Origin of the sequence: Micromonospora sp. WMMC264 (assembly GCF_027497275.1) — a bacterium.
Taxonomy (GTDB): domain Bacteria; phylum Actinomycetota; class Actinomycetes; order Mycobacteriales; family Micromonosporaceae; genus Micromonospora; species Micromonospora chalcea.
Genome location: NZ_CP114907.1, coordinates 3357501 through 3471665, shown reverse-complemented (window position 1 = coordinate 3471665; position 114165 = coordinate 3357501). Strand labels below are relative to the sequence as shown.

At 73.6% G+C, this 114165-nt stretch carries 110 protein-coding genes, 1 rRNA gene and 1 riboswitch (2 of these 112 running past the window's edge); of the genes, 85 read left to right on the top strand and 26 right to left on the bottom strand.

Translation table 11 applies throughout. The features are described 5' to 3' along the window. Positions 1 to 275: the beginning of a helix-turn-helix domain-containing protein gene (locus O7542_RS14770; RefSeq protein WP_209964175.1), read on the bottom strand. Its footprint begins 1645 nt before the window's first position; 275 of the gene's 1920 nt are visible here — the first part of the coding sequence; its start codon is at positions 273 to 275; its stop codon lies beyond the left edge, outside the window. A 14-nt stretch (positions 276 to 289) separates the two neighbouring features. After that, the gene (locus tag O7542_RS14765; protein WP_030502539.1) at positions 290 to 1072 is read right to left on the bottom strand and encodes a 3-hydroxybutyrate dehydrogenase; all 783 of its coding nucleotides are present in this window, start codon (positions 1070 to 1072) and stop codon (positions 290 to 292) included. A 184-nt stretch (positions 1073 to 1256) separates the two neighbouring features. On the opposite strand from O7542_RS14765, the gene ruvC reads away from it, so the two are divergent. From ruvC to O7542_RS14725, 8 genes are all read left to right on the top strand, one after another. After that, entirely contained in the window at positions 1257 to 1784 is a 528-nt protein-coding gene (gene ruvC / locus O7542_RS14760; protein ID WP_030502538.1) for a crossover junction endodeoxyribonuclease RuvC, read from the top strand. Further along, a complete protein-coding gene (gene ruvA / locus O7542_RS14755; protein ID WP_043324978.1) occupies positions 1781 to 2383 on the top strand; it encodes a Holliday junction branch migration protein RuvA in 603 nt (200 codons plus the stop codon). The genes ruvC and ruvA overlap by 4 nt, the downstream gene beginning before the upstream one ends. After that, complete coding sequence (gene ruvB, locus O7542_RS14750; protein WP_043324977.1) at positions 2380 to 3444, top strand: Holliday junction branch migration DNA helicase RuvB; 1065 nt, start codon at positions 2380 to 2382, stop codon at positions 3442 to 3444. The genes ruvA and ruvB overlap by 4 nt, the downstream gene beginning before the upstream one ends. Before the next feature lie 140 nt (positions 3445 to 3584). After that, entirely contained in the window at positions 3585 to 3929 is a 345-nt protein-coding gene (yajC, locus tag O7542_RS14745) for a preprotein translocase subunit YajC (protein WP_036343450.1), read from the top strand. A 223-nt stretch (positions 3930 to 4152) separates the two neighbouring features. Next, the gene (gene secD, locus O7542_RS14740; protein WP_176722758.1) at positions 4153 to 6060 is read left to right on the top strand and encodes a protein translocase subunit SecD; all 1908 of its coding nucleotides are present in this window, start codon (positions 4153 to 4155) and stop codon (positions 6058 to 6060) included. Position 6061: 1 nt separating this feature from the next. Beyond that, a complete protein-coding gene (gene secF / locus O7542_RS14735) occupies positions 6062 to 7255 on the top strand; it encodes a protein translocase subunit SecF (RefSeq protein WP_043324975.1) in 1194 nt (397 codons plus the stop codon). A gap of 98 nt (positions 7256 to 7353) precedes the next feature. Beyond that, the gene (locus O7542_RS14730; protein ID WP_043324974.1) at positions 7354 to 7920 is read left to right on the top strand and encodes an adenine phosphoribosyltransferase; all 567 of its coding nucleotides are present in this window, start codon (positions 7354 to 7356) and stop codon (positions 7918 to 7920) included. 251 nt (positions 7921 to 8171) lie between these two features. Then, positions 8172 to 10619: a bifunctional (p)ppGpp synthetase/guanosine-3',5'-bis(diphosphate) 3'-pyrophosphohydrolase gene (locus O7542_RS14725; protein WP_176722760.1), complete on the top strand. Its 2448-nt coding sequence runs from the start codon at positions 8172 to 8174 to the stop codon at positions 10617 to 10619. A gap of 71 nt (positions 10620 to 10690) precedes the next feature. Here O7542_RS14725 and O7542_RS14720 read toward each other — a convergent pair whose 3' ends face one another. Together O7542_RS14720 and O7542_RS14715 are read right to left on the bottom strand one after the other, a co-directional pair. Continuing rightward, positions 10691 to 11533, bottom strand: coding sequence for a peptidylprolyl isomerase (locus O7542_RS14720; RefSeq protein WP_043330340.1), 843 nt, complete (start codon positions 11531 to 11533; stop codon positions 10691 to 10693). Between the two features lie 91 nt (positions 11534 to 11624). Continuing rightward, positions 11625 to 12494, bottom strand: a complete 870-nt coding sequence (locus tag O7542_RS14715; RefSeq protein ID WP_064448526.1) for a peptidylprolyl isomerase — start codon at positions 12492 to 12494, stop codon at positions 11625 to 11627. 237 nt (positions 12495 to 12731) lie between these two features. Here O7542_RS14715 and O7542_RS14710 point away from each other — a divergent pair, with 237 nt between their 5' ends. Genes O7542_RS14710 through O7542_RS14700 form a run of 3 tightly spaced genes read left to right on the top strand, consistent with a single transcriptional unit; the run spans position 12732 to position 15819 of the window. Continuing rightward, positions 12732 to 13451, top strand: coding sequence for an MBL fold metallo-hydrolase (locus O7542_RS14710; protein WP_030502528.1), 720 nt, complete (start codon positions 12732 to 12734; stop codon positions 13449 to 13451). 40 nt (positions 13452 to 13491) lie between these two features. Further along, the gene (hisS, locus tag O7542_RS14705) at positions 13492 to 14832 is read left to right on the top strand and encodes a histidine--tRNA ligase (protein WP_281604748.1); all 1341 of its coding nucleotides are present in this window, start codon (positions 13492 to 13494) and stop codon (positions 14830 to 14832) included. 51 nt (positions 14833 to 14883) lie between these two features. Then, positions 14884 to 15819 (top strand): acyl-ACP desaturase, encoded by a 936-nt coding sequence (locus O7542_RS14700; protein WP_281604747.1) that lies wholly within the window; start codon positions 14884 to 14886, stop codon positions 15817 to 15819. A gap of 122 nt (positions 15820 to 15941) precedes the next feature. Here O7542_RS14700 and O7542_RS14695 read toward each other — a convergent pair whose 3' ends face one another. Then, positions 15942 to 16442 (bottom strand): PaaI family thioesterase, encoded by a 501-nt coding sequence (locus O7542_RS14695; RefSeq protein WP_064448524.1) that lies wholly within the window; start codon positions 16440 to 16442, stop codon positions 15942 to 15944. Between the two features lie 55 nt (positions 16443 to 16497). On the opposite strand from O7542_RS14695, the gene O7542_RS14690 reads away from it, so the two are divergent. Together O7542_RS14690 and O7542_RS14685 are read left to right on the top strand one after the other, a co-directional pair. Beyond that, entirely contained in the window at positions 16498 to 16971 is a 474-nt protein-coding gene (locus tag O7542_RS14690; protein ID WP_043324969.1) for a helix-turn-helix domain-containing protein, read from the top strand. A 261-nt stretch (positions 16972 to 17232) separates the two neighbouring features. Continuing rightward, complete coding sequence (locus O7542_RS14685; RefSeq protein ID WP_281604746.1) at positions 17233 to 18279, top strand: S1 family peptidase; 1047 nt, start codon at positions 17233 to 17235, stop codon at positions 18277 to 18279. Positions 18280 to 18338: 59 nt separating this feature from the next. Here O7542_RS14685 and O7542_RS14680 read toward each other — a convergent pair whose 3' ends face one another. Beyond that, positions 18339 to 19037, bottom strand: coding sequence for a DUF998 domain-containing protein (locus tag O7542_RS14680; protein ID WP_281604745.1), 699 nt, complete (start codon positions 19035 to 19037; stop codon positions 18339 to 18341). A 149-nt stretch (positions 19038 to 19186) separates the two neighbouring features. Between O7542_RS14680 and aspS the strand changes: the two genes are divergently transcribed. The 4 genes from aspS to O7542_RS14660 all read left to right on the top strand — a co-directional run bounded on the left by aspS (position 19187) and on the right by O7542_RS14660 (position 23952). Then, a complete protein-coding gene (gene aspS / locus O7542_RS14675) occupies positions 19187 to 20992 on the top strand; it encodes an aspartate--tRNA ligase (protein ID WP_281606475.1) in 1806 nt (601 codons plus the stop codon). A 68-nt stretch (positions 20993 to 21060) separates the two neighbouring features. Then, complete coding sequence (locus O7542_RS14670) at positions 21061 to 21870, top strand: sugar nucleotide-binding protein (protein ID WP_281604744.1); 810 nt, start codon at positions 21061 to 21063, stop codon at positions 21868 to 21870. Between the two features lie 61 nt (positions 21871 to 21931). Beyond that, a complete protein-coding gene (locus tag O7542_RS14665) occupies positions 21932 to 22543 on the top strand; it encodes a helix-turn-helix domain-containing protein (protein WP_210872577.1) in 612 nt (203 codons plus the stop codon). Then, entirely contained in the window at positions 22540 to 23952 is a 1413-nt protein-coding gene (locus O7542_RS14660; protein ID WP_166456337.1) for an MFS transporter, read from the top strand. Before O7542_RS14665 ends, O7542_RS14660 begins: the two co-directional genes overlap by 4 nt. Before the next feature lie 249 nt (positions 23953 to 24201). On the opposite strand, the gene O7542_RS14655 is transcribed toward O7542_RS14660, so the two are convergent. Continuing rightward, positions 24202 to 24942, bottom strand: a complete 741-nt coding sequence (locus O7542_RS14655) for a GNAT family N-acetyltransferase (RefSeq protein ID WP_281604743.1) — start codon at positions 24940 to 24942, stop codon at positions 24202 to 24204. Between the two features lie 132 nt (positions 24943 to 25074). Between O7542_RS14655 and O7542_RS14650 the strand changes: the two genes are divergently transcribed. The 11 genes from O7542_RS14650 (at position 25075) to O7542_RS14600 (ending at position 38087) form a co-directional block, all read left to right on the top strand. Then, positions 25075 to 25287: a hypothetical protein gene (locus O7542_RS14650; RefSeq protein ID WP_018785054.1), complete on the top strand. Its 213-nt coding sequence runs from the start codon at positions 25075 to 25077 to the stop codon at positions 25285 to 25287. Positions 25288 to 25361: 74 nt separating this feature from the next. Beyond that, entirely contained in the window at positions 25362 to 26852 is a 1491-nt protein-coding gene (locus O7542_RS14645; RefSeq protein WP_043324963.1) for a replication-associated recombination protein A, read from the top strand. 2552 nt (positions 26853 to 29404) lie between these two features. Further along, entirely contained in the window at positions 29405 to 30022 is a 618-nt protein-coding gene (locus O7542_RS30535) for a hypothetical protein (protein WP_043330338.1), read from the top strand. 146 nt (positions 30023 to 30168) lie between these two features. After that, on the top strand, positions 30169 to 30630 hold the full coding sequence (locus O7542_RS14635; protein ID WP_104115776.1) for a DUF948 domain-containing protein: 462 nt from the start codon (positions 30169 to 30171) through the stop codon (positions 30628 to 30630). Between the two features lie 31 nt (positions 30631 to 30661). Then, positions 30662 to 30967 (top strand): hypothetical protein, encoded by a 306-nt coding sequence (locus tag O7542_RS14630; RefSeq protein ID WP_013285491.1) that lies wholly within the window; start codon positions 30662 to 30664, stop codon positions 30965 to 30967. Next, positions 30964 to 33645 carry an alanine--tRNA ligase gene (gene alaS / locus O7542_RS14625; RefSeq protein WP_064448515.1) on the top strand — a complete coding sequence of 894 codons (2682 nt, stop codon included), beginning with the start codon at positions 30964 to 30966 and terminating at the stop codon, positions 33643 to 33645. Before O7542_RS14630 ends, alaS begins: the two co-directional genes overlap by 4 nt. Before the next feature lie 127 nt (positions 33646 to 33772). Continuing rightward, positions 33773 to 34234, top strand: coding sequence for a Holliday junction resolvase RuvX (gene ruvX / locus O7542_RS14620; protein ID WP_043324961.1), 462 nt, complete (start codon positions 33773 to 33775; stop codon positions 34232 to 34234). After that, a complete protein-coding gene (gene mltG / locus O7542_RS14615; RefSeq protein ID WP_043324960.1) occupies positions 34231 to 35433 on the top strand; it encodes an endolytic transglycosylase MltG in 1203 nt (400 codons plus the stop codon). The genes ruvX and mltG overlap by 4 nt, the downstream gene beginning before the upstream one ends. After that, complete coding sequence (locus tag O7542_RS14610; protein WP_064448514.1) at positions 35433 to 36245, top strand: shikimate dehydrogenase; 813 nt, start codon at positions 35433 to 35435, stop codon at positions 36243 to 36245. The genes mltG and O7542_RS14610 overlap by 1 nt, the downstream gene beginning before the upstream one ends. Positions 36246 to 36402: 157 nt before the next feature. After that, the gene (aroC, locus tag O7542_RS14605) at positions 36403 to 37581 is read left to right on the top strand and encodes a chorismate synthase (RefSeq protein WP_043330334.1); all 1179 of its coding nucleotides are present in this window, start codon (positions 36403 to 36405) and stop codon (positions 37579 to 37581) included. Further along, positions 37578 to 38087 (top strand): shikimate kinase, encoded by a 510-nt coding sequence (locus O7542_RS14600; RefSeq protein ID WP_281604741.1) that lies wholly within the window; start codon positions 37578 to 37580, stop codon positions 38085 to 38087. The genes aroC and O7542_RS14600 overlap by 4 nt, the downstream gene beginning before the upstream one ends. A gap of 223 nt (positions 38088 to 38310) precedes the next feature. On the opposite strand, the gene O7542_RS14595 is transcribed toward O7542_RS14600, so the two are convergent. Together O7542_RS14595 and O7542_RS14590 are read right to left on the bottom strand one after the other, a co-directional pair. Further along, positions 38311 to 39099 carry a cytochrome c oxidase assembly protein gene (locus tag O7542_RS14595; protein ID WP_209961162.1) on the bottom strand — a complete coding sequence of 263 codons (789 nt, stop codon included), beginning with the start codon at positions 39097 to 39099 and terminating at the stop codon, positions 38311 to 38313. Next, positions 39096 to 39638 (bottom strand): DUF2243 domain-containing protein, encoded by a 543-nt coding sequence (locus O7542_RS14590; protein WP_043324956.1) that lies wholly within the window; start codon positions 39636 to 39638, stop codon positions 39096 to 39098. Before O7542_RS14590 ends, O7542_RS14595 begins: the two co-directional genes overlap by 4 nt. A gap of 92 nt (positions 39639 to 39730) precedes the next feature. Here O7542_RS14590 and aroB point away from each other — a divergent pair, with 92 nt between their 5' ends. Genes aroB through nusB form a run of 4 tightly spaced genes read left to right on the top strand, consistent with a single transcriptional unit; the run spans position 39731 to position 42286 of the window. Then, complete coding sequence (aroB, locus tag O7542_RS14585) at positions 39731 to 40807, top strand: 3-dehydroquinate synthase (RefSeq protein ID WP_043324955.1); 1077 nt, start codon at positions 39731 to 39733, stop codon at positions 40805 to 40807. Then, entirely contained in the window at positions 40804 to 41253 is a 450-nt protein-coding gene (aroQ, locus tag O7542_RS14580; RefSeq protein WP_043324954.1) for a type II 3-dehydroquinate dehydratase, read from the top strand. Before aroB ends, aroQ begins: the two co-directional genes overlap by 4 nt. Before the next feature lie 41 nt (positions 41254 to 41294). Then, positions 41295 to 41852 (top strand): elongation factor P, encoded by a 558-nt coding sequence (efp, locus tag O7542_RS14575; protein ID WP_013285503.1) that lies wholly within the window; start codon positions 41295 to 41297, stop codon positions 41850 to 41852. A gap of 23 nt (positions 41853 to 41875) precedes the next feature. After that, on the top strand, positions 41876 to 42286 hold the full coding sequence (gene nusB, locus O7542_RS14570; RefSeq protein WP_174534511.1) for a transcription antitermination factor NusB: 411 nt from the start codon (positions 41876 to 41878) through the stop codon (positions 42284 to 42286). Positions 42287 to 42350: 64 nt separating this feature from the next. Here nusB and O7542_RS14565 read toward each other — a convergent pair whose 3' ends face one another. Further along, positions 42351 to 42839 (bottom strand): helix-turn-helix domain-containing protein, encoded by a 489-nt coding sequence (locus tag O7542_RS14565; RefSeq protein WP_013285505.1) that lies wholly within the window; start codon positions 42837 to 42839, stop codon positions 42351 to 42353. Positions 42840 to 43126: 287 nt separating this feature from the next. On the opposite strand from O7542_RS14565, the gene pyrR reads away from it, so the two are divergent. The 20 genes from pyrR to O7542_RS14465 all read left to right on the top strand — a co-directional run bounded on the left by pyrR (position 43127) and on the right by O7542_RS14465 (position 67352). Continuing rightward, the gene (gene pyrR, locus O7542_RS14560; RefSeq protein WP_043324953.1) at positions 43127 to 43711 is read left to right on the top strand and encodes a bifunctional pyr operon transcriptional regulator/uracil phosphoribosyltransferase PyrR; all 585 of its coding nucleotides are present in this window, start codon (positions 43127 to 43129) and stop codon (positions 43709 to 43711) included. After that, positions 43708 to 44634 carry an aspartate carbamoyltransferase catalytic subunit gene (locus O7542_RS14555; RefSeq protein WP_030502502.1) on the top strand — a complete coding sequence of 309 codons (927 nt, stop codon included), beginning with the start codon at positions 43708 to 43710 and terminating at the stop codon, positions 44632 to 44634. Before pyrR ends, O7542_RS14555 begins: the two co-directional genes overlap by 4 nt. Then, complete coding sequence (locus O7542_RS14550) at positions 44631 to 45908, top strand: dihydroorotase (protein WP_281604740.1); 1278 nt, start codon at positions 44631 to 44633, stop codon at positions 45906 to 45908. Before O7542_RS14555 ends, O7542_RS14550 begins: the two co-directional genes overlap by 4 nt. Beyond that, on the top strand, positions 45905 to 47047 hold the full coding sequence (gene carA, locus O7542_RS14545; RefSeq protein ID WP_166456327.1) for a glutamine-hydrolyzing carbamoyl-phosphate synthase small subunit: 1143 nt from the start codon (positions 45905 to 45907) through the stop codon (positions 47045 to 47047). The genes O7542_RS14550 and carA overlap by 4 nt, the downstream gene beginning before the upstream one ends. After that, entirely contained in the window at positions 47040 to 50387 is a 3348-nt protein-coding gene (carB, locus tag O7542_RS14540) for a carbamoyl-phosphate synthase large subunit (RefSeq protein ID WP_281604739.1), read from the top strand. Before carA ends, carB begins: the two co-directional genes overlap by 8 nt. A 103-nt stretch (positions 50388 to 50490) precedes the next feature. Continuing rightward, positions 50491 to 51504 (top strand): quinone-dependent dihydroorotate dehydrogenase, encoded by a 1014-nt coding sequence (locus O7542_RS14535; RefSeq protein WP_043324949.1) that lies wholly within the window; start codon positions 50491 to 50493, stop codon positions 51502 to 51504. Positions 51505 to 51636: 132 nt separating this feature from the next. Beyond that, the gene (locus tag O7542_RS14530; protein WP_064448507.1) at positions 51637 to 52911 is read left to right on the top strand and encodes an adenosylmethionine--8-amino-7-oxononanoate transaminase; all 1275 of its coding nucleotides are present in this window, start codon (positions 51637 to 51639) and stop codon (positions 52909 to 52911) included. 87 nt (positions 52912 to 52998) lie between these two features. Beyond that, positions 52999 to 53838, top strand: coding sequence for an orotidine-5'-phosphate decarboxylase (gene pyrF, locus O7542_RS14525; protein ID WP_166456326.1), 840 nt, complete (start codon positions 52999 to 53001; stop codon positions 53836 to 53838). A gap of 175 nt (positions 53839 to 54013) precedes the next feature. Next, on the top strand, positions 54014 to 54331 hold the full coding sequence (gene mihF, locus O7542_RS14520; protein WP_013285515.1) for an integration host factor, actinobacterial type: 318 nt from the start codon (positions 54014 to 54016) through the stop codon (positions 54329 to 54331). 25 nt (positions 54332 to 54356) lie between these two features. Next, the gene (locus O7542_RS14515) at positions 54357 to 54908 is read left to right on the top strand and encodes a guanylate kinase (protein ID WP_187694059.1); all 552 of its coding nucleotides are present in this window, start codon (positions 54357 to 54359) and stop codon (positions 54906 to 54908) included. Between the two features lie 3 nt (positions 54909 to 54911). Then, positions 54912 to 55178: a DNA-directed RNA polymerase subunit omega gene (gene rpoZ / locus O7542_RS14510; RefSeq protein WP_013285517.1), complete on the top strand. Its 267-nt coding sequence runs from the start codon at positions 54912 to 54914 to the stop codon at positions 55176 to 55178. A gap of 14 nt (positions 55179 to 55192) precedes the next feature. Next, positions 55193 to 56401: a bifunctional phosphopantothenoylcysteine decarboxylase/phosphopantothenate--cysteine ligase CoaBC gene (gene coaBC, locus O7542_RS14505; RefSeq protein WP_209961165.1), complete on the top strand. Its 1209-nt coding sequence runs from the start codon at positions 55193 to 55195 to the stop codon at positions 56399 to 56401. Between the two features lie 97 nt (positions 56402 to 56498). Further along, positions 56499 to 57689, top strand: coding sequence for a methionine adenosyltransferase (gene metK / locus O7542_RS14500; RefSeq protein WP_223201130.1), 1191 nt, complete (start codon positions 56499 to 56501; stop codon positions 57687 to 57689). Between the two features lie 59 nt (positions 57690 to 57748). After that, positions 57749 to 59689: a primosomal protein N' gene (locus O7542_RS14495; RefSeq protein ID WP_166456324.1), complete on the top strand. Its 1941-nt coding sequence runs from the start codon at positions 57749 to 57751 to the stop codon at positions 59687 to 59689. Between the two features lie 225 nt (positions 59690 to 59914). Then, entirely contained in the window at positions 59915 to 60895 is a 981-nt protein-coding gene (locus O7542_RS14490) for an AAA family ATPase (RefSeq protein WP_069087679.1), read from the top strand. Positions 60896 to 60989: 94 nt separating this feature from the next. Beyond that, positions 60990 to 62252 (top strand): cytochrome P450, encoded by a 1263-nt coding sequence (locus O7542_RS14485; protein WP_281604738.1) that lies wholly within the window; start codon positions 60990 to 60992, stop codon positions 62250 to 62252. Positions 62253 to 62294: 42 nt separating this feature from the next. Then, entirely contained in the window at positions 62295 to 62855 is a 561-nt protein-coding gene (gene def, locus O7542_RS14480; protein WP_043324943.1) for a peptide deformylase, read from the top strand. Between the two features lie 5 nt (positions 62856 to 62860). Next, positions 62861 to 63787, top strand: coding sequence for a methionyl-tRNA formyltransferase (gene fmt, locus O7542_RS14475; protein ID WP_281606474.1), 927 nt, complete (start codon positions 62861 to 62863; stop codon positions 63785 to 63787). Continuing rightward, on the top strand, positions 63784 to 65379 hold the full coding sequence (locus tag O7542_RS14470; RefSeq protein WP_281604737.1) for a transcription antitermination factor NusB: 1596 nt from the start codon (positions 63784 to 63786) through the stop codon (positions 65377 to 65379). The genes fmt and O7542_RS14470 overlap by 4 nt, the downstream gene beginning before the upstream one ends. Positions 65380 to 65603: 224 nt before the next feature. Beyond that, positions 65604 to 67352 carry a M28 family peptidase gene (locus O7542_RS14465; RefSeq protein WP_069087683.1) on the top strand — a complete coding sequence of 583 codons (1749 nt, stop codon included), beginning with the start codon at positions 65604 to 65606 and terminating at the stop codon, positions 67350 to 67352. A gap of 42 nt (positions 67353 to 67394) precedes the next feature. Here the strand turns inward: O7542_RS14465 and O7542_RS14460 are convergent, their stop codons facing one another. Both O7542_RS14460 and O7542_RS14455 read right to left on the bottom strand, forming a co-directional pair. Then, positions 67395 to 68285: a septum formation family protein gene (locus O7542_RS14460; protein WP_043324941.1), complete on the bottom strand. Its 891-nt coding sequence runs from the start codon at positions 68283 to 68285 to the stop codon at positions 67395 to 67397. Between the two features lie 76 nt (positions 68286 to 68361). Then, the gene (locus O7542_RS14455) at positions 68362 to 69249 is read right to left on the bottom strand and encodes a septum formation family protein (protein ID WP_064448498.1); all 888 of its coding nucleotides are present in this window, start codon (positions 69247 to 69249) and stop codon (positions 68362 to 68364) included. Between the two features lie 261 nt (positions 69250 to 69510). On the opposite strand from O7542_RS14455, the gene rpe reads away from it, so the two are divergent. From rpe to argH, 25 genes are all read left to right on the top strand, one after another. Then, positions 69511 to 70191, top strand: coding sequence for a ribulose-phosphate 3-epimerase (gene rpe, locus O7542_RS14450; RefSeq protein WP_043324939.1), 681 nt, complete (start codon positions 69511 to 69513; stop codon positions 70189 to 70191). A 1-nt stretch (position 70192) separates the two neighbouring features. Next, on the top strand, positions 70193 to 71149 hold the full coding sequence (locus tag O7542_RS14445) for a response regulator (RefSeq protein ID WP_043324938.1): 957 nt from the start codon (positions 70193 to 70195) through the stop codon (positions 71147 to 71149). Between the two features lie 73 nt (positions 71150 to 71222). Next, positions 71223 to 71395: riboswitch (FMN riboswitch) on the top strand. Positions 71396 to 71563: 168 nt separating this feature from the next. Further along, positions 71564 to 72625 (top strand): bifunctional diaminohydroxyphosphoribosylaminopyrimidine deaminase/5-amino-6-(5-phosphoribosylamino)uracil reductase RibD, encoded by a 1062-nt coding sequence (ribD, locus tag O7542_RS14440; RefSeq protein WP_043324937.1) that lies wholly within the window; start codon positions 71564 to 71566, stop codon positions 72623 to 72625. A gap of 1 nt (position 72626) precedes the next feature. After that, the gene (locus O7542_RS14435) at positions 72627 to 73238 is read left to right on the top strand and encodes a riboflavin synthase (RefSeq protein WP_064448497.1); all 612 of its coding nucleotides are present in this window, start codon (positions 72627 to 72629) and stop codon (positions 73236 to 73238) included. Beyond that, positions 73238 to 73933: a nicotinamide riboside transporter PnuC gene (gene pnuC / locus O7542_RS14430; protein ID WP_030502479.1), complete on the top strand. Its 696-nt coding sequence runs from the start codon at positions 73238 to 73240 to the stop codon at positions 73931 to 73933. The genes O7542_RS14435 and pnuC overlap by 1 nt, the downstream gene beginning before the upstream one ends. Beyond that, a complete protein-coding gene (locus O7542_RS14425) occupies positions 73930 to 75195 on the top strand; it encodes a bifunctional 3,4-dihydroxy-2-butanone-4-phosphate synthase/GTP cyclohydrolase II (RefSeq protein ID WP_113973134.1) in 1266 nt (421 codons plus the stop codon). Before pnuC ends, O7542_RS14425 begins: the two co-directional genes overlap by 4 nt. Positions 75196 to 75199: 4 nt before the next feature. Then, on the top strand, positions 75200 to 75697 hold the full coding sequence (ribH, locus tag O7542_RS14420; protein ID WP_043324935.1) for a 6,7-dimethyl-8-ribityllumazine synthase: 498 nt from the start codon (positions 75200 to 75202) through the stop codon (positions 75695 to 75697). A 26-nt stretch (positions 75698 to 75723) separates the two neighbouring features. Next, the gene (locus O7542_RS14415) at positions 75724 to 76005 is read left to right on the top strand and encodes a phosphoribosyl-ATP diphosphatase (protein ID WP_197494977.1); all 282 of its coding nucleotides are present in this window, start codon (positions 75724 to 75726) and stop codon (positions 76003 to 76005) included. A gap of 43 nt (positions 76006 to 76048) precedes the next feature. Continuing rightward, the gene (gene hisG / locus O7542_RS14410; protein WP_043324931.1) at positions 76049 to 76894 is read left to right on the top strand and encodes an ATP phosphoribosyltransferase; all 846 of its coding nucleotides are present in this window, start codon (positions 76049 to 76051) and stop codon (positions 76892 to 76894) included. Next, positions 76891 to 77853, top strand: a complete 963-nt coding sequence (locus O7542_RS14405; RefSeq protein WP_069087685.1) for a DMT family transporter — start codon at positions 76891 to 76893, stop codon at positions 77851 to 77853. The genes hisG and O7542_RS14405 overlap by 4 nt, the downstream gene beginning before the upstream one ends. Further along, complete coding sequence (locus O7542_RS14400; RefSeq protein WP_030502474.1) at positions 77850 to 78323, top strand: PH domain-containing protein; 474 nt, start codon at positions 77850 to 77852, stop codon at positions 78321 to 78323. The genes O7542_RS14405 and O7542_RS14400 overlap by 4 nt, the downstream gene beginning before the upstream one ends. A 325-nt stretch (positions 78324 to 78648) precedes the next feature. Continuing rightward, positions 78649 to 79296 (top strand): translation initiation factor IF-3, encoded by a 648-nt coding sequence (infC, locus tag O7542_RS14395; RefSeq protein WP_043324929.1) that lies wholly within the window; start codon positions 78649 to 78651, stop codon positions 79294 to 79296. A gap of 19 nt (positions 79297 to 79315) precedes the next feature. Beyond that, the gene (gene rpmI / locus O7542_RS14390; RefSeq protein WP_026267805.1) at positions 79316 to 79510 is read left to right on the top strand and encodes a 50S ribosomal protein L35; all 195 of its coding nucleotides are present in this window, start codon (positions 79316 to 79318) and stop codon (positions 79508 to 79510) included. Between the two features lie 32 nt (positions 79511 to 79542). Continuing rightward, positions 79543 to 79935 carry a 50S ribosomal protein L20 gene (gene rplT, locus O7542_RS14385; protein WP_281606439.1) on the top strand — a complete coding sequence of 131 codons (393 nt, stop codon included), beginning with the start codon at positions 79543 to 79545 and terminating at the stop codon, positions 79933 to 79935. A 32-nt stretch (positions 79936 to 79967) separates the two neighbouring features. Then, positions 79968 to 80852, top strand: coding sequence for an RNA methyltransferase (locus O7542_RS14380; protein ID WP_281606438.1), 885 nt, complete (start codon positions 79968 to 79970; stop codon positions 80850 to 80852). A 168-nt stretch (positions 80853 to 81020) separates the two neighbouring features. After that, positions 81021 to 82082 (top strand): phenylalanine--tRNA ligase subunit alpha, encoded by a 1062-nt coding sequence (pheS, locus tag O7542_RS14375; protein ID WP_043324926.1) that lies wholly within the window; start codon positions 81021 to 81023, stop codon positions 82080 to 82082. A gap of 26 nt (positions 82083 to 82108) precedes the next feature. Continuing rightward, positions 82109 to 84655, top strand: a complete 2547-nt coding sequence (gene pheT / locus O7542_RS14370) for a phenylalanine--tRNA ligase subunit beta (RefSeq protein ID WP_281606437.1) — start codon at positions 82109 to 82111, stop codon at positions 84653 to 84655. A gap of 171 nt (positions 84656 to 84826) precedes the next feature. Further along, on the top strand, positions 84827 to 85828 hold the full coding sequence (argC, locus tag O7542_RS14365; RefSeq protein WP_281606436.1) for an N-acetyl-gamma-glutamyl-phosphate reductase: 1002 nt from the start codon (positions 84827 to 84829) through the stop codon (positions 85826 to 85828). Beyond that, the gene (argJ, locus tag O7542_RS14360) at positions 85825 to 86997 is read left to right on the top strand and encodes a bifunctional glutamate N-acetyltransferase/amino-acid acetyltransferase ArgJ (protein WP_113973129.1); all 1173 of its coding nucleotides are present in this window, start codon (positions 85825 to 85827) and stop codon (positions 86995 to 86997) included. Before argC ends, argJ begins: the two co-directional genes overlap by 4 nt. Further along, a complete protein-coding gene (gene argB, locus O7542_RS14355) occupies positions 86994 to 87881 on the top strand; it encodes an acetylglutamate kinase (RefSeq protein ID WP_281606435.1) in 888 nt (295 codons plus the stop codon). The genes argJ and argB overlap by 4 nt, the downstream gene beginning before the upstream one ends. Further along, entirely contained in the window at positions 87878 to 89122 is a 1245-nt protein-coding gene (locus O7542_RS14350; RefSeq protein ID WP_043324922.1) for an acetylornithine transaminase, read from the top strand. Before argB ends, O7542_RS14350 begins: the two co-directional genes overlap by 4 nt. Next, on the top strand, positions 89119 to 90045 hold the full coding sequence (gene argF / locus O7542_RS14345; protein WP_281606434.1) for an ornithine carbamoyltransferase: 927 nt from the start codon (positions 89119 to 89121) through the stop codon (positions 90043 to 90045). The genes O7542_RS14350 and argF overlap by 4 nt, the downstream gene beginning before the upstream one ends. Beyond that, positions 90042 to 90554 (top strand): arginine repressor, encoded by a 513-nt coding sequence (locus O7542_RS14340; protein ID WP_043324920.1) that lies wholly within the window; start codon positions 90042 to 90044, stop codon positions 90552 to 90554. Before argF ends, O7542_RS14340 begins: the two co-directional genes overlap by 4 nt. Then, positions 90551 to 91756: an argininosuccinate synthase gene (locus O7542_RS14335; RefSeq protein WP_281606433.1), complete on the top strand. Its 1206-nt coding sequence runs from the start codon at positions 90551 to 90553 to the stop codon at positions 91754 to 91756. Before O7542_RS14340 ends, O7542_RS14335 begins: the two co-directional genes overlap by 4 nt. A gap of 14 nt (positions 91757 to 91770) precedes the next feature. Next, positions 91771 to 93234: an argininosuccinate lyase gene (argH, locus tag O7542_RS14330; RefSeq protein ID WP_281606473.1), complete on the top strand. Its 1464-nt coding sequence runs from the start codon at positions 91771 to 91773 to the stop codon at positions 93232 to 93234. Positions 93235 to 93284: 50 nt separating this feature from the next. Here the strand turns inward: argH and O7542_RS14325 are convergent, their stop codons facing one another. The 3 genes from O7542_RS14325 to O7542_RS14315 form a co-directional block, all read right to left on the bottom strand. Continuing rightward, positions 93285 to 93638 carry an MmcQ/YjbR family DNA-binding protein gene (locus O7542_RS14325; protein WP_281606432.1) on the bottom strand — a complete coding sequence of 118 codons (354 nt, stop codon included), beginning with the start codon at positions 93636 to 93638 and terminating at the stop codon, positions 93285 to 93287. 65 nt (positions 93639 to 93703) lie between these two features. Then, positions 93704 to 94138 carry a hypothetical protein gene (locus tag O7542_RS14320; protein ID WP_030502457.1) on the bottom strand — a complete coding sequence of 145 codons (435 nt, stop codon included), beginning with the start codon at positions 94136 to 94138 and terminating at the stop codon, positions 93704 to 93706. A gap of 146 nt (positions 94139 to 94284) precedes the next feature. Further along, positions 94285 to 94923, bottom strand: a complete 639-nt coding sequence (locus tag O7542_RS14315) for a DNA-3-methyladenine glycosylase (protein ID WP_104114297.1) — start codon at positions 94921 to 94923, stop codon at positions 94285 to 94287. Positions 94924 to 95062: 139 nt separating this feature from the next. Here O7542_RS14315 and O7542_RS14310 point away from each other — a divergent pair, with 139 nt between their 5' ends. Together O7542_RS14310 and O7542_RS14305 are read left to right on the top strand one after the other, a co-directional pair. Then, complete coding sequence (locus tag O7542_RS14310) at positions 95063 to 96163, top strand: LLM class flavin-dependent oxidoreductase (RefSeq protein ID WP_043324916.1); 1101 nt, start codon at positions 95063 to 95065, stop codon at positions 96161 to 96163. Next, complete coding sequence (locus O7542_RS14305) at positions 96160 to 96786, top strand: CE1759 family FMN reductase (RefSeq protein WP_281606431.1); 627 nt, start codon at positions 96160 to 96162, stop codon at positions 96784 to 96786. Before O7542_RS14310 ends, O7542_RS14305 begins: the two co-directional genes overlap by 4 nt. A gap of 190 nt (positions 96787 to 96976) precedes the next feature. On the opposite strand, the gene O7542_RS14300 is transcribed toward O7542_RS14305, so the two are convergent. Both O7542_RS14300 and O7542_RS14295 read right to left on the bottom strand, forming a co-directional pair. Continuing rightward, complete coding sequence (locus tag O7542_RS14300) at positions 96977 to 97861, bottom strand: universal stress protein (protein WP_281606430.1); 885 nt, start codon at positions 97859 to 97861, stop codon at positions 96977 to 96979. A 71-nt stretch (positions 97862 to 97932) separates the two neighbouring features. Then, entirely contained in the window at positions 97933 to 98841 is a 909-nt protein-coding gene (locus tag O7542_RS14295) for a universal stress protein (protein ID WP_281606429.1), read from the bottom strand. A 158-nt stretch (positions 98842 to 98999) separates the two neighbouring features. On the opposite strand from O7542_RS14295, the gene O7542_RS14290 reads away from it, so the two are divergent. Next, positions 99000 to 99470, top strand: a complete 471-nt coding sequence (locus tag O7542_RS14290; RefSeq protein WP_043324912.1) for a cyclic nucleotide-binding domain-containing protein — start codon at positions 99000 to 99002, stop codon at positions 99468 to 99470. A 12-nt stretch (positions 99471 to 99482) separates the two neighbouring features. Here the strand turns inward: O7542_RS14290 and pflA are convergent, their stop codons facing one another. The 5 genes from pflA to ppdK form a co-directional block, all read right to left on the bottom strand. Further along, positions 99483 to 100268 (bottom strand): pyruvate formate-lyase-activating protein, encoded by a 786-nt coding sequence (gene pflA, locus O7542_RS14285; RefSeq protein ID WP_051611069.1) that lies wholly within the window; start codon positions 100266 to 100268, stop codon positions 99483 to 99485. Further along, on the bottom strand, positions 100265 to 102508 hold the full coding sequence (gene pflB, locus O7542_RS14280) for a formate C-acetyltransferase (RefSeq protein ID WP_281606428.1): 2244 nt from the start codon (positions 102506 to 102508) through the stop codon (positions 100265 to 100267). Before pflB ends, pflA begins: the two co-directional genes overlap by 4 nt. Before the next feature lie 62 nt (positions 102509 to 102570). Next, entirely contained in the window at positions 102571 to 103581 is a 1011-nt protein-coding gene (adhP, locus tag O7542_RS14275) for an alcohol dehydrogenase AdhP (protein ID WP_281606427.1), read from the bottom strand. 170 nt (positions 103582 to 103751) lie between these two features. After that, complete coding sequence (locus tag O7542_RS14270) at positions 103752 to 104207, bottom strand: hypothetical protein (RefSeq protein ID WP_281606426.1); 456 nt, start codon at positions 104205 to 104207, stop codon at positions 103752 to 103754. Between the two features lie 12 nt (positions 104208 to 104219). After that, the gene (ppdK, locus tag O7542_RS14265; RefSeq protein ID WP_281606425.1) at positions 104220 to 106880 is read right to left on the bottom strand and encodes a pyruvate, phosphate dikinase; all 2661 of its coding nucleotides are present in this window, start codon (positions 106878 to 106880) and stop codon (positions 104220 to 104222) included. Positions 106881 to 107013: 133 nt separating this feature from the next. Here ppdK and O7542_RS14260 point away from each other — a divergent pair, with 133 nt between their 5' ends. The 3 genes from O7542_RS14260 to O7542_RS14250 all read left to right on the top strand — a co-directional run bounded on the left by O7542_RS14260 (position 107014) and on the right by O7542_RS14250 (position 109654). Further along, positions 107014 to 107517 (top strand): GNAT family N-acetyltransferase, encoded by a 504-nt coding sequence (locus tag O7542_RS14260; RefSeq protein ID WP_113973125.1) that lies wholly within the window; start codon positions 107014 to 107016, stop codon positions 107515 to 107517. A gap of 9 nt (positions 107518 to 107526) precedes the next feature. Continuing rightward, positions 107527 to 108153, top strand: coding sequence for a hypothetical protein (locus O7542_RS14255; protein ID WP_043324908.1), 627 nt, complete (start codon positions 107527 to 107529; stop codon positions 108151 to 108153). Positions 108154 to 108298: 145 nt separating this feature from the next. Then, the gene (locus O7542_RS14250) at positions 108299 to 109654 is read left to right on the top strand and encodes a hemolysin family protein (RefSeq protein WP_043324907.1); all 1356 of its coding nucleotides are present in this window, start codon (positions 108299 to 108301) and stop codon (positions 109652 to 109654) included. A 25-nt stretch (positions 109655 to 109679) separates the two neighbouring features. On the opposite strand, the gene O7542_RS14245 is transcribed toward O7542_RS14250, so the two are convergent. The 4 genes from O7542_RS14245 to O7542_RS14230 form a co-directional block, all read right to left on the bottom strand. Next, on the bottom strand, positions 109680 to 109997 hold the full coding sequence (locus O7542_RS14245) for a PRC-barrel domain containing protein (protein ID WP_210887273.1): 318 nt from the start codon (positions 109995 to 109997) through the stop codon (positions 109680 to 109682). Continuing rightward, on the bottom strand, positions 109984 to 110364 hold the full coding sequence (locus O7542_RS14240; protein WP_043324905.1) for a hypothetical protein: 381 nt from the start codon (positions 110362 to 110364) through the stop codon (positions 109984 to 109986). The genes O7542_RS14245 and O7542_RS14240 overlap by 14 nt, the downstream gene beginning before the upstream one ends. Continuing rightward, positions 110361 to 111587: a divalent metal cation transporter gene (locus tag O7542_RS14235; protein WP_274478078.1), complete on the bottom strand. Its 1227-nt coding sequence runs from the start codon at positions 111585 to 111587 to the stop codon at positions 110361 to 110363. The genes O7542_RS14240 and O7542_RS14235 overlap by 4 nt, the downstream gene beginning before the upstream one ends. Positions 111588 to 111658: 71 nt before the next feature. Then, complete coding sequence (locus O7542_RS14230; RefSeq protein WP_176722761.1) at positions 111659 to 112042, bottom strand: PaaI family thioesterase; 384 nt, start codon at positions 112040 to 112042, stop codon at positions 111659 to 111661. Positions 112043 to 112149: 107 nt separating this feature from the next. On the opposite strand from O7542_RS14230, the gene tyrS reads away from it, so the two are divergent. Next, positions 112150 to 113433, top strand: coding sequence for a tyrosine--tRNA ligase (gene tyrS / locus O7542_RS14225; protein ID WP_104114322.1), 1284 nt, complete (start codon positions 112150 to 112152; stop codon positions 113431 to 113433). A 611-nt stretch (positions 113434 to 114044) separates the two neighbouring features. Beyond that, a 16S ribosomal RNA gene (locus O7542_RS14220) occupies positions 114045 to 114165 on the top strand (it continues 1394 nt past the right edge of the window).

Here is a 114165-nt window from a genome sequence, read left to right as displayed (position 1 = left end):
TGCACGATCGCGTGCAGCACGTCGTCCAGGTCGCGCAGCCCGGCCAGGTCGCTCGCGGTGTCGTAGAGGCCGGACAGCTCGGTCTCCCGGCGCCGCCGCCGGGCCAGCAGCGCCCGTACCCGCAGCGCCACCACCTTCGCCTGCTCCAGCTCGGCCAGCCGGTCGGCGGGCAGCCCGGCGGCGCGCGCGGCCACCAGCGGACCCTCGAACTCGACCGCGGCGGCCTCGCGCGCCAGCAACTCCAGGAACTCGACCGGCGACGACATGACCGACATTGTGCGTGGCGCCACTAGTTCGCCGTCCAGCCCCCGTCGAGGGCGATCGAGGCGCCGGTGAGGAACGCGGCCGGCGGGGAGCACAGGTACGCCAGCAGCTCGGCCACCTCCTCCGGCTCGATCAGCCGCTTGATCGCCGCCCGGGCCAGCATGATCTTCTCGACCACCTCGTCCTCGCCGATGCCGTGCGTGGCCGCCTGGTCGGCGATCTGGCTCTCCACCAGCGCGGTCCGCACGTACGCCGGGTTGATGCAGTTGGCGGTGACGCCGTGCGCGGCGCCCTCCAGCGCGACCACCTTGGACAGGCCCTCCAGCGCGTGCTTGGCCGAGACGTACGCGGCCTTGAACGGCGAGGCGCGCAGCCCGTGCACCGAGGAGATGTTGACGATCCGGCCCCAGCCGTTCGCGTACATCCGGGGCAGCGCCCGGCGCACGAGCAGGAACGGCGCCTCGACCATCACCCGCTGGATGTACTCGAAGCGCTCGACCGGGAAGTCCTGCACCGGCGAGACGTGCTGCAGGCCGGCGTTGTTGACCACGATGTCGGCGTCGACGTCGAGGCGGTCCACCGCCGCCGGGTCGGCGAGGTCGATCCCGACCGCCCGGCCACCGGCCTCGGCGGCCACCGCCCCGGCCGCCGCCTCGTCGCGGTCCAGCACCACCACTGTCGCGCCGGCCGCCGCGAGGCGCAGGGCGCAGGCGCGTCCGATGCCGCTGCCGCCGCCGGTGACCAGCGCGGTACGGCCGGTCAGGTCGACGTGTACGACGTGGGGGACCACCACGGGTTCTGCCGTCATGGCGCATGAACGTACGAGCCGGGTGCCCCCTGGCACATGGGGCGGCGACACATACTCCACCGCTCGGGTGTGTGGTGCGCCGCGTCACCGGCCGCGCCCGGCGTGTCCGGCCGACCCGCCGTCGGCGGGCACCAGTAGGGTGTGTCGAACACACGTACTGCTGGCGGCTCGGGGAGGAGGCGGCGTGCGCGTGCTGGGCGTCGACCCGGGGCTGACCCGGTGCGGGGTCGGCGTGGTCGAGGGCGTGCCGGGCCGCCCCTGCACGCTCGTGGCCTACTACGTGGTCTACACCGACCCGGCCGACGACCTGCCGCTGCGCCTGCTGCACCTGGACCGCTCGCTCACCGACCTGGTCGCCGAGCACCGCCCGGACGCGGTCGCCGTGGAGCGCGTGTTCAGCCAGCACAACGTCCGCACCGTGATGGGCACCGCGCAGGCCAGCGGCGTCGCGGTGCTCGCCGGGGCCCGGGCCGGGCTGCCGGTGACGACGTACACGCCGAGCGAGGTGAAGGCGGCGGTGACCGGCTCCGGCCAGGCCGACAAGGCGCAGATGACGGCGATGGTCACCCGGCTGCTGCGGCTGCCCGAGCCGCCGAAACCGGCCGACGCCGCCGACGCGCTGGCGCTGGCCATCTGTCACGTGTGGCGCGGCGGCACCCGGTCCAAGCTGGCCGAGGCCGCGCAGCGGGCCCGACGAGGAGGGACGCGATGATCGCGAGCGTACGCGGCACGGTGACCGCCACCGGCCCGGATCACGCGGTGGTGGAGGTGGGCGGCATCGGCCTGGCCGTGCAGTGCGCCCCCGGCACGATCGCCGAGCTGCGCGTGGGCCAGCCGGCCCGGCTGGCGACCAGCCTGGTCGTCCGGGAGGACTCGCTCACCCTCTACGGCTTCGCCGACGACGACGCCAAGCAGCTGTTCGAGCTGCTCCAGACCGCCAGCGGGGTCGGTCCCCGGCTGGCCCAGGCGGTGCTCGCCGTGCACACGCCGGATGCGGTCCGCAAGGCCATCGCCAACGCCGACACCGCGGCGCTGACCCGGGTGCCGGGCATCGGCAAGAAGGGCGCCGAGCGGCTGGTGCTGGAGCTGCGCGACCGGATCGGCCCGGTGCCGGTGGGCGCCGACGGCGCGGCCGGGGTGACCGCCGGCGCCTGGCCGGAGCAGGTCCGCCAGGCCCTCGTCGGGCTGGGCTGGACGGCCGCCCAGGCCGAGCAGGCGGTGGCCGCGGTGGCGGAGACCGTGGACGGTGAGACGCCGCCGGTGCCGGTCCTGCTCAAGCAGGCGATCCGCCTCCTGGGCCGGACCCGATGAGCGGGGAGAACCTGGTCTCGGCGTACGTCGACGACGCCGAGCGGGACGCGGAGGCGAGCGTCCGGCCGAAGCGGCTGGCCGAGTTCATCGCCCAGGACCGCGTCCGGGACCAGCTCGACCTGCTGCTGCAGGGCGCGATGCGGCGTGGCTCGCCGCCGGACCACATCCTGCTGTCCGGTCCGCCCGGCCTGGGCAAGACCAGCCTGGCCAACATCGTCGCCGCCGAGCTGGGCGCGGGGATCCGGGTGACCAGCGGCCCGGCCATCGAGCGCTCCGGCGACCTGGCCGCGATCCTGACCAGCCTCGCCGAGGGCGACGTGCTGTTCATCGACGAGATCCACCGGATCGCCAAGCCGGCCGAGGAACTGCTCTACAGCGCCATGGAGGACTTCCGCGTCGACGTGGTGGTCGGCAAGGGCCCGGGCGCGACGGCCATCCCACTCGACGTGGAGCCGTTCACGCTGGTCGGCGCCACCACCCGGTCCGGCCTGCTGACCGGGCCGATGCGCGACCGCTTCGGCTTCGTCGCGCACCTCGACTTCTACGCCCCGGCCGACCTGGAGACGCTGCTGCACCGGTCGGCCCGGATCCTCGGCGTGCCGATCACCGCTGACGGCGCGGCCGAGATCGCCGGCCGGTCCCGCGGCACCCCGCGTATCGCCAACCGGCTGCTGCGCCGGGTGCGCGACTACGCCGAGGTGCGGGCCGAGGGGGTGGTCACGCTGGAGACCGCCCGGGCCGCGCTGACCGTCTACGACGTGGACGCGCTCGGCCTGGACCGGCTCGACCGGGCGGTGCTGACCGCGCTCGTCGACTCGTTCCGGGGCGGCCCGGTGGGCCTGTCCACGCTGGCGGTCGCGGTGGGGGAGCAGCCGGACACGGTCGAGGAGGTCTGCGAGCCGTTCCTGGTGCGGGCCGGCCTGCTGGCGCGTACGCCGCGGGGGCGGGTGGCGACGGAGGCCGCTTGGCGGCATCTGGGCCGCAACCCGCCGAATGGTACATTTGGTGCGGATACCTCTTCGGGGCCCGATCTCTTCTCGGTGCAGACCGACCAGCCGTGATCCGTTCGTGATCTGTGCCGCATTCGGTCTTCTCAGGAGCAGGGACTAGACTTCGCCGCGGTTTGTACAGGACGTGAGAATCCGCTTCCGCTGCGGCGCCCTCCGGCGCCGGGACGGAGGCCAACCGGAAGGTCTACACCGTGCTTTACGCAGCAGCGAGTGGCGGGGGAGCCGGCGGTCTGACGCCGATCCTGATGATCGCTCTGCTCTTCGTCGTCATGTACTTCATGATGATCCGACCGCAGCAGAAGCGCCGCCGCGAGGCCGAGCAGATGCAGTCCGCCCTGGCCCCGGGCGACGAGGTGGTCACCATCGGCGGCCTGCACGGCACTGTCACCGCGGTCGAGGACGAGACCGTCCTGCTGGAGGTGGCCCCGGGGGTGCAGACCCGGTATGCCCGCCCCGCCGTGGCCCGCGTGATCAAGCGCGCCGAGGCGCCGGCCGCCGAGACGATCAGCGAGGAAGCCGAGCCGGTCAAGGAGTGACTGCCGCCCCGGACGGGGCAGCGGAATCATCGGTACAAGTGGATAGTTGGGGTCGGCGCCCGGCGCCGGCACCCGGCCAGGCCGTGCGGCGCCCCCGCGCCGTGCCCCGGTCGGCGTGCCGTCGGCCGGTGCCGATCCGCCGGAGCAGTCGGGCGGACACCCCCGGCCCGACAGTTGTCGCCGCCGCGGAAGCGGCGCGACCGTACAGGGAGACAGGACAGCCGTGGCACCACCTCAGGGACAGATGCGGCCCGGACGGCAGCTCGCCGTGCTCGGGCTCATCTTCGTCGTCCTCTATCTTTTGGTGTTCTTCTCGGGCGGCGCCAGCGGTGGCTGGAAGGACCGGCTGGAGCCCCGGCTCGGCCTGGACCTCGTCGGCGGCACCCGGCTGACGCTCGAGGCCACAAACACCGTGGACGGCAAGCCGCCGACCGCCGGCAACCTCGAGGAGGCGCGCCAGATCATCGAGAGCCGGGTCAACGCCTACGGCGTGGCCGAGGCCGAGGTGGTCACCGAGGGCAACCGCAACATCGTCATCTCCCTGCCCGGCCAGAACCGGGACCTGACCGACGTGGGCAGCGCCGCCGAGCTGCGCTTCCGCAAGGTCCTCAAGGCCACCGACGGCAGCGGCGCCGCCGCCGCGCCCGCGCCGACCCCGAGCGTCGCTCCGTCCGGTACCGCCAGCCCGGCGCCGTCGGGCAGCGCGTCGCCGCAGGCGACCACGAGCCCCAAGGTCAGCGGGTCGCCGAGCGCCGGCGGACAGGGCGGCATGGCCCCGAACCCGAGCGCCAGCGCCTCGGCCACCCCGTCGGCCTCGCCGAGCGCCGCGTCCCCCAGCGCCAGCGCCAGCGCCGAGCCGGTGCCGCAGAGCATCGAGCAGCAGCGCAAGGCCGTCGAGCAGAAGGTCGGCGCGGCCGCCTGGGCCGCCGCCTCGGGCCTGCAGGCCCCGGCCGACCTCACCACCGACCCGACGCTCGCCGACAAGCTCAAGCCGTTCGGCACGCTCACTCCGCAGGAGGTCGCGGTCCTGCCGGTCGAGATGCAGTTCAACGTCCCGACCATCACCTGCGCCCAGCTCGACAAGCGCCCGGCCGCCTCGATCAAGGACGAGAAGCAGAAGGCGGTCGCCTGCGAGTCCGGCGCGAAATACCTCCTCGACGTGGCGAAGGTGCTCGGCACCGACGTCAAGAACGCCTCCGCCCAGCTCGACCAGACCAGCTCCTGGGTGGTCAGCCTCAACTTCACCGGCAAGGGCCAGGAGAAGTGGACCGCGCTGACCCGCGAGGCGTTCAACAACGAGGGCCAGGCCTGCGACCAGACCGCGCTCGGTCAGGACGGCAAGTGCCGGGTCGCCGTGGTCCTGGACAACGAGATCGTCTCGTCCCCGGAGATCCAGGGCGTGCTGACCGGTGACTCGCAGATCACCGGCAGCTTCGACAACAAGACCGCGAACGCGCTCGCCAGCCAGCTCCGCTACGGCGCGCTGCCGGTCACGTTCGAGCCGCAGGAGCAGCAGAACGTCACCGCGACGCTCGGCGACAGCCACCTCAAGGCGGGTCTGCTGGCCGCCGGCATCGGCATGCTGCTGGTCATCATCTACTCGTTCTTCTACTACCGGCTGCTCGGCTCGGTCATCTTCCTGAGCCTGGTGCTCTCCGCGCTGCTGGTCTTCGGCGCGCTCGTGGTGCTCGGCCGTTCGATCGGCTTCACGCTCACGCTCGCCGGCATCGCCGGCATGATCGTCTCACTGGGCGTCGCGGCGGACTCGTTCGTCATCTACTTCGAACGATTGAAGGACGAGATCCGGGAGGGCCGCAGCCCACGCAGCGCGGTGCCGCGCGCCTGGATCCGGGCCCGCCGGACGATCATCTCGGCGAACGCGATCACGCTGATGTCGGCGGTGGTGCTCTACATCGTGTCGGTCGGCGCGGTGAAGGGCTTCGCCTTCGCGCTCGGCCTGGCGACAGTGCTCGACCTGGTCGTCGTGTTCCTCTTCCGCCACCCGATCATGACGATGTTCGCCCGCACCCGGGCGTTCCTGTCGCCGCGGGTCAGCGGTCTGGGCCGGGCTCTGCCGGCCCGGTCGGCCGAGTCGGGCACCGCCCGCAACCCGCGTGTCAAGGAGGCCTGAGATGGCTAAGAACGGTCTGGCCGCCCGGCTCTACCGGGGCGAGGCGGATCTCAACATCGTCGGCCGCCGCAACCTATGGTTCGGCGTGGCGGGCGTCCTCGTCCTGATCGCGGTGCTCAGCTTCGCGATCAGCGGCTTCAAGCTCGGCATCGAGTTCGCCGGCGGCAACACGTTCCAGGTGCCGGCCAGCGTCGGCACGCTGGACCGGGCCGAGCAGACCGTCGACGAAGTGCTGGCCGACGAGGCGCCCGGCGTCGAGGTGGTGAGCGCGCAGAAGGTCGGCAGCACCAGCGGCGAGTTCTACGAGATGCGCACCGGGCAGCTCAGCGCCGAGCAGGCCAACGCGGCCAAGGCCGCGATGGCGGAGGAGTTCGGCATCCAGGCCGACCAGATCAGCGGCAGCCAGGTCTCCGAGGCGTGGGGCAGCCAGGTCACCTCCCGCGCCTTCCTCGGTCTGCTGATCTTCATCGCGGTGGTGTCGATCTACCTGGTGCTGCGCTTCGAGTGGCGGATGGCGGTCGCGGCGATCACCTCGCTGCTGACCAACCTGGTCCTCACCGCCGGCATCTACTCGCTGGTCGGCTTCGAGGTCACCCCGTCGACGATCATCGGCTTCCTCACGATCCTGGGCTTCGCGCTCTACGACGTGGTGGTGGTCTTCGACAAGGTGCAGGAGAACACACGCGGCATCACCGCGAACAACAACGTCACCTACGGCGAGGCGTCCAACCTGGCGCTCAACCAGAGCCTCATGCGGTCGCTGAACACCTCGGTGGTGGCGCTGCTGCCGGTCGGCGGCCTGCTCTTCATCGGCGCCGGCCTGCTCGGCGCGGGCACGCTGAAGGACCTCGGCCTGGTGCTGTTCGTCGGTATGGCGGTGGCGTTCCTGACCTCGATCGTGCTGGCCACCCCGCTGTTGGTGCTGCTGAAGAACATGGACCCGCGGATCAGCGCGCACAACAAGCGGGTGCTGTCCCGCCGGGCCGCGCTGGCCCGGGGCGAGATCACCCCGAAGGGCGCCTCGCGCGCCGCCCCGGCTGCCGACGCCGACGCGCCGATCGACCCGGAGGCCGCCGCGCTCGCGGGCGCCGCCCCCAAGGTCGGCGCCCGCCCGGCCGGCAAGCGTCCCAGCGGCGCCCGCGGCGGCCGACCCGCCGGGGGTGGCGGCAACCGGCCCGGCGGCAAGCGCCGCTGAACCACGGGCCCGGACGTAGTCGCGACGACGGCGTCCGTCATGCTGATGTCACGGCATGACGGACGCCGTCGTCGTTTCGAGAGGACATGGGACGCACTGTGACGGAGACCCACACCACGGGCGTACGCGGAGACAGCGGCCCGGAGGTCGCCCAGCTCGTCGCCAGCCGGTTGCTGGACGTGCCGGACTTCCCCAAGCCGGGTGTCGTGTTCAAGGATCTGATGCCGCTGTTCGCCGACGGTACGGCGTTCCGTGAGGTGATCGACGGCATCATCGCGTACCACGGGCGCGACTCGTTCGACGCCGTCGCCGGCATCGAGGCGCGTGGGTTCGTGCTCGCCGCGGCCGTCGCGTACGCCACCGGGGTCGGCGTGGTGCCGGTGCGCAAGGCCGGCAAGCTGCCCCGGGCGACGCACTCCGCCTCCTACGCGCTGGAGTACGGCGAGGCGACGCTGGAGGTGCACCAGGACGCCTTCACCGCCGGCCACCGCGTGCTGGTGCTCGACGACGTGCTCGCCACCGGCGGCACCGCCGAGGCGACGCTGGACCTGGTGGAGCGGGCCGGTGGCACGGTGACCGGGTTCACCGTGCTGCTGGAGCTGGGCTTCCTGGAAGGCCGCAAGCGGCTCGCGCCGCGTCCGGTCCACGCCCTGTTGACCGTTTGACCCGGCCCCGGCCGTCGGGCCGGTCGGCGCCGACCGTCCGGGGGAGCGGTGGCGTACCCTGCGTACGGGTAGCATTGCGCTTTGCCCGACCCGGCCGAGGTGTCCGGGGCGGCGAAGGCGCCGGGGCCCGGCCCCGGTGACCGCGCGGAACAACACCGGCCCCCGGGCCGGTTGAACCAGACGTCGGCCGAACGGCCGGCGCATCCCGGCGAGCGGTGAGGAGGCCGGTGTCCCACGATGTCGTCCCTCCGGTGGAGGGCACGGTGCACCCGACAGGCGACGCGGACGGCTCGGTGACCGAGCGCAGCGGCAACCCGCAGGCCCGGGCGACCGGCGCCACCGGCGGCGCGCCCGACGCGACGGCCGACGGCGGGGCGGTCGTGGTGCCGTTCCCGACCGAGGCTGCCGCCGACGCGGCGACCAGCGGCGGGTTCGCGCTCTCCAACGCGCCCACCGGCCGGCGGGTACGCGCCCGGCTGGCCCGGTTCAACGCGCCCTGGCAGACCTCGCAGGTCAGCGAGGTGCTGGAGCCGCTGATCGCGACGCACCGGGAGAACCACCCCAAGGCCGACGCGCGGCTGCTGCAGCGCGCCTTCGACACGGCCGCGCGGTGGCACTCGGGGCAGTACCGCAAGTCCGGCGACCCCTACATCACGCACCCGCTCGCGGTGGCGACCATCCTGGCGAACCTGGGCATGGACACCACCACGCTGGTCGCGGCGCTGCTGCACGACACCATCGAGGACACCGAGTACACGCTCGACGCGATGCGCGCCGACTTCGGCGGCGAGGTCGCGCTGCTCGTCGACGGCGTCACCAAGCTCGACAAGGTCAAGCTCGGCGACGCGGCCAAGGCCGAGACCATCCGCAAGATGGTCGTCGCGATGGCGAAGGACCCCCGGGTCCTGGTGATCAAGCTGGCCGACCGGCTGCACAACATGCGGACCCTGACCTTCCTGCCGCGCCCCAAGCAGGAGCAGAAGGCCAAGGAGACGCTGGAGATCCTGGCGCCGCTGGCGCACCGCCTCGGTATGAACACGATCAAGTGGGAGCTGGAGGATCTCGCCTTCGGCACGCTGTTCCCGAAGCGGTTCGAGGAGATCAACCGGCTGATCGGGGAGCACCAGCCGCAGCGCGAGGCGCTGCTGCGCCAGGTGACCCAGAAGGTGTCCACCGACCTGAAGGCCGCCAAGATCAAGGCGGAGACGACCGGGCGGCCGAAGCACCTCTACTCGATCTACCAGAAGATGATCGTGCGGGGGCGCGACTTCAACGACATCTACGACCTGGTGGGTGTGCGGATCCTGGTCGACACGGTGCGCGACTGCTATGCGGCGTTGGGGGTCATCCACGCCAACTGGCAGCCGGTGCCGGGCCGGTTCAAGGACTACATCGCCATGCCCAAGTTCAACATGTACCAGTCGCTGCACACGACTGTCATCGGGCCCACCGGCAAGCCGGTGGAGATGCAGATCCGCACGTACGCGATGCACCGCACCGCCGAGTTCGGCATCGCCGCGCACTGGAAGTACAAGGAGCACAAGGGCACGCCGGTGGTGGGCCCGCCGGCGCACATCGACGAGATGACCTGGCTGCGGCAGCTGCTGGACTGGCAGCGCGAGGCGGCGGACCCGAGCGAGTTCCTGGACGCGCTGCGGTTCGACCTGTCCAGCCAGGAGGTGTACGTCTTCACCCCCAAGGGCGACGTCATCCCGCTGCCGACCGGGTCGACGCCGGTGGACTTCGCGTACGCGGTGCACACCGAGGTCGGGCACAAGTGCATCGGCGCGCGGGTGAACGGCAAGCTGGTGCCGCTGGAGTCGACGCTCTCCAACGGCGACGTGATCGAGATCTTCACGTCGAAGTCCGACACGGCCGGCCCGACGCAGGACTGGCTCGGCTTCGTGAAGAGCCCGCGCGCGCGTACGAAGATCCGCCAGTACTTCAACAAGGAGCGGCGCGAGGAGGCGATCGAGGCCGGCAAGGACGCGATCGTCAAGGCGATGCGCAAGCAGGGCATGCCGTTGCAGCGGATGCTCACCTCGGACGCGCTGATGGCGATCGCGCGGGACCTGCACCTCGCCGACGTGGCCTCGCTGTACGCGGCGGTCGGCGACAGCCAGGTCTCCGCGCAGTCGGTCGTGCAGAAGCTGATGGCCTCCTACGGCGGCGAGGAGGGCGCGGCGGAGGACATCGCCGAGACCGCCGTCGCCACCCGGCCGCCGCGCAGCCGGCAGAGCAGCGCCGACCCGGGCGTGGTGGTCCGCGGCGTCAGCGACGTCTGGATCAAGCTGGCCCGCTGCTGTACGCCGGTGCCGCCGGACTCGGTGTTCGGTTTCGTCACCCGCTCCGGCGGGGTCAGCGTGCACCGGGACGACTGCGCCAACGCCGAGGACCTGCGCGCCCAGCCCGAGCGGGTGGTCGAGGTCAGCTGGAAGCTCACCTCGGCGTCCACGTTCCTGGTCGCCATCCAGGTCGAGGCGCTGGACCGGCACAAGCTGCTCGCCGACGTGACCCGGGTGCTGTCCGAGGAGCGGGTCAACATCCTCTCCGCGACCGTCACCACCACCCGGGACCGGGTGGCGGTGAGCCGGTTCAGCTTCGAGATGGCCGACCCGAAGCACCTGGGCCACCTGCTGGCCGCGGTACGCAAGGTCGACGGCGTGTTCGACGCGTACCGGGTCACCTCCGGGGCCTGAGCCACCACGTACGCGAAAGCGCCCGCCGGCTGCGATCAGCCGGCGGGCGCTTCGTCGTCGTACCGGTGCGGTCAGCCGCCCTCGACCGGGCTCATCGTCACCTTGGTCATGGTGATCTCCTTCTTCGGGTGACCACCGCCGGCCTGCTTGGCGAACGCGCCGTCGTCACCGGCCGCGGCGACCTGCTTCACCACGTCCATGCCACCGGTGATGGTGCCCAGCACCGTGTAGTTCGGGTCGAGCGGCGAGTCGCCGTACACGATGAAGAACTGGCTGCCGGTGCTGCCCGGCTGCCCGGAGTTGGCCATCGCGATGACACCCTCCGGGTACGGCGGGCGCTTGTTGGTGGGGAGGTTCTCCTCGGCCAGGTTGTAGCTGGGCCCGCCGGTGCCGTCGGTGTCCCGCCAGCCCTTGCCGGTGGCGCTCGGGTCGCCGCACTGGAGCACCTTGATGCCCTCGGTCACCAGGCGGTGGCACTTGGTGTTGTCGAAGAAGCCCTTGCTGGCGAGGTGCGTGAAGCTGCCCGCGGTGCAGGGCACGGCGGCACGGTCGATCTTGGCGGTGATCGGGCCCAGGTTGGTGTCGATGGTCATCGTCTGGGAACCCTTGCCGGCCTGCTGGGTCGGCGGCAGCCCGACGTCCTTGATCTGCGGCGGCCGGCCCTCCTTGGGCACCTCCGTGTACGCGCACTGCACGGCGTCGGCAGTGGTCGTGCCGCCGGTCTGCTCGTCGTCGTCGCCGCCGAGCGAGGTGGCCAGCCACACCGTGCCGGCAACGACGAGCACCAGCACGGCCGCGGCGCCGACGATCGCCTGGGTCTGCCGGCGCTTGCGGGCCTTGCCGGCCCGCTCCGCCATCTCCCGCTCGAGCTTGGCCCGCGCCGCCGCGCGCTGGCGGTCTCTGGTGGACGTCACGGTCACTCCTCACCTGCTGCGTTTGGGGTCGGCGCGCGCGCCGCCGGTCACGTGTGGGTGAGCCGGCGGGCTGCCGCCGACTCTGGGTCGGTCAGCCCGCGCTGGCGCTCGGCGAGGGCGCGGGACTGTCGGCCGGAGCCGCGCCCGGCTCGCCGACGGTGACGCTCTGCACCAGGATCTGCGTCTTGGGCTTGACCTTGGCGCCGTTGCCATTGTCCTCCGTCGGCATGGCGCCGATCTTCTCCACCACGTCGAGCCCGCCGGTGACCTTGCCGACCACGGAGTAGGCCGGCTTCTCCGGGCTGGCGTCCTTGAAGAAGATCAGGAACTGGCTGCCGTTGCTACCCGGCGGGTTGCCGATCATGGCGACCGTGCCCTTCGGGTACGTCGCCGGCTGCCCCGGGGCCGGGGAGGCCGACGGGCTGGGCTCCGGCGCGGCCGGCACGTTCTCGTCGAAGAACGAGTAGGTCGGTCCGCCGAGCCCGGTGCCGGTCGGGTCGCCGCAGCGCAGCGCGCCCTCGGCGGTGATCTCGTGGCACGTGGTGTTGTCGAAGAACGAGCGGCCGGCCAGGTAGCTCAGGCTCGCCGCGCCGCACGGCGCGTCGGTCTGGTCCAGCTCGACGGTGATCGGACCACCCTGGTTGGTGGTGATCGTCATCGGCCGGGTGCCCGAGGTGGGCAGGCCCGTGGTGGGCGGCTCGCCGACGTCCTTGAGGTTGGTGTTGACGGCGCCGTCCTGCGCGGTCCAGAGGCAGACGTCCTCGGCGGCCTGCTTCTCCGGCTCCGAGTCGAACGCGCCGAGCGCCCAGGCGGAACCGGCCACGATCAGCACGAGCACCACCGCGGCGCCCACACCGGCCCGGATCTGCCGGCGGCGCTTCGCGGCCGCCGCCCGCCGGGCGAGCTGCCGGTCGAGCTTGGCCCGCGCCAGTTTGCGCTGCCGGTCCCTGCTGGAAGCCACGTGCGCTCCCCTTCCTCTGCCTGAATCGCCGCCGGCGCCGGGCGCCGGCCGCCGTTCCGGTCGGGGTGCGCCACGCCACACGCCCGCCAGAGTGTACGGGTAGCGACTGTGAATGTCGTGTACGAGGTCCCGTCATCTCAGCCCGGCCGGGGCGGACGGGCCCGGTGGCGGGCGGAACTCGCTCGCCGCTACGACTAGGCTGCAAGCAGACGACGACCGGACGGAAAGGGGAGCGACGTGCTCGTGGCCGGCTTTCCCGCGGACGCCTTCGGCACCAACTGCTACGTGGTGGCGACCGCTCCGGGGGAGCAGTGCGTGGTGGTCGACCCCGGCATCGGGGTGCTCGACCGGCTCGACGCCGTGCTCGCCGAGCATCGCCTGCACCCGGCCGCCGTGCTGCTCACCCACGGCCACCTGGACCACACGTTCTCCGTCGCCCCGGTCTGCGGCGCGCGGGGCATCCCCGCCTACGTCCACCCGGACGACCGGGAGCTGCTGGCCGACCCGAGCAAGGCGCTGTCGATGGACCTGACCCAGCTGTTCGGCGGCCGGCTGCCGTACGCCGAGCCGGACGACGTGGCCGAGCTGACCGACGGCGCGACGCTGTCGCTGGCCGGGTTGGAGATCACCGTCGACCACGCCCCCGGCCATACCGGCGGGTCGGTGCTGTTCCGGTTGCCCGGCGCCGGCTCGCCCTGGGAGGCGGAGCAGATCTGCCTCTCCGGTGACGTGCTGTTCGCCGGCTCGATCGGCCGTACCGACCTGCCGGGCGGCAGCATGCCCCGGATGCTGTCCAGCCTGCGGGACAAGGTGCTCCCGCTGGCCGACGACACAGTCGTCCTGCCCGGCCACGGCCCCGCGACCACTATCGGCCGCGAGCGCGCGACCAACCCGTACCTCGTCGAGGTGGCGGGCACCGGCGGCGCGCGCCCGGCCGCGCCCACCCGAGGCCTCTAGACCCTCACCCGCGCCCGCGCGGGTTCTCAAGGAGTTCGTGATGAGCAAGCCCACGCCCATTTCCGGCTTCCCCGAGTGGACGCCGGCGCAGCGGATGATCGAGCAGTTCGTGCTCGACCGGATCCGCGCCACGTTCGAGCTGTACGGCTTCGCGCCGCTGGAGACCCGCTCGGTGGAGCCGCTGGACCAGCTCCTGCGCAAGGGGGAGACCTCGAAGGAGGTGTACCTGCTGCGCCGGTTGCAGGCCGACGCCGACGGGCCGGCCGGTGACGACGCGCTCGGCCTGCACTTCGACCTGACCGTGCCGTTCGCCCGCTACGTGCTGGAGAACGCCGGCAAGCTGCAGTTCCCGTTCCGCCGCTACCAGATCCAGAAGGTGTGGCGGGGTGAGCGCCCGCAGGAGGGCCGCTACCGGGAGTTCCTCCAGGCCGACATCGACATCGTCGACCGGGACACGCTGCCGGCGCACTACGAGGCGGAGATGCCGCTGGTCATCGGTGACGCGCTGCGGTCGCTGCCGATCCCGCCGGTGCGTATCCAGGTCAACAACCGCAAGATCTGCGAGGGCTTCTACCGGGGCATCGGGCTGACCGACACGGAGGCGGGGCTGCGCGCCGTCGACAAGCTCGACAAGATCGGCCCGGCCGGGGTGACGGAGCTGCTGGCGAGCACCGCCGGGGCGAGTGAGGCGCAGGCCAAGGCCGTGCTGTCGCTGGCCGAGATCTCCGCGCCGGACGCCTCCTTCGCCGACGCGGTGCGCGGCCTCGGGGTGAGCGATCCGCTGCTGGACGAGGGCATCGCGGAGCTGGCCGCCGTGGTGGAGACCGCCGCCGCGCACGCGCCCGGCCTCTGCGTGGCCGACCTGCGCATCGCGCGGGGCCTGGACTACTACACGGGTACGGTCTACGAGACGCAGATGATCGGCTACGAGCGGTTCGGGTCGATCTGCTCCGGCGGCCGGTACGACAACCTGGCCAGCTCCGGCAACGTCCGGTTCCCCGGGGTGGGCATCTCGATCGGGGTGACCCGGCTGCTCGGCCTGCTCTTCGGCGCCGAGGCGCTGTCGGTGTCCCGTTCGGTGCCGACCTGTGTGCTGGTGGCGGTCACCGCCGAGGAGGACCGGGCGGCCAGTGACGCGGTCGCGGCGGCGCTGCGGTCGCGCGGTGTGCCGACCGAGGTGTCCCCGTCGGCGGCCAAGTTCGGCAAGCAGATCCGGTACGCCGAGCGGCGCGGCATCCCGTACGTCTGGTTCCCCGGCGCGGACGGCGACGAGGTCAAGGACATCCGTTCCGGTGAGCAGGTGGCCGCTTCGGCGGGCGAGTGGACGCCGCCCCGGGCGGACCTGAAGCCGCTGGTCGGCCCGGCCGGCACTGGCGTCTGAAGGCGTTTGGACCTACGGTGGCGTAAGTTACGCCACCGTAGGGAGAACGTCGTGACCGTGCTCAGCCAGACCGCTCTGCTCACCGAACTCGAGCCGGTGGTCGAGAAGAACCTCGACCGCCACCTGTCGCTGGCCAAGGAGTGGTTCCCGCACGAGTACGTGCCGTGGAGCGAGGGCCGCACCTTCGACGGCCCGCTGGGCGGCGAGGCCTGGTCACCGGAGGACTCGACGCTGCCCGACGTGGCCCGGACGGCGCTGATCGTCAACCTGCTCACCGAGGACAACCTGCCCTCGTACCACCACGAGATCGCCACCCTGTTCGGGCGCGACGGCGCGTGGGGCACCTGGGTGCACCGGTGGACCGCCGAGGAGGGGCGGCACGGCACGGCGATCCGCGACTACCTGACGGTGACCCGGGCGGTGGACCCGGTGGCGCTGGAGCGGGCCCGCATGGTGCACATGTCGGCGGGCTACCAGAACGTCCACGACCAGGAGATGCTGCACTCGCTGGCGTACGTGTCGTTCCAGGAGCTGGCGACCCGCATCTCGCACCGCAACACGGGCCGGGCCACCGGCGACCCGACGTGCGAGGCGCTGCTGGCCCGGGTGGCGGCGGACGAGAACCTGCACATGGTCTTCTACCGCAACCTGCTCGGCGCGGCGTTCGAGCTGGCCCCGTCGCAGGCCATGCGGGCGGTCGCCGACGTGCTGGCCAACTTCCAGATGCCGGGCGTGGGCATCGACGGCTTCGCCCGCAAGTCGGTGGCGATCGCGCTGGCCGGCATCTACGACCTGCGCCAGCACCGTGACGAGGTGGTGATGCCGGTGCTGCGTCAGTGGAACCTGTTCGACGTGACCGGCCTGAACGCCGACGGCGAGGCCGCCCGCGACCAGATCGCCGCCCACCTGGACACGCTGGAGACCCAGGCGTCCCGCTTCGAGGAGAAGCGCGCAGCCCGAGCAGCCCGCCTGGCCGCAACCCGCTGACCCCACCCCCCTCTCTCCCGCGCGATCTTGCACTCACGGCCCCCGCGAATGCCGCGAAACCGGCGCTGCGGGGGCCGCAACCGCAAGATCGCCGGGCGCGGCGGGGGCGCGGGGTGCGGTGGTCAGGGGAGGGGGAAGATCAGGCAGGTTGAGGTGGCGTGGGCCACCAGGCGGTCGGCGGGGTCGGTGAGGCGGGCCTCGGCCAGGGCGGTGCGGCGGCCCCGCTGGAGCACAGTGCCCTCGCAGCGCAGCGTGCCGGTGTCGACTGTTACCGGGCGCAGGAACTTCACGTTGAGGTCGAGCGACGTGTAGCCGACCCCGGGCGGCAGCGTGGTGTGCACGGCGCAGGCCGCGGCGGTGTCCAGCAGCGTGGAGAGGACGCCGCCGTGCACCGTGCCGAGCGGGTTGTAGTGGAACTCCTGCGGCAGCAGCTCGACCGCGACGCGCCCCTCTTCGGCCTCCATCCGGGACATGTCGATCAGGTGCATGATCGGCGGGGCGGCCAGCTCGCCGGCGATCATCGCCCGCATCAGTTCCAGGCCGCTGCGCCGGCCCAGGTGGGCGGCCCCGGCGGCCGGGTCGGACCAGGTGAACGTGCGCGAGCGTTCCTGCGTCTGCGTCATGGACTCAGCCTGGCAGCGCGTTGCTGAGTCTGTCAATCAGACCTAGCCTGGTCGGATGAGACCCGCGGCACTGGACTGGTCGGTGGAGAACTGCACCATCGCGCGCGCCATGGAGGTCCTCGGCGAGCGGTGGACCCTGGTCGTGCTGCGCGAGGTCTTCAACGGCGTACGCCGCTTCGACGACATGCGGGTGCGTACCGGCATCCCGCGCCAGGTGCTGACCAACCGGCTCGCCATGCTCGTCGAGCGCGGGGTGCTGCGTCGCGAGCCGTACCGGGAGCCGGGCAGCCGGCCGCGTCACGAGTACCGGCTCACCGAGATGGGGCTGGACCTGTGGCCGGTGCTCGTCGCCGTGCTCGGCTGGGGTGACCGCTACCTGGCCGACCCGGAGGGCTCCCCGCTGAGCGTGGCGCATCGTGACTGTGGCGCCGAGGTCCGGGTCGAGCTGCGCTGCGCCGAGGGGCACGAGATCACCGAGGCGCGCGACGTGCTGCCCCGTCCCGGCCCCGGCGCCCACCGCCGCGCCTGACCGCCCCGCGCGCCTGACCGTTCGCCGCGCCTGCCCCAGCACGTCGACGCGGGTCGATCCCCGGCTCTGACACCTTGAGTCGATGTTGTTGCTGGGGCGTTACATCGGGCGCTGGTGCGAATCCGGGCAAAGCCATGTCTTGTTTACGATCTTAAATGTGTGAATACTTTGGGCACCCGGGCGGTTTCCCCAGGTCGCCCGGGTTGTCCTCGGGCGCGCCCCCATGACAGCGCCCGTTCACCCCCATTCGGAGGTTGTTACATGCGACCCACGAGGTCCACGCTCCGCCGCGCCGCCGCAGTCGCCGTTGCCGGCACCCTGGTCACCGGCTCGCTGCTCAGCGCCCCCGCGCAGGCCGCCCCCGCGGCCCTCTCGCCGGACGCCGCCGCCACCCTCGTCGAGAAGCTCGGCGCCCGCGCGGCCGGCACGTACGCCGACGCCAGCGGGAAGATGATCGTCACGGTGACCGACACCGCCACCGCCCGCCAGGTCCGCGCCGCCGGCGCCATCCCGAAGATCGTGACGCGCGGCGCGGACAAGCTGAACGCCGCCACCAGCGAGCTGGAGCGCTCCGCGAGCATCCCCGGCACCGCCTGGTGGACCGACCCGGTCACGAACCAGGTCGTCGTCTCCATCGACAGCACCGTCACCGGCGCCAAGCTGGAGCGGGTCAGGGCCGCCGCCGCCCGGCACAACGGCGCGATCCGCATCGAGGCCGAGGCCGGCGTGCTGAGCACCCGGATCTCCGGCGGCCAGGCGATCTACGCCAGCGGCGGACGCTGCTCGCTCGGCTTCAACGTGCGCAGCGGCTCGACGTACTACTTCCTCACCGCCGGGCACTGCACCAACATCGGCTCGACCTGGTACTCCAACTCCAGCCGCACCACCGTGCTCGGCACCCGGACCGGCACCAGCTTCCCGGGCAACGACTACGGCATCGTCCGGCACAGCAACTCGGCCAACGCGGCCGGTAACGTCTCGCTCTACAACGGCAGCACCCAGGACATCACCTCGGCCGGCAACGCCTACGTCGGCCAGTCCGTCCGCCGTTCCGGCAGCACCACCGGCGTGAAGAGCGGCAGCGTGACCGCGCTCAACGCGACCGTCAACTACGCCGAGGGCCGCGTCTCCGGCCTGATCCGCACCACCGTCTGCGCCGAGCCGGGCGACAGCGGCGGCTCGCTGTTCGCCGGCACCACCGCCCTGGGCCTCACCTCCGGCGGCAGCGGCAACTGCTCCTCCGGCGGCACCACCTACTTCCAGCCGGTCACCGAGCCGCTCAGCGTCTACGGCGTGAGCGTCTTCTGATCCACGCACCGTAGTGAACGGGCCGCCGGGCGACCGGCGGCCCGTTCCGCGTACCCCGCTCAGGCGCCCGCTTCCCGCCGGCCCGGACTGACCGGCGGCCCGTCCGGGCGCGGCGGCCGGGTCGGCCGGGCCGTCCAGTGCCGGTGGGCCCGCCGCGCCGACAGCACCGCCGCCAGGGGCCAGAGCGTCACCGCGAGCGCTGCCACCCGCTCGGCGAGCCCGGTCCGGGAGCCGCCGGTCACCTCCGCCACCGACCAGCCGAACAACGCCAGCAGCACCGCCGTCACGGCCAGCGCCACCGGCCGGCGGAACGCCCACGGCGGCCGGCCCGCCGGGGATGCGGCCACCTCGCGCGGCACCCTGCGGGGCAGGCGCAGCGCCGACCCGGCGGGCCAGAGCGACAGCGCGAGCACCGCCACCGTGGCGACCACGCCGTGCGCCGGGGAGCCACCAACCTGCGGGCGGGGGAACGCGATGAGCGCGACGGTGGCCACCCCGCCGAGCGCCAGCAGGAAGCGGCTGGGCAGCCCGGCGGCGTGCAGCGCGGCGGCGGTGGCGGCGTAGCAGCAGCCGAGCAGCACCAGCGCGCCGCCCATCAGCCACGGATCGGTGGCGCCCTCGCCGGCCAGCTCGCTGATCGTGTCCCGCACCGGGTCGTACCCCGCCCCCTGGCGGGCGCCCGCGACCGTCCAGCCCGCCACCAGCAGCGCGGGCGCGGCGGCCGCGGTCACCACGGCCCAGCTCGGTACGGCACGCACCCGGCCACGGTAGAACGCCGGACCCGGCCCGCACGGCGCTTTCGCCACCGCCGGGGCGGACCGGCTCGACGGGTGCCCGGGAGCGGACTCGCCCGCCCTGACAGAATGCGGGGGAGCAGTGAGTGGACCAGATTGAGGAGACGCCAGCCGTGATCCGTACCCACAATGCCGGAAGCCTGCGCGCCGCGGACGCCGGCTCGACGGTGACGCTCGCCGGGTGGGTGGCCCGCCGGCGCGACCACGGCGGTGTCATCTTCGTCGACCTGCGCGACGCCTCCGGCGTCGTGCAGGTGGTCTTCCGCGAGGAGGACGCGCACGCGCTGCGTAACGAGTTCTGCGTCAAGGTCACCGGCGAGGTGACCCGCCGCCCGGAGGGCAACGAGAACCCGGAGCTGCCCACCGGTGAGGTCGAGGTGACCGCGTCCGAGCTGGAGGTGCTCTCCGAGGCCGCGCCGCTGCCGCTGCCGGTGGACGACCAGATCGAGGCCGGTGACGACATCCGGCTCAAGTACCGCTACCTGGACCTGCGCCGGGGCGGCCCGGCGAAGGCGATGCGGCTGCGCTCGCGGGCCAACCAGATCGCCCGTGGTGTGCTGCACGAGCGGGACTTCCTGGAGATCGAGACGCCGACGCTGACCCGGTCCACCCCGGAGGGCGCCCGCGACTTCCTGGTGCCGGTGCGCCTGCAGCCGGGCAGCTGGTACGCGCTGCCGCAGTCGCCGCAGCTGTTCAAGCAGCTGCTCATGGTCGGCGGCATGGAGCGGTACTACCAGATCGCCCGCTGCTACCGCGACGAGGACTTCCGTGCCGACCGGCAGCCGGAGTTCACCCAGCTCGACATCGAGATGTCGTTCGTCACCGAGGACGACGTGATCGACCTCGGCGAGGCGATCGTCTCGGCGCTGTGGAAGGACCTCGCCGGCTACGAGATCGCCCGGCCGATCCCACGCATCACCTGGCACGACGCCATGTCCCGGTACGGCTCGGACAAGCCGGACCTGCGTTACGGCGTGGAGCTGACCGAGCTGACCGAGTACCTGCGCGGCACCGAGTTCCGGGTGTTCGCCGGCGCGATCGACGCGGGCGGCTACGTGGGCGCGGTGGTCATGCCCGGCGGCGCGGCGCAGACCCGCAAGGAGCTGGACGGCTGGCAGGACTGGGCCAAGGCGCGCGGCGCGCGCGGCCTGGCGTACGTGGTGCTGGACGCCGAGACCGGCGAGCCGCGCGGCCCGGTGGCGAAGAACCTGTCCGAGGCGCACCTGTCCGGCCTGGCCGACGCGGTCGGCGCGAAGCCCGGCGATGCGATCTTCTTCGCCGCGAGCACGAACACCCGCGAGGCGCAGGAGCTGCTCGGCGCGGCCCGGATCGAGATCGCCAAGCGGTCGAACCTGATCGACGAGAGCGCCTGGGCGTTCTGCTGGGTCGTGGACGCGCCGATGTTCGAACGCACCGACGAGGGCGGCTGGACCGCCGTGCACCACCCGTTCACCTCGCCGAACGCCGAGTGGGTGGACCGGTTCGAGGACGCGCCGGACCGGGCGCTGGCGTACGCGTACGACATCGTCTGCAACGGCAACGAGATCGGCGGCGGCTCGATCCGTATCCATCGCGGCGACGTGCAGCAGCGGGTGTTCGACCTGCTCGGCATCACCGCCGACGAGGCGCAGGACAAGTTCGGCTTCCTGCTGGAGGCGTTCAAGTACGGCGCCCCGCCGCACGGCGGCATCGCGTTCGGCTGGGACCGGGTCTGCATGCTGCTGGCCGGCGCCGACTCGATCCGCGAGGTCATCGCGTTCCCGAAGACCCGGGGCGGCTTCGACCCGCTGACCGGCGCGCCCACCCCGATCACCGGGCAGCAGCGCGCCGAGGCCGGCATCGACGCCAAGCCGAAGGCCCCGGCCGGTCCGCACGCCGGCACCGCCGGCCCGGCCGCCCCGGTGGCCGACCCCGTCTGATCCTCGCTTTCCGGAACTGGCCCGCGTCATGATGACGCGGGCCTTTTTCGATCTTCGGGGGAGACGACATGAACCTGCTCGTGGTGGGAGCCAGCGGTTTCCTCGGCGCCGAGGTGTGCCAGCAGGCGGTCGCCGCCGGGCACCGGGTCGCCGGCACGTACCACCGCGCCGCCGTCGCGGTGCCCGGCGTCGCGCCGCACCGGCTCGACGTGACCGACCGCGCCGCCGTGCGGGAGCTGCTGACCCGGGTACGCCCCGACGCGGTCGTCGCCACCCCCTACCGGTACGACGACTGGGCGGTCACGGCGGACGGGGCGGCCCACATCGCGGTAGCCGCCGCCGAGGTGGACGCCCGGCTGGTGCACCTGTCCAGCGACGCGCTGCACGCCGGGCGGCCTGCGCCGTACGCGGACGAGGCCGTGCCCACGCCGCTGCACGCGTACGGGGCGGCGAAGGCGGCGGCGGAGACGGCGGTGCGGGCGGTCGATCCGGGCGCGGCGCTGGTGCGTACCTCGCTGATCGTGGGGGAGGGCAGCAAGCAGATCCAGCTCTGCCGGGAGGCCCTCGCGGGGCGGGCCACGCTGTTCACCGACGAGCTGCGCTGCCCGGTGCACGTCGCCGACCTCGCCGCCGCGGTGCTGGAGCTGGTGCCGGGCGACTATGCCGGGCTGCTGAACGTGGCCGGGCCGGACGCGGTGAGCCGCGCCGAGCTGGGGCTGCTGGTGGCCCGGCACGACGGGGTGGATACGGGCGGGCTGCGGACGACCACGATCGCCGCCGCCGGGCTGCGCCGGCCGGGCGAGGTGGTGCTGGACTCCACCCGCGCCGCGGGCCTGCTGCGGACCCGGCTGCGCGGAATCACCGAGCTGTACGGCTAGTTGCACAGATTCTTTGCAAGTATCTTGTGCATGGAAAGTGTGCACAGATATTGTGCATCTCATGGAGGAGAAGAAGCGCACCGTACGCATCGACCACCGTCAGGTCCGCGCGCTGGCCCAGCCGCTGCGCATGCGGCTGATCGGGGCGCTGCGCGTGGTGGGCCCGTCCACCGCCACCGCCCTCGCCGAGACGCTCGGCACCAACAGCGGCGCGACCAGTTACCACCTGCGCCAACTCGCCGAGGTCGGCCTCGTGGTCGAGGACCCGAGCCTCGGCACCGGCCGGCAGCGCTACTGGCGGGCCGCGCACGACGTCACCAGCTGGGAGTCCAGCGACTTCGACGACGACCCCGACTCGCGGGCGGCCATCGAGTGGGTCGAGGCGGACTACGTCCGCTTCTTCGCCGGGCACGCCGAACGCTGGTTCGCCCAGCGGCACCGGTGGTCGCCGGCCTGGCGTGACGCGTTCGGCATGGGCGACTTCTTCATGCGCATCCCGGTGGACCGCCTCAAGGCGATCCAGGAGGAGGTCTTCGCGGTCTTCGAGCGGCACCGCGACGAGACCGACCCGGACGACCCCGACGCCGAGACGGTGCAGCTCTACCTCGCCGCCCTCCCGATGGACGCGGCGTTCCCCCGGTCCACCCCGCCACCCGCCGAGGAGAAGCCGTGACCGCGCTGTCCGTACGCCAGATCCGGATCCGCTACCTCACGCTGTACGGCCTGCGCTGGCTGCCCAGCGGCCTGCTCATGCCGGTGATGATCCTGCTGATGCAGGAGCGCGGCCTCACGCTGTCCCAGATCGGCCTGGTCGCCACCGCCCAGGGCCTCGTCGTGCTGGCGCTGGAACTGCCCACCGGCGGCTTCGCCGACGCGCTCGGCCGCAAACCCGTGCTGGTCGCCGCCTGGGCCATCGGCCTCGGCTCGCTGGCGCTGATGGCGGTGGCCGACTCGTTCTGGATGTTCTTCCTGGTCTGGGCGCTGCAGGGCGTCTACCGGGCGCTCGACAGCGGCCCGATGGAATCCTGGTACGTCGACGCGACGCTCGCCGCCGACCCGAAAGCCGAGTACGAACGCGGCCTCGGCTGGGCCGGCACCGTGATCGGTGTCGCCATCGGCGCCGGCGCCCTGCTCAGCGGCGGCCTCGTCGCGCTCGGCCCGGTCGGCCCGGTCAGCGCCCTCGCGCTGCCGGTGATCGTCGCCGCCGTGCTCCAGGCCGTGTCCATCGTGGCGCTGCTCGCGCTGATGGCCGAGCGGCGGCCCGCGTCCGGCCCGGCCGCGCTGCGCGCCTCCGTGGTCGACGCGCCCCGGATGGTCGGGCAGGCCGTCGGGCTGCTGCGCCGAAACCGGGTGCTGGCGGCCCTGGTCGCCGTCGAGCTGTTCTGGGGCTTCGGCATGGTCACCTTCGAGTCGCTGCTGCCAGTACGCCTCGCCGAGGTGCTCGACGACCCGGCCCGCGCCGCGGCGCTGCTCGGCCCCGCCGGCACCGCGGCCTGGCTCGCGAACGCCGCCGGCGCCGCGCTCACCCCGTTCCTGCTGCGCCGCCTCGGCGCCGCCCCGGCCGCCGCGCTGATGCGGATCCTCCAGGGCGTCACAGTGGTCGGCATGGGCCTGCTGGCCGGGCCGGTCGGCATCCTCATCGCGTACCTGGCCTGCTACACCGTGCACGGCGCGTCGAACCCGCTGCACATGGGACTGCTGCACCGGCAGGTCGACGGGCCGTACCGCACCAGCGTGCTGTCGCTCAACTCGATGGCCGGCCAGCCGGCCGGCGCGCTCGGCGCGGTCACGCTCACCGCGCTGGCCGACGCCACGAGCGTCAGCACCGCCATGATCGTCGGCGGGGTGGTGCTCGCCGTGGCCGCGCCGCTCTACCTGCCGGCCTGGCGCGCCGCCCGCCGTACCCCCTCGGCGGTCGACGTGACGCCGGAGGTGACGGGCGGCGGCCCCGGCCACGCCGGCCTGGCGTCCGAGCCGCCCCTCGACGCGGCGGACCGTGGCGCCGCCGTCGGCGCGGACGCGGCTGCCGTCACTGGCGGGCCCGGGCCGGTGGTCGTGCCGGCGTCACCCGGCCGCGACTGAGTCCTGCGGGCGTCGTCCGGCAGTGGTTGGGCCGTCCCGGCGTCCCGGCGTCCCGACGGCGGGCGTCGCCCGGCGGCGGCCGAGTGGTGCCGGCGTTGTCGGCAGCAACGTTCCCGGCATCGCCGTGCGGGTCACCGCCCCGCGGGTGGAACGTCATGGGTGTCTCGGCTCCCGTTTGACACCCATGACGTTCCACTCACCGGTTCGACGCGCCCGCTTCCGATCGCAGCCCTGGCCGGGTGCCGGCAGTCAGGCCAGCTTGATCGAGGTGCGGCGTTCGGTGGCGGTGAAGCCGAGCCGCCGGTAGAGCCGGATCGCGCCCAGGTTGTCCGGGTAGACGCCCAGCGCCACCGTGTCGTACCGGGCGAACAGCGCGCCCGTCATGCCGGCGGTCAGCGCCGCGCCCAGCCCCCGGCCGCGAAGCCCGGGTGCGACGGTCAACCCGGCCAGGAAGCCGATGTCGGCGCGGCTGCGATCCGCGCCGCAGGCGAGCAGGCGGTCCCCGTCGCGGATCCCGTACCAGTCGACGATGCCCGGCTCGCCCGGCCGGGAGGTGGTGCTCGGAAACGCCTCCTCGATCAGCGCGGTCAGGGCGGGGCGGTCGGCAGCGGTGAGCCGCTCCACCCGCTCCTGCTCCGGCTGGTGCGGCGGCGGCGCGGTGGTCCAGAGGAAGTCCCACTCGATCAGCCGGGCCACCGGCAGCCGCGCGGCCACCTCGTCCGGGTCGGCGTGGGGCAGGTTGATCGACTGACCGGCTCGCAGCGTCCCGTCCGCCCGGTGGGCGGCGAAGACGTCGAGCGCCGGGCCGGGGGCGCCGACCGCCCCGCCGGCCGACCACTCGCCCGGCGGGAGCAGCCACCCGACCGCGCCGCCGTGCCGCCATCCGCGTACGGCCTGGTCGCGCCGCAGCGCGTGCCGGGCGTACGGGTGGTCGCCGGCCGCGGCGAGCAGCGCCTCGCGCCCGGTCAGCGCCTCGTCGACAGTGATCATTGCGCCAGCCTACGAGCACCCGCGGCCCGTATCGGAGGCCGCCCATCTCCTGTTCCAGGGTGGAGATTGACGAACAGACCGATTGGGTACATCCGTCGCCGACCTGCTGGGAACCCCCACCGGAGGAACGACATGCTCGCCATTCTCGCGGCCATCGTGTTCGGTTTCGCGCTGCTGCTCGACTTCATGAACACCGACCTCGGCGCGCCCGATCTGTTCAGCACCTCGACGCTCATGCTCATCGGCTTCCTGCTGCTCTCGCTCTACCTGGCCGGCGTCGGCTCCGGCCCGCGCGGCGGCGGTGGCGGCCGCTGGTACCGGGGCCGGCGGCCGGGTCGCGGCTGACCGGAAACGACCACCTGGGTCGGGTCGGCGGCGCGATTCCGGCGCCGTCGGCCCGGCCCGGTACTGTTCTCGTGATGGAATCGGACGCCCTCTTCACCCTCGGCGAGCCCGCCGGAGCACCCGCGGGCGCGAGCGGCGCCGACGGCTTCACCGACGCCCGGGCGGACTCGCCCCTGCCGGTGCGGATGCGGCCGGCCGGCATCGACGAGCTGGTCGGGCAGGAGCACCTGCTCGCACCGGGCGCGCCGCTGCGTCAGCTGGTCGAGGGCGCGGCGCCGATGTCGGTCATCCTCTGGGGGCCGCCGGGCAGCGGCAAGACCACGATCGCGCATCTCGTGGCCCGGGCCACCGACCGGCGGTTCGTGGCGATGTCCGCGCTGACCGCCGGCGTGAAGGACGTCCGCGCGGTGATCGAGACCGCGCGGCGGCAGCGCCGCTCCGGCGGCCCGCCGACGGTGCTGTTCATCGACGAGGTGCACCGGTTCAGCAAGACCCAGCAGGACTCGCTTCTCGCCGCCGTCGAGGACCGTACCGTCACGCTGCTGGCGGCGACCACGGAGAACCCGTACTTCTCGGTCATCTCGCCCTTGTTGTCGCGGTGCGTGCTGCTCACCCTCCAGGCCCTCGACGACGACGACGTACGCGGGCTGCTGCGCCGCGCGGTCGCCGACGAGCGCGGCCTCGGCGGCGCGCTGGTGCTGGCCGAGGAGGCGGAGGACCACCTGGTCCGGCTCGCCGGGGGCGACGTACGCAAGGCGCTCACCGCGCTGGAGGCGGCCGCGGCCACCGCGACCGCGCTCGGCGCCGGCCGGATCGACCTGGCCGTGGCGGAGCAGGCGGTCGACGTGGCGGCGGTGCGCTACGACCGCGACGGCGACGCGCACTACGACGTGACCAGCGCGTTCATCAAGAGCATGCGCGGCTCCGACGTGGACGCGGCGCTGCACTGGCTGGCCCGGATGCTGGTGGCCGGCGAGGACGCCCGGTTCATCGCCCGCCGGCTGGTGATCTTCGCCAGCGAGGACGTCGGCATGGCCGATCCCACCGCGCTGACGGTGGCCACCGCCGCCGCCCACGCGGTCGAGTACGTGGGCCTGCCGGAGGCGCAGCTCAACCTGGCCCAGGCGGTCATCCACCTGGCCACCGCGCCGAAGTCGAACTCGGCCACCGCCGCGATCGGCGCCGCTGTCGCCGACGTACGCGCCGGTCGTGGCGGCCCGGTGCCGCGCGGGCTGCGCGACGCCCACTACTCCGGCGCGCGCGGACTCGGGCACGGGGCCGGCTACCGCTACCCGCACGACGACCACCGGGGGGTGGTCACCCAGCAGTACGCTCCGGACGACCTCGTCGGGACCGACTACTACCAGCCCAGTGGGCACGGCGCGGAGCGGGCGGTGGCCACCCGGCTGCCGCTGCTGCGCCGGATCGTCCGTGGGCTGCCGGCACCGGCGACCCGGGCGGAGGCCGGCGCCCCGGCCGCCGTGAACGGGGCCCGGGTGGGTGGCGGCGAGCAGGCCAGCGGGGCGAGTGAGGGCGGCAGCGACGCCGCCGAGGGGGGTCAGTAGTGATGGCGCGTGGTCCGGAGCGGCCGGCGGACGGCCCCGACGAGCGGCGCGATCCGCGGGCCAAGGGCCGCCGGTGGGGACGCGGCCGGGCCGAGCCCGAGCTGGACCCGACCGTCGTCGGCGAGGAACTCGGCTGGATCGACGATCTGCGTACCGCCAAGCAGCAGGGCGGCGAACTCGGACCGGAGGGGGATTCCTCCGCGCCCGCGCCGGGCCGGCCGGGAGCAGCACCGGGCCCGGCCGCCGGGCCCGGCATGCCTCCGCCCGCCGCCGGGCCGGGGATGCCCGCCCGGTCCGCTCCGCGGCCCCCGGCGCCGGGCCCGCAACCACCCGGCCGGCCGGGTCCGCAGCCGCCCGCGTCCGGTCACCCGGGCCCGCAGCCGCCCCTGGCCGGTCACCCGGGTCCGCAGCCACCCGTCTCCGGTCGGCCCGGCCCGGCGGCGCCTCCGTCGTCCGCCCGGCCCGGTCCGTCGTCTCCCGCCGCCCCGCCCCCCGGCCGTCCCCAACCGGCCGGGGGGGTGCCGGACGGCCGCACCGACCCGACGCAACCGCCCGTTTCCGGTCGTGGCGGCCCGGCGTCCCCGCCGGGCGTGGGCCGCGGAGGACCGGCCGGGCCCGGTCACGTCCGGCCCGGCGCGGACGTACCACCTGTCGCCGGGCGTTCCGCAGCGGACGCGGGCGCCGCCCGGCCCGGTCCGGAGATGCCACCCGGCCGTCCGGCTGACGCGCCGCCCCCGATGCCCGGCGGCCGGCCCGGTCCGCGTCCTCCGGTGACCCGGCGCGGTCCCGACCAGCTCGGCCCGGCCGCGCCGCCGGTGCGCCCCGGCGGTCCCGAGGCCGGCGCGCCGCGCCCGCCCGTCGACGGTCCCTGGCCCGGCGTGCCCGAGGCCCGTCGTCCGGCGGGAGCACCCGCCCGCCGGGGCGCGGACAGCCCCACCGGCCAGCAGCCGCCGGTCACCGGCGTCTCGCCGCCGCCCGGCGCGCCCGCCGGGCCGCCACCCGGCCGGGTACCCGCCGAGCCGGGCCGCCCGCCCGTCGACGGCGAGCACCGGCCCCCGACACCGCGCGGCCGGCACGGCGCCGGCGTGCCGGAGGGCGCGCACCAGGCCGCAGCCAACCCGCCCGTCACCTCGCCGCCCGGCGGCCGCCGGGCCCGGCCCGACGACACCGCCGGCGTCCAGCCGGTCTCCGGCGGGCCCCGTCGCGCGCGACCGGACGACGTTGCGCCCGGTGTCCGGCCCGTGTCGGGCGCGGGCCGTCGTGCCCGGCCGGACGACGTTCCGCCCGGCACCCGCCCCGTCTCCGGCGCCGGCCGCCGCGCCGCGCCGGAGGGCGTCGTGCCCCCGGCGGGTGGCCGCCGGGCCGCCCCGGAACCGGACCGCCCGCCGGTGGTGCCGCGCAGCGGAAACGCGCCGGACCTGCCCGGCGCGCCCGTGTCCGGCGGCCCGGCGAACGCGCCGCGCCGCGCCGCGCCGGGTGGCCGGAGGGCCGCTCCCGACGGGCCGGCCGAACCCGGCGCCGCGGCCGAGGCGGCGCGGCCCGGACGTCGCGCGGCGCCTGACGACACCGGCGACCCGCGCCCGCAGCGGCCGGGCGAATGGTTGCGGCAGGCCGGTCGCGCGCCACACACCGACCCCGCCATGCCGGTGACCCGCCGCCCGGCCGATGAGCCGACCGGCCGTACCGGCGCCGCCGTCCCACCGGTCCGCCCCGAACCGGCCGATCCGGGTACGCCGTCGCGGCGGCCCGCGCCGGCTGGACCGGGTGGGCCGGCGCGTGGCGCGGCGGCAGGCCCTCCGGCTGCACCGGTCCGGCCCGATCAGTCCGTCGCGCCACCGGCGGGTCCTCCGATGCCCGCCCCGGCCGCGAACCCCGGCCGCCCCGGCCCGGCCCGGGGCGCCGCCCGCCCCGGCGTACCACCCGGTGGCGGCCCGCAGAGCGACGTCGAGCGCACGGGTGGTGTGCCGATCGGTGGTGGCCGTCCCGGTGGTGGCCCGCCGCGTCCGGCCGGTCCGCCCGGCGGCGACGGTGGCCGTATCGGTCCCGGCCCGCACCCACCCCGGCAGGGACCCGGCGGTCCCGGCCCGCACCCACCCCGGCAGGGACCCGGCGGTCCCGGCCCGCATCCGCCCCGGCAGGGGCCCGGCGGGTCCGGCCCGGTCCGGCCCGGTGAGGCACCTCCGCCCGGTGGCGGACCCCGTCCACCGGTGGCGCCCGGCGCCCGGGGCGCGGCCGCCGGACCGGCGCCTGCCGCCCGCGCGGCGGCGGGTGTGGCGCGACCGGTCGGGCCGGACGAGCGGACCACCGGCCGGGCGGCCGGCCCCGGACCGGAGCCGGACCGCAGCGGTCCGGGCAACCCGGCCGGCGTGGCGCCGCCTCCGGGCGCTCCGGCGGTGGCGCGGGCGGCTGCTGTCGTACCCCCGGGGGAGGCTGCCGGGCCACGGCCCGGCGCGGACGGCATGCCCGCGCCGCGACCCGCCGGTCCCGGCGTGGACGAGACCGACGCGGAGGCCGGTGGCCTGCGCGGCGCCCGGTCCGAGCTGCGGCGGCAGATGCGCGAGCGGCGCCGCCTGCGGATGGGTGTCCTCGCGCTGGTGAGCCTCCTGCTGCTGGGCGCGGTACCGCTCTACTTCGGCATGCGGACGCTCAGCCGCGATCCGGTCTTCGACACCCTCGACGCGCTCGACGTGCCCGCCTGGGCCGAGAAGAAGACAGTCGACAACGTCAGCGGCAGCCGCTGGTGCCTGCAGGACTGCCGGCTGCGGGAACGCGCGGTCGAGTCGGAGCAGGGATGGGAGCAGACGGTCGCCGTCTACGAGCAGGCGCTGGCCAAGGACGGCTGGCGGCGGTGGAGCGTCGAACGCTGCCCGGAGGAGAAGGTCGAGGGCAGCTACACCTGCTGGCGTCGCGACGAACTCACGCTTGACCTGTGGGTACGCGACCCGGCCTGCACGCCGCCGCCGATCGACGGCGCGCCCGCGCCCTCCGCGCCGGCCGCGCCCGCAGCGGCGACGTGCACCGGCTCGTTGGTGTCGGTGAAGGTGCGCAACGCGATCGACGACGAGCGCACCGGGCCGACGCCGACCACCGATCCGTCACTCACCGGTGAGGATCCGTTCCCGACGCTGACCGACGACCCGCTGGGCGAGGCGACTCCCTCACCGTCGTGAGCCGACTTTCATCACGGACGGTAGGGTCTGGGGCTGGCACGCCCGTCCGCGCCCGGTGACCGGGTCGGCGTGGCGCGAAGTGGGTAGGTACGGTCGCGCGTTCCGGAGCGTCGGGTTCCGGGACACTGCTTGAGGAGGACATGCGCGTGAGTGGTGGAGAAATCGCTGCGCTGATCGCGGCCGGCGCGTTCCTGATGCTGGTGCTCGTGCTGGCGGTGCCGATCCTGCGGCTGCGGCACACCGTGGACGCGACGACCCGCATGATCACCGAGGTGAACGAGCGCACCGCGCCGCTGCTCGGGGACGTGAACACCACGGTGAAGAACGTCAACGTGGCGCTGGAGCAGGTGCAGACCTCGCTGGACGGGGTGAACCTGCAGCTCGCCAAGGTGGACACCATGACCAGCCACGCGCAGAACGTCACCGCGAACGTGGCGAACCTGGCCACCGTGGTCTCGGCCGCCGCCGCGAACCCGCTGGTGAAGGTGGCCGCGTTCGGGTACGGCGTGCGCCGCGCCGCCTCCGCGCGCCGGCACGCCGAGACCGAGCGCGAGGTGCGCGACACCATCAAGCAGCAGCGTCGCGCCGCCAAGCGCGGCAACCGCTGACCCCGACCGGCGTACGCGGGAGGATGAGAGCATGAGGCGGTTGTTCTGGCTGGGCATCGGGCTGGCCGTGGGCGTCCTGGTGGTGCGCAAGGCCACCCGGACCGCGCAGGCGTACACCCCGGCCGGCATCGCCAGCGGGCTGTCCGAGTCCGCCGGCGGTCTGGTCGAGTCGCTGCGGGCGTTCGTGGACGACGTCCGGGTCGGCATGGCCGAGCGTGAGCAGGAGATCCACGAGGCCTTCGCCCGCGGCGAGGTGTACGACGACCAGTTCGCCGAGCTGCGGGAGGACCCGCGCATCGGCGACCGAGAGATTTTCCCGGAGGACCACCAGCGATGAAGACGGCGGAGATCAAGCGGCGGTTCCTCGCCCACTTCGAGGCGAACGGGCACACCGTGGTGCCGTCCGCTCCGCTGCCCGCCATCAGCGACCCGAACCTGCTGTTCATCAACGCGGGCATGGTGCAGTTCGTGCCCTACTTCCTGGGCCAGCAGACCCCGCCGTACGCGCGGGCGACGAGCGTGCAGAAGTGCATCCGGACGCCTGATATCGACGAGGTCGGCAAGACCAGCCGGCACGGCACGTTCTTCCAGATGAACGGCAACTTCTCCTTCGGTGACTACTTCAAGTCCGGGGCGATCCCGCTCGCCTGGGACCTGGCCACCAAGTCGGTCGAGGCGGGCGGCTTCGGGCTGGACCCGGAGCGGATCTGGGCCACGGTCTACCTGGACGACGACGAGGCGTACGACATCTGGCGCGCCACCGGCGTGCCGGCCGAGCGGATCGTGCGCCGCGGCAAGGCCGACAACTTCTGGTCGATGGGCATCCCCGGCCCGTGCGGCCCGTGCTCCGAGCTGTACTACGACCGCGGCCCGGCCTACGGCCGCGAGGGCGGTCCCGAGGTCGACGAGGACCGTTACCTGGAGTTCTGGAACCTCGTCTTCATGCAGTTCGAGCGCGGCCCGGGCACCGGCAAGGAGGACTTCCCGATCCTCGGTGACCTGCCGGCGAAGAACATCGACACCGGCATGGGCCTGGAGCGGATGGCCTCGCTGCTGCAGGGCGTGGACAACCTCTACGAGATCGACGAGGTCCGCCCGATCCTCGACAAGGCCGCCGAGCTGACCGGCAAGCGCTACGGCGTGCACTCCGGTCACGCGGCGAACGAGTCGCACCCGGACGACGTCCGGCTGCGGGTCATCGCCGACCACGTGCGCACCTCGCTGATGCTCATCGGCGACGGCGTGACCCCGTCGAACGAGGGCCGGGGCTACGTGCTGCGCCGGATCATGCGCCGGGCGATCCGGGCGGTGCGGCTGCTGGGCTACCAGGACCGGGCGCTGCCGGAGCTGCTGCCGGTGGCCCGCGACTGCATGGCGCCGTCGTACCCGGAGCTGGCCGAGGACTTCGGCCGGATCTCCCAGTACGCGTACGCCGAGGAGGACGCGTTCCTGGCCACGCTGCGCGCCGGCACCACGATCCTGGACACCGCCATCGCGGAGACCAAGTCGGCCGGCAAGGCGGCGCTCTCCGGTGACAAGGCGTTCCAGCTGCACGACACGTACGGCTTCCCGATCGACCTGACCCTGGAGATCGCGGCCGAGCAGGGGCTGCAGGTCGACGCGGAGGGCTTCCGCCGGCTGATGGCCGACCAGCGCAGCCGGGCCAAGGCCGACGCGCAGGCGCGCAAGACCGGGCACACCGACGTGTCGGCGTACCGGTCGGTGCTCGACGGCGGCGGGCCGGTGGAGTTCACCGGCTACACCGAGCTGAGCCGCGAGTCGCGGGTGCGCGCGCTGCTGTCCGGCGGCGCCGCGATCTCCGCCGCGGTCGAGGGCGACACGATCGAGCTGGTGCTCGACACCACCCCGTTCTACGCCGAGGGCGGCGGGCAGCAGCCCGACCAGGGGCTCATCACCGTCGGCGGCGGCCAGGTCGAGGTCTTCGACGTGCAGCAGCCGGTGCCCGGCCTGATCGTGCACCGGGCCAAGGTGGTGCGCGGCGAGGTGCGCTCCGGGGAGACCGGGTACGCCGAGATCGACGTGTCCCGCCGCCGGGCGATCTCCCGCTCGCACACCGCGACGCACCTGGTGCACCAGACGATGCGCAACTTCCTCGGCGAGTCGGCCACCCAGGCGGGTTCGCTGAACGCGCCCGGCCGGCTGCGGTTCGACTTCAACACCCCGACGGGTGTGGCGCCGAGCGTGCTGCACGACGTGGAGCAGCAGGTCAACGAGGTGCTGCTGGCCGACCTGGAGGTGCACGCGTTCGTCACCAGCCAGGAGGAGGCGCGCCGGATCGGGGCGATGGCCCTGTTCGGCGAGAAGTACGGCGAGCGGGTCCGGGTCGTCGAGGTCGGCGACTACGCCCGGGAGCTGTGCGGCGGCACGCACGTGGCCCGCTCCGCCCAGCTCGGCCTGGTGAAGATCCTCTCCGAGGCGTCGGTGGGTTCCGGGGTACGCCGGATCGAGGCGCTCGTCGGCATGGACGCGTTCGGCTTCCTGGCCCGCGAGCACCTGCTGGTGTCCCGGCTGGCCGAGCTGTTCCGGGTGCCGGGGGAGCAGGTCGCCGACCGGGTGGAGCAGACCGTCACCCAGCTTCGCGACGCCGAGAAGGAACTGGAGAAGCTGCGCGCCCAGCTCGTGCTCGGCGGGGCCGGCGCCCTGGCCGCGCAGGCCAAGGACGTGCGCGGCGTCGCGTACGTCGGCACCGAGGCGCCGGAGGGCGCGGCTGCGAACGACGTGCGGACCCTCGCCCAGGAGATCCGGGGCCGGATCGACCCGGCCCGCCCGGCGGTGGTCGCGGTGGCGGCCCGGGCCAACGGCAAGGCGTCCCTGGTGGTGGCCGTCAACCAGGCCGCCCGGGGGCGGAGCCTGAGCGCGAAGGACCTCGTGAAGGCGGCGTTCTCCGGCCGGGGCGGCGGCAGCGACGACCTGGCCCAGGGCGGCGGCCTGCCCGCGGCGGAGGCGCCGAACCTGCTGGTCACCGTCGAGCAGGCGGTCGCCGGTACGGCATGAGTGAACGCACCGAGCGGAGCGAGGGCCGTGAGCGCATGCCCGATCGGCACGGCATGAGCGCACCGATCGACGCCAGGGCGGACCACCCGGTCCGCCCTGGCCCGTACCGGCGGGGAGGTGTCCGATAGTGGCCGAGCTGTCCCGTGGCGTCCGGCTGGGCGTCGACGTGGGCCAGGTCCGGGTGGGTGTGGCCCGATGTGATCCGCACGGCATCCTCGCCACGCCCCTGGTCACGCTGGCCCGCGACCTGACCGCCGAACCGGACGCGGTGCCCGCCGACATGGCCGAGCTGGTCCGGCTCGCCGCCGAGCACGAGGCGGTGGGAATCGTCGTCGGGCTACCGGTCAACCTCGCCGGAAAGCACGGCCCCGCGGCGGTGAACGTATCAGCCTATGCCAGCCGATTGGCTGATGTAATGAGGCCGATTCCGGTGACGCTGACGGACGAGAGGATGTCTACCGTCGTCGCGAGTCGTAGGCTGGCCGAACGGGGCGTCCGGGGAAAGCGCCAACGGGCGGTGGTCGACCAGGCCGCCGCGGTGGAGATTCTGCAGAGCTGGCTGGACGCACAGCGGAGGCGGACGCAATGATCGACGACCTTGATCTGGGCTTCGACGAGCAGGACAGGGGGGAGAAGGGCCGGCACCGGCGCGGCGCGGTACGCCGACGGCAGGGCAAGTCCGGCGGCGGCCGGGGCAAGACCCTGCTCGCCCTCGCGCTCGCGCTGATCCTGCTGGGCGGCATCGGCGGCGGCGCGTTCTACGGCTTCGACCGGGTCCAGAACTACTTCGTCACCCCCGACTACGACGGCTCCGGCACCGGCGAGGTGACCGTCGAGATCAAGCAGGGCGCGCTGCTCGCCGACATGGCCGACGCGCTGGTCGCCGCCGACGTGGTGAAGAGCACCAAGGCGTTCATCGAGGCCGCCGAGGAGAACTCGCGCAGCAAGAACATCCAGCCCGGCACGTACAAGCTGCGCAAGCAGATGAGCGGCGACGCGGCGGTCGCGGCCATGCTGGACCTGAAGAACCGGATCGTGAACGGGATCACCATTCCCGAGGGGCTCACCGCGAAGACGGTCTACAAGCGGCTCTCCGAGAAGACCGACATCCCGGTCAAGGACTTCGAGGCGGCGGCGAAGGATCCGGAGGCGCTCGGCGTACCGGACTGGTGGTTCAAGCGCTCCGACGGCAAGAAGGTCAAGCCGTCGATCGAGGGCTTCCTCTTCCCCGACACCTACGAGATCCCGCCGAAGGCTACCGCCGAGACGGTGCTCAAGCTGATGGTGAACAACTTCCTCACCGTCACCTCGAACATGCAGTACGCCGAGAAGGTGCAGCAGGACCGCGGTGGCATCACCCCGTACGAGGCGCTGATCGTCGCCTCGCTCGCGCAGGCCGAGGCCGGCAACAAGGTCGACCTGGGCAAGGTCGCTCAGGTCGCCTACAACCGGGTCTACAAGGGCAACTTCGACTGCGGCTGTCTGGAGATGGACGTCACCGTCAACTACTACCTGGAGTTGACCGGGCGGCCGACCAAGGCGTCGAAGGACATGACCGCCGCCGAGCTGGACGACCCGAAGAACCCGTACAACCGCAAGCTGCGCGGCCTGATCCCCACCCCGATCAACAACCCGGGCAAGGACGCCCTGCAGGGCGCGCTCAGCCCGCCGCCGGGCAAGTGGCTCTTCTTCGTGGCGATCAGCAAGGACGGGCGCTCCGCGTTCGCCGAGACCTACGCCGAGCACCAACGCAACGAGCAGAAGGCGCGCGAGGCCGGGATCATCTGATGGCCGATCCCCGCCGCGCCGCGGTGGTCGGCAAGCCGATCGCCCACTCGCTCTCCCCGGTGATCCACACCGCCGGGTACGCGGCGGCCGGGCTGAGCGGCTGGTCGTACACCCAGATCGAAGCCGGCGCCGACGACCTGCCCGGCCTGGTCGCGGGCCTCGGCCCGGAATGGGCCGGGCTGTCGGTGACCATGCCGGGCAAGGAGGCGGCGCTCGCGCTGGCCGACGAGGTCTCACCGGCCGCCGCCGCCGTCGGCGCCGCCAACACGCTGGTACGACGCGCCGACGGCACCTGGTACGCGGACAACACCGACGTCACCGGCATGGTCGAGGTGCTCACCGGCGCGGGCTGCGTCGCCGGGGCGGTCGTCACCGTGCTCGGCGCCGGTGGCACCGCCCGGGCGGCCATCGCGGCGGCAGCCCGGATCGGGGCGGCCGAGGTGACTGTGGTGGCCCGCCGCCCGGAGGCGGTCGACGAGCTGCGCCCGGTCGCGGCGGCGGCCGGCGTGCCATTGGCCGGGGCCGAGTGGGACGGCGCGCCCGCGCACGCCCGCGCCGACCTGGTGATCTCCACGGTGCCGAAGGGCGTGGCCGACCCGCTCGCCGACAACTTCGACTGGCGACCGGAGTCGGTCTTCTTCGACGTCGTCTACGATCCGTGGCCCACGCCGCTCGCGGCGGCGGCGCTGACAGCCGGGTGCCGGGTGGTCTCCGGGCTGGACCTGCTGCTGGCCCAGGCGTACGGCCAGTTCGAGCACTTCACCGGCGTCACCGCCCCACGCGCCGCGATGCGCGCTGCCCTGCCGGTGTAAGGAAGGGCCCCTTATTAACTCCTCCGGTAGAGGAAGGGTCCCTTGTTAACGCCTCGCCCCACGAGGCGGCAGATCGGCGCGGAGGCGGCCTGTCCGGTGGGCGGGATGCGGCGGGCGGCGTCCGCCGGTGACCACCGGGCGTGACACACTGACCGTCGTGTTGCGCTGGCTGACTGCAGGTGAATCGCACGGACCCGCCCTCGTCGCGATGCTGGAGGGCGTACCCGCCGGCATCGAGGTGACCACCGGGGAGATCTCCGGCGAGCTGGCCCGGCGCCGGCTCGGCTACGGCCGGGGTGCCCGGATGTCGTTCGAGCAGGACGAGGTCGAGATCATCGGCGGGCTCCGGCACGGCGTGACGCTCGGCAGCCCGGTCGCGATCCGGGTCGGCAACTCCGAGTGGCCCAAGTGGCGCACCGTGATGGCCGCCGACCCGGTCGACCCGGAGGAGCTGGCGAGTCAGGCCCGCAACGCGCCGCTGACCCGTCCCCGCCCGGGTCACGCCGACCTGGCCGGCATGCAGAAGTACGGGCACACCGACGCCCGGCCGATCCTGGAGCGCGCCAGCGCCCGGGAGACCGCCGCCCGGGTCGCGGTGGGCACCGTCGCCAAGGCGCTCGTGCGTCAGGCGCTCGGCGTCGAGATCGTCTCCCACGTGGTCGAGCTGGGCCCGGTTGCGGTCAAGCCGGGGCTTCGCCCCACCCCGGAGGACGCCGCCCGCATCGACGCCGACCCGCTGCGCTGCCTCGACGCCGAGGCCAGCGCCCGGATGGTCGCCGAGGTCGACGCCGCGAAGAAGGCCGCCGACACGCTCGGCGGCGTGGTCGAGGTGCTCGCGTACGGGGTACCGCCGGGCCTGGGCAGCCACGTGCAGTGGGACCGCAAGCTCGACGCGCGCCTCGCCACCGCGCTCATGTCGATCCAGGCGATCAAGGGCGTGGAGATCGGCGACGGCTGGCAGCAGGCCCGCTCGCGCGGCTCGGAGGCGCACGACGAGATCGTGCCCACCGCCACCGGCGTGCGGCGGATCACCGACCGGGCCGGTGGCCTGGAGGGTGGCATCACCACCGGTGAGCCGCTGCGGGTGAAGGCGGCCATGAAGCCCATCTCGTCGCTGAACCGGGCCCTGGCCACGATCGACGTGACCACGGGCGAGCCGGCCACCGCGATCAACCAGCGCTCCGACGTGTGCGCGGTGCCGGCGGCGGCGGTGGTGGCCGAGGCGATGGTCGCGCTCGTGCTGGCCGAGGCGGCGGTGGAGAAGTTCGGCGGCGACTCGGTCGCCGAGATGCGCCGCAACCTGACCGGTTACCTCGACAGCTTGGTGATCAAGTGAGCACCCGGCCGATCTGCGTGCTGGTCGGTGCGCCCGGTGCCGGCAAGACCACTGTCGGCACGGCGCTGGCCGAGGCGCTCGGCGTCGACTTCCGGGACACCGACGCCGACATCGAGAACCTCGCCGGCAAGCCCATTCCGGAGATCTTCGTGGTCGAGGGGGAGGAGCACTTCCGTACCCTCGAACGGGCCGCCGTGGCGGCGGCGCTCGCGTCGCACGCGGGCGTGCTCGCGATCGGCGGCGGCGCGGTGCTGGCCGAGGAGAACCGGGCCGCGCTGATCGGCCACACCGTGGTGCACCTGTCGGTGGAGCTGCCGGACGCGGTCAAGCGGGTCGGTCTGGGCGCCGGGCGTCCGTTGCTCGCGCTGAACCCGCGCGCCACGCTCAAGCACCTGATGGACCAGCGCCGCCCGCTCTACGCCGAGGTGGCGACCGCGACCGTGGTGACGGACGGGCGTACGCCGGAGGAGTTGGCTGCGGAGATCGCCGCGCTGCTCAAGCCCTGACAACCGCACTGCCGCGCCCGGCTCCCGCCCTCGGTGGAACGCGGTGGGTGTCTCCGGGGTGTCGTGGCACCCATGACGTTCCACCCGGCGTGGATGACGTTGGTGGGTGGAACGCCGTGGGTGTCTCCCGAGCGTTATGGCACCCGTGGCGTTCCAGCCGGCGTCGATGGCGTCGGTGGGTGGAACGCCATGGGTGCGTGGGAAACGTGTCGGGAGGGGCCGGTCAGGTATTTGCCGCAACGGCCCCGGCCGCCCTGCGGCGAGGGCTCCGCTCCGGTCGCCAGGTGGCGAGCAGCGCCAGCGCCAGCGCGATCTCGGCCAGGTCACCGAGGTAGTACATGAGCGTGGCGCCGGCCCGCAGCTCGGCGGCGGTCGCCGGCACGTCCACGAACAGCCCGGCGTAGAGCAGTTGGGCGATGGTGGCGTGCGCGGCCACCCCGAACCCGATCACCACCAGCCGCACCGGTACGCGCGGGCGGTGCGGGCCCGGGTCGGGACCGGCGATCGACCAGGCGAACAGGCAGCCGCTGAGCAGGAAGTGCACGTTCACCAGCGTGTGCAGGGCCGGGCTGTCCAGCGTGGCCCGGTACAGCGGGGTGAGGTAGAGCAGCCACAGCCCGCCCGCGGTGAGCAGCAGGCCGGTCACCGGGTGGCCGAGCACCCGTGCTGTCGGATGCCGCAGCAGATGGACCAGTGCCCGGCCGGTACGCCGGTCCAGCGTGCGCAGCAGCAGCGTGACCGGGGCGCCGAGCACCAGCGCCAGCGGCGCGAGCATGCCGATCAGCAGGTGCTGCCACATGTGCCCGACGAAGTCGCCGGCCGGCCACGCCAGCCCGCCCGCCAGCAGCAGCGCGCCCAGCCCGAAGCTCGCCGTCCGGGCGTGCGGCCAGCCGGGCCCGCCCGGGTCCCGCAGCCGCAGCGCGGCGGCCAGGTACGCCCAGAACAGCGCCGCCGGGATCAGCGCGATCGCCGGGAAGCCGCCGCCGGCGTGCCCGGCGTGAGCCAGGCTCACCGGCGCTCCGGCGCGCAGAGGTCCACCGCGCGGGCCCGGCGCTGGATCGTCCAGCCGACAGCGATCAGCACCACGCCGAGCGCGAGGAACCCGAGGTCCCACCAGAGCTGGTTCGGGCCGCCGCGGACGTGGTGGATGCCGAGCAGGTGGTGGTCGACGACGCCCTCGACCAGGTTGAACAGGCCCCAGCCGATCAGCGCCCAGCCCCACAGCATCGGCGAGCGCCACAGCCGGCCCCGCGAGTGTGTGACCCGGGAGTAGAGCAGGGCCAGGCCGGTCAGCACCGCCACCCAGGTGACCACGTGGAACAGGCCGTCCCAGAGCGTGTTCATCTGCAACCCGGGCACGGTGTCCACCGGGTACTCGCGGACGCCGATCCGGTCGCTGCCGGTGCTGCTGAGCATGTGGTGCCACTGCAGGACCTGGTGCAGGACGATGCCGTCGACGAAGCCGCCGAGCCCGACGCCGAGGATCGTGGCGGGCAGCCGGATGCTCGTCGCGGACTCCGGTCGGGTCGCGTGTGCCGTCGTCTCACTCATTCCGGCCGCCCTACCCGCGATGTGGCCGGACAAACACCCAGCCAGTGGACAACGGCCGCGCGGGGGCGGCGCGCTGGACTAGGCTGCCCGCGATGGACGAGGTGACCCGGATCCCGGTCGGCGGCGAGCGGCCGTACGACGTGCTGGTGGGACGTGACCTGCTGGACCCGCCGCCGGTGCTGCTGGCGGGCGCCGAGCGGGTGGCCTTCCTGCACGCGCCGCCGCTCAAGGCGCTCGCCGACCGGCTCGCCGACGCGGTCCGCGAGGGCGGCGTGACGCCGCTGCTGATCGAGGTGCCGGACGCCGAGGCGGGCAAGCACGTCGACGTGGCGGCGGCCTGCTGGGAGCGGCTCGGCGACGCCGGGTTCACCCGTACCGACGCGGTGGTCGGGGTGGGCGGCGGCGCGGTCACCGACCTGGCCGGTTTCGTCGCCGCGACCTGGCTGCGCGGCGTGCGCTGGGTGCCGGTCGCGACGTCGCTGCTCGGCATGGTCGACGCCGCGGTGGGCGGCAAGACCGGCATCAACACCGCCGCCGGCAAGAACCTGGTCGGCGCGTTCCACCCGCCGGCCGGCGTGCTGGCCGACCTGGCGACGCTGGACAGCCTGCCCCCGGCCGACCTGGCCGCCGGCATGGCCGAGGTGGTCAAGTGCGGGTTCATCGCCGACCCGGTGATCCTCGACCTGGTCGAGCGGGACCCGGCCGCCGCGCTCGACCCGGCCGGGCCGGTGCTGCGGGAACTGGTCGAGCGCGCGGTCCGCGTGAAGGCCGACGTGGTCGCCGGTGACCTGCGCGAATCCGGGGTACGCGAGGTGCTCAACTACGGGCACACCCTCGCCCACGCAATCGAGAAGGTGGAGGGGTACCGCTGGCGGCACGGTCACGCGGTGTCGGTCGGCCTGGTCTACGCGGCCACTCTCGCGCGGCTCGCTGGCCGTCTCGACGCGGCCGACGCCGAGCGGCACCGCCGGGTGCTGACCGCGCTCGACCTGCCGACCGGCTACCGGGCCGACGCCTGGCCGGAACTGCTGGCCGCGATGCGGGTGGACAAGAAGGCCCGGGGCAGCCGGCTGCGGTTCGTGGTGCTCGACGGGATCGCCCGCCCGGCGATCCTGGAGGCGCCGCCGGACGACCTGCTCGCCGCCGCGTACGCGGAGATCAGCTCATGAGGGTGTATGTGCTGAACGGGCCGAACCTGGGCCGGCTCGGCACCCGCCAGGTCGACGTGTACGGGGTGACCAGCTACGCCCAGCTGGTGGCCGACTGCGAGCGGCACGGCCGGGAGTTGGGGCTGGACGTGGTGGTCCGGCAGACCGACGCCGAGCACGAGATGCTGGCCTGGCTGCACGCGGCGGCCGACGAGGAGGCGGCGGTGGTGCTCAACCCGGCGGCCTGGACGCACTACTCGGTAGCGGTGCGGGACGCCTGCGCGATGCTGCGCGGCCCGCTGGTCGAGGTGCACATCTCCAATATCCACGCCCGGGAGGAGTTCCGGCGCCACTCGGTGGTCTCCGCGGTGGCGACCGGGGTGATCTGCGGGCTGGGCGTGGACGGCTACCGGCTGGCGCTGCAGCATCTGGCTCAGCGTGCGAGTCCGATTCGACAGGGCGAGTAGACTTGGACGGTCTGTCCGCCAATTGATGATCAAGGCAGGAAATGGCCACCACCAACGACCTGAAGAACGGCCTGGTACTCAACCTGGACGGCGAGCTGTGGGCCGTCGTCGAGTTCCAGCACGTCAAGCCCGGTAAGGGTGGTGCCTTCGTGCGCACCACGCTGAAGAACGTGCTGTCCGGCAAGGTGGTCGACAAGACCTTCAACGCGGGCACCAAGGTCGAGACCGCGACCGTGGACAAGCGCACCATGCAGTACCTGTACGCCGACGGCGAGGACTACGTCTTCATGGATCTGGAGACGTTCGACCAGATCACCGTCCCCGGCGGCACCGTCGGCGAGGCCGCCAACTACCTCCTCCCCGAGGCCGAGGCGACCGTCGCCACCCACGAGAGCGTGCCGCTGTACATCGAGCTGCCGACCTCGGTCGTGCTCGAGGTCACCTACACCGAGCCGGGCCTGCAGGGCGACCGGTCGACCGGCGGCAACAAGCCGGCCACCGTCGAGACCGGCGCCACAGTGCAGGTGCCGCTGTTCATCACCACCGGTGAGAAGATCAAGGTCGACACCCGCGACGGCCGTTACCTCGGCCGAGCCTGATGGCCGAGGGTCCCAAGCAGCAGATGCCCGCGCGTCGCAAGGCGCGCAAGCGGGCGCTGGACGTGCTCTTCGAGGCCGACCTGCGGGACCGCCCGCCGGTCGAGGTGCTCGCCGGCTACCTGGAGCGGATCGAGCAGCCGCGCCCCGACCACCTCGGCTACGCGGTCGGGCTGGTCGAGGGCGTGGCGGCGCACCTCGACCGGATCGACGAGACGATCGCCAGCTACGCCGAGGGGTGGACGCTGGACCGGATGCCGGTGGTCGACCGCAACCTGGCCCGGATCGCCGTGTACGAACTGCTCTACGTCGACGAGATCGACGACGCGGTGGCGATCAGCGAGGCGGTGGAGCTGGCCCGGCAGATGTCGACGGACGACTCGCCCCGGTTCCTCAACGGCATTCTCGGCCGGATCGCCGAGTACGCCAGCCGCTGAGCCCCGCGCTCCGACGACGAAAGGGCCCGTGCCGGACGGCACGGGCCCTTCTCGTACGCGGATGTCAGGACGCGAAGAACGCCCGCGGGTCGGCGACCAGCACGCCGTGCTCGGTCAGCCGCTCGATCAGCCCCGACGGTGAGGCGTCGTAGACGATCGCGAGGGCGCGCAGGTCGTCGGCGCGGATGGAGAGCACCCGGCCGTTGTAGTCGCCGCGCTGCTGCTGGATGGCGCGCGCGTAGCGGGCGACGTAGGCCAGGTCCTCGGAGGCCTCGTCGTAGAGCCGCTCCAGGTCCAGCACGATCTTGCTGGTGGGCTCGTGACGCACCCCGCTGCCGTCGGGCAGCAGCTCCGAGACGGGAACGCGGTAGAAGTCGGCCAGTTCCGCCAGGCGGGACACGGTGACGGCGCGGTCGCCGCGCTCGTACGAGCCGACCACCACGGCCTTCCACCGCCCGTTCGACTTCTCCTCCACCCCCTGCAGGGACAGGCCCTGCTGCTGGCGGATGGAGCGCAGGCGGGCGCCCAGCGACTTGGCGTATTCAGAGGGCATTCGGACACTCCCAGTGCTGCTCGGGGTTCTCCCAGCTATCGCTACGGAGCGTGACGGTACGGGGATTGCGACACGCGGTCAAGTGTTGCTGTCCACGACGTCTAGGACGCTCGTGTGGCTTGTCCCCATTTCTCCGGGCTGACCAGCAGGTCAGTACCGGCGGCGGGCGGCCCGGTGACCGCTGGTAACGTGGCGTGAAGCCCCGGTCCGGGCCCCGCGCGGGCCCCCGGAGCCGACCCAGACGTCCTTTAACGACCCGTCCCGTGAGGCGGGGAAGGAGGTCCGCCGTGGCCTACCCACCGGCTGCCCATTCGTCACCGCCGCGACAACCCTCGGTGAAGGTGATCCTCGCCGCTGCGGACGTGTCGCGGGTGGTCGACCGCATCGCCCACCAGATCCTGGAGAAGACCCAGGGCGCCGCCGACACCGTGCTGCTCGGCATCCCCACCCGCGGTGTGCCGCTGTCCCGCCGCCTCGCGGACCGGATCAGCACGTTCGAGGACGTCACCGTCCCGGTCGGCGTGCTCGACATCACGCTCTACCGCGACGACCTGCGCCGGCACGCCACCCGCGCGGTCGGCCCGACCGACCTGCCGTCCGGCGGGATCGACGGCAAGCGGGTGATCCTCGTCGACGACGTGCTGTTCTCCGGCCGCACCGTACGGGCCGCGCTCGACGCGCTCAGCGACGTCGGCCGCCCGGCCTCGGTGCAACTCGCCGTCCTGGTCGACCGCGGTCACCGTCAGCTCCCGATCCGCGCCGACTACGTCGGCAAGAACATCCCCACCGCGCTGGCCGAGAACGTGAAGGTCACCCTCGCCGAGACCGACGGCGCCGACGAGGTACGGCTGTACGGAGGCTCTCCCGCATGATCCGGCACCTGCTCTCCGGCGCCGACCTGGACGCCGCCACCGCCACCCTGGTCCTGGACACCGCCGCGGAGATGGCGACGGTGGCCGGGCGCGAGGTCAAGAAGCTGCCCGCGCTGCGCGGGCGCACCGTGGTGAACCTCTTCTACGAGGACTCCACCCGGACCCGGATCTCGTTCGAGGCGGCCGCCAAGCGGCTCAGCGCCGACGTGATCAACTTCTCTGCCAAGGGTTCCAGCGTGGCCAAGGGGGAGAGCCTGAAGGACACGGCGCTGACGCTCCAGGCGATGGGCGCGGACGCGGTGGTCGTCCGGCACCCCGCCTCGGGCGCGCCGCACCGGCTGGCCGAGTGGGTCGACGGGTCGGTGGTCAACGCCGGTGACGGCACCCACGAGCACCCCACCCAGGCGCTGCTCGACGCGTACACGATGCGGTCCCGGCTGGGCCGGCTCGACGGCCTGCACGTGGCGATCGTCGGCGACGTGCTGCACTCCCGGGTGGCCCGCTCCAACGTGCTGCTGCTGTCCACGCTCGGCGCGAAGGTCACCCTGATCGGCCCGCCCACGCTCATCCCGGTCGACATCGCCGCCGCCCTGGCCCCCGGCACCGACGTCTGTTACGACCTCGACGCCGTTCTCCCAGATGTGGACGTGGTGATGATGCTGCGGGTGCAGCGCGAACGGATGGGTGACTCCTACTTCCCGTCGGCCCGCGAGTACGCCCGCCGCTACGGGCTCGACGGGCCGCGCATGCGCCGGCTGCCCGAGCACGCGATCGTCATGCACCCCGGGCCGATGAACCGGGGGATGGAGATCACGCCCGAGGTGGCCGACTCGCCCCGCTCCACCATCGTCGAACAGGTCGCCAACGGGGTCTCCGTGCGGATGGCCGTGCTCTACCTGCTGCTCGGAGGGAACAACCGGTGACCGCGTACCTCATCACAGGCGTCAGTGTGGTCGGCGGCGAGCCGACCGACCTGCTCATCCGCGACGGCGTGGTGGCCGCCGTCGGCGACGGACTCGCCGCCGACGACGCCACGGTCGTCGACGCGACCGGCCTGGTCGCGCTGCCCGGCCTGGTCGACCTGCACACCCACCTGCGCGAGCCCGGCCGGGAGGACGCCGAGACCGTCGAGTCCGGTTCCCGGGCCGCGGCGCTCGGCGGCTACACGGCGGTGTGCGCGATGGCGAACACCTCGCCGGTCGCCGACACCGCCGGCGTGGTCGAGCAGGTGTGGCGGCTCGGCCGGGAGGCCGGCCTGGTCGACGTGCAGCCGATCGGCGCGGTCACCGTCGGGCTGGCCGGCGAGCGCCTGGCCGAGCTGGGCGCGATGGCCGACTCCGCCGCCGGGGTGCGGATCTTCTCCGACGACGGGCACTGCGTGGCCGACCCGCGGCTGATGCGCCGGGCGCTGGAGTACGTCAAGGCGTTCGACGGCGTGATCGCCCAGCACGCCGAGGAGCCCCGGCTGACCGAGGGCGCGCAGATGCACGAGGGCGAGGTGTCCACCCGCCTCGGGCTGACCGGCTGGCCGGCCGTCGCCGAGGAGGCGATCATCGCCCGGGACGTGCTGCTGGCCGAGCACGTCGGCAGCCGCCTGCACGTCTGCCACGTCTCCACCGCCGGCAGCGTCGAGGTGCTGCGCCAGGCCAAGGCGCGCGGCGTACGGGTCACCGCCGAGGTCACGCCGCACCACCTGCTGCTGACCGACGCCAAGGCGGAGAGCTACGACCCGGTCTTCAAGGTCAACCCGCCGCTGCGCACCGCCGCCGACATCGCCGCGCTGCGGGAGGCGCTGGCCGAGGGCGTGATCGACATCATCGCCACCGACCACGCCCCGCACGCCGTGGAGGACAAGGAGTGCGAGTGGGCGTACGCCCGGCCGGGCATGCTCGGGCTGGAGACCGCCCTGTCCATCGCGCTCGACGTGTTCGGCCCCCGCTGGGACCTGATCGCCGAGCGGATGTCCCGCACGCCGGCCCGCATCGCCGGGCTGACCGGGCACGGCGTCGACCCGGCGCCCGGCGTGCCGGCCAACCTGACCCTTGTCGACCCCGCCGCCCGCCGCGTCATCGAACCGGCGGAGCTGGCCAGCCGTAGTCGTAACACCCCGTACGCCCGCATGACGCTGCCGGGTCGCATCGTGGCGACCTTCCTGCGCGGCGAGCCGACGGTCCTGGACGGAAAGGCAGTTAAGTGAAGAGACGTCCTGCGATCCTCGTCCTCGAGGACGGGCGCACGTTCCACGGCGAGGCGTACGGCAGCGTCGGGGAGACCTTCGGCGAGGCGGTCTTCAACACCGGCATGACCGGCTACCAGGAGACGCTCACCGACCCCTCGTACCACCGGCAGGTGGTGGTGCAGACCGCGCCGCACATCGGCAACACCGGCGTCAACGGTGAGGACGACGAGTCCGACCGGATCTGGGTGGCCGGATACGTGGTGCGTGACCCGGCCCGGATCAGCTCCAACTGGCGCGCCGACGGCGGGCTGGAGGACCGGCTCGCCGCCGAGGGCGTCGTCGGCATCAGCGGCGTGGACACCCGGGCGCTGACCCGGCACCTGCGCGAGCGCGGCGCGATGCGGGTCGGCATCTCCAGCGTCGAGGACGACCCGGCCGCCCTGCTGGAGCGGGTGCGCCGCTCGCCGCAGATGGTCGGCGCGAACCTGTCCGACGAGGTCACCACCGCCAAGCCGTACGTCGTCGAGGCGGAGGGCGAGCACCGGTTCACGGTGGCCGCGGTGGACCTGGGCATCAAGCGCAACGTGCCGCGCCGGCTCGCCGCCCGCGGCGTCACCACCCACGTGCTGCCCGCCGGGTCGACGATCGAGGACCTGCTCGCCACCGGCGCGGACGCGGTCTTCTTCTCGCCCGGCCCGGGCGACCCGGCGACCGCCGACGGTCCGGTGGCGCTGGCCCGGGAGGTGCTGGCCCGGCGGATCCCGCTGTTCGGCATCTGCTTCGGCAGCCAGATCCTCGGCCGGGCGCTCGGCTTCGGCACCTACAAGCTGGGGTACGGCCACCGCGGCATCAACCAGCCGGTGCTCGACCGGGCCACCGGCAAGGTCGAGGTGACCAGCCACAACCACGGCTTCGCGGTGCAGGTGCCGGGCGCCGGGGACGGCGCGGTGGTGCCGGATCAGGTGATCCAGACCGAGTTCGGCGGTGTCCAGGTGTCACACGTCTGCCTCAATGACAACGTGGTCGAGGGGCTGCGGGGCGTCGACATCCCCGCTTTCACCGTCCAGTACCACCCGGAGGCGGCGGCCGGCCCGCACGACGCGGACTACCTCTTCGACCGTTTCGCAGAGCTGATCGAGGGGCGCAAGAATGCCTAAGCGGACCGACCTCAAGCACGTCCTGGTGATCGGCTCCGGGCCGATCGTGATCGGACAGGCCTGCGAGTTCGACTACTCCGGCACCCAGGCCTGCCGGGTGCTGCGCAGCGAGGGGATCCGGGTCAGCCTGGTCAACTCCAACCCGGCGACGATCATGACGGACCCGGAGTTCGCCGACGCCACGTACGTCGAGCCGATCACCCCGGAGTTCGTCGAGCTGGTCATCGCCAAGGAGCGCCCCGACGCGCTGCTGCCGACGCTCGGCGGGCAGACCGCGCTGAACACCGCCGTCGCGCTGCACGAGGCCGGCGTGCTGGAGAAGTACGGCGTCGAGCTGATCGGCGCGAACATCGAGGCGATCAACCGGGGCGAGGACCGGCAGCTGTTCAAGGAGATCGTCGCGAAGGCCGGCGTACGGCTGGGCCTGGACGATCCGTCCGCGCTGGTGCCGCGCTCGCGGGTCTGCCACTCGATGGACGAGGTCCGCGAGACGGTCGCCGAGCTGGGCCTGCCGGTGGTCATCCGGCCGTCGTTCACCATGGGCGGCCTCGGTTCCGGCATGGCGCACACCGACGAGGACCTGGAGCGCATCGCCGGTTCGGGCCTCGCGGCCAGCCCGGTGCACGAGGTGCTCATCGAGGAGAGCGTGCTCGGCTGGAAGGAGTACGAGCTCGAACTGATGCGCGACCGCCACGACAACGTGGTGGTGGTCTGCTCGATCGAGAACGTCGACCCGATGGGCGTGCACACCGGCGACAGCGTCACCGTCGCGCCGTCGATGACGCTCACCGACCGGGAGTACCAGCGGCTGCGTGACCTCGGCATCGCGGTGCTGCGCGAGGTCGGGGTGGACACCGGCGGCTGCAACATCCAGTTCGCGGTCAACCCGGCCGACGGCCGGATCGTCGTGATCGAGATGAACCCCCGCGTGTCGCGTTCCTCGGCGCTGGCGTCGAAGGCCACCGGCTTCCCGATCGCGAAGATCGCCGCGAAGCTCGCCATCGGCTACACGCTGGACGAGATCCCGAACGACATCACGCTCAAGACGCCTGCGGCGTTCGAGCCGACGCTCGACTACGTGGTGGTGAAGATCCCCCGGTTCGCGTTCGAGAAGTTCCCCGGCGCCGACCCGGAGCTGACCACCACCATGAAGTCGGTGGGCGAGGCGATGAGCCTGGGCCGCAACTTCACCGAGGCGCTGAACAAGGCGATGCGCTCGATGGAAACCAAGGCATCGGGTTTCTGGACCACTCCGGACCCGGACGGCGCCACGTTGGAGAACACCCTCGCGGCGCTGCGGACGCCGCACGACGGCCGGCTCTACACCGTCGAGCGGGCGCTGCGCCTGGGCGCGTCGATCGCCGAGGTGTCCGAGGCGTCCGGCGGCATGGACCCGTGGTTCCTGGACCAGATCGCCTCGCTGGTCGAGCTGCGCGCCGAGATCGTGGCCGCGCCGGTGCTCGACGCCGGTCTGCTGCGCCGGGCCAAGCGCGCCGGCCTGTCCGACCGGCAGCTCGCCGCGCTGCGTCCCGAGCTGGCCGCCGAGGACGGCGTCCGCACGCTGCGCCACCGGCTCGGCGTACGGCCGGTCTACAAGACGGTGGACACCTGCGCGGCCGAGTTCGAGGCAACCACGCCGTACCACTACTCGACCTACGACTCGGAGACCGAGGTGGCGCCCTCGGCGCGGCCGAAGGTGCTGATCCTGGGCTCCGGGCCGAACCGGATCGGTCAGGGCATCGAGTTCGACTACTCGTGCGTGCACGCGGTCCAGGCGCTCCGGGCCGTGGACTACGAGACGGTGATGGTCAACTGCAACCCGGAGACCGTCTCCACCGACTACGACACCGCCGACCGGCTCTACTTCGAGCCGCTGACGTTCGAGGACGTGCTGGAGGTCTGGCACGCCGAGGACTCCTCCGGCAAGGCCGCCGGCGGCCCCGGCGTGATCGGGGTGATCGTCCAGCTCGGCGGGCAGACGCCGCTCGGCCTGGCCCAGCGGCTCAAGAACGCCGGGGTGCCGATCGTCGGGACCTCCCCGGAGTCGATCCACCTGGCCGAGGAGCGCGGCGCGTTCGGCGCGGTGCTGTCCCGGGCCGGGCTGCGCGCGCCCGCGCACGGCATGGCCACCTCGTACGACGAGGCGAAGGCGATCGCCGACGAGATCGGGTACCCGGTGCTGGTCCGTCCCTCGTACGTGCTCGGCGGGCGCGGCATGGAGATCGTGTACGACGACGCCACGCTGCGCGACTACATCGGCCGGGCCACCGCCATCTCGCCGGACCGCCCGGTGCTGGTGGACCGGTTCCTGGACGACGCCATCGAGATCGACGTGGATGCGCTCGTGGACGCCGACGGCGACGTCTACCTGGGCGGCGTGATGGAGCACATCGAGGAGGCCGGCATCCACTCCGGCGACTCGTCCTGCGCGCTGCCGCCGATCACCCTGGCCGGCTCGCACCTGGCCCAGGTGCGCCGTTACACCGAGGAGATCGCCCGCGGCGTCGGGGTGCGCGGCCTGCTCAACGTCCAGTACGCGCTGCAGGGCGACATGCTCTACGTGCTGGAGGCCAACCCGCGTGCCTCCCGTACCGTGCCGTTCGTCTCGAAGGCCACGGCGGTGCCGCTGGCCAAGGCGGCGGCCCGGATCGCCCTCGGCGCCACCATCGCGCAGCTGCGCGCCGAGGGGATGCTGCCGCCCACCGGCGACGGCGGCACCATGCCGGCCGACGCGCCGATCGCGGTCAAGGAGGCGGTGCTGCCGTTCAAGCGGTTCCGCACCCCCTCCGGCAAGGGCATCGACGTGCTGCTCGGCCCGGAGATGAAGTCCACCGGCGAGGTGATGGGCATCGACACCGGCTTCGGGCAGGCGTTCGCCAAGTCGCAGGCTGCCGCGTACGGGTCGCTGCCCACCGCCGGGAAGATCTTCGTCTCGGTCGCCAACCGGGACAAGCGCGGCATGATCTTCCCGATCAAGCGCCTGGCCGACCTGGGCTTCGAGATCGTGGCCACCACCGGCACGGCCGAGGTGCTGCGCCGGCACGGCATCGCCTGCGAGCAGATCCGCAAGCACTACGAGTCGGGTGAGGGTGCGGACGCGGTCTCGCTGATCCTCGGCGGGGACGTGGCGCTGGTGGTGAACACGCCGCAGGGCTCCGGCGCGAGCGCCCGCTCCGACGGGTACGAGATCCGCAGCGCCGCGGTGAGCGTCGACATCCCCTGCGTCACCACGGTCCCCGGCGCCGCAGCCGCGGTCATGGGCATCGAGGCCCGCATCCGAGGCGACCTGAAGGTCCGCCCCCTGCAGGACCTGCACGCCGCCCTCCGGGCGGGCGAGTGACCCCGCGCCTGAACGCGCCGATCATGAGGTTGGCGGCGATGTGGATCTCCAAATCCGCCGTCAACCTCATGATCAACGGGGAGAGCGGGCGGGGGGCCGGGGCGTGATCTTCGAGAAGGTGGTGCGGCCCCGGCTGTTCTCGCTCGCGGGCGGGGACGCCGAGGGCGCGCACGAGTGGACCCTGGAACGGCTCGCGGCGGTGTCGCGGCAGCCGGCCGTTCTCGCGGCGCTGCGACGGGCGTACTTCCGGTCCGCGCCGCGCACCGTGTTCGGGGTGCGCTTCCCCAACCCGGTCGGGCTGGCCGCCGGGATGGACAAGAACGGACTCGCGTTGCCCGCCTGGCCGGCGCTGGGCTTCGGCTTCGTCGAGGTCGGCACCGTGACCGCGCACGCCCAGCCGGGCAATCCCCGGCCCCGGCTGTTCCGGCTGCGCGACAGCGAAGCGGTGATCAACCGGATGGGCTTCAACAACGCGGGCGCGGCGGCCCTCGCCGACCGGCTGGCGGCGTTGCCGCGCCCGCTCGGCGTACCGCTGGGCATCTCGCTCGGCAAGTCCAAGGTGACCCCGCTGGACCAGGCGGTCGAGGACTATCTCGACTCCTACCGGGCGCTCAAGGGACACGGTGACTACTTCGCCGTGAACGTGTCCTCACCGAACACCCCGGGGCTGCGCTCGCTTCAGGACCGGTCCCACCTGGACGCGCTGCTGGCCGCGCTGGTGGGGGAGAAGCCGGTGCTGGTGAAGATCGCCCCAGATCTCACCGAGCCGGCCGTGGCCGAGCTGCTGGAGGTCTGCCTCGACCGGGGCGCCGCCGGGGTCATCGCCACCAACACCACGCTCGCCCGGGACGGGCTGGCCCCGGCCGACCGGGCGCGCGGCGCGGAGACGGGCGGCCTGTCCGGCCGGCCGCTCACCGTGCGGGCCCGGGAGATGGTCGCCTTCGTGCACCGGGAGACCGGCGGGCGGCTGCCGGTGATCGGCGTGGGCGGCATCCTCGACCCGGACGACGCGACGCGCATGTTCGACGCCGGCGCGTCCCTGGTCCAGCTCTACACCGGCTTCATCTACCGCGGCCCCGCCCTGACGAGAGCCATAACCCGGACCACCCACCCCTGACCCACCCCTCTCTTCCTCGCGATCTTGCACTCGCGGCCCCGGCACACCCCCTCATTCCGGGCGCGGCAGGGGCAGCAACCGCAAGATCGCGGGGGAAGAGAGGGGGCGGCGGGGAGGGGTGAAGGAGGAGACGTGACGCCTGAGGAGATTCTGGACGCGGACCGGCGGCACGTGTGGCATCCGTACGCCGCGATGCCCTCCGCCGGCGCGCCGTACGTCGTGGACAGCGCGCAAGGGGTGCGGCTGCGGCTGGCGGACGGGCGGGAGCTGGTCGACGGCATGTCGTCGTGGTGGGCGGCGATCCATGGCTACCGGCACCCGGCGCTCGACGCCGCGGTGACCGGCCAGCTCGGGCGGATGAGCCACGTGATGTTCGGCGGGCTCACCCACGAGCCGGCGGTACGCCTGGCGCGCACGCTCGTCGAGCTGACCCCGGACGGCCTGGAACACGTCTTCCTGGCCGACTCCGGCTCGGTGAGCGTCGAGGTCGCGGTGAAGATGTGCCTGCAGTACCAGCGGGCGCGGGGACGCCCGCAGCGCCGCCGGCTGGGCACCTGGCGGGGCGGCTACCACGGTGACACGTTCCACCCGATGAGCGTCTGCGACCCGGAGGGCGGCATGCACCACCTCTGGGGCGACGTGCTGCCCCGGCAGGTGTTCGCGCCGGCGCCGCCGTCCGGCTTCGACGCGCCGCCCGACCCGGCGTACGAGGCGGCTCTGGTGGACGCCGTGGAGCGGCACGCCGACGAGCTGGCCGCGGTGATCGTCGAGCCGGTGGTCCAGGGCGCCGGCGGGATGCGGTTCCACCACCCGCACTATCTGCGTGTACTGCGCGAGGTGACCCGGAAGCACGGCATCCTGCTGGTCTTCGACGAGATCGCCACCGGCTTCGGCCGGACCGGGAGGATGTTCGCCGCCGAGCACGCCGGGGTGGCCCCGGACGTGCTCTGCGTCGGCAAGGCGCTCACCGGCGGGTACCTGACGCTGGCCGCGGCGCTCTGCACGCCCGAGGTGGCGCGGGCGATCTCCGCCGACGGGGTGCTGGCGCACGGACCGACGTTCATGGGCAACCCGCTCGCCTGCGCGGTCGCCAACGCCTCCCTGGAGCTTCTGCGGGCCGGGGACTGGGCCGGCCGGGTGGCGGGGATCGCCGAGGGCCTGCGGGCCGGCCTGGCGCCGTTGCGCGGCGCGCCCGGCGTGGCCGACGTACGGGTGCTCGGCGCGATCGGGGTGGTGCAGCTCGACCACGAGGTGGACCTGCCCCGGGCGACCGCCGCCGCGGTGGCGCAGGGGGTGTGGCTGCGCCCGTTCCGGGATCTCGTCTACACCATGCCGCCGTACGTCTGCGACGCCGCGGACGTGGCACGGATCGCGGCCGGGGTGGCCGCGGCGGTGAAGGCCGGCTGAGCCCGGCCGAGTTCGACAGGGCGCGACGGGAAGGCCGTCGCCGGACACGCCCAGGCGGCCCGGGGCCGCGGGGAGAGGAGAGACGCGATGGAGACGTTCGGCGCCCGACTGCACCGGGCCGTGGCGGAGCGAGGGCCGCTGTGCGTGGGGATCGATCCGCACCCCGGGTTGCTGGCCGGCTGGGGGCTGACCGACGACGTCGACGGACTCGACCGGTTCTGCCGCACCGTGGTGGAGGCGATCGGGGACCGGGTGGCCGTGGTCAAGCCGCAGTCGGCGTTCTTCGAGCGCTTCGGCTCGCGCGGCGTCGGGGTGCTTGAGTCAACTATCCGACAGTTGCGAGATCTGGGAGCGCTCGTTCTGCTTGACGTGAAGCGCGGCGACATCGGCTCGACGGTGGCCGCGTACGCGTCGGCGTACCTCGATCCATCCAGCCCGATGTATGTCGATGCGGTGACCGCGAGCCCCTACCTGGGAGTAGGTTCACTCGCGCCGATGTTCTCCACCGCAGCCGAGCACGGTGGCGGGGTCTTCGTCCTGGCCCTCACCTCGAACCCGGAGGGCGCCTCCGTGCAGCGTGCCGTCGGGGCCGATGGGCGCACCGTCGCGCAGACCGTGATCGACGAGATTTCCCAGCTCAACCGGGGTGCGGAGCCGCTCGGAAGCTTCGGTCTGGTGGTCGGCGCGACGGTCGGCGAGACCGGTCACGACCTCGGCTCCGTGAACGGTCCGCTGCTCGCTCCGGGCCTGGGCGCGCAGGGCGGCACGCCCGCCGGGTTGCGCACCGTCTTCGGCGCCGCGCTGCCGTCGGTGCTCCCGTCGTACTCCCGGGAGGTGCTCGGCGCGGGACCGGACCCGGACGCTCTGCGCGCCGCCGCCGAGCGGGCGCTGGCCGAGTGCCGGAGCGCCCTGGACGTCGTAGGCTGACTGACGGCTCGGTCACTTTCCGTTGATCATCGCGCGCCCACGTTGCCGAAATCTCCGTTGACCGCTAGTTTTCCCCGCGCTGGGAACCACGGACCCCTTTGGTTGCCAGCGACACCACGTTTCACAGATGCGGTGGGGCGCTCCGCCCGCCGTACTAGGGACCTGAGGAGAACTGGTGCCGCTCCCGTCACTGACCCCCGAACAGCGCGCTGCCGCGCTGGAGAAGGCCGCGGAGATCCGCAAGGCCCGCGCTGAGCTGAAGGAGCAGCTCAAGCAGGGCAAGACCACCCTCGCCACCGTCCTCGAGCGGGCCGAGTCCGACGACGTCGTGGGCAAGCTGAAGGTTTCGGCCGTGCTCCAGGCGATGCCGGGCATCGGCAAGATCCGGGCCACCCAGATCATGGAGAAGCTCAAGATCGCGGACAGCCGTCGCCTGCGCGGCCTCGGCGAGCAGCAGCGCAAGGCTCTGCTCGGGGAGTTCGCCGCGAACTGAACGGCCCGCCGTGTAGAAACAAGCGGTGAGCACGGATGACGAGGCGCGCTCGGCGGCTCGGCTCACTGTCCTGTCCGGTCCCTCCGGGGCCGGCCGGAGCAGTGTGGTCGAGGCGGTCCGGGCGCGCCTTGCGTCTGTCTGGGTGCCGGTGGTCGCCACCACCCGGCCGCCGCGCCCCGACGAGCGGGACGGCGTGGACCGCGTCTTCCTCGACGCGCCCGCCTTCGACCAGCTGATCGCCGCCGGGGAACTGCTGGAGTGGTGCCGGATCGGGCCGTACCGCCGGGGCGTGCCCCGGGCCGAGGTACGGGCGCGGCTCGCCGCGGGCCGGCCGGTGCTGCTGCCGCTGGACCTGGGCGGCGCGCTCGCGGTACGGGCGGCGGCGCCCAGCGCCCGGCTGGTGCTGCTCGCGCCGCCGGCGTACCGGGCCGACCCGGACGTCGCGGCCCTCTTCGCCCACGCCGTGGCACACGACCACACCGAGCGCGCCGCGGCGGAGCTGGTAGGATTGCTCGGTTCGTCCTTCCTGGCTCCGGCCCGACCGCCCGCGGGCGGCGCACGAGACGCAGAGGTTTAATTCGTGGGATCCATCGCCACCAACCCCGAGGGCATCACCAACCCGCCGATCGACGAGCTGCTCGAGAAGACCACCTCGAAGTACGCGCTGGTCATCTTCGCCGCCAAGCGCGCCCGTCAGGTCAACGCCTACTACAGCCAGCTCGGTGAGGGCCTGCTGGAGTACGTCGGCCCGCTGGTGGAGACCACCCCGCAGGAGAAGCCGCTCTCCATCGCCATGCGCGAGATCAACGCGGGCCTGCTCACCGCTGAGCCGACCGACCAGCCGTAACCGCGCCCGCGCCGATGCCCGCCGAGATCGTCCTCGGGGTCGGCGGCGGCATCGCCGCCTACAAGGCGTGTGAGCTGCTCCGGCTCTTCACCGAGTCGGGTCACCGGGTCCGGGTGGTGCCGACCGCCTCGGCGCTCCGTTTCGTCGGGGCGCCGACCTGGGCGGCCCTGTCCGGCCAGCCGGTGGCCGACGACGTCTGGTCCGACGTGCACGAGGTGCCGCACGTGCGGCTCGGGCAGCACGCCGACCTGGTCGTGGTCGCCCCGGCCACCGCTGACCTGCTCGCCAAGGCCGCCCACGGCCTCGCCGACGACCTGCTCACAAACACGCTGCTGACCGCGCGCTGCCCGGTGCTGCTGGCGCCGGCCATGCACACCGAGATGTGGGAGCACCCGGCGACCGTGGCGAACGTGGCCACGCTGCGCTCGCGCGGCGTCCGGGTGATCGAGCCGGCCGTGGGGCGGCTCACCGGGCGGGACACCGGCAAGGGCCGGCTGCCCGACCCGGCGGAGATCTTCGCGGTGGCCCGCCGGGCCCTGGCCCGCGGCGTCGAGGCCGAGGCCGACCTGGCCGGCCGGCACGTGGTGGTCACCGCCGGGGGCACCCGCGAGCCGCTGGACCCGGTCCGGTTCCTGGGCAACCGGTCCTCCGGCAAGCAGGGGTACGCGTTCGCCCGCGCCGCCGTGGCCCGGGGCGCCCGGGTGACGCTGGTCGCGGCCAACGTGGCGCTGGCCGACCCGGCCGGGGTGGACCTGGTCCGGGTGGGCACCACCGAGGAGCTGCGCACGGCGACGCTGGCGGCGGCCGTCGACGCGGACGCCGTGGTGATGGCCGCCGCGCCCGCCGACTTCCGGCCGGCCAGCTACGCCACCGGGAAGATCAAGAAGTCGGACGACGGTGTCGCGCCGACCATCGAGCTGGTCACCAACCCGGACATCGCCGCCGAGCTGGGTCGCGTCCGCCGCCCCGGCCAGGTGCTGGTGATCTTCGCCGCGGAGACCGACGACGCGGAGGCCAACGGCCGGGCCAAACTGGCCCGCAAGGGAGCCGACATGATCGTCGTCAACGAGGTCGGCGTGGACAAGGTCTTCGGCGCCGACACCAACGCGGCCACCGTGATCGGCGCCGACGGCGCCGTGCACCGGCTGGCCGAGCAGCCCAAGGAGGCCCTGGCCGACGCCGTCTGGGACCTCGTCTGTCCGCGGTTGCCGTCACGTTCCTGACGGTTGGTCGGCCCGCGTTCAGGGGGTCGCGGCGGAACGAGGATGGCTAAACTGCCGCCGAGCGACCTTTAAAAGTCTTCACATGCTTAGGAGTGCCGTGACACGTCTCTTCACGTCCGAATCGGTCACGGAGGGCCACCCGGACAAGATCGCCGACCAGATCAGTGACGGCATTCTCGACGCGCTGCTCGCCCAGGACCCGCACAGCCGGGTCGCGGTGGAGACGCTGATCACCACCGGTCAGGTGCACGTGGCCGGTGAGGTGACCACGAAGGCGTACGCCGACATCCCCACCATCGTCCGGGAGACCATCCTCGGCATCGGCTACGACTCGTCGAAGAAGGGCTTCGACGGCGCGTCCTGCGGCGTCAGCGTGTCCATCGGCGCCCAGTCGCCGGACATCGCCCAGGGCGTCGACAACGCCTTCGAGCTGCGTACCGGCGGATCGGAGAGCGCGCTGGACGCGCAGGGCGCCGGTGACCAGGGCATGATGTTCGGCTTCGCCTGCTCCGAGACGCCCGAGCTGATGCCGCTGCCGATCGCGCTGGCGCACCGGCTGGCGCGCCGGCTCGCCACGGTCCGCAAGGACGGCACCATCCCCTACCTGCGGCCGGACGGCAAGACCCAGGTGACCATCGAGTACGACGGGCTGCGCCCGGTCCGGCTCAACACCGTCGTCGTGTCCAGCCAGCACGCGGCCGACATCTCGCTGGAGTCGCTGCTCACCCCGGACATCCGGGACCACGTCATCACCCCGGAGCTGGAGGGCCTCGGCCTGGAGACCGAGGGCTACCGGCTGCTGGTCAACCCGACCGGGCGCTTCGAGATCGGCGGCCCGATGGGTGACGCCGGCCTGACCGGCCGGAAGATCATCGTGGACACCTACGGCGGGTACGCGCGCCACGGCGGCGGCGCGTTCTCCGGCAAGGACCCCTCGAAGGTCGACCGCTCGGCCGCGTACGCGATGCGCTGGGTGGCCAAGAACGTGGTCGCCGCCGGGCTGGCCGAGCGGTGCGAGGCCCAGGTCGCGTACGCGATCGGCAAGGCCCACCCGGTGAGCCTGTTCATCGAGACGTTCGGCACCGAGACGGTGCCGGTCGCCTCGATCGAGAAGGCCGTCGCCGAGGTGTTCGACCTGCGCCCGGCCGCCATCATCCGGGACCTGCACCTGCTCCGCCCGATCTACCAGCAGACCGCCGCGTACGGCCACTTCGGCCGGGAGCTGCCGGACCTGACCTGGGAGGGCACCGACCGGGCCGCCGACCTCAAGTCGGCCGCGGGAGCCTGACCGCCGCCACGCGCCGCGACCGGCGACCCGCGCAGGGGTCGCCGGTCGCGCGCGTCTGCGTGGACGTGCCCCTGCCGCATCTGGACCGCCCGTTCGACTACCTGGTGCCGGAGGCGCTCGACGCCGAGGCGCAACCGGGGGTACGGGTGAAGGTGCGCTTCGCCGGGCAGCTGGTCGACGGCTGGCTGCTGGAGCGCGCCGAGTCCTCCGCGCACCCGAAACTGGCGTACCTGGAGAAGGTCGTCTCGTCGGTGCCGGTGCTCTCCCCGGAGGTGGCCCGGCTGGCCCGCGCGGTCGCCGACCGGTACGCGGGCAGCCTCGCCGACGTGCTGAGGCTGGCGGTGCCGCCCCGGCACGCCCGCGCCGAGAAGGCCGTCACCGCCGACGCGGACGCGCCCGCCGACCCCGACGCGCCCGCGGACGCCAGGCCGGGAGGCCGGGCGGAGGTGGACCCGCGCGGCTGGCGGGACTATCCGGCCGGGCCGGCGCTGCTGCGGGCGCTCACCGACGGCCGGCCCGCCCGCGCGGTCTGGTCGGCGCTGCCGGGGGAGGACTGGGCCGGCCGGTACGCCGACGCGGTGGCCGCCACCGTGGCCGGTGGCCGGGGCGCAGTGGTCGTGGTGGCCGACGCTCGTGACCTGGACCGGCTCGACGCCGCCCTGACCGCCGTCCTCGGCGCGGGGCGGCACGTGCGCCTCACCGCCGCCGACGGCCCGGCCCGCCGCTACCGGGCGTTCCTGGCCGCCCGGCGCGGCGACGTGGCAGTGGTGATCGGCACCCGGGCGGCCATGTTCGCCCCGGTGGAGCGGCTCGGCCTGGTGGCGATCTGGGACGACGGCGACGACCTGCACGCCGAGCCCCGCGCGCCCTACCCGCACGCCCGGGACGTGCTGCTCACCCGGGCGCAGCTCGGCGACGCCGCCGCCCTGGTCGGCGGGTACGCCCGCAGCGCCGAGGCGCAGCTGCTGGTGGAGACGTCCTGGGCCCGGGAGGTGGTGGCCGACCGGGCGGTGGTGCGCGCGCGTACCCCGGCCATGGCGCCCACCGGCGACGACCCGCAACTGGCCCGCGATCCCGGCGCGGCCTCGGCGCGGCTGCCGAGCCTGGCCTGGACCAGCGCCCGGGACGCGCTGCGCGCGGACCTGCCGGTGCTGGTGCAGGTGCCGCGCCGGGGTTACGTGCCGTCGGTGGCCTGCGCCGACTGCCGGACCCCGGCCCGCTGCCCGCACTGCGCCGGGCCGCTCGCGCTGCCCTCGGCGCAGGGCACGCCCGCCTGCCGCTGGTGCGGCCGGGTGGCCGCCGCGTACGCCTGCCCGGAGTGCGGTGGGCGGCGGCTGCGCGCCTCGGTCACCGGCGCCCGGCGCACGGCCGAGGAGCTGGGCCGGGCGTTCCCGGGCGTGCCGGTGCGGACCTCGGGGCGGGAGGAGGTGCTCGCCACGGTGCCGGGCGGGGCCGGGCTGGTGATCGCCACGCCGGGCGCCGAACCGGTGGCCGACGGCGGCTACGGCGCGGTGCTGCTGCTCGACTCCTGGGCGCTGCTGACCCGGGCCGACCTGCGGGCCGGTGAGGAGGCGCTGCGGCGGTGGATGGCCGCCGCCGCGCTGGCCCGGCCCGGTACGGCCGGCGGGCGGGTGGTGGTGGTCGCGGACGGCGCGCTCGCGCCGGTGCAGGCGTTGCTGCGCTGGGACTCCGCCTGGTTCGCCGCCCGCGAGCTGGCCGAGCGGCGCGAGCTGGGCTTCCCCCCGGCGGTGCGGATGGCGAGCGTCACCGGCGTCGCCGAGGCGGTCAGTGACCTGCTGGACGGCGCCCGGCTGCCGGACGGCGCCGAGGTGCTCGGGCCGGTGCCGGCCGACGAGGGCCGGGAGCGGATGCTCGTGCGGGTGCCCCGGTCCCGGGCCGCCGCGCTGGCCGAGGCGCTGCACGCCGCCGCCGGCCAGCGCAGCGCCCGCAAGGCGGCCGATCCGGTACGCCTGCAGGTCGATCCGCTCGTGCTGTTCTGACCGGCCGCCGCCGCGTGACACTGCGCACGCGGCCCCTCGCGCACGGTCGTGAGCTGGGGTTTGCCGCACACCTGGTCCGGCAATTGGGTAGCGGGCGGTGATAGCATCGCCCGTCATGCCCAGCCGCGCGGTTTCCCCGCGCGGGACGCGGCGCGGCGGGTGCCAGAGCACGTCGGGCCGACACTCGATGTCGTCAGTCAGCCGGTGAGCAGGGGTGGACCAGTCGTGACCGTTCGTCAGTCGATCGTCTTCAACGGTGACCTCGGCAGTGGCAAGAGCACCGTCTCGGTCGAGATCGCCAAGCGGCTGGGGCTGCGCCGGGTCAGCGTCGGCGACCTCTACCGCCAGATGGCCCAGGAGCGGCAGATGACCGCTCTGCAGCTCAACCTGCACGCCGAGCTGGACCAGGCGGTCGACGGCTACGTCGACCAGCTCCAGCGCGACATCGCCGCCTCCGGCGAGTCGCTGGTCATGGACTCCCGCCTGGCCTGGCACTTCTTCACCGACGCGCTCAAGGTGCACATGATCACCGAGCCGACCGAGGCGGCCCGGCGCGTGCTGGCCCGCCCGTCCGGCCCGGCCGAGAGCTACACCTCGCTGGAGGAGGCGCGGACCAAGCTGCGCGAGCGCAGCGAGAGCGAGCGGGGCCGGTTCATCGTCCGCTACGGCGTCGACAAGGCCCGCCTGCGCAACTACGACCTGATCTGCGACACCACCCGGGCCAACCCGGAGCAGGTCATCCAGCACGTCATCGACGTCTACGAGGGCCGCCTCGGCGCGGACGTGCTGCGCGCCGGTCAGCCGCTGCTGCTGCTCGACCCGACCCGGGTCTACCCCACCGAGGACGTGTCCGCGCTGCGGGGCCTGTGGGACGCCGACCTCGCCGCCGAGCTGGCCGAGAGCGGTGAGGAGCCGGAGCCGCTGAGCATCGGCTACACCGGCGAGTACTTCTTCGTCGTCGACGGGCACCGGCGGCTCAGCTCGGCGGTGCGCGCCGGCCTGCCGATGGTCCCCGCCCGGCTGGTAGCCGAGGTGGACGAGCCGGTGGTCGGCGGGATGAGCGCCGTCGAATTCTTCACCACGCAGGCCCGGCCGGGGCTGATCCACGACTGGGAGGACGCCCACGGCATCACGCTGCCGCTGCCCGAGCACGCGCTGCTCGACGGCGGCCCGGTGCTGGCCGGGGAGCCGGGCGCGGGCGCCTGACCGCGGTGGATACCGCCGTCTCGCCGTGACGGGTTGACCACCCTCGGGCGGCGCGGAGCATGATGGGGGTCTCCGACGCCTGGGGAGGCGGACCGTGGATCCTGCCGACGCGCTCGCGCTGCTGATGTCCCCCGAGGGTCGTGTCGACCCCTACCCGACGTACGAGCTGCTGCGCGCGCACGGCCCGGTGGTCCAGGCCGGCCCGGTCTTCTTCGTGGTCACCGGGTACGCCGAGGCCGACGCGATCCTGCGCGACGCCCGGTTCGGGGTGCTGGACGACGCGCTGCGCGACCAGTTCATGCCCGGCTGGCGGGAGAGCCCGGCGATTCTGTCGATCTCCCGGTCGATGCTGCGCACCAACCCGCCCGACCACAGCCGGATGCGGCGGCTGGCGGCGGGCGCGTTCACCCCGCGCCGGATCGCCGCCATGCACGACGTGGTGCGGGCGCAGGCCGACGAGCTGGTCGACGCGATGCTCGCCGCCGAGGGGCCGGTCGACTTCATGGCCGGGTTCGCGTACCCGCTGCCGGTCGGGGTGATCTGCGCGCTGCTCGGCGTGCCGGCGGCGGACCGGCCGTTGTTCCGGCGCTGGGCCACCGACCTGACCGGCGTGCTGGAACCGGAGATCACCGAAGAGGAGCTGGCGGTCGCCGACCGGGGCGCGAGCGAGTTGCGCGCCTACTCCACCGAGCTGGTGGCGGCGCGCCGTCGGGCGCCGGCCGACGACCTGACCAGCGCGCTGGTGCAGGCGCACGACGGCGGTGACCGGCTCTCCGGCGACGAGTTGCTGGCCAACCTGATCGTGCTGCTGGTGGCCGGCTTCGAGACCACCACCAACCTGCTCGGCAACGGCCTGGTGGCGCTGCTGGAGCACCCGCGCGCGGCGGCGACGCTGGCCGAGCACCCGGAGTTCGCCCCCGGGTACGTCGACGAGCTGCTGCGCTACGACTCGCCGGTGCAGCTCACGTCCCGGATGAGCACCGCGCCGGCCCGGTACGGCGACGTCGACCTGCCGCCGGAGAGCTGGGTGATCGTGATGCTCGGCGCGGCCAACCGTGATCCGCGCCGCTATCCGGAGCCGGCGCGCTTCGACCCGTGGCGTCCGCAGGTCCACCCGCTGTCCTTCGGCGCCGGGCCGCACTACTGCCTCGGCGCGGCGCTTGCCCGGCTGGAGGCGCAGGTGGCGTTCCCGCTGCTGCTGCGCCGGCTGCCCGGCCTCGCCGTGGCGGGCCGGCCCGAGCGGCGCGTCCGGCTCACGCTGCGTGGTCACGCCACGCTGCCGGTGCGCGTCGGCCGGGAGGCGTCCCCGGTCACCGTTCCCGGTACGCCACCCGGGGCGGCCGGGCCGACTCCGTAGACTGGACGCGCATCGTTCGACCCAGACAAGGAGCCACGCCGAGTGACCGTCCAGCCCATCCGTCTGTTCGGCGATCCGGTGCTGCGCACGCCGGCCGACCCGGTCGTCGACTTCGACGCCGAGCTGCGCAAGCTGATCGCCGACCTGACCGACACGATGCGCGAGCAGAGCGGCGCCGGCCTCGCCGCGCCGCAGCTCGGGGTGGGCCTGCGGGTGTTCACCTTCGACGTCGACGACGTCCTCGGCCACCTGGTCAACCCGGTGCTGGAGTTCCCCGACGAAGAGGAGCAGGACGGCCCGGAGGGCTGCCTGTCCATCCCCGGGCTCTACTTCGACACCAAGCGCCGGCAGAACGTGATCGCCAAGGGCTTCAACGGCTACGGCGACCCGTTGCAGATCGTCGGCACCGGCCTGATGGCCCGCTGCGTGCAGCACGAGACCGACCACCTCGACGGCGTGCTCTTCGTCGACCGGCTCGACCCGGCCGGCCGCAAGGAGGCCATGAAGGCGATCCGGCAGGCCGAGTGGTACGACCAGGCCGCCCCGCCCACGGTCAAGCTCAGCCCGCACGCCGCCGGCAACCCGTTCGGCCTGGGGCGGTGACCCGGATGCGCCTGGTCTTCGCCGGCACGCCGGCCGTCGCCGTACCGGCCCTGGACGCGATCGCCGCCTCCGGGCACGAGCTGCTCGCCGTGGTCACCCGCCCCGACGCCCCGGCCGGGCGCGGCCGGGGGCTGGTCCGCTCGCCCGTGGGCGCGTGGGCCGACGCGCACGGCGTCGAGGTGCTCACCCCGGCCCGCCCGCGCGAGCCGGAGTTCCTCGACCGGCTGCGCGAGCTGGCGCCGGACTGCGTACCGGTGGTCGCCTACGGCGCGCTGGTGCCGCCGGTGGCGCTGGAGATCCCCCGGCACGGCTGGATCAACCTGCACTTCTCGCTGCTGCCCGCCTGGCGCGGCGCCGCGCCGGTGCAGCACGCGGTGCTGCACGGCGACGAGGTGACCGGGGCCAGCGTCTTCGAGCTGGAGGAGGGGCTGGACACCGGCCCGGTCTACGGCACGGTCACCGACGAGATCCGCCCGTCCGACACCTCCGGCGACCTGCTGGAGCGGCTCGCGCACTCCGGCGCCGGGCTGCTGGTCGCGGTGCTCGACGCGATCGGCGCCGGCACCGCCCGCGCCGTGCCGCAGCCGGTCGACGGCGTCTCGCTCGCCCCGAAGCTGACGGTCGAGGACGCCCGGGTCCGTTGGGGCGACCCCGCGTTCGCGGTGGACCGGCGCGTCCGCGCCTGCACTCCCGCGCCCGGCCCGTGGACGACGTTCCGCGACGACCGGGTCAAGCTCGGTCCGGTCACGCCGGTGGCCGACGGCCCGGAGCTGAAGCCGGGGGAGCTGCACGTGACGAAGTCCGGTGTGCTCGTCGGCACCGCCACCACGCCGGTGCGCCTCGGCGAGGTGCGCGCCGCAGGCAAGAAGGCCATGCCCGCCGGCGACTGGGCGCGCGGCGCCCGGGTCACCGCCGGCGAGGTGTTCGCGTGACGGGGCCGTCGCGCGAGGACCGGCCCGTCGAGGGCGAGCGTCAGCGGGGGTACGGCGACCGGCAGCGCGCCGGTGACCGGCGCGGCGAGGAGCGGTTCGGCGACCGGCAGCGTTCCGACCGGCAGCGCTCCGAGCGGCCCGGCGGCGACCGGCGCGGCGGGGACCGGTTCGGTGGCGACCGGCGCGGCGGGGACCGGTTCGGTGGCGACCGGCGGGGCGGGCGTCCGGCCCGTCCGGCCGTGGACCTGCCCCGGCAGGTCGCCTACGAGGCGATCGCGGCGGTGCACCGCGACGACGCGTACGCCAACCTGGTGCTCCCGGCGATGCTGCGCGAGGCGGGGCTGACCGGCCGGGACGCCGCGTTCGCCACCGAGCTGACCTACGGCACGCTGCGGCACACCGGCACGCTCGACGCGATCGTGACCGACGCGGCCGGGCGGGACGTGCAGCGCATCGACCCGCCGGTGCGCGACGCGCTGCGGCTCGGGGCGTACCAGATCCTGCACATGCGGGTGCCCGCGCACGCCGCGGTGTCGTCCACCGTGGACCTGGTCCGGTCGGTGGGGCCGGGCGCGACCGGGTTCGCCAACGCGGTGCTGCGGGAGATCACCAGCCGGGACGCGGACGCCTGGGTGGCCAAGCTCGCCCCGGCGCAGGAGACCGACCCGGTCGGGCACCTCGCGCTGGCGTACAGCCATCCGCAGTGGATCGTGCGGTCGTTCGCCGAGGCGCTCGGCGGCGACATGGGCGAGACGACCCGGCTGCTCATCGAGGACAACGAGCGCCCGCCGGTGCACCTGTGCGCCCGGCCGGGCCTGGCCGACCCGGTGGCGCTGGCCGACGAGGTGGGCGGCGCGCCCGGCGCGTTCTCGCCGTACGCGGTCTATCTGCCCGGCGGCGCGCCGGGCGACCTGGCGGCGGTGGCCGACGGCCGCGCGCACGTGCAGGACGAGGGCTCCCAGCTGGTGGCGGACGCGCTGGCGGCGGCGCCGCTGGACGGCCCGGACGGCCGGTGGCTGGATCTGTGCGCCGGTCCGGGCGGCAAGTCCGGTCTGCTCGGCGCGCTGGCCGCGACGCGGGGCGCGCGGCTGACGGCGGTCGAGGTGGCCGAGCACCGGGCGCGGCTGGTGGAGCAGGCCACCCGCGGGCTGCCGGTGACCGTGCTGAACACCGACGGGCGCAGCGTGGGCAGCGACCCGAAGCTGCCGGAGGGGCACTTCGACCGGGTGCTCGTCGACGCACCGTGCACCGGGCTGGGCGCGCTGCGCCGCCGGCCGGAGGCGCGATGGCGTCGCCAGCCGTCAGACCTGCCGCCGCTGACCCGGTTGCAGCGTGAGCTGCTGACCGCCGCGTTGCGGGCGGCCCGGCCGGGTGGCCTGGTTGCGTACGTGACGTGTTCGCCGCACGTGGTGGAGACGCACGTGACGGTGACCGAGGCGGCCCGGCGCTGCGGCCTCGGCGTCGATTTCGTCGACGCGCGGCCGCTGCTGCCGGCCGGCATGCCGGGCCTGGGGGACGGCCCCACGGTGCAGCTGTGGCCGCACCGTCACGGCACCGACGCCATGTTCCTGGCGGTCCTGCGCCGGAACTGACCCACCTCTCGCAGTCGACCAAGGAGTTCGTGTCCGCCGTGCCCGGACACGAACTCCTTGCTCGTCATGCGGAGAAATGGGGAGCGATGGAGCGTGTGCGGCATCCCGGTGGGGGGAGGGGGCCGGTGGGATGTGACAGCCCGTTGACTGTCCGATCGATGCATGTAACTGTTTCGACCACCGGTCCCGGCACCCCGCCCGCCGAACCCCCACGAGGAGTCTCCATGAGACGCAGAACGCCGACCACGAGCCTCGCGCTCGCCCTCGTCGCCACCCTGACGACGGCGAGCCTGGCCGGCACCGCCTCCGCCGCGCCCGCGCCGGCCGCCGCCCCCGCCCCGGCCGTCGCCGCGCTCGCCGCGCCGGACGTCTCCCTCAGCAACATCCAGGCCCACCTCACCCAGTTCAACTCCATCGCCACCAGCAACGGCGGCAACCGGCGCGCCGGCTCGGCCGGCTACACCGCGTCGGTCAACTACGTGAAGGGCAAGCTCCAGGCGGCCGGCTACACGGTCACCGAGCAGAACTGCTCCACCTGCACCTACCCGGGCAACAACCTGATCGCCGAGTGGCCGCAGGGCCCGTCGGACCAGGTCGTCATGTTCGGCGCGCATCTGGACGGCGTGGCCGCCGGGCCGGGCATCAACGACAACGCCTCCGGCTCGTCGGTGCTGCTGGAGAACGCGCTGGTGCTGGCCGCGCAGAACCCGACCATGACCAAGCGGGTCCGGTTCGCCTGGTGGAACGGCGAGGAGCAGGGCCTGCAGGGCTCCAAGCACTACGTCAACCAGCTCAGCTCCACCCAGCGCGGCTACATCAAGGGCTACTACAACTTCGACATGGTCGGCTCGCCGAACGGCGGCTACTTCATCAACCGGATCACCTCGGCCACCGCGGCGCCGCTGAAGGCGTACTGGGACTCGTTCGGCATCTCGCCGGAGGAGAACACCGAGGGTCAGGGCCGCTCCGACGACTACTCGTTCGCCAACGCCGGCATCCAGACCTCCGGCTACGCGGCGGGCGCCAGCTACACCAAGACGTCGGCGCAGGCCAGCAAGTGGGGCGGCACCGCGGGCGCGGCGTACGACGGCTGCTACCACCGCTCCTGCGACAACACCAGCAACATCAACACGACCATTCTGAACCGGGCCGCGGACGGCGTCGCGTACACGATCTGGGCGCTCGCGGTCGGCGGCGGCACACCCGCCAACGACTTCTCCGTCTCGGTGAGCCCCACCTCCGGCAGCGTCGCCCGGGGCGGCTCCACCACCGCCACCGTCAGCACCGCCACCACCTCCGGCAGCGCGCAGACCGTGGCGCTGTCCGCCAGCGGCGCCCCGAGCGGCGTGTCGGTGAGCTTCAGCCCGTCCTCGGTCACCTCGGGCGGCTCGTCCACCATGACCGTCAGCGCCTCGTCGACGGCCACCACCGGCACGTTCACGCTCACCGTGACCGGCACCGGCTCGGCCACCCGCACCGCCAGCTACACGATCACCGTGACCGGCGGGAGCGGCGGCTGCACCGGCGGCCAGCTCATCGGCAACAGCAGCTTCGAGTCCGGCACCACGCCGTGGACGGCCAGCTCCGGCGTGATCACCAACAGCTCCAGCCAGGCGGCCCGCACCGGGTCGTACAAGGCGTGGCTGAACGGGTACGGCTCCTCGCGTACCGACACGCTGTCCCAGTCGGTCACGCTGCCGTCCGGGTGCAGCAGCTACACGTTCTCGTTCTGGTTGCACATCGACTCGGCCGAGACGACCAGCTCGACCGCGTACGACAAGCTCACCGTGCAGGTCGGCTCGACCACGCTGGCCACGTACTCGAACCTGAACAAGGCCACCGGCTACACCCAGCGCACCTTCAACCTGGCCGCGTACGCCGGGCAGACGGTCACGCTGAAGTGGACCGGGGTCGAGGACTCGTCGTTGCAGACCAGCTTCGTCGTGGACGACGTGACGCTGCAGGTCGGCTGAGCGGACACGGGCGGGGTGGGCGCGGCCCGCCCCGCCCGTGGCTCAGGTGATCGGCAGCGCCTTGGCGCCCGCGCCCTTCACCGAGCGGGTCAGCGTCCGGTCGGAGACCCAGAGGAAGCACTGCACGCCCCGGTCGCCGTCGCGCCACTGCTCCGCGTACGGGTGGTAGATGATGGTGCCGGCCCGGTACTGCATGTTGCCGTCGTCGGGCAGCTTCGCGTACTTGGCGATCAGCCCGCGGCACGCCTTGTGCGTACGCAGCGGGGTGCGCTCGAACTCGGCGTAGCTGATGTCCGGCGCCTGGTAGACGCCGACGAACTCGGCGTGGTGCTTCGCGGTGCAGGCCACCGGCCGCATCTCCTGCACGTCGTCCTTGCTCATCTTCGGGTTGAAGCAGCCCAGCGCCAGCTTCGAGCCGGGCTTCAGCGCGCCCCGCAGGCTGCCGGTGCGCTCGGCCACGTCGCCCTGGTCCAGATCGGTCACCTCGGCGACGTCGCAGCGGTACCAGCGGGCCCCGCCGGACCAGGCGAGCGCCGAGGGGAAGACCACCGACAGCCGCAGCCGCCCGGAGCGCCAGTCCCCGCCGAGGGCCTGGGTGACCTGGCGGGCGCAGTCGCCGTGCGCGGCGCGCATACCGGCCGAGCCGGTGCGCGGCGGGGCGGAGCGCTCCGCCTCCGGGCCGCTCATCGTGCCGACGTGCAGCGTCTCGGCGCGGTGGGTGGCGGCGCAGTCGACCGGCTGGTAGCCGCTGAGGTAGCCGACGTCGGCGACGGTGGGGTGACAGGCCCCGGTGCTCGGCACGAAGCCGACCGGCGCGGCGAACGCGGGCCAGTCGTCGGTCAGGTCGCGGTCCACTCCGGCCGGCGCGGCGCAGCCGCCGAGCGCCAGCGCCGCCACCGTTGACACGGTGACCGCCACCCACAAACGCCGCATCGCGACAGACCTCCCCGTGCGTCCGGAGCCGACCGGCCCCCCGGTACGCCTCGGCGGTGCAGCATACGGCAGCCGATCAGGTCACCGGGAGCCCCTCAGGACCGGCGCCGCGCACCGATCGGTTGAGCTTGCGGTCGTCGCTCCACAGGAAACAGCGCACCCCCCGGTCGCCCTCCTCCCACTCCCGCTGCGACGGTGGGTAGTAGATGGACCCGGCCCGGTACGGCAGTTCGGCGTTGTCCGGCACCTCGGCGAACTGGGCGATCAGCGTCATGCAGCGCCGGTGCGTGGTGGGCGCGCCCTTGGTGAACTCCGCCCAGCTCATGTCGCGTTCCTCGTACACGCCGACGAACTCTGCGCGGTGCGGCTCGGTGCAGAGCACCGGGGCCATGTAGTTGAGGTTCTTGCCGATCAGCTTCGGGTCGAAGCACCTGTGCACGAGCGGGTTGTCGCCGACGAGCGCGCCGCGCAGGCTGCCGACCCGGTTGATCGGACGGGTGTTGTCGATGCTGTCGGTCTCGGCCAGGTCGCAGCGGAACCAGCGCGCGCCGGCGCCCCAGGCGGCCACAGTCGGCAGCGCGATGTTCAGCGTGAGCCGGGCGGCGTGCCAGTCCCCGCCGATCATCTCCCGGGCGCTCCGGTCGCACTCCGCGCGCGCGGTCCGCAGCGCGGGGGTGCCCGGCTCGGGGCGGTCGCCGAGCGTCTCCGGCCCGGTGAACGTGCCGACGTGCACCGTCTCGGCCAGGTGGCTGCCCGCGCAGTCGACGGTCTCGTACGTGGCGGCGGCCACCACCGTGGTGAGCCGGGGCAGGCACGCGTCTGTCGCCGGTACGAACAGCCGCGGCGCCGGCAGCGCCGCCCAGTCGTCGATCAGGTCGCCGTCGGCCCGGTGTGTCTGAGCGCAGCCGGCGAGCACCGCAGTCGCGGCGCCGGCCAGCGCGAGCACGTGGAGCCACCGTCGCATCGTCCGCCCCTTCCGGGAGAGATGGCAGCCGGTCGCCATAGGCCCGACCGGCGTCCCCCGCGCCCGGGCGTGCAGCATACGTGACCGTCCCTGTAGGAGTTTCGTCATCTTTCAATCGATCGGCTAGTCACCGACGACTATTCGTGCCATTTTCCGCTCCGGACGGCCCGATGGTGCACCACGGGTGACGGAAGGCTCACCACCTGTCGCTCCGGGAGCCGTGCCGCGACCTCCGGATCACCGCGTTCGTACACTGGCCCGGTGACCGTACCGCCGCCGATCGTCGCGCCGAGCATCCTGGCCGCCGATTTCGCCCGCCTCGCCGACGAGGTCCGTGCCGTGGAGCCCGCCGCCGACTGGCTGCACGTCGACGTCATGGACAACCACTTCGTGCCCAACCTGACCATCGGGCTGCCGGTGGTGCAGAGCCTGCGCGCCGTGACCGAGATCCCGTTCGACGTGCATCTGATGATCACCGATCCGCGCCGCTGGGCGCCCGGGTACGCCGACGCCGGGGCGTACAACGTCACGTTCCATGCCGAGGCGTGCGACGACCCGGTGGCGCTCGCGAAGGATCTGCGCTCGGCCGGGGCGAAGGCGGGCCTGGCGATCGACCGGGACACCCCGATCGAGCCGTACCTGGAGCTGCTGCCGAGCTTCGACACGCTGCTGATCATGACGATCAAGGCCGGTTTCGGCGGCCAGCGGTTCCTGCCGCAGCTGCTGGACAAGGTGCGCGCCGCCCGCCGGCACGTCGACAGCGGCCACCTGGAGCTGCGCATCGAGGTCGACGGCGGCATCGCCGCGGACACCATCGAGCAGGCCGCCGCGGCCGGGGCCGACGCGTTCGTCGCGGGCACCGCCGTCTACGGCGCCGACGATCCCGCGGAGGCGGTACGCCGCCTGCGGGGCCTGGCGGAACGTGCGATGACCGGGGCCTGAGATGGACGCGGCCGGCGAGCGCCCCGACGTCATCCTGGTCGTCGACGACGACGAGGACATCGCCCGCTTCGTCGAGTTCAACCTGCGCCTGCACGGTTTCGAGGTGCTGCACGCCAGTGACGGCCAGGAGGCGCTGGAGATCATCGAGCGGCAGCGGCCCGACCTGGCGGTGGTGGACCTGATGATGCCGCGCGTCGACGGCCTGGAGCTGACCCGGCGGCTGCGCGCCGACCCGATGACCTCCGCGCTGCCGGTGATCATGCTGACCGCCAAGGGGATGACCCAGGACAAGGTCAACGGGCTCAGCGTCGGCGCCGACGACTACCTGGTCAAGCCGTTCGACACGCTGGAGCTGGTGGCCCGGGTCAACTCCACGCTGCGGCGCAACAAGGAGTTCCGCGAGGTCTCGCCGCTGACCGGCCTGCCCGGCAACAGCCGGATCCGGCGGGAGATCAGCGACCGGGTCCGCAACGGCGTCGACTACGCCGTGGGCTACATCGACATCGACCGGTTCAAGAGCGTCAACGACCGGTACGGCTTCGTGCGCGGCGACGAGTTCATCTCGGCGCTGGCCCGCAGCCTGCACCGGGCGGTGGTGTCGATCGGGCTGCCGCCGGCGTTCCTCGGGCACGTCGGCGGCGACGACTTCGTGATCGTCTGCGCGCCCAGCCAGGTCCGGCCGCTGACCAGCCGGGCCGTTGTCGACTTCGAGAAGGCCGCGGACGCGCTCTACGACGCCACCGACCGGGAACGCGGCTTCGTCGAGCTGAAGGACCGGCGCGGCAACATCCGCCGCGCCGCGCTCGTCACGCTCTCCATCGGGGTGTCGCTGTCCGATTCCGGCAAGCGGTTCACCGACCCGCTGGAGGCCATCGCGGTGGCCTCGGAGATGAAGACGGTGGCCAAGAGCCAGCCCGGCTCGTACGTGGCGGTGGACCGCCGGCGCGGCGTCACCTGAGCGCTCCTGTGAGGTAGCTCGCCTCTGTGGCGCGCACCCGGCCGGAACGTGTAAGACTTCCCGTATACCCACCACGCGCTGGCGGGGCTCGGTGAAATTCCGAACCGGCGGTGATCCACGGTCCGACCGTGGTAAGCCCGCGACCCGGACGGCTTCGGCCGGACGGTGGACCTGGTGAGAATCCGGGGCCGACGGTTGGGGTGCGGCTCGTCCGCCCCCAGACAGTCCGGATGGGAGACAGCGCGCGGAACGGGGGAGGCCCCTGCCGGCCGCTGAGCACCCTCAGCCGCCGCGTGGGCTCCCCGGGGTCGGCGACGCCGTCCCCGGGTTCTCCGCCGCCGCGTGTCCGCGGCTTTGTGGCCGCTGCTCCCGAACCCGCCCGCGCGCGACCGGCGAGCGGGAGGACAGACGGCCATGGCGAGCGTCTCCGTCGACGAGGCGATGCGTCGTGCCATCGAACTGGCCGCGCGCGGCCTCGGCGCCACCAGCCCCAACCCGGTCGTCGGCTGCGTGCTGCTCGACACCGACGGCGAGGTCGTCGGCGAGGGCTTCCACGCCTACGCCGGCGGCCCGCACGCCGAGATCGTCGCGCTGGCCCAGGCCGGCGCCCGCGCCCGCGGCGGCACCGCTGTGGTCACCCTTGAGCCCTGCGACCACACCGGCCGCACCGGCCCCTGCAGCCACGCGCTCATCGCCGCCGGGGTGGCCCGCGTCGTGGTCGCCGTGCCCGACCCCAACCCGGTCGCCTCCGGCGGCGCGGCCACGCTGCGCGCCGCCGGGGTCCAGGTGACCCTCGGGGTACGCGCCCAGGAGGCCGAGGCCGGCAACGTCGCCTGGCTCACCTCGATGCGCCGGGGCTGGCCGTACCTGATCTGGAAGTACGCGGCCACGCTCGACGGGCGTTCGGCCGCCGCCGACGGCACCAGCATGTGGATCACCTCCGAGGCGGCCCGGATCGACGTGCACGCGCTGCGCGGCACCGTCGACGCGGTGCTCGCCGGGGTGGGCACCGTGCTCACCGACGACCCCCGGCTCACCGCCCGCAACCTGCGCGACGGCACCCTGGCCATCCGGCAGCCGCTGCGGGTCGTGGTGGACAGCTCGGGGCGTACCCCGGCCGAGGCCCGGGTCCGCGACGGCGCCGCCCGCACCTGGGTGGCCACCGCCGCGGAGGTCGGCGCCGGGCCGGACGGCCGGGTCGACCTGGCGGCGCTGCTCGCGGAGCTGCACCACCGCGGCGTGCGGGCCGCGCTGCTGGAGGGCGGGCCGACGCTGGCCGGCGCGTTCCTCGCCGCCGGCCTGGTCGACAAGATCGTCGGGTACGTCGCGCCGAAGCTGCTCGGCGCCGGCCCGACCGCGCTGCTCGACGCCGGCGTGAGCACCATCGCCGACGCCATCGATCTGGAGATCACCGACGTTACGCGGGTCGGTCCCGACCTGCGGATCACCGCGCTGCCCCGGAAGAGGGAGGCCTGACATGTTCACCGGCATCGTCGAGGAGCTGGGCGAGATCGTCCGGAGCACCGAGACCGGCGACGACTCCGCCCTGGTCGCCATCCGTGGCCCGCTCGTCACCTCGGACGCCCGGCACGGCGACTCCATCGCGGTGAACGGCGTCTGCCTGACCGTTGTCGACGTCGACGGCGGGGTGTTCACCGCCGACGTGATGGGCGAGACGCTGCGCCGCACCGCGCTGGGGGCGCTGCGCCCCGGCGACCCGGTCAACCTGGAACGCGCCGCCGCGCTCAACAGCCGCCTCGGCGGGCACCTGGTGCAGGGCCACGTCGACGGCGTCGGCGAGATCGTCGCCCGGGAGCCGGCCGCGCAGTGGGAGACGGTCCGGTTCCGGCTGCCCGACGGGCTGGCCCGGTACGTGGTGGAGAAGGGCTCGATCACCGTCGACGGCGTGTCGCTGACCGTCGCCGAGGCGGGCGACGACTGGTTCTCGGTCGGCCTGATCCCCACCACGCTCAAGCTCACCGTGCTCGGCACGAAGCAGGTCGGCGACCCGGTCAACCTGGAGGTCGACGTGCTGGCCAAGTACGTCGAACGGCTGCTCGGCGACCGCGGCGCGGGAAGCGTGCGGTGATGGGCCCGCTCGGCTGGCTGCTCGACGCCCAGGTGCACGTGGCCGGCTCGCCGGTGCTGGTCCGGGAGATCGTCGGCAACGGCTTCGGGCTCGCCTCGGCGCTGCTCGGGCTGCGCCGGGTGGTGTGGGCCTGGCCGGTCGGCATGATCGGCAACGCGCTGCTGCTCACCGTGTTCCTCGGCGGCGTCTTCGTCACCCCGCAGGCGCACGACCTCTACGGCCAGGCCGGCCGGCAGGTCTTCTTCTTCGCCGTCAGCGTGTACGGCTGGTGGCGCTGGTCGCGCAACCGGCGTGCCGGTGGCGGGGACGAGCCGGCCGTGGTGCCGCGCTGGGCCACCTGGCCGGAGCGGCTCGGCCTGCTCGTGGCCGCCGTCGTCGGCACCGCCGCCGCGTACCCGGTGCTCGCCGCGCTGGGCTCGTGGGGGCCGCTGCCTGATGCCTGGATCCTGGTCGGCAGCCTGCTCGCCACGTACGGCATGGCCCGCGGCTGGGTCGAGTTCTGGCTGATCTGGATCGCCGTCGACGCGGTCGGCGTACCGCTGCTGCTGCGCGGCGGCTTCTACCCGTCGGCCGCCATGTACCTGGTCTACGGCGCGTTCTGCGCGGCCGGCCTGTACAGCTGGTGGCGCACCTCCCGGGCCGTCGCGACCGCGCCCGCCCCGATCCCGGCGACGTACTCGGAGGCAGTGGCATGACCACTTTCGGATCGATCGAGCAGGCGGTGGCGGACATCGCCGCCGGGCGCCCCGTGGTCGTGGTCGACGACGAGGACCGCGAGAACGAGGGCGACCTGATCTTCGCGGCCGAGCTGGCCACCCCGGAGCTGGTCGCGTTCATGGTCCGCTACACCTCCGGCTACATCTGCGTGCCGCTGACCGAGGACGAGTGCGACCGGCTCGACCTGCCGCCGATGCACCACACCAACCAGGACCGGCGCGGCACCGCATACACCGTGACGGTGGACGCCCGGGAGGGCGTCAGCACCGGCATCTCGGCCGCCGACCGGTCGCACACCATCCGGCTGCTCGCCGACGCCGCCACCGACCCGACCGACCTGGCCCGGCCCGGCCACGTGGTGCCGCTGCGCGCCCGCGCCGGCGGGGTGCTGCGCCGACCCGGGCACACCGAGGCGGCGGTGGACCTGACCCGGATGGCCGGGCTGCGCCCGGCCGGGGTGCTGTGCGAGCTGGTGAACGACGACGGCACCATGATGCGCCTGCCGGACCTGGAGAAGTTCTGCGCCGAGCACGGCCTGACGCTGGTCACCATCGCGGACCTGATCGCCTACCGGCGGCGCACCGAGAAGCAGGTCGAGCTGGCCGCCGAGGCCCGGATGCCCACCCCGTACGGCGTGTTCAAGGCGCTCGGCTACCGCGCCGAGCACGACCCGGCCGAGCACGTCGCGCTGGTCATGGGCGACCTCGGCGACGGGCGGGACGTGCTGGTGCGGGTGCACTCCGAGTGCCTCACCGGCGACGTGTTCGGCTCGCTGCGCTGCGACTGCGGGCCGCAGTTGCAGGCCGCGCTGGCCCGGGTCGCGGCCGAGGGCCGCGGCGTGGTCCTCTACGTGCGCGGGCACGAGGGCCGGGGCATCGGCCTGCTGCACAAGCTGCAGGCGTACCAGCTCCAGGACCAGGGCCGCGACACGGTGGACGCGAACCTCGACCTGGGCCTGCCGGCCGATGCCCGCGACTACGGCACCGGCGCGCAGATCCTCTACGACCTGGGCGTCCGCTCGATGCGGCTGCTGACGAACAACCCGGCCAAGCGGGCCGGGCTGGAGGGGTACGGGCTCACCGTGACCGGCCGGGAGGGGCTGCCCGTGCGGTCCAACCCGGAGAACGTGCGCTACCTGCGCACCAAGCGGGACCGGATGGGTCACCTGCTGGACGGACTGGACGAGGTGACCGAGGCGCCGATGGGCCGCCCGGTAGCCGGTGACGAGATCGGAGCGTAGGGCGATGGCGGGTTTCGGGGAGCCGGGCGTGAGCGCGGTGGACGCCGCCGGCATGACTGTCGGCGTGGTGGCCGCCCGCTGGCACGGCGAGCTGACCGACCACATGACCGAGCGGGCGGTGGCCGCCGCGCAGGCGTGCGGGGCGCGGGCCGTGGTGGCCCGGGTGGCCGGCTCGGTGGAGCTGCCGGTGGTGGCCCAGGCGATGGCCCGCCGCTTCGACGTGGTGGTCGCGCTCGGCGTCGTGGTACGCGGCGCGACGGCGCATTTCGACTACGTCTGCCAGTCGGTCACCGAGGGGCTGACCCGGGTGGCGCTGGACGAGGGCAAGCCGGTGGCGCACGGGGTGCTGACGGTGGACACCGTCGAGCAGGCCCGGGACCGGGCCGGGCTGCCCGGCTCGGCCGAGGACAAGGGCTGGTCGGCGACGGTGGCCGCGCTGGACGCCGCCCTCGCGATTCGCGGCCTGGACGCCCAGTCCGCCCACCGCGTCGGCTTCGCCTGACCCACCCGGCCCGTCACCAGCAGCGGCTGGAAGAATCGCCTTCCGTGAAGACGTTCGAGGAGTTGTTCGCCGAGCTGCAGGCCAAGGCCGCCGCCGGCACCCCGGGCTCGGGCACGGTCGACGCGCTCGCGAAGGGCGTGCACTTCATCGGCAAGAAGGTCGTCGAGGAGGCGGCCGAGTCGTGGATGGCCGCCGAGCACGAGGGCCCGGAGCGGGCCGCCGAGGAGATCTCCCAGCTGCTCTACCAGGCGCAGGTGCTGATGCTCGCGACCGGTCTGGAACTGAAGGACGTCTACCGACATCTGTGAGTGCCCGTCCGCTGATCATCCGATCGAACGAAGGAGCACTCCCATGCTGCGTGTCGCAGTACCCAACAAGGGCGCCCTGGCCGAGAAGGCGGCCCAGATGCTGCGCGAGGCGGGCTACCGCCAGCGCACCGACCCGAAGGACCTGGTCTGCCGGGACGAGCCCAACGACATCGAGTTCTTCTACCTGCGCCCCAAGGACATCGCCACCTACGTCGGCTCCGGTGACCTGGACGTCGGCATCACCGGGCGGGACCTGCTGATCGACTCCGGCGCTCCGGCCGAGGAGGTGGTGGACCTCGCCTTCGCCCAGGCCACCTTCCGGTTCGCCGCCCGCCCGCAGGACGTGGACGACGTCCGGGATCTGGGCGGGCACCGGATCGCCACCGCGTACCCGGGTCTGGTCGAGCGGCACCTGGCCGAGCTGGGCGTCAAGGCCGACGTGATCCGCCTGGACGGCGCGGTGGAGAACGCCATCCGCCTCGGCGTGGCCGACGTGGTCGCCGACGTGGTGGAGACCGGCGCGACGCTGCGCCAGGCCGGCCTGGTGGTGTTCGGCGAGCCGCTGCTGCGTTCCTCGGCGGTGCTGGTCCGCCGCGCCGGCACGCCCGGCGGCACCCAGCACGAGCAGCTGCTGCGCCGGCTGCACGGCGTCCTGGTCGCCCGGCGCTACGTGATGCTCGCCTACGACGTGCCGGCCGGCCTGCTCGACCGGGCCAGCTCGCTGACCCCCGGCATCGAGTCGCCGACGGTCTCGCCGCTGCACCGGGAGGGCTGGGTCGCGGTGCAGGCGATGGTGCTCCGCGACGACGTGCACCGGATCATGGACGAGCTGTACGAGCTGGGCGCCCGCGCGATCCTGGTCACCAACATCCACGCCTGCCGCCTGTGAGGCCGCTGCCGCTCCCGGCCGCGCTCGCGGTGGTCGTGGCCGGTGGTGTGGCCTCCGCCGCCCAGGGCGTGGTCAACGCCGAGATGGGGGAGCGGACCGGCGCCCCGGTCCTCGGCGCGGTCGTCAACAACCTCGGCGGCTGCCTGCTGGTGCTGGCCGGGATCGTGGCGTTGCCGTCGATGCGCGCCGGGCTGGCCGCGTTGCGCCGCTCCGGCCTGCCCTGGTGGACCTACCTGGGCGGGGTGGGCGGTGCGGTGATCGTGCTGGTCGCGCCGGTGGTGGTGCCCGTGCTCGGGGTGGCGGTGTTCACCATCGCCCAGGTGGCCGGTGGCAGCCTCGGCGGCCTGGCGGTGGACCGGGCCGGGCTGGCCGCGACCGGGCGGATGCCGCTCACCGTGCCCCGCGTCGGCGGGGCGGTGCTCGGCGTCGGCGCGGTCGCGCTCGCCCAGCTCGGCCGCCCGGTCGGCGAACTGGCGGTCGGGCTGGTGCTGCTCTGCGTCCTGGGCGGGCTGGCGGTGGCGACGCAGTCCGCGCTCAACGGCCGGGTCGCCGCCACCGTGGGCCCGGCCGCCGGGCTCGCCGTCAACTTCGCGGTCAGCACCGTGGTGATCGGCGCGGTGGCGGCGCTGACCGGCGCGCTCGCGAGCCAGCCCCGCTGGCCCGGCCAGTGGTGGCTCTACGTCGGCGGCCTGCTCGGCGTCGGCATCGTGCTCTCCCTGCTGGTCGGCGTACGCGCCGCCGGGGTGCTGCGCACCGGCCTGGCGCTGGTGGCCGGGCAGCTCGGTGGCGCGCTGCTGCTGGACCTGGTCCTGCCCGGCGGGCCCGGCGTGCGGCTGCCGGTGCTGGCCGGCGCCCTGCTCACGCTGCTCGCCGTGGTGGTCACCAGCCTGCGCCGGCGCGGCCCGGACCGTGTGGCGGCCGAAGATGCGCGCGAACCGGATGGCAGACTGGTCGGGTGAGCGATTCCGTGGTGACCGTGCGACCCCGCCGCGTCCGGGTCGTCTGCTGGGTGTCGGCCGTCACGCTGTTCGTCGTGTTCAGCCTCGTCGCGACGTCGCTGACCGGCGCCACCGGCAACGGCTACGGCACGTTCCAGCGCGGCGACCAGTTCGCCATGATCGGCCTGGGCGTGTTCGGTGCGCTCGGCTTCCTGCTGTTCACCCGCCCGCGCGTGGTCGCCGACGCCAAGGGCGTCCGGGTGCGCAACGTGTTCAGCTCGTACGAGCTGCCGTGGGAGGTGATCCGCGGGGTCCGGTTCGACAGGGGCGCCCCGTGGGCCAGCCTGGAGCTGCACGACGACGACCTGCTGCCGATGGTCGCGTTGCAGGCCGCCGACAAGGAGAGCGCGGTCGAGGCGGTCCGCGCGTTGCGCCGGCTGCACCAGGCGCACCTGGCGGCGCTGTCCGCCGGCCAGTCGGCACCCCGCTGACCAGCGAGCCCGGTTTGGGCGGGCCTGGGCCGAGGGTGTAGTGTTGCGGAGTCGACCAGACTGCCCCCGTCCCTGACGCGCGGGCGGTCGTGAAGCGGAGCGCCCGCTCCCACCCGAGTCGCCGCCACGGTGGCCGGGTCCGGTCCCCGGTTTCGGGCACGTCCCGGCGCCGGATGCGCGATCCTGTGATCGTGCCGACCGGTCGAGTGGGCCCTGGCATACGCCGGGGCCTTCTGCTTTCCGGGTCGGCTCCCGCCCGGGAGCCCGCGGAGTCGGCACCGTAGGAGACTCGACTCGAGGAGGCCCCATCAGCGTCGAACCACGCGTGAACGAGCAGATCCGGGCACGTGAGGTCCGACTGGTCGGCCCTGAGGGTGAGCAGGTGGGCATCGTCCCGCTTGAGCGCGCCCTGCAGCTGGCCGCGGACGTCGACCTGGACCTGGTCGAGGTTGCGCCGATGGCGCGCCCGCCGGTGTGCAAGCTCATGGACTTCGGCAAGTTCAAGTACGAGAGCGCACTCAAGGCGCGCGAAGCGCGGCGTAACCAGCAGCAGACCGTCATCAAGGAGATGAAGCTCCGGCCGAAGATCGACCCGCACGACTACGAGACCAAGAAGGGTCACGTGGTGCGGTTCCTCAAGGCCGGCGACAAGGTCAAGGTGACGATCATGTTCCGCGGTCGGGAGCAGAGCCGCCCGGAGCTGGGTTACCGGCTCCTGCGCCGGCTCGAGTCCGAGATCACGGACCTGGGATACGTCGAGGCCGCTCCGAAGCAGGACGGCCGAAACATGATCATGGTTCTCGCTCCGCACCGGGCCGTCAAGGCCTCCGCGGTCGCCGCCACGGCGTCCCGCGGTGGACCGCGCGACCGGGCCGCGGAGGAACCGGCCGCTCCGGCCGGCGAGACCCCGGCGGCCGGCGACACCGCAGCAGCCGGCGAGACCGGTACGACCGCTGAGACCAGCGGCCAGTAACAGGGGAGAAGACGTTCCAATGCCGAAGATGAAGAGCCACACGGGTATGGGCAAGCGGGTCAAGGTGACCGGCAAGGGCAAGATCGTTGCCCAGCAGGCCGGCCTTCGCCACAACCTGGAGAAGAAGCCCAGCACCCAGACCCGTCGGCTGACCGGCACCGTCGAGCTGGCCAAGGCCGACGTCAAGCGCATCAAGAAGCTGCTCGGCCGCTGACGCGAGCCACCTGAACCGAAGAAGGAGTTGAGATGGCACGCGTCAAGCGGGCTGTGAACGCCCAGAAGAAGCGTCGTACCCTGCTGGAGACCGCGAGCGGTTACCGCGGTCAGCGCTCCCGGCTGTACCGCAAGGCCAAGGAGCAGGTGCTGCACTCGATGCAGTACTCCTACCGGGACCGTCGCGACCGCAAGGGCGACTTCCGGCAGCTCTGGATCCAGCGGATCAACGCCGGCGCCCGGGCCAACGGCCTGACCTACAACCGGCTGATCCAGGGCCTGCGCCTGGCCGGCATCGAGGTCGACCGGAAGATCCTGGCCGACATGGCCGTCAACGACGCCGCCTCGTTCGCGGCGATCGTCGAGCTGGCCCGCGCCGCCGTGGCGGCCGAGGGCACCGGTGGCGCCGCGGCTCCGGCCGCCTGACCCACCCCGTACGGCAGATCGAGGCGTCTCCCATGCAGTCACATCCGCAGGGGAGGCGTCTCGACGCCGTTCCCGGACCGTTCACCCCGCGTACCCCCAGGGTCGTGGCGGCCCGCCGGCTGCACCGCCGGCGCGACCGCGACCAGGCCGGCCGGTTCCTGGCCGAGGGGCCGCAGGCGGTCCGGGAGGCGCTGGCCCGCGCCGGCACCGTGGTCGAGCTGTTCGGCACCCCGGCGGCGCTCGACAGGTACGCCGACCTCGCCGCCACGGCCGCCCGGGCCGACGTGCCCGTCTCCGAGGTGACCGACGACGCGCTGGCCGCGCTGGCCGAGACCGTCGCCCCGCAGGGCCTGGTGGCGGTGTGCCGGCACCTCGACGTACCCCTGGCGCAGGCCGTGGCGCGCGGACCGCGACTGGTCGCGGTGCTCGCCGGGATCCGCGACCCGGGCAACGCCGGCACCGTGCTGCGCACCGCCGACGCGGCCGGGGCGGGCGCGGTGATCTTCGCTGGCGAGGCGGTCGACCCCTACAACGGCAAATGTGTGCGGGCCTCCGCCGGCAGCCTCTTCCACGTCGACGTGGTGCGTGCCGCCGACCCGCTCGCCGCCGTCGAGGCGCTGCGGGCCGCCGGCCTGAAGATCTTCGCCACCACCGGGTACGGCGACAGCGACCTGGACGACCTCGCCGACGCCGGAAGGCTGGCCGCGCCGACAGCGTGGCTGTTCGGATCGGAGGCGCACGGCCTGCCCGAGGAGCTGACCGCCGCCGCCGACGCCCGGGTCCGGGTGCCGCTGCACGGGCGCGCGGAGAGCCTGAACCTGGCTGCGGCTGCCGCTGTCTGCCTGTATTCTTCCGCCAGAGCACTGCGTGTCCCCCGGGGCACGCGAGAGACAGCAGGGGAGTCCGCCTCGTCATGAACGCGCCACGGCGTTCGTTTAGCCAGCCCGCCGGTGTCGGCGGGCGGCGGGCCTGACCCTTCCCCCTGCACGACTCCCCACCGGCGGGCTGCGGCGAAGCCGCGCGTCCGTAGACTCGCCTAGCCACCCGTGAGGGTCGGCGCCGCCGTGAGGGAGTGCCCGTTCACCATGAGCTACCGCAACGATCCGTACGACCCGAAGCAGGTCGCCCTGCTCGACCCGGACGCCCTGGCCGGAGCAGTGGCCGACGCCGAGAAGGCGTTCGCCGACGCCACCGACCCGGACGCGCTCACCGCGCTTCGCCCCGCGCACCTCGGCGACCGGTCCCCGGTGTCGCTCGCGCGCCGGGAGATCGGCGCGCTGCCGCCGGCCGCGAAGGCCGACGCCGGCAAGCGGGTCAACGAGGCCCGCCGCGCCATCGAGAGCGCGTACGCCGCCCGGCAGGAGATCCTGGAGCGCGAGCAGGCCGAGCGGGTGCTGGTCGAGGAGCGGGTCGACGTGACCCTGCCGTACGACCGCCGGCCGCGCGGCGCCCGCCACCCGCTGAGCGTGCTGATGGAGCAGATCAGTGACCTGTTCATCGGCATGGGTTACGAGGTGGCCGAGGGCCCCGAGGTCGAGCTGGAGTGGACCAACTTCGACGCGCTGAACATCCCGGCCGACCACCCGGCGCGCGGTCTGATGGACACGTTCCACATCGCACCCGAGGGCAGTGGCCTGGTGCTGCGCACCCACACGTCGCCGGTGCAGGCGCGCACCATGCTCAGCCGCAAGCCGCCCATCTACGTGGTGGTGCCCGGCCGGGTCTACCGCACCGACGAGCTGGACGCCACCCACGCGCCGGTCTTCCACCAGGTCGAGGGCCTCGTGGTGGACAAGGGCATCACCATGGCGCACCTGCGCGGCACGCTCGACCACTTCGCCCGGGCCATGTTCGGCGAGGGCGCGAAGACCCGCTGGCGGCCGCACTACTTCCCGTTCACCGAGCCGTCGGCGGAGTTCGACGTCTGGTTCCCGGAGCACCGGGACGGTCCGCAGTGGGTCGAGTGGGGCGGCTGCGGCATGGTCAACCCGCGGGTGCTGCGCGCCTGCGGCATCGACCCGGAGGTCTACTCCGGATTCGCGTTCGGCATGGGCATCGACCGGACCGTGATGGTCCGGCACGGCGTCAGCGACATGCGGGACATGGCCGAGGGCGACGTGCGGTTCACCCGCGCGTTCGGCGCCTGAGCTACGGGAACGGTGGTTTAACAGTCATGCGAGTTTCTGTCAGTTGGCTGCGCGAGTACGTCGACCTGCCGGCCGACCTGCCCACCGGCGACCTGGAGCAGGCGCTGGTCGACCTCGGCATCGAGGTCGAGTCCGTGGTGGACCTGCGCGAGTCCGTCACCGGCCCGCTGGTCGTCGGCGAGGTACTGGAGATCGAGGAGCTGACCGGCTTCAAGAAGCCGATCCGCTTCTGCCGGGTCGACGTCGGCGCCGCGAACGGCACCGGCGAGCCGCAGGAGATCGTCTGCGGGGCGCGCAACTTCGCCCAGGGCGACAAGGTCGTGGTGATCCTCCCCGGCGGCGTGCTGCCCGGCGGGTTCGCGATCGGCGCGCGCAAGACGTACGGGCGCAACTCCCACGGCATGATCTGCTCGGCCCAGGAGCTGGGACTGGGCGACGACCACTCGGGCATCGTCGTGCTGCCCGAGGACGTCAAGGCCCAGCCCGGCGACGACGCCCGGCCCGTCGTCGGCCTGGACGACGTCGTGGTCGAGATGGAGATCACCCCGGACCGCGGGTACGCGCTGAGCGTGCGCGGCATCGCCCGGGAGCTGTCGCACGCGCTCGGCGTGCCGTTCCGCGACCCGGCCGACGCGCCCGCGCCCGGCGCGACCGCCGAGCCCGCGTACCCGGTGGAGGTCCGTGACCCGGTCGGCTGCGACCGGTTCGCGGCGCGGATGGTGCGCGGCGTCGACCCGACCGTGGAGACGCCGGGCTGGATGCGGCAGCGGCTCACCGTGGCCGGCGTACGCAGCATCTCGCTCGCCGTCGACATCACCAACTACCTGATGCTCGAACTCGGCCAGCCGATGCACGCCTTCGACGCGGACCGGATCGCCGGGCCGCTCGTGGTGCGCCGCGCCGAGCCGGGGGAGAAGCTGACCACGCTGGACGGGGTGAGCCGCTCGCTGTCCGCCGAGGACCTGGTGATCTGCGACGACACCGGTCCGATCTCGCTGGCCGCGGTGATGGGCGGCGAGACCAGCGAGGTGCTCGCCTCCACCACGAACGTGCTGTTCGAGGCGGCGCACTGGGACCCGGCGACCGTCGGCCGTACCGCGCGGCGGCACAAGCTGTTCAGCGAGGCGGCGAAGCGGTGGGAGCGGGGCGTCGACCCGGCGCTGCCGCTGGTCGCGCTGGACAAGGCGGTCCGGCTGCTCACCGACCTCGCCGGCGGCACGGCCGGCGACGAGGTGCTCGACATCGACCACGTCGCGCCGCGTACGCCGGTGACGCTGCCGGTGGACCTGCCGTCGCGGCGGGTCGGCGTGTCCTACTCGCCGGACCGGGTGGTGGAGCTGCTGGAGCAGGTCGGTTGCACAGTCACGCGCGGCGTGGACCGGCTCGCCGAGGACCCGGGCACGGCCGGGGTCGGCTCCGGCGCGGGTGAGGTGCTGACCGTGACGCCGCCGAGCTGGCGGCCCGACCTGACCGACCCGGCCGACCTGGTGGAGGAGGTGGTACGCCTCGACGGCTACGACCGGGTGCCGTCGGTGCTGCCCACCGCGCCGCCCGGCCGGGGCCTGACCTGGCAGCAGCAGCGCCGCCGGGCCGTCGCCCGCTCGCTCGCCGAGCGCGGCTACGTCGAGGTGCTGGCGCAGCCGTTCGTCGCGCCGGAGCTGGTCGACCAGCTCGGCCTGCCCGCCGACGACCCGCGCCGCCCCGCGGTACGCCTGGCGAACCCGCTGTCGGAGGAGGAGCCGCTGCTGCGCACCACGCTGCTCGGCCCGCTGCTCGGCATCGTCAAGCGCAACGTCGGCCGGGGCCAGCGGGACGTGGCGATCTACGAGATCGGCACCGTCTTCCACCCGCGTCCCGGCGCCGGCGCCCCGCCCGCGATGGGCGTGGACCGGCGGCCCACCGACGAGGAGTTCGCCGCCGCCGACGCGGTGGTGCCCGCCCAGCCCCGGCACGTCGCGGTCGCGCTGACCGGCGAGATCGAGCCGGCCGGCTGGTGGGGCGCGGGCCGCACGGCCGGCTGGGCCGACGCGATCGAGGCGGGCCGGGCCGTGCTCGACGCCGCCGGGATCCCCGCCGACCGGGTGACGGTACGGGCCGGGGAGCGCGCGCCCTGGCACCCGGGCCGCTGCGCCGAACTGGTGGTGGACGACGTGGTCGTCGGCCACGCCGGTGAGCTGCACCCGGCCGTGCTGGCCGCGCTGGAGCTGCCCCGGCGTACCAGCGCCATGGAGCTGGACCTGGACGCGCTGCCCGCCGCCCCCCTGGTCGCCGGCCCGACCATCTCCACGTTCCCGCCGGCGCTGATCGACGTGGCGCTCGTGGTGGACGACGCGGTGCCGGCCGCCGAGGTGCGGGCGGCGCTGGTCGAGGGCGCGGGCGCGCTGCTGGAGGACGTCCGCCTGTTCGACGTCTACACCTCCGAGCAGCTCGGCGAGGGGCGCAAGTCGCTGGCGTACAAGCTGACGTTCCGCGCCCCGGACCGGACCCTCGCGGGCGAGGAGGCGGTGGCGGCGCGCGACGCGGCGGTCGCTGTCGCCGCCGAGCGCTTCGGCGCCACCCTGCGCGGCGCCTGAAAGGAGGGGCCCCCTCTTAACGCCTCCGGTAGAGGAGGGGGCCCCTTTTAACACCGCGCGCACGCGAGCCGCCCGTGAACGTCGTCTCATGGCTATGCAGCGCGCCGTATGACCTTGCGATGAGGTCGCCCCGACCGGTACCCTTCTCTGCATAGTCATGCGGAGGTGGGTATGGGCATTCGAACAGTGGTGGCCGGGGCGAGTGGATACGCCGGGGGCGAACTGCTGCGCCTGCTCGCCGGTCACCCCGAGTTCGAGCTGATCGCCGCCACCGCGCACACCCAGGCCGGTCAGCCGGTCACCGCCGTACACCCGCAGCTCGCCGGCCTGGACCTGGTCTTCGCCGCGACCGAACCGGCGACCCTGGCCGACGCGGACGTGGTGTTCCTGGCCCTGCCGCACGGGCAGTCCGCGGCGCTCGCCGCGGCGCTGCCCGACACGGTCAAGGTGGTCGACCTGGGCGCGGACCACCGGCTGCGCGACGCCGGCGCCTGGTCCCGCTACTACGGCGGGGAGCACGCCGGCGCCTGGACCTACGGGCTGCCCGAGCTGCCCGGCCAGCGCGCCGAGATCGCCGCCGCGTCGCGGGTGGCCAGCACCGGCTGCTACGCGGTGGCGACCACGCTGGCGCTGGCGCCGCTGATCGCCGCCGGCGCGGTACGCCCCGACGACGTGGTGGTGGTCGCCGCCTCCGGCACCTCCGGCGCGGGCCGGGCCGCCAAGACCCACCTGCTCGGCAGCGAGGTGATGGGCGACCTGTCGCCCTACAAGGTGGGCGCGCACCAGCACGTGCCGGAGATCAAGCAGGCCACCGGCGCGACCGGCCTGTCCTTCACCCCGGTGCTCGCGCCGATGCCCCGGGGTATCCTGGCCACCGTCACCGCCGTGCCCACCGGCGACGCCGACCCGCGCGCGGTGCTGGCCGCCGCGTACGCCGACGCGCCGTTCGTGCACGTGCTGCCCGAGGGCGCGTGGCCGCACACCGCCGCCACCGCCGGCTCGAACGCCTGCCACCTCCAGGCGACCGTGGACGTCGACTCGGGGCGGGTGATCGTGGTCAGCGCGATCGACAACCTGGGCAAGGGCGCGGCCGGCCAGGCCGTGCAGAACGCCAACCTGATGGTGGGTCTCCCCGAGACCACCGGTCTGTCCGTGTTTGGAGTGGCCCCGTGAGCGTCACCGTCCCCCGTGGGTTCCGCGCCGCAGGTGTCGCGGCCGGGCTGAAGTCCTCCGGCGCGCCCGACGTCGCCCTCGTGATCAACGATGGCCCGGACGCCGGTGTGGCCGGTGTCTTCACCGCCAACCGGGTCAAGGCCGCGCCGGTGCTGTGGAGCCAGCAGGTCGTGCACGGCGGCGTCGTGCGCGCCGTGGTGCTCAACTCCGGCGGCGCGAACGCCTGCACCGGCCCGGCCGGCTTCCAGGACACGCACGCCACCGCCGAGCACACCGCCGCCGCGATCACCGCGGCGAACGCGCGGCTCATCGTCGGCGCGGGCGAGGTCGCTGTGTGCTCGACCGGCCTGATCGGCGAGCGGCTGCCGATGGACAAGCTGCTTCCCGGCGTACGCGACGCGGTGCGCGGCCTGTCCCGCGACGGCGGCCCGGCGGCCGCCGAGGCCATCATGACCACCGACACCCGGCCCAAGACGACAGTGGCGCAGGGTACGGGCTGGACCGTCGGCGGCATGGCCAAGGGCGCGGGCATGCTCGCCCCGGCCATGGCCACGATGCTCTGCGTGCTCACCACCGACGCGGTGGCCGGGCCGGACGCCCTGGACGCCGCGCTGCGCGCCGCCACCCGGATCACGTTCGACCGGATCGACTCCGACGGCTGCATGTCCACGAACGACACGGTGCTGCTGCTGGCAAGCGGCGCGTCCGGGATCGAGCCGACCGCCGAGGAGCTGACCGCCGCGGTCACCGCCGCCTGCCACGACCTGGCCCAGCAGCTCCTGGCCGACGCGGAGGGCGCGACGAAGGAGGTCGCGATCGAGGTGGTCGGCGCGGCCAGCGAGGACGACGCGGTCGAGGTGGGCCGCACGGTGGCCCGCAACAACCTGGTCAAGACCGCGCTGTTCGGCAACGACCCGAACTGGGGCCGCATCCTCGCCGCGGTCGGCACCACCACCGCCGTGTTCGAGCCGGACGGCGTCGACGTCGCGGTCAACGGCATCTGGGTGTGCCGGGGCGGCGCCGCCGCCGAGGACCGCGCCAAGGTGGACCTCACCGGCCGCGGCGTCACCGTCCGGATCGACCTGCACGCCGGCGTCGACACCGCCACCATCTGGACCAACGACCTGTCCCACGCGTACGTACACGAGAACTCGGCCTATTCCACATGAACTTGAGTGCTGACCTCACCCGGGCCCAGGCCAAGGCCGCCGCGCTGATCGAGGCGCTGCCCTGGCTGGCCCGCTTCTCCGGCGCCACCGTCGTGGTCAAGTACGGCGGCAACGCCATGGTCGACCCGGAACTGCAGCGGGCGTTCGCCGCCGACATGGTGTTCCTGCGCTACGCCGGCCTGAAGCCGGTGGTGGTGCACGGCGGCGGCCCGCAGATCTCCGCCATGCTCGGCCGGCTCGGCATCGCCAGCGAGTTCCGGGGCGGCCTGCGGGTCACCACCCCGGAGGCGATGGACGTGGTCCGGATGGTCCTGGTCGGCCAGGTCGGCCGGGAACTGGTCGGGCTGATCAACGCGCACGGCCCGTACGCGGTCGGCCTCTCCGGCGAGGACGCCGGGCTGTTCACCGCCGTGCGCCGACCCGCGTACGTGGACGGCGAAGCGGTCGACGTAGGCCAGGTTGGTGACGTGGAGTCGGTGAACGTCTCGGCGGTCACCGACCTGATCGCCGCCGGCCGGATCCCGGTCATCTCGACAGTCGCGCCGGACGCCGACGGGGTGCTGCACAACCTCAACGCGGACACCGCCGCCGCCGCGCTCGCGGTGGCGCTGGACGCCCGCAAGCTGGTCGTGCTGACCGACGTCCCGGGCCTTTACGCCGACTGGCCGGACACGTCCAGCCTGGTCAGCGAGATCACCGCGGACGACCTGGCGAAGCTGCTGCCGTCCCTGGAGTCGGGCATGGTCCCGAAGATGGAGGCCTGCCTGCGGGCGGTGCGCGGGGGAGTGCCCGCCGCGCACGTCGTCGACGGCCGGGTCGCCCACTCCACGCTGCTGGAAGTGTTCACGTCGGAGGGCTTCGGAACCATGGTGATCGACTCATGAGCACGCTGGTGCAGCGGTGGAACGCCACCATGATGGACAACTACGGCACGCCGCCGCTGGCGCTCGTCTCCGGCTCCGGCGCCGTCGTGACCGACGAGACCGGCCGGGAGTACGTCGACCTGCTCGGCGGCATCGCCGTCAACGCGCTCGGCCACGCCCACCCGGCGGTGGTGGCCGCCGTCAGCAAGCAGGTCGCGACGCTCGGGCACGTGTCGAACCTGTTCGTCGCCGAGCCGCCGGTGGCGCTGGCCGAGCTGCTGCTGGCGCTGGCCGGCCGCCCCGGCCGGGTGTTCTTCGCCAACTCCGGCGCGGAGGCCAACGAGGCGGCGTTCAAACTGTCCCGGCTCACCGGCCGCCGGCACGTGGTCGCCACCCACGGCGGCTTCCACGGCCGGACCATGGGCGCGCTGGCGCTGACCGGGCAGCCCGCCAAGGCCGACCCGTTCCGCCCGCTACCAGGCGACGTGACGCACGTGCCGTTCGGCGACGCCGACGCGCTGGCCGAGGCGGTCACCGACGACACCGCCATGCTGATCATCGAGCCGATCCAGGGCGAGAACGGCGTGGTCGTCCCGCCGCCCGGCTACCTCGCCGCGGCCCGGCGGATAACCGCCGCGCACGGCGCGCTGCTGGTGCTGGACGAGGTGCAGACCGGCATCGGCCGGACCGGCCACTGGTTCGCCCACCAGGCCGACGGCGTCGAGCCGGACGTCATCACGCTCGCCAAGGGCCTCGGCGGCGGCCTGCCACTGGGCGCCTGCCTGGCCTTCGGCCGGGCCGCCGACCTGCTCACCCCCGGCTCGCACGGCACCACGTTCGGCGGCAACCCGATCAGCTGCGCCGCCGCGCTCGCGGTCGTCTCCACGATCGCGCACGAGGGCCTGCTCGACCACGTCAAGCGCGTCGGCGAGCGGCTGCGGCGCGGCGTCGAGGCGCTCGGTCACCCGCTGGTACGCGAGGTGCGCGGCGCCGGGCTGCTGCTCGGCATCGTGCTCGACCAGCCGGTCTCCGCCGCCGCGGCGGCAGCGCTGCGCGACGCGGGTTTCCTGGTGAACCCGGTGCAGCCGGACGTGATCCGGCTCGCCCCGCCGCTGATCCTCACCGTGGCGCAGGCCGACGCCTTCGTCGCCGCGCTGCCCGCCGCGCTGCCCGCCGCCGCGCCGCACCCTTCCACCGACGCCGCAGCGACCGCCGACGACGCCGCGTCCGACGCCACGACCCCGACGGAGGCTCCCGCATGATCCGCCACTTCCTGCGCGACGACGACCTCACGCCCGCCGAGCAGGCCGCCGTGCTCGACCTCGCCGCCCGGATGAAGACCGACCGGTACGGCCACCAGCCGCTGGCCGGACCGAAGTCGGTGGCGGTGCTGTTCGACAAGCAGAGCCTGCGGACCCGGATCTCGTTCGACGTGGGCATCGCCGAACTGGGCGGGCATCCGCTGGTGGTGGACACCCAGGTCACCCACTTCGGCCGCGGCGAGACGCTCGCCGACGCCGGCCGGGTGCTGTCCCGCTACGTCGCCGCGATCGTGCTGCGCACCCACGGCGACGACCGGATCGCCGAGGTCGCCGAGCACGCCACGGTGCCGGTGGTCAACGCGCTCACCGACACGTACCACCCCTGCCAGATGCTGGCCGACCTGCTCACCGTGCGCGAGCGCTTCGGCGGCACCGCCGGGCGGATCCTCGCGTACGTGGGCGACGCGGCGAACAACATGGCCCACTCGTACCTGCTGGCCGGCGCGACCGCCGGGATGCACGTGCGGATCGCCGGTCCGGCCGGGTTCCAGCCGGACCCGGAGATCGTGGCCCGCGCGGAGAAGATCGCCGCCACCACCGGCGGCTCGGTCCAGGTGCTCACCGACCCGGCCGAGGCGGTACGCGGCGCGCACGTCGTCGCCACCGACACCTGGACGTCGATGGGACAGGAGTCCGACGGGCTGGACCGGATCACGCCGTTCCTGCCGTACCAGGTCAACGCCGCGCTGCTCGGCCACGCCGACGCCGACGTGATCGTGCTGCACTGCCTGCCCGCCCATCGGGGCGAGGAGATCACCGACGAGGCGCTCGACGGCCCGCACAGCGCGGTGTTCGACCAGGCGGAGAATCGGCTGCACGCCCAGAAGGCGCTGCTGACGTTTCTCCTGGAGGAATCCGCATGACCGCTCCGCTGACCCGCGCCGCGCGGCACGCCCGCATCGTCGAGCTGATCCGCGACACCCCGATCCACTCGCAGACCGAGCTGGCCGACCTGCTCGCCGGCGACGGCATCCAGGTCACCCAGGCCACGCTGTCGCGGGACCTGAAGGAACTGGGGGCGGTGACCGCGCGCGGCGGTGACGGGCGGGGCGTCTACCTGATCCCGGAGGACGGGCACCGGCCGCTGCGCGACGCCGAGGGCGCGCCGGCCCGGCTGGTCCGGCTGCTGCGTGAGCTGCTCAACGGCGTCGACTCCAGCGGCAACATCGCGGTGCTGCGCACCCCGCCGGGCGCGGCCCAGTACCTCGCCAGCGCGCTGGACCGGGCCGGCCTCACCGAGATCGTCGGCACCATCGCCGGCGACGACACCATCCTCGTCGTGGCCCGGGAGGCCGACGGCGGGGCGGCGCTGGGCGAGCGGCTCGCCGCCTGGGCCCGCCGGGACGACACAGTCGAAGGGAGCACGACGTGACCGAGCGGGTCGTGCTGGCGTACTCCGGGGGCCTGGACACCTCGGTCGCCATTCCGTACCTGGCCGAGCAGACCGGCGCGGAGATCATCGCGGTGGCGGTCGACGTCGGCCAGGGCGGCGAGGACATGGCCGTGATCCGGCAGCGCGCGCTCGACTGCGGCGCGGTCGAGGCCGAGGTGGTGGACGCGCGCGACGAGTTCGCCGCCGACTACTGCCTGCCGGCGATCCGGGCCAACGCCCTCTACATGGACCGGTACCCGCTGGTGTCCGCGCTGTCCCGGCCGCTGATCGTCAAGCACCTGGTCGCCGCGGCGCGCGCCCACGGCGGCACGATCGTGTCGCACGGCTGCACCGGCAAGGGCAACGACCAGGTCCGCTTCGAGGTCGGCCTGGGCGCGCTCGCGCCCGACCTGAAGGTGATCGCCCCGGCCCGGGACTTCGCCTGGACCCGGGACAAGGCGATCGCGTTCGCCGAGGAGAAGGGGCTGCCGATCGACGTGTCGGCGAAGTCGCCGTACTCGATCGACCAGAACCTGTGGGGCCGCGCGGTGGAGACCGGCTTCCTGGAGGACATCTGGAACGCCCCGGTCGAGGACCTCTACGCGTACACCGTCGACCCGGCGTCGGAACGCGACCCGGACGACGTGGTGCTCACGTTCGACGCCGGCGTCCCGGTCGCGATCGACGGCGAGACGGTCACCCCGTACGAGGCGATCCGGGAGCTGAACCGGCGCGCCGGGGCGCACGGCGTGGGCCGGCTCGACATGGTCGAGGACCGGCTGGTCGGCATCAAGAGCCGCGAGGTGTACGAGGCACCCGGCGCGGTCGCGCTGATCACCGCCCATCAGGACCTGGAGGCGGTGACAGTCGAGCGGGACCTGGCCCGGTTCAAGCGCGGCGTCGACCAGCGCTGGGGTGAGCTGGTCTACGACGGGCTCTGGTTCTCGCCGCTGAAGCGCGCGCTGGACGCGTTCATCGACGACGCCCAGCGGCACGTCAGCGGCGAGGTGCGGCTGCGGCTGCACGGCGGCCGGGCCGTGGTGACCGGCCGGCGTTCCGAGGCGAGCCTGTACGACTTCGGCCTCGCCACGTACGACACCGGTGACACGTTCGACCAGTCGCTGGCGAAGGGTTTCGTGCAGTTGTGGGGCCTGCCCAGCCGGATGGCGGCGGCGCGGGACGCCCGGATGGGAGGAGTCTGATGGGGGGCACCACAATGGGTGGGGTGGACGACAAGAGCCTGACCGAGAACAGCGCCCCCGCCAACCGGACGAGCCTCTGGGGCGGCCGGTTCGCCGGCGGCCCCGCCGAGGCGCTCGCGCGGCTGTCGGTGAGTGTCCAGTTCGACTGGCGCCTCGCCCCGTACGACATCGCCGGTTCCCGCGCGCACGCCCGGGTCCTGGCCGGCGCCGGCCTGCTCGACCCGGACGAACTGGGCCGGATGCTTGCCGCGCTGGACGACCTGGAGGCGGCGTGCGCCTCCGGCGCGTTCCGCCCGACCATCGACGACGAGGACGTGCACACCGCGCTGGAGCGTGGCCTGCTGGAGCGGCTGGGCAGCCTCGGCGGCAAGCTGCGCGCCGGCCGGTCCCGCAACGACCAGGTCGCCACCGACCTGCGGCTCTACCTGCGTGACCACGCCCGCGGGGTGGCGGCCCGGCTGGTCGAGCTGGCCGAGGCCCTCGTCGAGCAGGCGGAGCGGCACGTGGACACCGCCGCGCCGGGCATGACGCACCTGCAGCACGCCCAGCCGGTGACGTTCGGGCACTGGCTGCTGGCCCACGTGCAGCCGCTGCTGCGCGACCTGGAGCGGATGCGGGACTGGGACGAGCGGACCGCGATCAGCCCGCTCGGCGCGGGCGCGCTGGCCGGGTCGGGGCTGCCGCTGGACCCGGTGGCGGTCGCCAAGGAGCTGGGCTTTCGTACCTCGTTCGCCAACTCGATGGACGCGGTCGCGGACCGCGACTTCGTCGCCGAGTTCCTGTTCGTCACCGCGATGATCGGCGTGCACCTGTCCCGCCTCGGCGAGGAGGTGGTGCTCTGGACGTCGCAGGAGTTCGGCTGGGTCGAGCTGGACGACGCGTTCGCCACCGGCTCGTCGATCATGCCGCAGAAGAAGAACGCGGACATCGCCGAGCTGGCCCGGGGCAAGTCCGGCCGCCTGGTCGGCGGCCTGATGAGCGTGCTCACCATGCTCAAGGGCCTGCCCATGACGTACGACCGGGACATGCAGGAGGACAAGGAGCCGGCGTTCGACGCGGTCGACACGCTGGAGCTGCTGCTGCCCGCGCTGGCCGGGATGATCTCCACGATGACGGTCCGGGTGGACCGGCTGGTGGCGAGCGCCCCGTCGGGTTTCTCGCTCGCCACCGAGGTCGCCGACTGGCTGGTCCGGCGCAACGTGCCGTTCCGCGACGCGCACGAGATCACCGGCAAGCTGGTGGCGCTCTGCGCGGCCCGCGACTGCGCGCTGGACGAGGTGTCCGACGCCGACCTGGCCGCCGTCAGCGAGCACCTGGACCCTTCGGTGCGCGACGTGCTGTCGGTGCGTTCGGCGCTGGCCGCCCGCATCACGCCCGGCTCCACCGGCCCGGGTCCGGTCGCCGACCAGCTCGCCGCCGCGGCGGACAAGCTGACCGGCTGGCGCGAGTGGGCCGCCGAGCGGGTCGTCCCCCGCTGACCTGCGGCTGATCCGGGGGCAGGCACCCGCCTGCCCCCGGATCACACCGGTCAACCGGTGGGGCGCTCGCGCTTGGGGAGCTTCGCCACCACCGCGTCGTACGACCCGTCGACCGCCTCGACCAGCTCGTCGTCGGAGATGCCGCCGGAGAGCCGCAGCGTGTTCCAGCCCGACCGGCCGATGTAGGGGGAGGGGCGCGCGTCGGCCGGGAACCGGTGCAGCCACTCGTCGGCCACCTCGCGGGACGCCCCGCACTTCACCCCGACCCGCGCCTCACCGTCGGGCGAGCCGAGGAACGCGAAGATCCGGCTGCCCACCTTCACCACCTCGTCGCCCTCCCACGGCCGGTCGAGCCAGGCTCCCGGCTTGGCCAGGCAGTAGGCGAGCATCTCCTCGCGCGTCATCGCGTCCTCCCCGTGCCGTCGTCGGGCACAGTCTTGCCCGCGGCTGTGACAGTGCGCGCCGCCGGTCAGTCGCCGGTGCCGGTGCGGACGGTGAGCCGCTCGTAGCGCTGCCGGGCCGCCTGGGCGCTGCCCAGCCCCAGCCCGAAGGCGATCGCCTGCCAGGTCATGCCCCGGCCGCGGGCCACCTGGAGCAGCCCGGCCTCCAGTGCGTCCACCTCGGAGCGCACGTGCGGGATGAGCGTCAGCGCGGCCATCAGGTCGGCCTGGTCGACCGGCTCCTCACCCTCGTCCAGCTCGGCGCCCCCGGCGAGCGCCATCACCAGCGTGGCCGCCTCGTAGGCGTCGGGCACGTCGGGGTGGGCGTAGCGACGGCGGCGGGAGTTGGTGCCGGCGTGCCGCTCGGCGATCCGCAGCAGCGCCGCGTAGTTGCGGTGCGCCCGTGCCTGGGCAGCATCCGGAGCGGTGAACGGGTCGTTGTCCACGGTGACCATGTCGTCCATCCCACACCCAAGAATGGCCCGTTGTCAACACCCCGTTGAAAGCCCTTCGTGTAAAACACCGTGACCACAACGCATGGTGAAGGGTCGGCGCGTCATGCCACCACAGACGCGCCGCGGGGTGTCCCGGGTTGCCCGGAACGGCCGATTCAGGCCGGCGAGTTCCGCACCGGGGCGGCCGGAGCGGGCCGGCGACGCGGGGTGTGCCGCCGGTAGACGCTCACGCTCGGCTCGTCCGCCAGCCAGAACCGCCACGGCAGGTCGTGCGCGGCGGCGACCCCGACACGCGGCCCGGCGACGATGTGCGCCGGGTCGACCGGGCTCGCCGGTGGCGTCAGCAGCAGCGGGCCGCTGCCGTCGATAGCCGAGGTGCCGTTCGCGTCCCGCCCGATCCCGAGCGCGGTGACGAGCCGGGCCGGCCCGCGGGCCAGATCCCGGTCGGCGGCGCGCGGCCTGCGCTCGCGGGCGGTCTCGACGCCGCCGACCACCTCGCCCGCGCGCAGCAGCACCGCCGCCGCCTCGCCGTCGCGCCCGCAGACGATGTTCGCGCACCAGTGCATGCCGAACACGAAGTACACGTACACGTGCCCGGCGGGCCCGAACATGACCTGGTTGCGCGGCGTCGGCCCGCGGTGGGCGTGCGACGCCGGGTCCTCGCCGGTGCCCGCGTACGCCTCCACCTCGGTGAGGCGTACCGTGACGCCGCCGGCCGACACGGTCCAGCCGAGCAGCGTCCGCGCGGTCTGCGCTACCTGCGCGGCGGGCGCGGAGAGCCAGGGGTACGTCATCGCGGCAAGGGTAGTCGGTGGGAGGCGCGTGATCCGGGCCACGCCGGGGCGGGCGGCCACCGGAATAGTTGACTCGTCAAATATGTTGTGAGGAGCGATCCCGGGCCGACCGGTCCGGACCCCACGCGAGGAGCTGGTCATGCAGTTCGGAGTCTTCACCGTCGGTGACGTCACCCCCGACCCGACAAACGGGCGACTGCCGTCCGAGCGTGAGCGGATCAAGGCCATGACCGCCATCGCGCTCAAGGCCGAGGAGGTCGGCCTGGACGTCTTCGCCACCGGCGAGCACCACAACCCGCCGTTCGTGCCGTCGTCGCCGACCACCATGCTCGGCTGGATCGCCGCGCGCACCGAACGGCTGCTGCTGTCCACCGCGACCACGCTGATCACCACCAACGACCCGGTGAAGATCGCCGAGGACTACGCGATGCTGCAGCACCTCGCCGACGGCCGGGTGGACCTGATGATGGGGCGCGGCAACACCGGGCCCGTCTACCCGTGGTTCGGCCAGGACATCCGCAACGGCATCCCCCTGGCCATCGAGAACTACGACCTGCTGCGCCGGCTCTGGCGCGAGGACGTGGTCGACTGGAAGGGCCGGTTCCGTACGCCGTTGCAGGCGTTCACCTCGACCCCGCGCCCGCTCGACGGCGTGCCGCCGTTCGTCTGGCACGGCTCGATCCGCAGCCCGGAGATCGCCGAACAGGCCGCGTACTACGGGGACGGCTTCTTCGCCAACCACATCTTCTGGCCCAAGGAGCACACCCAGCGGATGGTCGGCCTCTACCGGGAGCGGTTCGCGCACTACGGCCACGGCTCGCCCGACCAGGCCATCGTCGGCCTCGGCGGGCAGGTATTCATGCGCCGCAACTCCCAGGACGCGGTACGCGAGTTCCGCCCCTACTTCGACAACGCCCCGGTCTACGGGCACGGCCCGTCGCTGGAGGAGTTCACCCGCGAGACGCCGCTGACCGTGGGCAGCCCGCAGCAGGTCATCGACCGGACGCTGGGCTTCCGCGAGTACGTCGGCGACTACCAGCGGCAGCTGTTCCTGATCGACCACGCCGGCCTGCCGCTGAAGACGGTGCTGGAGCAGCTCGACCTGCTGGGCGAGGAGGTGGTACCGGTGCTGCGCAAGGAGTTCGACTCGCTGCGTCCCGCGCACGTGCCCGAGGCGCCCACCCACGCCGGCCTGCTTGCCGCCCGCGACGCCGCGCCGGCCGACGGGGAGCAGCGATGACCAGCCGTACCCTGGCGGTCGTCTCGGCCGGGCTCGCCCAGCCGTCGTCCACCCGTCTGCTCGCCGACCAGCTCGCCGCGGCCGCCCGCGACGAGCTGGCCGGCCGCGGCGCGACGGTGGAACTGCGCACCGTGGAGCTGCGCGAGCACGCCCACGACGTGGTGAACCACCTGCTCACCGGCTTCGCGCCGGCCGCGCTGCGACAGACACTCGACGCCGTGGCGGCCGCCGACGCGCTGATCGCGGTGACGCCGATCTTCAACGCGTCCTACAACGGGCTGTTCAAGTCGTTCTTCGACGTGATCGACCGGGACACGCTCGCGGGCAAGCCGGTGCTGATCGGGGCGACCGGGGGCACCGCCCGGCACTCCCTCGCGCTGGAGCACGCGGTCCGGCCGATGTTCACGTACCTGCGGGCGGCGACACTGCCCACTGCGGTGTTCGCCGCGCCGGAGGACTGGGCCGGTGACGATGGGGACAGCGCGTTGCGGTCCCGGATCCGCCGGGCCGCCGCCGAGCTGGCCGAGCAGGTGGACCGCCGCCCGCCCGCGACCGGCCCGGCCGACCCGTTCGCGCTCACCACCGACTTCGCCGACCTGCTCGCCGGCCGCGACCCGGCCTGACGCCGGGGGCGGTGCGGCGCGGAGGCGACCGCTACCGAGCGTTACCGTCCCGGCGAAACCACGCCGGAAACTCGATATGACTGAGAGGCATATTTATTTATGCCTCTCAGTCATATCGCTCGGAAGACATCTCTCGCGCCGGGCGGCCCGGCGGACAGGGCCGGCGCGGGGCCGCCGCCCGCGAGGCGGCTCAGTCGTCGGCCGGCTCGGGCCGGTGGGCGACGAGCACCGGGCAGTGGGAGTGCTGCACCATTGCCTGGCTGACCGAGCCGAGCAGCAGCCCGACGAAGCCGCCCCGGCCCCGGGAGCCGACCACCACGAGCGCCGCGTCGCCGCTGGCCTCGACGAGCGCAGTCTCCGGCGAGGGGGAGGTGACGGACCGCTCCGTCACCCGCAGGCCCGGATGCGCCGACCGGACCCGGTCCGCGGCCTCGGCCAGCAGTCCCGCCGCCTCGGCCCGCTCGGCGGTGGAGGCCTCCGCCGCGACCTCGGGCGCCACCGCGCCGCGTTCCGGCGACCGGACGTGCATCAGCACCAGCTCCGCGTCGCGCCGCTCGGCCTCGTCGGCAGCCAGCTCGATCGCGTACGCGGCCGAGTCGGAGCCGTCCACGCCGACCAGCACCGGCCCGTCCACCGGAATCGGCTGCTCTTCCGGGCGGACGATCAGCACCGGGCAGTGCCCGTGCTGCGCGAGCTGCCCGCTGACCGAGCCGAGCAGCAGGCCGGCGAAACCGCCCACGCCCCGGCTGCCCACCACCACCAGCTCGGCGCGGCGGGACTCCTCGACCATCGTCGCGCCCGGACCGCCGGCCACCTGGCGCACCTGTACCCGCAGGCCCGGGTGCCGCTCGGTCAGGTCGGCGGCGACCGACTCGAGCATCTTCTCCGACTCCGCGGTGGGCGCCGGCACCCCCAGGTCGTACGGGTTGAGCGGCACGCCGTAGCCGAGCGGGTGCAGGTAGCCGTGCACCAGCACCAGCGGCCGGGAACGTGCCACGGCGGTCGCGGCAGCCAGGTCGGCGGCGGCCAGGCTGGACGGCGATCCGTCCACTCCCACCACGACGGGTCGGTTCATCAGGTCTGTTCCCTCCGGTCGGCTCAGGCCATTGTGGCGGTCCCGGCGGCGCCGGGACCGCCGAACCGGGGTCAGCGTTCCCGGCCCCCGCGGTGCCGGACGACGGCCAGCGGGCTGTGGCAGTGGTGCAGCACGGCGTGGCTGACCGAGCCGAGCAGCAGCGAGCCGAGGCTACCCCGCCCGTGCGCGCCGACCACCGTCAGCTGCGCCCCGACGGACTCCTCGACCAGCACCCGGGCCGGCGTGGCGGCGGCGACCAGCTTCGGCCGCACCGTGACCTCCGGGTAGCGCTCGGTCCAGCCGGCGACCGCCTCGGCCAGCACCCGCTGCTCGTCGGCGCGCAACTGCTCCGGCTCGTACGCCAGCGGCAGGACGTCGCCGAACGCCTCGCGGTAGCTCACCGGCTGCGGGTACAGCCAGGTGTGCACCACCACCAGCTCGGCGTCGCGCGCCGCGGCCTCGGCGAACGCGAACCCGACCGCCTCGTCGGACAGCGCGGAGCCGTCCACGCCGACCACCACCGGGCCGTCGGCGCGGGCCTCGCCCCGGGCGACGAGCACCGGGCAGTCCGCGCGGGCGGAGAGCTGCACCGCCGCCGAGCCGACCAGGAGTTCGGCGAAGCCGCCCAGGCCACGGTGGCCCAGCACGAGCAGCGCGGCGTCGCGGCTCTCCCGCAGCAGCACCACGACCGGCCCGCCGTCGACCACCGCGCCGGTCACCGCCAGCTCCGCGTCGACCTTGCGGGCCTCGTCCACCGCCTCCTCGACCAGCTTCTCGGCCTCCTGGCGCAGCTCGATGTCGGGCAGCACCGGGGCGACCATGCCCAGCGGCGTGCCGACCAGCGGCCACAGGAAGGCGTTCACCACCCGCAGCGGCCGGTGCCGCAGCACCGCCTCTCGTGCGGCCAGCCGTACCGCGTCCAGCGCGGACGGGGAGCCGTCCACGCCCACCACGACGGGGGCACCGGTCCTGTCGGTCATCACGTCCTCCTTCGGTTCCCCCTCAGCCTGCGCCGACGGCTCCCACCTGGGCAGAGTCGATCCGCCCGGCACAGCCGGGACCATCGGCCCCTACCGGCCGGGCCGTTCGCGAGGTGGAATGGGAACCAGTGCTCCCTCCTGTCGATCCTGGAGGCGCGATGACCCCGCTGGAGATGCTCCGCGTCCACCCCTTCCTGGCCGGGCTGCCCGACGAGTGGCTGCCCCGGCTCACCGGGTACGCCCGCCCGGTGGTCTGGCACCCCGGGCACCGGCTGTTCCGCGCCGGCGCGCCGGCCGACCGGTTCTGGCTCGTCCGCGGCGGCCAGGTGGCGCTCGACTTCCCGGTGCCGGGCCGCGGCGACGTGGGCATCGAGACGATCGGCCCGGGCGGCGTGCTCGGCTGGTCCTGGCTGTTCCCGCCGTACCGCTGGCAGTTCGGCGCGGTCGCCACCCAGCGCAGCACCGCCGTCGAACTCGACGCCGACGGGGTACGCCGGCTGATGGAGTCCGACGACACGCTCGGCCGCCAGCTCACCAGCCGGTTCATGAGCGTGGTGGTGGACCGCCTCCAGGCGTCCCGGGTCCGGCTGCTGGACCTCTACGGCTACCCGACGGCCGCAGCCAGCTGAACCGGCGCGCGGTCAGGTGACGGTGAGACCCCGGGCGGCGAACTGACCGCGTACCCGGGTCAGCAGGTCGGCATCAGGCGGCTCGGTGTCCGCCAGCGGGAACGTCAGCCCCAGCTCGGCGTACTTGTGCGCACCGAGCCGGTGGAACGGCAGCACCTCCACGCGCTGCAGCGTGGCCAGCCCGGCCGCGATGTCGGCCACCCGCTCCACCTCGTCGACCGCGTCGGTCAGGCCGGGCACCAGCACGTACCGGATCCACATCGGCGTACCCCGGTCGGCCAGCCGTTGCGCGAACCGCAACGTCGGCGCGAGCCGGCCGGTGCCGGTGACCCGGCGGTACGTCTGCGGGTTGCCCGCCTTCACGTCGAGCAGCACCAGGTCGGTGGCGTCCAGAAGCGTGTCGTCGGCGCGGACGCCGAGGAAGCCGGAGGTGTCCAGCGCGGTGTGCAGGCCCAGGTCGACGTGACAGCGCCGCAGCAGCTCCCGGGTGAACGCCGGTTGCAGCAGCGGCTCCCCGCCGCTCACAGTGACGCCGCCCCCGGCCACCTGGATGAACCGGCGGTACCGGCCGGCGAGCGCGACCATCTCGTCCACGCTGCGGCGGCGGCCGCTGCGGCCGTACCAGGTGTCCGGGCTGTGGCAGTAGCGGCAGCGCAGCGGGCAACCGGCCAGGAAGACCACGAACCGGGTGCCCGGCCCGTCCACCCCGACCGAGGTGTCCCAGGAGTGCACAGCGCCGGTGACGCACCCCGGCGCCGCCGCAGTCACCTGCGGCGGCGCGGGCGGGCGGCCGTTCACAGCGACCCGTGGAAGGTCCGCGACACCACGTCGCGCTGCTGCTCCGGCGTGAGCCGCACGAAGTTCACCGCGTACCCGGAGACCCGGACGGTGAGCTGCGGGTACCGCTCCGGGTGCGCCATCGCGTCCAGCAGCGTGTCCCGGTCCAGCACGTTGACGTTGAGGTGGAACCCGCCGGCGTCGGCGTAGCCGTCGAGCACCCCGGCCAGGTTCGCGATCCGCTCGTCGCGGGTGTGGCCCAGGCCGTCCGGCGTGACGGTGCCGGTCAGCGAGATGCCGTCGCGGGCCGCGTCGTACGGCAGCTTCGCCACCGACAGCGCGGACGCGACCAGGCCGTGCGTGTCCCGCCCGTTCATCGGGTTCGCCCCCGGCGCGAACGGCTCACCGGCGCGCCGCCCGTCCGGCGTGTTGCCGGTGTGCTTGCCGTACACCACGTTCGAGGTGATGGTGAGCACCGACATGGTCAGCTCCGCGTCGCGGTACGTGCGCTGCCGGCGCAGCTTCTCCGCGAACGTCTCGACCAGCCACACCGCGATCTCGTCGGCCCGGTCGTCGTCGTTGCCGTACGTCGGGAACTCGCCCTCGACCGCGTAGTCGACCGCCAGCCCGGACTCGTCGCGCAGCACCTTGACCCGGCCGTACCGGATGGCCGACAGGCTGTCCACGGCGACCGACAGGCCGGCGATGCCGGTGGCCATGAAGCGGCGCACCGGGTGGTCGTGCAGCGCCATCTCCAGCCGCTCGTAGGCGTACCTGTCGTGCTGGTGGTGGATCACGTTCAGCGCGTCCACGTACGTCTGCGCCAGCCAGTCCAGCGTGCGGTCGTACGCGGCCAGCACCTCGTCGTAGTCGAGCGTCTCGCCGCCGCCCGGCGCGGCCGGCGGGGCGACCTGCGCGCCGGACAGCTCGTCGCGGCCGCCGTTGATCGCGTACAGCAGCGCCTTCGCCAGGTTCGCCCGGGCGCCGAAGAACTGCATGTCCCGGCCGACCCGCATGGCCGACACGCAGCAGGCGATCGCGGTGTCGTCGTCGTACGCCGGGCGGATCAGCTCGTCGTTCTCGTACTGGATGGCGCTGGTGTCCAGCGACACCTGGGCGCAGAACCGCTTGAACCCCTCGGGCAGCCGCGGCGACCAGAGCACCGTCAGGTTCGGCTCCGGCGCCGGGCCGAGGTTGTACAGCGTCTGCAGGTAGCGGAACGTGGTGCGGGTGACCAGCGGCCGGCCGTCCGCGCCCATCCCGCCGAGCGACTCCGTGACCCAGGTCGGGTCGCCGGAGAAGAGCTGGTCGTACTCGGGGGTGCGCAGGAAGCGGATGATCCGCAGCTTGATCACGAAGTCGTCGATCAGCTCCTGCGCGCCGCTCTCGTCCAGCCGCCCCTCGGCGATGTCCCGCCGCAGGTAGGCGTCGAGGAACCCGGCGGTGCGGCCGAGCGACATGGCGGCGCCGTTCTGCTCCTTCGTGGCGGCCAGGTAGGCGAAGTAGAGCCACTGGATCGCCTGCGCGCCGGTGACGGCCGGGCGGGAGATGTCGAAGCCGTACGAGGCGGCCATCTCCTTCAGCTCGCCGAGCGCGCGGATCTGCTCGGCCAGTTCCTCCCGGTCGCGGATCACGTCGTCGGTGCTGCGCCGGTCGTCCAGCGCCGCCTTGAGCGCGCGGCGCTCCTCGATCAGCCGGTCCACGCCGTACAGCGCGACCCGGCGGTAGTCGCCGATGATCCGCCCGCGTCCGTACGCGTCGGGCAGGCCGGTGATGACGTGCGAGCGCCGGGCCGCGAGCACGGTCTCCGGGTACGCGTCGAACACCGCGTCGTTGTGCGTGCGGCGGTACCGGGTGAAGATCTCGTGCACGCGCGGGTCCGGCTCACGCCCGTACGCGCGCAGCGCCGTCTCCACCATCCGCAGCCCGCCGGCCGGCATGATCGCCCGCCGCAGCGGCGCGTCGGTCTGCAACCCGACGATCAGCTCCCGCTCCCGGTCGATGTACCCGGGGGCGTGCGAGGTGATCGTCGACGGGGTGGCCGCGTCGACGTCGTACACGCCGCGGCGCCGCTCCTCCGGGAACATGTCCCGCAGCCGGTCCCACACCGCCAGCGTGCGCGGCGTCGGCCCGGTCAGGAACGAGGCGTCCCCGGTGTACGGCTCGTGGTTGTGGCGGACGAAGTCGGCCACGTCGACTGTCTCCTGCCACGCGCCGGCGTGGAATCCGCGCCAGGGGGCCAGGGGTTCGGTGGCGGTCATGTCGGTCCCTCTCCGGGCGTCGGCGGCCCGGTCCCCGCGGGTGCGGGGACCGGGGGCGGGGGTCAGGGCTGGAGCACGAGCCGGGCGGCGACCCGGCCGGCGAGGACGTCGTCCACCGCGTCGTTGATGTCGTCCAGCTTGCGGGTCTCGTAGACGACCCGGGTGCGGCCGGCGGCGTGCAGCGCGAAGACCTCGGCCAGGTCGGCGCGGGTGCCGACGATCGAGCCGAGCACCGTGATGCCCTTGAGCACCGTCTCGAAGACGGGCAGGGTGACCGCGTTGTCGGCGGGCAGCGACACCAGCACCAGACGGCCGCCGCGGCGCAGCGAGCGGTGCGCCTGCTCGATCACCCGGGGGCTGGCGGCCAGCACGATCGCCACGTCCACGCCGCCCAGCGCGGTGATCCGCTCGACCGGGTCGGTGGTGGCGGCGTCGACAGTGTGCGCGGCGCCCAGCGACGTGGCCAGCTCCAGCTTCTCGGCGGTCACGTCCACCGCGACCGTCTCGGCGCCGAAGATCTGCGCGTACTGCTGGGCGAGGTGACCCAGACCGCCGATGCCGAAGATCGCGACCCGCTCGCCCGGCCGTACCCCGGCGACCTTGACGGCCTTGTACGTGGTGACGCCCGCGCAGGTCAGCGGCGCGGCCTCGAACGGGTCCACGCCGTCGGGCACGCGGACCGCGTAGCGGGCCGAGGCCACCGCGTACTCGGCGTGCGCGCCGTCGATGCTGTAACCGGTGTTGCGCTGCGACTCGCACAGCGTCTCCCAGCCGGTCACGCAGTACGCGCAGGTGCCGCAGGCCCAGCCGAGCCAGGGCAGCGCGACCCGGTCGCCGACGGCGTGCTCGGTGACGCCGGGGCCGACCTGCTCGACCAGGCCGACGCCCTCGTGACCGGGTACGAACGGCGGGGTGGGCTTCACCGGCCACTCGCCGCGGGCTGCGTGGATGTCGGTGTGGCAGAGTCCGCTGGCTTCGACGCGGACCAGGATCTCGCCCGGGCCGACCTCCGGCACGGGACGCTCGGTGATCTCCATCGGACGGTCGAACGCGGTGACGACACTGGCGCGCATCGGGGGCCTCCCTCGGTCTCGTTCTCACCCTCAGCGTCGTCGGTCCGGGCGCCGCCGGGCAGGGGCGCAGGACCGCGGTGACCCGGGACCAACGGCCCCTCCGCCGAGAGCCGACGGGAGAACGGCGGTACGGCCGCCGGTGACGTACCGGCGGCCGTACCCCTGGGTGCTCAGCTGTCGACGACCAGGCGGCGGGCCCGCAGCACGCGCGCCCACCATGGCCGGTCGTCCGGGCGCAGCCGGGGCGCCGGCAGGCCGCGCAGGCTGACCCAGCCGCCCGGCCCCATGGTGACGGTGCCGACCGACGGCGGACGGCGCCGCGACCACACCGCCACGGCGGCGGTGAGCGCGGCCACCGCGAACGCGCCGGTGGCCGCGGCGACGAGCTGGTCCGGTTCGACCACGCGCCGGTAGCGGACCCGGCCGCCGGCCGCGACGAACACGCCGACCGGACGGCCGTCGCGGTGCACCGGCACCAGCGCGGCGTCCCCGGGCAGCTCCAGCACCGGGCCGACCGGCCCGGCCGGGGTGGGGGTGGGCGTCGTGGGCGGAGTCGCGGCCTGCGGTGGCGCCGGGCGGGGGACCGGCGCGACCGCCGGACCGGTCGGGTTGAAGATGGCGGTCATGACGCTGCCCTCCTAGCGGGAGTCGGACTTCTCGGTACGGGCCTCGACGGCGGCCCGGCCGGCGGCCAGCCGCGCCACCGGCACCCGGTACGGCGAGCAGGAGACGTAGTCGAGCCCGGCCGCGGCGAAGAACCCGATCGAGTCCGGGTCGCCGCCGTGCTCGCCGCACACCCCGACGGTCAGGTCCGGCCGGGCCGCCCGCCCCTCGGCGACGGCGAGGCGGACCAGCCGGCCCACGCCGGTGGCGTCGATGCTCTCGAACGGCGACACCGGGAAGATCCCCCGTTCCAGGTACGTGGAGAAGAACGCCCCCTCCACGTCGTCCCGGGAGAACGCCCAGGTCATCTGCGTCAGGTCGTTGGTGCCGAAGGAGAAGAAGCGCGCCTCGGCGGCGATGTCCCCGGCGGTCAGCGCCGCCCGGGGCGTCTCGATCATGGTGCCGATCGGGATCTCCGGCGCGTCCGGCACCCCGGCCAGCACCCGCCGCGCCTCGTCCGCCACCGCGGCGAGTTCCCGCACGTCCCCTACCAGCGGCACCATGATCTCCGGGCGCGGGTCACCGCCGGCCCGGACCCGCTGCGCGGCCGCCTCGGCCAGCGCCCGCACCTGCATCGCGAACAGACCCGGCACCACCAGCCCGAGCCGCACGCCGCGCAGCCCCAGCATCGGGTTCGTCTCGTGCATCCGCCGTACCGCCGCCAGCAGCACGCCGTCGTGGCCCGGTTCCTCGCCGCGCGCCTGCGCGCCCGCCACCCGGGCGGTCAGCTCGGCCAGCGGAGGCAGGAACTCGTGCAGCGGCGGGTCGAGCAGCCGCACCGTGACCGGAAGCCCGTCCATCGCGGTGAGCAGCCCGACGAAGTCGGCCCGCTGCAACGGCAGCAGCGCGTCCAGCGCCGCGCCGACCTCGGCCGGGCCGTCGGCCAGGATCAGCCGCTCGACCAGTTCCCGGCGCTCGCCGAGGAACATGTGCTCGGTGCGGCACAGACCGATCCCTTCGGCGCCCAGCTCACGGGCCCGGCGCGCGTCGTCCGGGGTGTCGGCGTTGGCGTGGACGCCGAGCGTGCGTACCGCGTCGGCGTGCCCGAGCAGCCGGTGCACGGCGGCGACCAGCGGGTCGGCCTCCGGCCGCAGCTCACCGGTCAGGTACCGGGCCACCGGGGACGGCTGCACCGGCACCTCGCCGCGCCAGATCCGCCCACTGGTGCCGTCGATCGAGATCACCTCGCCGGCGCGCACCACCTGCTCGCCCACCGTGAACTCGCCGCGCTCCACGTCGATGGTCAGCGCCTCGGCCCCGCAGACGCAGGTCCGGCCCATGCCGCGGGCCACCACGGCGGCGTGCGACGTCTTCCCACCGCGCGAGGTGAGCACCCCGGCCGCGGCGATCATGCCGGGCAGGTCGTCCGGGTTGGTCTCCGGCCGGACCAGGATCACCGGCCCGGTGGACGCCGCCGCGGCGGCCGAGTCGAAGACCACCCGCCCGACCGCGGCGCCGGGGGAGGCGCCGACGCCGACGGCGAGCGGCTCGGGCGCGCCGGCGGCGTCGAAGGCCGGGAACATCAGCTGGGCGAGCTGCGCGCCGGTGACCCGGGTGAGCGCCTCGTCGGCGGTGATCAGCCCTTCCTCGGCCAGCTGCGCGGCGATCACGAACGCCGCCGCCGCGGTGCGCTTGCCGACCCGGGTCTGGAGCATCCACAGCTTCCCGCGTTCGATGGTGAACTCGACGTCGCACAGGTCGCGGTAGTGCCGCTCCAGCGTCGCCATGATCTCCCGCAGCCGGTGGAAGCTCACCGGGTCGAGGTTCGCCAGCTCGGTCAGCGGCACCGTGTTGCGGATGCCCGCCACCACGTCCTCGCCCTGCGCGTCGCTCAGGTAGTCGCCGTACACGCCGGGTGCGCCGGTGGCCGGATCACGGGTGAACGCCACCCCGGTGCCGGAGTCCGGGCCGAGGTTGCCGAACACCATCGCCATCACGTTGACGGCGGTGCCCAGGTCGTCCGGGATGCGCTCCTGCCGCCGGTAGATCCGGGCCCGCTCCGAGTGCCAGGACTCGAACACCGCGCGCACGGCCAGGAACAGCTGCTCGTGCGGGGCCTGCGGGAAGTCGTGCCCGACGTGCCGGGCGAAGATCTTCTTGTACGTGTCGACCAGGTCGCGCAGCTGCCCGGCGCCCGGCCCGCCCGGACCGGCGGTGGCCCGCAGCGCGGCCAGCTCGTGCTCGAACTCGTCGCCCGGAATGCCGTGCACGGTGCGGCCGAACATCTGGATCAGCCGCCGGTACGAGTCCCACGCGAACCGCTCGTCGCCGGTGCGGGCGGCCAGCCCCGCCACGGTGGTGTCGTTGAGCCCGATGTCGAGGATCGTCTCCATCATCCCCGGCATCGAGTACCGCCCGCCGGAGCGCACCGCCAGCAGCAGCGGGTCACGCGGGTCACCCAGCCACCGGTCCAGCCGCGCCTCCACCTCCCGCAGGTGCGCGTTTATCTCCTCGTACAGCCCGGCCGGCGGCGCCCCGGTGGCCAGGTACGCCCGGCACGCGTCGGTGGTGACGGTGAACCCGGGCGGCACCGGCAACCCGAGACGGGTCATCTCGGCGAGGTTGGCGCCCTTGCCGCCGAGCAGGTCGGCCTGGCTGCGGTCACCCTCGATGAAGTCGTAGACGTACTTCGACATGGTCCGGCCTCCTCGACTGCGTCGTTGCACCTCCTTGGTAACCGGGCCGGCCGGCCGTGCGGCAGGGCCGGACGGGACACACACCGGGCCGGAGGTCCCGACCGTGTCGGAGGGGGCCCGTATCGTTCCGGCCGTGACAAACGAGGTGCTGCTCCGCCCGGTGCGCGACGACGACCTGCCCGCCTTCTTCGCCCACGAGCAGGACCCGCAGGCGAACTGGATGGCCGCGTTCGGCCCGAAGGACCCGTCCGACCGGGCCGCGTTCGAGGCGCACTGGGCGCGCATCCGCGCCGACGCGCGCATCGTGAACCGCGCGGTCACCGTCGACGGCCGGCTGGTCGGGCGGGTGGCGGCGTTCCCGGTCGGCGAGCAGACCGAGGTCAGCTACTGGATCGACGCGGCGTACTGGGGGCGCGGCCACGCCACCGCGGCGCTGCGCGCGCTGCTGCGCGAGGTGCCGCACCGGCCGCTGCACGCCCGCGCCGCGAAGGACAACGCCGCCTCGCTCGCGGTGCTGCGCAAGTGCGGCTTCGTCGTGGTCGGCGAGGACTCCGGGTACGCCCCGGCGCGCGGCGCCGAGGTCGAGGAGTACGTGCTGGAGCTGCCCGCCGAGGGGCCTGACCAGGCAGACCGCTAGTCTCCCCGGGTGAACTGGCTGGAACTCGTCGGCTGGGCCGGCTCCGCGCTGCTGGTCTGGTCCCTGCTGCAGACCCGGATCCTGCGGCTGCGTGCGCTCAACCTGGTCGGCTGCCTCATCCTGATCGGCTACAACACCGCAGTGCAGGTGTGGCCGATGGTGGGGCTGAACGTGGTGCTCGCCGTGATCAACGTCTGGTACCTGCGCAAGCTGCTGGCCACCCGGCACGACGAGCAGACCTACCAGGTGGTCGAGGTGGGCACCGGCGACGCCTTCCTGGCGCACACGCTGCGGGTGCACGCCGCCGACATCGCCCGCTTCAACCCGGGCTTCCGCTGGGACGCCGACGCCGACGACCGCTCGGCGTTCCTGGTGGTACGCGCCGACGAGGTGGTCGGCGTGATGCTCTCGCACGCCGAACCGGGCGGCGTGGCCCAGATCGACCTGGACTACGTGACCCCGCCGTTCCGGGACTTCACCCCGGGCGAGTTCGTCTACCGGCGCAGCCGGCTGTTCACCGACCGGGGCTTCCGCCGCGTGGTCAGCCCGCCCGGCATGGTCGCCCCCTACTACCACCGGCTCGGATTCCGGCCCGAGGGCGGCGCGTACGTGCTCGACCTGCCCGTACCGGCCTGAGCCCCGGCCCCCGGCGGGTGACACCGGGGCCGGTCATGATTCAGCGGCGGGCCCGCGGGGCACAGAGGGGCCACGCCGACCGGATCTGCCGGCCGGCGGGTCGGCCGTCGGCCGGCCCGGATCGGGTCGAGGGAGATAACCGGTCGTGCAGAGCTACTGGAGCCAGCTGGCCCTGGTCGGTGTGCTGGTGATCCTCAACGCGGCGTTCGCCGGCAGCGAGATGGCCCTGGTGTCCCTGCGGGACAGCCAGGTGCAGCGGCTGGAGCGCAGCGGCCGGGGCGGACGGACACTGGCCCGCCTGGCGAAGGATCCGAACCGGTTCCTGGCCACGATCCAGATCGGCATCACGCTCGCCGGGTTCCTCGCGTCCGCCGCCGCCGCGGTCTCGCTGGCCCGGCCGCTGGTGCCGCTGCTCAGCGTGTTCGGCAACGCCGCCGAGACCGTCGCCATCGTCGCGGTGACGCTGGTGCTCACGTTCGTCACGCTGGTCTTCGGCGAGCTGGCCCCGAAGCGGATCGCGATGCAGTCGGCCGAGCGGTGGGCGCTGCTGGTGGCCCGCCCGCTGGACCTGCTCTCCAGCATCACCCGGCCCGCCGTCTGGCTGCTGGGCGCCACCACCGACCTGGTGGTACGCCTGTTCGGCCTGGACCCGAAGGCCGAGCCGGACGAGATCGGCCCGGACGAGCTGCGCGACATCGTGGCCGGCAACCACGGCTTCACCAAGGAACAGCGCACGATCATCGCCGGTGCGGTGGAGATCGCGGACCGGCAGTTGCGGGCTGTGCTCGTACCCCGGTTGCAGGTCTTCACGCTCGACAGCGGCACCACCGCGGAGGCCGCGCGGCTGGTCCTGGCGGCGACCGGCCACTCCCGGGCGCCGGTGGTCCGCCACGGCGGCCTGGACGACGCGGTCGGCGTCATCCACCTGCGTGACCTGGTCGGCGTCTCCGACGACCGGCCGGTCGACGAGATCGCCCGCCCGCCCATGCTGCTGCCCGACTCGCTGCCGGTGGTCGACGCGCTGCGCCAGTTCAAGGCCGAACGCCAGCACATCGCGCTCGTGGTCGACGAGCGCGGCGCGGTCGACGGGATCGTCACGCTGGAGGACATCCTCGAGGAGATCGTCGGCGAGATCTACGACGAGACCGACCGCGACCTGCGTTCCGTGCGCACCGAGCCGGACGGCACGCTGGTGCTGCCCGGCACGTTCCCGGTGCACGACCTGACCGACCTGGGCGTGGAGCTGCCGAACCGGCCGGCGGGCGACTACACCACCGTCGCCGGGCTGGTGCTGATCTGCCTCGGGCACATTCCGACGGTGGCGGGGGAGCAGGTCACCGTCGACGGCTGGGAGCTGGCGGTGGCCGACGTCGACCAGCGGGCCATCACCGAGGTGCGTGTCCGCCGGCGCGGCCGCGGCGACGACTCCCCGGACGACGACGCCGCGGACGACGCCGGCGAGCCGGCCGACGCCCCGGAACTCGACGAGGCGCGCCGCTGACGGACGGCGTCCGGCAACTCGGCCCTCAGCGGCGTCCGGCCGGCGGGCCGAACGGGAAGCCGGGCACCGGCGGAAGCAGCTGCACCGCGTCGGCGGGCACCTGACGGGTGCTGCGCCCGACCAGCCGGGCCACCATCCGCAGCAGCCACGGCCCGGACGGGTGCAGCTCCGGGCCGATCAGGCGGCTGATCACCCGGGTCCACCAGTGCCCGGCGACGATCACGTCGGTGATCCGCAGCCGGTCCGGCGGCCACCCGCCGCGCACCACCACGTCCACCACCCGGCCCAGCCGCCGCCCGTGCAGGTCGTAGGCGGTACGGCCGAGCAGCTCACCCGCTCGCACGGCCGGACCCGGGAATGTGCTCGATCAGGTGCCGGCGCAGCCACGCCTCCACCGGCGACGGCGGCAGGTCCGCCGCCCGGCAGCGCAGCCGCACCGCGCTGTCCACGTGGGCGACCTGCGACAGCGGTACGCGCAACGGCGGCACCGGCGGGTCGTCGGTGAACCGGTCCGCCACCGCCACGAGCAGCCGACCGACCCGCCCGCCGATCCGCTCCCCGAGCGCCCCCTGCCCGGTGAGCAGGCTGTCCACGTACGGGAAGCCCTCGTCGTCGACTGCGAACGCGATGTCGTCGACCCGCCCGACCAGCCGCCCGTCCACGTCGACGATCTGCCGGTCGAGCAGCCGCTTGGCCAGCTGAACCCTCATGGACCCATCCCCGTCATGATCGCCAGTGGGATCGCGGCCACCGACGCCGCGACGATGAGCAGCAGGAACACCGCGCCGAGCAGGTTCATCCAGCGCCCGTTGACCCGGTCGCCGAGGTACCCCCTGTCGTTCGCGACCACCAGGATCGGCAGGTACGTCAGCGGCAGCACCACAGCGCTCAGCACCAGCATGTACTCGGTCAGCCGCACCGGGTCCACGGTCGTCATCAGCATCACCACGCCGAGCAGCAGACCGACCAGCAGGACGCTGTGGAACCGGGCCGCCTCCCGGGGGCGGACACGCTTGCCCCACTGCCAGCCGAAGTACTGCGCCGCCGCGTACGCCGCCGACAGGCCCGTCTCCAGCGCCGCGCCGAACGTCACCGCGAAGAACGCCAGCACGGCGGTGGCCAGGCCGGCGCCACCGAGCGCCGTGGCCACCGGCCGCGCCACCTCGTCGAGCGTACTGAGCGACACCCCGGACGGGTGGTAGGCCACCGTCGCCACGGCGACCAGCGAAAACGCCAGGAACCCACCCACCGGAAAGCCGATCAGCACGTTCGACCGGGCCCGCGCCAGGTCCGCCGCGCTCCAGCGCTCCTCGACGCCGCCGGAGGAGAAGAAGAACACCTCGTACGGGCTCACCGTCGAGGCGAACAGCGCCACCGCCACGAACCAGTACAGCGGCCAGCCGTGCCCGGCCGCGCTGATCTGCCACGCGCCCTGCCCGAGTTCCGGCCAGTCGGTCGGCAGCGCCACCAGCGCGACCGCGAACACCAGCAGCGCCAGCCCGGCGAGGCCGAAGATCCGCTCCATCAGCTCGAAGCGCAGCCGCCACAGCACCAGCCAGACGGCCAGCGCGGCGAGCGGCACCCAGAACAGGTGACTCACCCGGGTGGCCAGTTGCAGCGCCAGCGCCACCCCGCCCAGCTCCGCGGCGAGCGTGACCACAGTGACCAGCCACGACGCGACCAGGTTGAGCAGCGCCACCCGCGGCCCGAGCCGCTCCCGGACCAGGTCGAAGACCGCCCGCCCGCTCACCGCCGCGATCCGGCCGGCCATTTCCGCGTACGCGCAGATGCCGACCACGCCGGCCAGCAGCACCCAGGTGTGGGCCATGCCGAACAGCGCGCCGGCCTGACTGGCCGCCACCAGGTCACCGATGTCGACGAAGCCGCCGACGGCCGACAGCACGCCGAGCGTGGCGGCGAACAGCTTCCTCACGTCGGTTCGGGAGCGGACGATCTCACCGAGGCGACGATATCGGCGTCAGTGCCCGGTTTCGGGCGAATGCGTCAGGAGGCGGTCAGGTTTTGCAGGCGCACCTGGCCGCGGGCCACCAGCCGGCCGTCCGCGTCGGTGATCTCCACGAGCCAGAGCTGCTGGCTGCGGCCCCGGTGCACGGGCGTGCCGACGGCGGTCAGCTCGCCGTCGCGCACCGCGCGCAGGAAGTCGGTCTGGTTCGACACCCCGACCACGTTGCCCTTGTCGCCCAGCCAGAGCGCGCCGCCGATGCTGGCCGCCGTCTCGACCACCGAGCAGTAGACGCCACCGTGCTGGATCCCGTACGGCTGGTGCAGCTCCGGGCGCACCTTCCACCGGATCACCACCCGGTCCCCGCTGACCTCGTCGAACGTCAGGCCCAGCAGGGCCACGAAGCCACCGGTCAGGTTCGGCATGTCCACCGCGGTTCCTCCTCGCGTTCGACGGCGCCGCCAGCCTAGTCGGCCGCACCTCGGCAAACCCGGTACGGCCCGGGTCCGGTAATGGGGGAGAATCGGTGACCGTGACCGACAGCAACCTCCCGCAGGGGCGGGACTCCCTGACCGACGACCTGCTGTGGCGGGGCCTGATCCAGGACTCGACCGGCCTCGACGAGCTGCGCGACCTGCTCGGGGGCGGGCAGGCCACGTTCTATGTGGGCTTCGACCCGACCGCCCCGAGCCTGCACGTCGGCCACCTCATGCAGGTCCTCACCGCGCGCCGGCTCCAGCTCGCCGGGCACCGTCCGCTGCTGCTGGTCGGCGGCGCCACCGGCCAGATCGGTGACCCGAAGGAGAGCGCCGAGCGGACGCTCAACTCGCCCGACGTGGTCGCCGGCTGGGTGGAGCGCATCCGCGAGCAGCTCTCGCCGTTCGTCACGTACACCGGGGAGAACGCGGCGCAACTGGTCAACAACCTGGACTGGACCGGCGAGATGTCGGTGGTGGAGTTCCTCCGCGACGTCGGCAAGCACTTCCCGGTGAACAAGATGCTCGCCCGTGAGGTGGTCAGGGCGCGCCTGGAGACGGGCATCAGCTTCACCGAGTTCAGCTACCAGCTGCTGCAGGCCAACGACTTCTTCGAGCTGCACCGCCGGCACGGCTGCCAGCTCCAGTACGGCGGCTCCGACCAGTGGGGCAACATCACCGCAGGGGTGGACTACGTTCGCCGGCGCGGCGCCGGGCCGGTGCAGGCGTTCACCACCCCGCTGGTGACGAAGTCCGACGGCACCAAGTTCGGCAAGAGCGAGTCCGGCGCGATCTGGCTCGACCCGCAGATGACCAGCCCGTACGCGTTCTACCAGTTCTGGGTCAACGCCGACGACCGGGACGTCAGCCGCTACCTGCGGTACTTCAGCTTCCGCTCCCGTGAGGAGCTGGAGGAGCTGGAGAAGGCGACCGCGGAACGCCCGCAGGCGCGCCTGGCCCAGCGGGCGCTCGCCGAGGAGCTGACCACGCTGGTGCACGGCGAGCGGGAGACGGCCCAGGCGGTCGCGGCGAGCCAGGCGCTGTTCGGGCGGGGCTCGCTCGACGAGCTGGCCCCGGAGACGCTGCGCGCCGCGCTGACCGAGGCCGGCCTGGTGCGCCTCGACGAGCTGCCGGACGTCGCCGGCCTGCTCAAGGAGTCCGGCCTGGTGCCGAGCATGAAGGAGGCTCGCCGGGTGATCGCCGAGGGTGGCGCGTACGTGAACAACACCCGGATCTCCGAGGTGGACGCCACCGTGTCGGCGGACGACCTGCTGCACGGCCGGTACCTCGTGCTGCGCCGGGGCAAGCGCTCGTTCGCCGGTGTCGAGCTGCGCGGATAGTCCGTTGTCGACAATGTGACGCGGGACGCGCCCAGCGGATTTGACGATCACTCCGCTGGGCGCGTAACTTTCTCTCTGCCAGCGCGGAACGGACGAAACAGGCGAAAGACCTGGAAGGCCGGAGCGCAGGACCTGAGAACCGGGTGGTGCCCCGGATTCGCCGGGAGGCGGATTTGGCGAGGCGGAACCGACCGGGTAAGGTTATCGGCCGGCAGGGAAACGGACGAGCCAGCGGGAAACCGCGGGCGGCCGGCCTGCCGAATTCCTCGGAACGACCGACGGAAGTCGGTTGAATCGGGGTGCCCGGTAAAAAGGTGATGCACGACAAACCGGTTGACACCGGTTTGACACGGCAGAAACCACCGGGTAACGTAGTAAAAGTGCCCGGCGCGAGAGCGGCGGGTGGTTGAACGAAATGCCCCGGCTGGGGGTTCTGCTGATGCGGGGCCTGGTGGTTGGTGTGTGGTTGTTCTTTGAGAACTCAACAGGGTGCTTGTAAAGCCAGTGCCAATTGTTTTATACCCCGGACTGGTGGCTATTCTTTGGAATGGTTGCTGGTTGGGATTCCTTTGGCAACACTTTTGTTGCCAGGATGCTGTTCGACAAAGTTTTTGTTGGAGAGTTTGATCCTGGCTCAGGACGAACGCTGGCGGCGTGCTTAACACATGCAAGTCGAGCGGAAAGGCCCTTCGGGGTACTCGAGCGGCGAACGGGTGAGTAACACGTGAGCAA

Excerpts from the sequence above, each read along its gene's own strand:
- ruvB (WP_043324977.1), top strand. The coding sequence starts at position 2,380 with ATGAGCGGGGAGAACCTGGTCTCGGCGTACGTCGACGACGCCGAGCGG.
- argB (WP_281606435.1), top strand. The coding sequence starts at position 86,994 with ATGAACTTGAGTGCTGACCTCACCCGGGCCCAGGCCAAGGCCGCCGCG.
- O7542_RS14425 (WP_113973134.1), top strand. The coding sequence starts at position 73,930 with ATGACCACTTTCGGATCGATCGAGCAGGCGGTGGCGGACATCGCCGCC.
- ruvA (WP_043324978.1), top strand. The coding sequence starts at position 1,781 with ATGATCGCGAGCGTACGCGGCACGGTGACCGCCACCGGCCCGGATCAC.
- O7542_RS14290 (WP_043324912.1), top strand. The coding sequence starts at position 99,000 with ATGACCCCGCTGGAGATGCTCCGCGTCCACCCCTTCCTGGCCGGGCTG.
- adhP (WP_281606427.1), bottom strand. The coding sequence starts at position 103,581 with ATGCGCGCCAGTGTCGTCACCGCGTTCGACCGTCCGATGGAGATCACC.
- O7542_RS14645 (WP_043324963.1), top strand. The coding sequence starts at position 25,362 with ATGGAATCGGACGCCCTCTTCACCCTCGGCGAGCCCGCCGGAGCACCC.
- O7542_RS14465 (WP_069087683.1), top strand. The coding sequence starts at position 65,604 with ATGAGACGCAGAACGCCGACCACGAGCCTCGCGCTCGCCCTCGTCGCC.
- O7542_RS14590 (WP_043324956.1), bottom strand. The coding sequence starts at position 39,638 with ATGAGTGAGACGACGGCACACGCGACCCGACCGGAGTCCGCGACGAGC.
- O7542_RS14630 (WP_013285491.1), top strand. The coding sequence starts at position 30,662 with ATGAGGCGGTTGTTCTGGCTGGGCATCGGGCTGGCCGTGGGCGTCCTG.
- O7542_RS14300 (WP_281606430.1), bottom strand. The coding sequence starts at position 97,861 with ATGAACCGACCCGTCGTGGTGGGAGTGGACGGATCGCCGTCCAGCCTG.
- carB (WP_281604739.1), top strand. The coding sequence starts at position 47,040 with ATGCCTAAGCGGACCGACCTCAAGCACGTCCTGGTGATCGGCTCCGGG.
- hisG (WP_043324931.1), top strand. The coding sequence starts at position 76,049 with ATGCTGCGTGTCGCAGTACCCAACAAGGGCGCCCTGGCCGAGAAGGCG.
- O7542_RS14650 (WP_018785054.1), top strand. The coding sequence starts at position 25,075 with ATGCTCGCCATTCTCGCGGCCATCGTGTTCGGTTTCGCGCTGCTGCTC.
- O7542_RS14320 (WP_030502457.1), bottom strand. The coding sequence starts at position 94,138 with ATGGACGACATGGTCACCGTGGACAACGACCCGTTCACCGCTCCGGAT.
- pheS (WP_043324926.1), top strand. The coding sequence starts at position 81,021 with ATGAGCTACCGCAACGATCCGTACGACCCGAAGCAGGTCGCCCTGCTC.
- ppdK (WP_281606425.1), bottom strand. The coding sequence starts at position 106,880 with ATGTCGAAGTACGTCTACGACTTCATCGAGGGTGACCGCAGCCAGGCC.
- hisS (WP_281604748.1), top strand. The coding sequence starts at position 13,492 with ATGAGCAAGCCCACGCCCATTTCCGGCTTCCCCGAGTGGACGCCGGCG.
- O7542_RS14350 (WP_043324922.1), top strand. The coding sequence starts at position 87,878 with ATGAGCACGCTGGTGCAGCGGTGGAACGCCACCATGATGGACAACTAC.
- fmt (WP_281606474.1), top strand. The coding sequence starts at position 62,861 with ATGCGCCTGGTCTTCGCCGGCACGCCGGCCGTCGCCGTACCGGCCCTG.
- O7542_RS14315 (WP_104114297.1), bottom strand. The coding sequence starts at position 94,923 with ATGACGTACCCCTGGCTCTCCGCGCCCGCCGCGCAGGTAGCGCAGACC.
- O7542_RS14310 (WP_043324916.1), top strand. The coding sequence starts at position 95,063 with ATGCAGTTCGGAGTCTTCACCGTCGGTGACGTCACCCCCGACCCGACA.
- aroQ (WP_043324954.1), top strand. The coding sequence starts at position 40,804 with ATGAGGGTGTATGTGCTGAACGGGCCGAACCTGGGCCGGCTCGGCACC.
- O7542_RS14455 (WP_064448498.1), bottom strand. The coding sequence starts at position 69,249 with ATGCGACGGTGGCTCCACGTGCTCGCGCTGGCCGGCGCCGCGACTGCG.
- mltG (WP_043324960.1), top strand. The coding sequence starts at position 34,231 with ATGATCGACGACCTTGATCTGGGCTTCGACGAGCAGGACAGGGGGGAG.
- ribH (WP_043324935.1), top strand. The coding sequence starts at position 75,200 with ATGGCGGGTTTCGGGGAGCCGGGCGTGAGCGCGGTGGACGCCGCCGGC.
- O7542_RS14665 (WP_210872577.1), top strand. The coding sequence starts at position 21,932 with ATGGAGGAGAAGAAGCGCACCGTACGCATCGACCACCGTCAGGTCCGC.
- O7542_RS14610 (WP_064448514.1), top strand. The coding sequence starts at position 35,433 with ATGGCCGATCCCCGCCGCGCCGCGGTGGTCGGCAAGCCGATCGCCCAC.
- O7542_RS30535 (WP_043330338.1), top strand. The coding sequence starts at position 29,405 with ATGCGCGAGCGGCGCCGCCTGCGGATGGGTGTCCTCGCGCTGGTGAGC.
- O7542_RS14565 (WP_013285505.1), bottom strand. The coding sequence starts at position 42,839 with ATGCCCTCTGAATACGCCAAGTCGCTGGGCGCCCGCCTGCGCTCCATC.
- argH (WP_281606473.1), top strand. The coding sequence starts at position 91,771 with ATGGGTGGGGTGGACGACAAGAGCCTGACCGAGAACAGCGCCCCCGCC.
- argC (WP_281606436.1), top strand. The coding sequence starts at position 84,827 with ATGGGCATTCGAACAGTGGTGGCCGGGGCGAGTGGATACGCCGGGGGC.
- O7542_RS14695 (WP_064448524.1), bottom strand. The coding sequence starts at position 16,442 with ATGACGCAGACGCAGGAACGCTCGCGCACGTTCACCTGGTCCGACCCG.
- pheT (WP_281606437.1), top strand. The coding sequence starts at position 82,109 with ATGCGAGTTTCTGTCAGTTGGCTGCGCGAGTACGTCGACCTGCCGGCC.
- O7542_RS14325 (WP_281606432.1), bottom strand. The coding sequence starts at position 93,638 with ATGACGCGCGAGGAGATGCTCGCCTACTGCCTGGCCAAGCCGGGAGCC.
- O7542_RS14270 (WP_281606426.1), bottom strand. The coding sequence starts at position 104,207 with ATGACCGCCATCTTCAACCCGACCGGTCCGGCGGTCGCGCCGGTCCCC.
- O7542_RS14685 (WP_281604746.1), top strand. The coding sequence starts at position 17,233 with ATGCGACCCACGAGGTCCACGCTCCGCCGCGCCGCCGCAGTCGCCGTT.
- O7542_RS14555 (WP_030502502.1), top strand. The coding sequence starts at position 43,708 with ATGATCCGGCACCTGCTCTCCGGCGCCGACCTGGACGCCGCCACCGCC.
- O7542_RS14435 (WP_064448497.1), top strand. The coding sequence starts at position 72,627 with ATGTTCACCGGCATCGTCGAGGAGCTGGGCGAGATCGTCCGGAGCACC.
- argF (WP_281606434.1), top strand. The coding sequence starts at position 89,119 with ATGATCCGCCACTTCCTGCGCGACGACGACCTCACGCCCGCCGAGCAG.
- O7542_RS14340 (WP_043324920.1), top strand. The coding sequence starts at position 90,042 with ATGACCGCTCCGCTGACCCGCGCCGCGCGGCACGCCCGCATCGTCGAG.
- aroB (WP_043324955.1), top strand. The coding sequence starts at position 39,731 with ATGGACGAGGTGACCCGGATCCCGGTCGGCGGCGAGCGGCCGTACGAC.
- coaBC (WP_209961165.1), top strand. The coding sequence starts at position 55,193 with ATGCCCGCCGAGATCGTCCTCGGGGTCGGCGGCGGCATCGCCGCCTAC.
- O7542_RS14460 (WP_043324941.1), bottom strand. The coding sequence starts at position 68,285 with ATGCGGCGTTTGTGGGTGGCGGTCACCGTGTCAACGGTGGCGGCGCTG.
- secF (WP_043324975.1), top strand. The coding sequence starts at position 6,062 with ATGGCTAAGAACGGTCTGGCCGCCCGGCTCTACCGGGGCGAGGCGGAT.
- O7542_RS14240 (WP_043324905.1), bottom strand. The coding sequence starts at position 110,364 with ATGAGGGTTCAGCTGGCCAAGCGGCTGCTCGACCGGCAGATCGTCGAC.
- pflB (WP_281606428.1), bottom strand. The coding sequence starts at position 102,508 with ATGACCGCCACCGAACCCCTGGCCCCCTGGCGCGGATTCCACGCCGGC.
- ribD (WP_043324937.1), top strand. The coding sequence starts at position 71,564 with ATGGCGAGCGTCTCCGTCGACGAGGCGATGCGTCGTGCCATCGAACTG.
- O7542_RS14690 (WP_043324969.1), top strand. The coding sequence starts at position 16,498 with ATGAGACCCGCGGCACTGGACTGGTCGGTGGAGAACTGCACCATCGCG.
- rplT (WP_281606439.1), top strand. The coding sequence starts at position 79,543 with ATGGCACGCGTCAAGCGGGCTGTGAACGCCCAGAAGAAGCGTCGTACC.
- pnuC (WP_030502479.1), top strand. The coding sequence starts at position 73,238 with ATGGGCCCGCTCGGCTGGCTGCTCGACGCCCAGGTGCACGTGGCCGGC.
- O7542_RS14230 (WP_176722761.1), bottom strand. The coding sequence starts at position 112,042 with ATGCCGAACCTGACCGGTGGCTTCGTGGCCCTGCTGGGCCTGACGTTC.
- O7542_RS14305 (WP_281606431.1), top strand. The coding sequence starts at position 96,160 with ATGACCAGCCGTACCCTGGCGGTCGTCTCGGCCGGGCTCGCCCAGCCG.
- O7542_RS14765 (WP_030502539.1), bottom strand. The coding sequence starts at position 1,072 with ATGACGGCAGAACCCGTGGTGGTCCCCCACGTCGTACACGTCGACCTG.
- O7542_RS14380 (WP_281606438.1), top strand. The coding sequence starts at position 79,968 with ATGCAGTCACATCCGCAGGGGAGGCGTCTCGACGCCGTTCCCGGACCG.
- rpmI (WP_026267805.1), top strand. The coding sequence starts at position 79,316 with ATGCCGAAGATGAAGAGCCACACGGGTATGGGCAAGCGGGTCAAGGTG.
- O7542_RS14295 (WP_281606429.1), bottom strand. The coding sequence starts at position 98,841 with ATGACCGACAGGACCGGTGCCCCCGTCGTGGTGGGCGTGGACGGCTCC.
- pyrF (WP_166456326.1), top strand. The coding sequence starts at position 52,999 with ATGGAGACGTTCGGCGCCCGACTGCACCGGGCCGTGGCGGAGCGAGGG.
- O7542_RS14655 (WP_281604743.1), bottom strand. The coding sequence starts at position 24,942 with ATGATCACTGTCGACGAGGCGCTGACCGGGCGCGAGGCGCTGCTCGCC.
- O7542_RS14670 (WP_281604744.1), top strand. The coding sequence starts at position 21,061 with ATGAACCTGCTCGTGGTGGGAGCCAGCGGTTTCCTCGGCGCCGAGGTG.
- nusB (WP_174534511.1), top strand. The coding sequence starts at position 41,876 with ATGCCCGCGCGTCGCAAGGCGCGCAAGCGGGCGCTGGACGTGCTCTTC.
- alaS (WP_064448515.1), top strand. The coding sequence starts at position 30,964 with ATGAAGACGGCGGAGATCAAGCGGCGGTTCCTCGCCCACTTCGAGGCG.
- O7542_RS14445 (WP_043324938.1), top strand. The coding sequence starts at position 70,193 with ATGGACGCGGCCGGCGAGCGCCCCGACGTCATCCTGGTCGTCGACGAC.
- efp (WP_013285503.1), top strand. The coding sequence starts at position 41,295 with ATGGCCACCACCAACGACCTGAAGAACGGCCTGGTACTCAACCTGGAC.